104 protein-coding genes (1 of these 104 running past the window's edge) are annotated in these 115,343 nt (G+C 50.3%); 43 read left to right on the plus strand and 61 right to left on the minus strand.

Translation table 11 applies throughout. From position 1 onward, the window contains the following. Positions 1–195: 195 nt before the first annotated feature. The gene (locus tag LLG46_07640) at positions 196–1,917 is read right to left on the minus strand and encodes an NFACT family protein (GenBank protein ID MCE5323171.1); all 1,722 of its coding nucleotides are present in this window, start codon (positions 1,915–1,917) and stop codon (positions 196–198) included. 30 nt (positions 1,918–1,947) lie between these two features. After that, positions 1,948–3,927, minus strand: a complete 1,980-nt coding sequence (locus tag LLG46_07645; GenBank protein MCE5323172.1) for a carbohydrate binding family 9 domain-containing protein — start codon at positions 3,925–3,927, stop codon at positions 1,948–1,950. Between the two features lie 405 nt (positions 3,928–4,332). Between LLG46_07645 and groES the strand changes: the two genes are divergently transcribed. Both groES and groL read left to right on the plus strand, forming a co-directional pair. Next, complete coding sequence (gene groES / locus LLG46_07650) at positions 4,333–4,617, plus strand: co-chaperone GroES (protein MCE5323173.1); 285 nt, start codon at positions 4,333–4,335, stop codon at positions 4,615–4,617. A 53-nt stretch (positions 4,618–4,670) separates the two neighbouring features. Next, entirely contained in the window at positions 4,671–6,299 is a 1,629-nt protein-coding gene (gene groL / locus LLG46_07655) for a chaperonin GroEL (GenBank protein ID MCE5323174.1), read from the plus strand. A 74-nt stretch (positions 6,300–6,373) separates the two neighbouring features. On the opposite strand, the gene LLG46_07660 is transcribed toward groL, so the two are convergent. Continuing rightward, a complete protein-coding gene (locus LLG46_07660; protein MCE5323175.1) occupies positions 6,374–7,177 on the minus strand; it encodes an HAD-IIA family hydrolase in 804 nt (267 codons plus the stop codon). 198 nt (positions 7,178–7,375) lie between these two features. Here LLG46_07660 and LLG46_07665 point away from each other — a divergent pair, with 198 nt between their 5' ends. The 7 genes from LLG46_07665 to LLG46_07695 all read left to right on the plus strand — a co-directional run bounded on the left by LLG46_07665 (position 7,376) and on the right by LLG46_07695 (position 14,722). Next, on the plus strand, positions 7,376–8,605 hold the full coding sequence (locus LLG46_07665) for an HD domain-containing protein (protein ID MCE5323176.1): 1,230 nt from the start codon (positions 7,376–7,378) through the stop codon (positions 8,603–8,605). A gap of 99 nt (positions 8,606–8,704) precedes the next feature. After that, the gene (locus LLG46_07670) at positions 8,705–11,164 is read left to right on the plus strand and encodes a DUF4091 domain-containing protein (protein MCE5323177.1); all 2,460 of its coding nucleotides are present in this window, start codon (positions 8,705–8,707) and stop codon (positions 11,162–11,164) included. 69 nt (positions 11,165–11,233) lie between these two features. Further along, on the plus strand, positions 11,234–11,476 hold the full coding sequence (locus LLG46_07675) for a type II toxin-antitoxin system HicB family antitoxin (protein ID MCE5323178.1): 243 nt from the start codon (positions 11,234–11,236) through the stop codon (positions 11,474–11,476). Then, positions 11,476–11,700: a type II toxin-antitoxin system HicA family toxin gene (locus LLG46_07680; GenBank protein ID MCE5323179.1), complete on the plus strand. Its 225-nt coding sequence runs from the start codon at positions 11,476–11,478 to the stop codon at positions 11,698–11,700. Before LLG46_07675 ends, LLG46_07680 begins: the two co-directional genes overlap by 1 nt. Next, positions 11,700–12,548, plus strand: a complete 849-nt coding sequence (gene lipA / locus LLG46_07685) for a lipoyl synthase (GenBank protein ID MCE5323180.1) — start codon at positions 11,700–11,702, stop codon at positions 12,546–12,548. The genes LLG46_07680 and lipA overlap by 1 nt, the downstream gene beginning before the upstream one ends. A 42-nt stretch (positions 12,549–12,590) precedes the next feature. Continuing rightward, complete coding sequence (pdhA, locus tag LLG46_07690; GenBank protein ID MCE5323181.1) at positions 12,591–13,580, plus strand: pyruvate dehydrogenase (acetyl-transferring) E1 component subunit alpha; 990 nt, start codon at positions 12,591–12,593, stop codon at positions 13,578–13,580. A 128-nt stretch (positions 13,581–13,708) separates the two neighbouring features. Continuing rightward, positions 13,709–14,722 carry a pyruvate dehydrogenase complex E1 component subunit beta gene (locus LLG46_07695; protein MCE5323182.1) on the plus strand — a complete coding sequence of 338 codons (1,014 nt, stop codon included), beginning with the start codon at positions 13,709–13,711 and terminating at the stop codon, positions 14,720–14,722. Between the two features lie 112 nt (positions 14,723–14,834). On the opposite strand, the gene LLG46_07700 is transcribed toward LLG46_07695, so the two are convergent. The 4 genes from LLG46_07700 to LLG46_07715 form a co-directional block, all read right to left on the minus strand. Continuing rightward, a complete protein-coding gene (locus tag LLG46_07700; GenBank protein ID MCE5323183.1) occupies positions 14,835–16,007 on the minus strand; it encodes an RNA polymerase sigma factor in 1,173 nt (390 codons plus the stop codon). A gap of 69 nt (positions 16,008–16,076) precedes the next feature. Then, a complete protein-coding gene (locus LLG46_07705) occupies positions 16,077–16,490 on the minus strand; it encodes an NUDIX hydrolase (protein MCE5323184.1) in 414 nt (137 codons plus the stop codon). Next, a complete protein-coding gene (locus LLG46_07710; protein ID MCE5323185.1) occupies positions 16,490–16,918 on the minus strand; it encodes a peptidylprolyl isomerase in 429 nt (142 codons plus the stop codon). Before LLG46_07710 ends, LLG46_07705 begins: the two co-directional genes overlap by 1 nt. Before the next feature lie 244 nt (positions 16,919–17,162). Continuing rightward, positions 17,163–18,023 (minus strand): hypothetical protein, encoded by an 861-nt coding sequence (locus tag LLG46_07715; GenBank protein MCE5323186.1) that lies wholly within the window; start codon positions 18,021–18,023, stop codon positions 17,163–17,165. 286 nt (positions 18,024–18,309) lie between these two features. On the opposite strand from LLG46_07715, the gene LLG46_07720 reads away from it, so the two are divergent. From LLG46_07720 to LLG46_07730, 3 genes are all read left to right on the plus strand, one after another. Continuing rightward, on the plus strand, positions 18,310–19,836 hold the full coding sequence (locus LLG46_07720) for a BamA/TamA family outer membrane protein (protein ID MCE5323187.1): 1,527 nt from the start codon (positions 18,310–18,312) through the stop codon (positions 19,834–19,836). Between the two features lie 154 nt (positions 19,837–19,990). Next, the gene (locus LLG46_07725; protein MCE5323188.1) at positions 19,991–21,022 is read left to right on the plus strand and encodes a hypothetical protein; all 1,032 of its coding nucleotides are present in this window, start codon (positions 19,991–19,993) and stop codon (positions 21,020–21,022) included. An 18-nt stretch (positions 21,023–21,040) separates the two neighbouring features. Next, positions 21,041–21,298: a hypothetical protein gene (locus LLG46_07730; GenBank protein ID MCE5323189.1), complete on the plus strand. Its 258-nt coding sequence runs from the start codon at positions 21,041–21,043 to the stop codon at positions 21,296–21,298. Positions 21,299–21,385: 87 nt separating this feature from the next. Here the strand turns inward: LLG46_07730 and LLG46_07735 are convergent, their stop codons facing one another. From LLG46_07735 to LLG46_07755, 5 genes are all read right to left on the minus strand, one after another. Next, a complete protein-coding gene (locus LLG46_07735; protein ID MCE5323190.1) occupies positions 21,386–22,468 on the minus strand; it encodes a polyprenyl synthetase family protein in 1,083 nt (360 codons plus the stop codon). A gap of 66 nt (positions 22,469–22,534) precedes the next feature. Then, positions 22,535–22,729, minus strand: coding sequence for a YwbE family protein (locus LLG46_07740; protein ID MCE5323191.1), 195 nt, complete (start codon positions 22,727–22,729; stop codon positions 22,535–22,537). Continuing rightward, complete coding sequence (locus tag LLG46_07745) at positions 22,726–23,316, minus strand: hypothetical protein (GenBank protein ID MCE5323192.1); 591 nt, start codon at positions 23,314–23,316, stop codon at positions 22,726–22,728. The genes LLG46_07740 and LLG46_07745 overlap by 4 nt, the downstream gene beginning before the upstream one ends. Before the next feature lie 130 nt (positions 23,317–23,446). Beyond that, positions 23,447–24,670 (minus strand): aspartate kinase, encoded by a 1,224-nt coding sequence (locus LLG46_07750; GenBank protein MCE5323193.1) that lies wholly within the window; start codon positions 24,668–24,670, stop codon positions 23,447–23,449. A gap of 702 nt (positions 24,671–25,372) precedes the next feature. After that, on the minus strand, positions 25,373–25,702 hold the full coding sequence (locus tag LLG46_07755) for a PAS domain-containing protein (protein ID MCE5323194.1): 330 nt from the start codon (positions 25,700–25,702) through the stop codon (positions 25,373–25,375). A gap of 82 nt (positions 25,703–25,784) precedes the next feature. Here LLG46_07755 and LLG46_07760 point away from each other — a divergent pair, with 82 nt between their 5' ends. Further along, positions 25,785–27,212 carry an MATE family efflux transporter gene (locus tag LLG46_07760; GenBank protein ID MCE5323195.1) on the plus strand — a complete coding sequence of 476 codons (1,428 nt, stop codon included), beginning with the start codon at positions 25,785–25,787 and terminating at the stop codon, positions 27,210–27,212. 2 nt (positions 27,213–27,214) lie between these two features. Here the strand turns inward: LLG46_07760 and hpnI are convergent, their stop codons facing one another. Continuing rightward, positions 27,215–28,363: a bacteriohopanetetrol glucosamine biosynthesis glycosyltransferase HpnI gene (hpnI, locus tag LLG46_07765; GenBank protein ID MCE5323196.1), complete on the minus strand. Its 1,149-nt coding sequence runs from the start codon at positions 28,361–28,363 to the stop codon at positions 27,215–27,217. Continuing rightward, positions 28,360–29,220 (minus strand): hopanoid biosynthesis-associated protein HpnK, encoded by an 861-nt coding sequence (gene hpnK, locus LLG46_07770; protein ID MCE5323197.1) that lies wholly within the window; start codon positions 29,218–29,220, stop codon positions 28,360–28,362. The genes hpnI and hpnK overlap by 4 nt, the downstream gene beginning before the upstream one ends. A gap of 224 nt (positions 29,221–29,444) precedes the next feature. Here hpnK and LLG46_07775 point away from each other — a divergent pair, with 224 nt between their 5' ends. The 3 genes from LLG46_07775 to LLG46_07785 all read left to right on the plus strand — a co-directional run bounded on the left by LLG46_07775 (position 29,445) and on the right by LLG46_07785 (position 32,560). Then, complete coding sequence (locus LLG46_07775; GenBank protein ID MCE5323198.1) at positions 29,445–30,593, plus strand: DegT/DnrJ/EryC1/StrS family aminotransferase; 1,149 nt, start codon at positions 29,445–29,447, stop codon at positions 30,591–30,593. A gap of 208 nt (positions 30,594–30,801) precedes the next feature. Further along, a complete protein-coding gene (locus LLG46_07780; protein MCE5323199.1) occupies positions 30,802–31,827 on the plus strand; it encodes a Gfo/Idh/MocA family oxidoreductase in 1,026 nt (341 codons plus the stop codon). A 163-nt stretch (positions 31,828–31,990) separates the two neighbouring features. Continuing rightward, positions 31,991–32,560 carry a GNAT family N-acetyltransferase gene (locus LLG46_07785; GenBank protein ID MCE5323200.1) on the plus strand — a complete coding sequence of 190 codons (570 nt, stop codon included), beginning with the start codon at positions 31,991–31,993 and terminating at the stop codon, positions 32,558–32,560. 7 nt (positions 32,561–32,567) lie between these two features. Here the strand turns inward: LLG46_07785 and hydG are convergent, their stop codons facing one another. The 7 genes from hydG to LLG46_07820 form a co-directional block, all read right to left on the minus strand. Then, complete coding sequence (gene hydG / locus LLG46_07790) at positions 32,568–33,989, minus strand: [FeFe] hydrogenase H-cluster radical SAM maturase HydG (protein ID MCE5323201.1); 1,422 nt, start codon at positions 33,987–33,989, stop codon at positions 32,568–32,570. Between the two features lie 4 nt (positions 33,990–33,993). Then, a complete protein-coding gene (locus LLG46_07795) occupies positions 33,994–34,245 on the minus strand; it encodes an iron-only hydrogenase system regulator (GenBank protein MCE5323202.1) in 252 nt (83 codons plus the stop codon). A 267-nt stretch (positions 34,246–34,512) separates the two neighbouring features. After that, a complete protein-coding gene (locus tag LLG46_07800) occupies positions 34,513–34,920 on the minus strand; it encodes an NUDIX domain-containing protein (GenBank protein MCE5323203.1) in 408 nt (135 codons plus the stop codon). Further along, complete coding sequence (locus LLG46_07805) at positions 34,917–35,975, minus strand: glycosyltransferase family 4 protein (GenBank protein ID MCE5323204.1); 1,059 nt, start codon at positions 35,973–35,975, stop codon at positions 34,917–34,919. The genes LLG46_07800 and LLG46_07805 overlap by 4 nt, the downstream gene beginning before the upstream one ends. Positions 35,976–35,979: 4 nt before the next feature. Then, positions 35,980–36,717 carry a polysaccharide deacetylase family protein gene (locus LLG46_07810; protein MCE5323205.1) on the minus strand — a complete coding sequence of 246 codons (738 nt, stop codon included), beginning with the start codon at positions 36,715–36,717 and terminating at the stop codon, positions 35,980–35,982. Positions 36,718–36,896: 179 nt separating this feature from the next. Then, positions 36,897–37,928: a trypsin-like peptidase domain-containing protein gene (locus tag LLG46_07815; protein ID MCE5323206.1), complete on the minus strand. Its 1,032-nt coding sequence runs from the start codon at positions 37,926–37,928 to the stop codon at positions 36,897–36,899. Between the two features lie 74 nt (positions 37,929–38,002). Next, on the minus strand, positions 38,003–39,034 hold the full coding sequence (locus tag LLG46_07820) for a hypothetical protein (GenBank protein MCE5323207.1): 1,032 nt from the start codon (positions 39,032–39,034) through the stop codon (positions 38,003–38,005). 76 nt (positions 39,035–39,110) lie between these two features. On the opposite strand from LLG46_07820, the gene LLG46_07825 reads away from it, so the two are divergent. From LLG46_07825 to LLG46_07865, 9 genes are all read left to right on the plus strand, one after another. Next, positions 39,111–39,686, plus strand: coding sequence for a response regulator (locus LLG46_07825; GenBank protein MCE5323208.1), 576 nt, complete (start codon positions 39,111–39,113; stop codon positions 39,684–39,686). Positions 39,687–39,759: 73 nt separating this feature from the next. Next, positions 39,760–41,493 carry a GAF domain-containing protein gene (locus tag LLG46_07830; GenBank protein MCE5323209.1) on the plus strand — a complete coding sequence of 578 codons (1,734 nt, stop codon included), beginning with the start codon at positions 39,760–39,762 and terminating at the stop codon, positions 41,491–41,493. Positions 41,494–41,797: 304 nt separating this feature from the next. After that, positions 41,798–43,477 (plus strand): fused MFS/spermidine synthase, encoded by a 1,680-nt coding sequence (locus tag LLG46_07835; protein MCE5323210.1) that lies wholly within the window; start codon positions 41,798–41,800, stop codon positions 43,475–43,477. After that, positions 43,478–44,905 carry a sialate O-acetylesterase gene (locus LLG46_07840; protein ID MCE5323211.1) on the plus strand — a complete coding sequence of 476 codons (1,428 nt, stop codon included), beginning with the start codon at positions 43,478–43,480 and terminating at the stop codon, positions 44,903–44,905. Between the two features lie 181 nt (positions 44,906–45,086). Next, the gene (locus LLG46_07845) at positions 45,087–46,253 is read left to right on the plus strand and encodes an acyl-CoA dehydrogenase family protein (GenBank protein ID MCE5323212.1); all 1,167 of its coding nucleotides are present in this window, start codon (positions 45,087–45,089) and stop codon (positions 46,251–46,253) included. A gap of 123 nt (positions 46,254–46,376) precedes the next feature. Further along, complete coding sequence (locus LLG46_07850) at positions 46,377–46,754, plus strand: hypothetical protein (protein MCE5323213.1); 378 nt, start codon at positions 46,377–46,379, stop codon at positions 46,752–46,754. Between the two features lie 12 nt (positions 46,755–46,766). After that, entirely contained in the window at positions 46,767–47,543 is a 777-nt protein-coding gene (locus tag LLG46_07855) for an MBL fold metallo-hydrolase (protein MCE5323214.1), read from the plus strand. Positions 47,544–48,237: 694 nt separating this feature from the next. Then, positions 48,238–49,119: an RNA polymerase sigma factor RpoD/SigA gene (locus LLG46_07860; protein MCE5323215.1), complete on the plus strand. Its 882-nt coding sequence runs from the start codon at positions 48,238–48,240 to the stop codon at positions 49,117–49,119. A gap of 18 nt (positions 49,120–49,137) precedes the next feature. Further along, entirely contained in the window at positions 49,138–49,383 is a 246-nt protein-coding gene (locus LLG46_07865) for a helix-turn-helix transcriptional regulator (protein MCE5323216.1), read from the plus strand. Between the two features lie 119 nt (positions 49,384–49,502). Here LLG46_07865 and LLG46_07870 read toward each other — a convergent pair whose 3' ends face one another. Beyond that, on the minus strand, positions 49,503–49,964 hold the full coding sequence (locus LLG46_07870; GenBank protein MCE5323217.1) for a 3'-phosphoesterase: 462 nt from the start codon (positions 49,962–49,964) through the stop codon (positions 49,503–49,505). A 147-nt stretch (positions 49,965–50,111) separates the two neighbouring features. Between LLG46_07870 and LLG46_07875 the strand changes: the two genes are divergently transcribed. From LLG46_07875 to nth, 3 genes are all read left to right on the plus strand, one after another. Then, a complete protein-coding gene (locus tag LLG46_07875) occupies positions 50,112–51,920 on the plus strand; it encodes a thioredoxin fold domain-containing protein (GenBank protein MCE5323218.1) in 1,809 nt (602 codons plus the stop codon). A gap of 184 nt (positions 51,921–52,104) precedes the next feature. Further along, complete coding sequence (locus tag LLG46_07880) at positions 52,105–52,299, plus strand: DUF6485 family protein (GenBank protein ID MCE5323219.1); 195 nt, start codon at positions 52,105–52,107, stop codon at positions 52,297–52,299. Next, positions 52,299–52,952, plus strand: coding sequence for an endonuclease III (gene nth, locus LLG46_07885; GenBank protein ID MCE5323220.1), 654 nt, complete (start codon positions 52,299–52,301; stop codon positions 52,950–52,952). The genes LLG46_07880 and nth overlap by 1 nt, the downstream gene beginning before the upstream one ends. 33 nt (positions 52,953–52,985) lie before the next feature. On the opposite strand, the gene LLG46_07890 is transcribed toward nth, so the two are convergent. Genes LLG46_07890 through LLG46_07900 form a run of 3 tightly spaced genes read right to left on the minus strand, consistent with a single transcriptional unit; the run spans position 52,986 to position 56,554 of the window. Next, entirely contained in the window at positions 52,986–53,786 is an 801-nt protein-coding gene (locus LLG46_07890; protein ID MCE5323221.1) for a sugar phosphate isomerase/epimerase, read from the minus strand. Between the two features lie 9 nt (positions 53,787–53,795). Then, entirely contained in the window at positions 53,796–55,238 is a 1,443-nt protein-coding gene (locus LLG46_07895) for an insulinase family protein (GenBank protein ID MCE5323222.1), read from the minus strand. Continuing rightward, positions 55,235–56,554 (minus strand): insulinase family protein, encoded by a 1,320-nt coding sequence (locus LLG46_07900; protein MCE5323223.1) that lies wholly within the window; start codon positions 56,552–56,554, stop codon positions 55,235–55,237. Before LLG46_07900 ends, LLG46_07895 begins: the two co-directional genes overlap by 4 nt. 280 nt (positions 56,555–56,834) lie before the next feature. Between LLG46_07900 and rodA the strand changes: the two genes are divergently transcribed. Then, on the plus strand, positions 56,835–57,962 hold the full coding sequence (gene rodA, locus LLG46_07905) for a rod shape-determining protein RodA (protein MCE5323224.1): 1,128 nt from the start codon (positions 56,835–56,837) through the stop codon (positions 57,960–57,962). Between the two features lie 491 nt (positions 57,963–58,453). Here the strand turns inward: rodA and LLG46_07910 are convergent, their stop codons facing one another. The 8 genes from LLG46_07910 to LLG46_07945 form a co-directional block, all read right to left on the minus strand. Next, entirely contained in the window at positions 58,454–59,530 is a 1,077-nt protein-coding gene (locus LLG46_07910; protein MCE5323225.1) for a Xaa-Pro peptidase family protein, read from the minus strand. After that, on the minus strand, positions 59,523–59,960 hold the full coding sequence (gene aroQ / locus LLG46_07915; GenBank protein MCE5323226.1) for a type II 3-dehydroquinate dehydratase: 438 nt from the start codon (positions 59,958–59,960) through the stop codon (positions 59,523–59,525). The genes LLG46_07910 and aroQ overlap by 8 nt, the downstream gene beginning before the upstream one ends. Positions 59,961–59,992: 32 nt before the next feature. Continuing rightward, entirely contained in the window at positions 59,993–60,751 is a 759-nt protein-coding gene (locus tag LLG46_07920; GenBank protein ID MCE5323227.1) for an ABC transporter ATP-binding protein, read from the minus strand. Further along, on the minus strand, positions 60,748–61,587 hold the full coding sequence (locus tag LLG46_07925; GenBank protein MCE5323228.1) for an ABC transporter permease: 840 nt from the start codon (positions 61,585–61,587) through the stop codon (positions 60,748–60,750). Before LLG46_07925 ends, LLG46_07920 begins: the two co-directional genes overlap by 4 nt. Positions 61,588–61,901: 314 nt before the next feature. Further along, the gene (locus LLG46_07930) at positions 61,902–62,696 is read right to left on the minus strand and encodes a HEAT repeat domain-containing protein (protein MCE5323229.1); all 795 of its coding nucleotides are present in this window, start codon (positions 62,694–62,696) and stop codon (positions 61,902–61,904) included. A 239-nt stretch (positions 62,697–62,935) separates the two neighbouring features. Then, the gene (locus tag LLG46_07935; GenBank protein MCE5323230.1) at positions 62,936–63,697 is read right to left on the minus strand and encodes a hypothetical protein; all 762 of its coding nucleotides are present in this window, start codon (positions 63,695–63,697) and stop codon (positions 62,936–62,938) included. A gap of 12 nt (positions 63,698–63,709) precedes the next feature. Further along, complete coding sequence (locus LLG46_07940; protein ID MCE5323231.1) at positions 63,710–64,042, minus strand: zf-HC2 domain-containing protein; 333 nt, start codon at positions 64,040–64,042, stop codon at positions 63,710–63,712. Continuing rightward, positions 64,039–64,584, minus strand: a complete 546-nt coding sequence (locus tag LLG46_07945) for an RNA polymerase sigma factor (GenBank protein ID MCE5323232.1) — start codon at positions 64,582–64,584, stop codon at positions 64,039–64,041. Before LLG46_07945 ends, LLG46_07940 begins: the two co-directional genes overlap by 4 nt. Before the next feature lie 528 nt (positions 64,585–65,112). On the opposite strand from LLG46_07945, the gene LLG46_07950 reads away from it, so the two are divergent. The 3 genes from LLG46_07950 to LLG46_07960 are packed head-to-tail and all read left to right on the plus strand — an operon-like array spanning position 65,113 to position 68,644. Continuing rightward, entirely contained in the window at positions 65,113–66,672 is a 1,560-nt protein-coding gene (locus LLG46_07950) for an efflux RND transporter periplasmic adaptor subunit (GenBank protein MCE5323233.1), read from the plus strand. Beyond that, positions 66,673–67,926, plus strand: a complete 1,254-nt coding sequence (locus LLG46_07955) for an FtsX-like permease family protein (GenBank protein MCE5323234.1) — start codon at positions 66,673–66,675, stop codon at positions 67,924–67,926. It abuts the gene before it with no gap. Continuing rightward, the gene (locus LLG46_07960; protein ID MCE5323235.1) at positions 67,919–68,644 is read left to right on the plus strand and encodes an ABC transporter ATP-binding protein; all 726 of its coding nucleotides are present in this window, start codon (positions 67,919–67,921) and stop codon (positions 68,642–68,644) included. Before LLG46_07955 ends, LLG46_07960 begins: the two co-directional genes overlap by 8 nt. Positions 68,645–69,258: 614 nt before the next feature. Here the strand turns inward: LLG46_07960 and LLG46_07965 are convergent. The 19 genes from LLG46_07965 to LLG46_08055 form a co-directional block, all read right to left on the minus strand. Then, positions 69,259–70,242 carry a hypothetical protein gene (locus tag LLG46_07965; protein ID MCE5323236.1) on the minus strand — a complete coding sequence of 328 codons (984 nt, stop codon included), beginning with the start codon at positions 70,240–70,242 and terminating at the stop codon, positions 69,259–69,261. Positions 70,243–70,667: 425 nt separating this feature from the next. Further along, positions 70,668–71,765, minus strand: coding sequence for a WG repeat-containing protein (locus LLG46_07970; GenBank protein ID MCE5323237.1), 1,098 nt, complete (start codon positions 71,763–71,765; stop codon positions 70,668–70,670). Between the two features lie 10 nt (positions 71,766–71,775). Continuing rightward, the gene (locus LLG46_07975) at positions 71,776–73,902 is read right to left on the minus strand and encodes a WG repeat-containing protein (protein MCE5323238.1); all 2,127 of its coding nucleotides are present in this window, start codon (positions 73,900–73,902) and stop codon (positions 71,776–71,778) included. An 87-nt stretch (positions 73,903–73,989) separates the two neighbouring features. Further along, the gene (locus LLG46_07980) at positions 73,990–74,214 is read right to left on the minus strand and encodes an ankyrin repeat domain-containing protein (GenBank protein MCE5323239.1); all 225 of its coding nucleotides are present in this window, start codon (positions 74,212–74,214) and stop codon (positions 73,990–73,992) included. 83 nt (positions 74,215–74,297) lie between these two features. After that, on the minus strand, positions 74,298–74,585 hold the full coding sequence (locus tag LLG46_07985) for a hypothetical protein (GenBank protein ID MCE5323240.1): 288 nt from the start codon (positions 74,583–74,585) through the stop codon (positions 74,298–74,300). Positions 74,586–74,680: 95 nt separating this feature from the next. Beyond that, positions 74,681–75,487, minus strand: a complete 807-nt coding sequence (locus LLG46_07990) for a hypothetical protein (GenBank protein MCE5323241.1) — start codon at positions 75,485–75,487, stop codon at positions 74,681–74,683. 117 nt (positions 75,488–75,604) lie between these two features. After that, entirely contained in the window at positions 75,605–76,039 is a 435-nt protein-coding gene (locus tag LLG46_07995; GenBank protein MCE5323242.1) for a hypothetical protein, read from the minus strand. Beyond that, entirely contained in the window at positions 76,039–76,854 is an 816-nt protein-coding gene (locus LLG46_08000; protein MCE5323243.1) for a hypothetical protein, read from the minus strand. Before LLG46_08000 ends, LLG46_07995 begins: the two co-directional genes overlap by 1 nt. A 175-nt stretch (positions 76,855–77,029) precedes the next feature. Next, the gene (locus LLG46_08005) at positions 77,030–77,170 is read right to left on the minus strand and encodes a hypothetical protein (GenBank protein MCE5323244.1); all 141 of its coding nucleotides are present in this window, start codon (positions 77,168–77,170) and stop codon (positions 77,030–77,032) included. A gap of 14 nt (positions 77,171–77,184) precedes the next feature. Beyond that, positions 77,185–77,508 (minus strand): DUF4190 domain-containing protein, encoded by a 324-nt coding sequence (locus tag LLG46_08010; GenBank protein MCE5323245.1) that lies wholly within the window; start codon positions 77,506–77,508, stop codon positions 77,185–77,187. Between the two features lie 81 nt (positions 77,509–77,589). Then, entirely contained in the window at positions 77,590–77,727 is a 138-nt protein-coding gene (locus tag LLG46_08015; GenBank protein MCE5323246.1) for a hypothetical protein, read from the minus strand. Positions 77,728–77,753: 26 nt separating this feature from the next. Beyond that, positions 77,754–78,050, minus strand: a complete 297-nt coding sequence (locus LLG46_08020; GenBank protein ID MCE5323247.1) for a transcriptional regulator — start codon at positions 78,048–78,050, stop codon at positions 77,754–77,756. A 4-nt stretch (positions 78,051–78,054) separates the two neighbouring features. After that, a complete protein-coding gene (locus tag LLG46_08025) occupies positions 78,055–78,651 on the minus strand; it encodes a hypothetical protein (protein ID MCE5323248.1) in 597 nt (198 codons plus the stop codon). 357 nt (positions 78,652–79,008) lie between these two features. After that, a complete protein-coding gene (locus LLG46_08030) occupies positions 79,009–80,163 on the minus strand; it encodes a serine/threonine-protein phosphatase (GenBank protein MCE5323249.1) in 1,155 nt (384 codons plus the stop codon). Further along, a complete protein-coding gene (locus LLG46_08035; GenBank protein MCE5323250.1) occupies positions 80,133–81,905 on the minus strand; it encodes a 4Fe-4S dicluster domain-containing protein in 1,773 nt (590 codons plus the stop codon). Before LLG46_08035 ends, LLG46_08030 begins: the two co-directional genes overlap by 31 nt. 72 nt (positions 81,906–81,977) lie before the next feature. Beyond that, on the minus strand, positions 81,978–83,993 hold the full coding sequence (locus tag LLG46_08040) for a [FeFe] hydrogenase, group A (protein ID MCE5323251.1): 2,016 nt from the start codon (positions 83,991–83,993) through the stop codon (positions 81,978–81,980). Between the two features lie 6 nt (positions 83,994–83,999). Continuing rightward, complete coding sequence (locus LLG46_08045) at positions 84,000–85,931, minus strand: 4Fe-4S binding protein (GenBank protein MCE5323252.1); 1,932 nt, start codon at positions 85,929–85,931, stop codon at positions 84,000–84,002. Next, complete coding sequence (locus LLG46_08050) at positions 85,928–86,437, minus strand: NAD(P)H-dependent oxidoreductase subunit E (protein ID MCE5323253.1); 510 nt, start codon at positions 86,435–86,437, stop codon at positions 85,928–85,930. The genes LLG46_08045 and LLG46_08050 overlap by 4 nt, the downstream gene beginning before the upstream one ends. A gap of 72 nt (positions 86,438–86,509) precedes the next feature. Then, entirely contained in the window at positions 86,510–87,187 is a 678-nt protein-coding gene (locus LLG46_08055; protein ID MCE5323254.1) for a redox-sensing transcriptional repressor Rex, read from the minus strand. A 499-nt stretch (positions 87,188–87,686) separates the two neighbouring features. Between LLG46_08055 and LLG46_08060 the strand changes: the two genes are divergently transcribed. Beyond that, a complete protein-coding gene (locus tag LLG46_08060) occupies positions 87,687–88,604 on the plus strand; it encodes a DUF4434 domain-containing protein (protein MCE5323255.1) in 918 nt (305 codons plus the stop codon). 134 nt (positions 88,605–88,738) lie between these two features. On the opposite strand, the gene LLG46_08065 is transcribed toward LLG46_08060, so the two are convergent. Further along, positions 88,739–89,389 (minus strand): GNAT family N-acetyltransferase, encoded by a 651-nt coding sequence (locus LLG46_08065; GenBank protein ID MCE5323256.1) that lies wholly within the window; start codon positions 89,387–89,389, stop codon positions 88,739–88,741. Positions 89,390–89,679: 290 nt separating this feature from the next. Here LLG46_08065 and LLG46_08070 point away from each other — a divergent pair, with 290 nt between their 5' ends. Together LLG46_08070 and LLG46_08075 are read left to right on the plus strand one after the other, a co-directional pair. After that, entirely contained in the window at positions 89,680–90,489 is an 810-nt protein-coding gene (locus LLG46_08070) for a GNAT family N-acetyltransferase (GenBank protein MCE5323257.1), read from the plus strand. 185 nt (positions 90,490–90,674) lie between these two features. Next, entirely contained in the window at positions 90,675–91,658 is a 984-nt protein-coding gene (locus LLG46_08075; protein ID MCE5323258.1) for an SUMF1/EgtB/PvdO family nonheme iron enzyme, read from the plus strand. Positions 91,659–91,894: 236 nt separating this feature from the next. On the opposite strand, the gene rpoD is transcribed toward LLG46_08075, so the two are convergent. From rpoD to LLG46_08095, 4 genes are all read right to left on the minus strand, one after another. Then, complete coding sequence (gene rpoD, locus LLG46_08080) at positions 91,895–92,989, minus strand: RNA polymerase sigma factor RpoD (GenBank protein ID MCE5323259.1); 1,095 nt, start codon at positions 92,987–92,989, stop codon at positions 91,895–91,897. Between the two features lie 118 nt (positions 92,990–93,107). Beyond that, the gene (dnaG, locus tag LLG46_08085) at positions 93,108–94,922 is read right to left on the minus strand and encodes a DNA primase (protein ID MCE5323260.1); all 1,815 of its coding nucleotides are present in this window, start codon (positions 94,920–94,922) and stop codon (positions 93,108–93,110) included. 128 nt (positions 94,923–95,050) lie between these two features. Continuing rightward, on the minus strand, positions 95,051–95,947 hold the full coding sequence (locus LLG46_08090) for a hypothetical protein (protein ID MCE5323261.1): 897 nt from the start codon (positions 95,945–95,947) through the stop codon (positions 95,051–95,053). Positions 95,948–95,969: 22 nt separating this feature from the next. Beyond that, complete coding sequence (locus LLG46_08095) at positions 95,970–97,724, minus strand: polysaccharide deacetylase family protein (GenBank protein ID MCE5323262.1); 1,755 nt, start codon at positions 97,722–97,724, stop codon at positions 95,970–95,972. Positions 97,725–97,978: 254 nt separating this feature from the next. Between LLG46_08095 and LLG46_08100 the strand changes: the two genes are divergently transcribed. Beyond that, entirely contained in the window at positions 97,979–100,093 is a 2,115-nt protein-coding gene (locus LLG46_08100) for a glutamine synthetase III (GenBank protein ID MCE5323263.1), read from the plus strand. 53 nt (positions 100,094–100,146) lie between these two features. Here the strand turns inward: LLG46_08100 and LLG46_08105 are convergent, their stop codons facing one another. Beyond that, positions 100,147–102,783 carry a M48 family metalloprotease gene (locus LLG46_08105; GenBank protein MCE5323264.1) on the minus strand — a complete coding sequence of 879 codons (2,637 nt, stop codon included), beginning with the start codon at positions 102,781–102,783 and terminating at the stop codon, positions 100,147–100,149. A gap of 142 nt (positions 102,784–102,925) precedes the next feature. Between LLG46_08105 and LLG46_08110 the strand changes: the two genes are divergently transcribed. From LLG46_08110 to LLG46_08120, 3 genes are all read left to right on the plus strand, one after another. Then, a complete protein-coding gene (locus LLG46_08110) occupies positions 102,926–103,192 on the plus strand; it encodes a bacteriophage holin (GenBank protein MCE5323265.1) in 267 nt (88 codons plus the stop codon). Between the two features lie 147 nt (positions 103,193–103,339). Further along, positions 103,340–103,879, plus strand: a complete 540-nt coding sequence (locus LLG46_08115; protein MCE5323266.1) for a hypothetical protein — start codon at positions 103,340–103,342, stop codon at positions 103,877–103,879. A 27-nt stretch (positions 103,880–103,906) separates the two neighbouring features. After that, complete coding sequence (locus LLG46_08120; protein ID MCE5323267.1) at positions 103,907–104,437, plus strand: GNAT family N-acetyltransferase; 531 nt, start codon at positions 103,907–103,909, stop codon at positions 104,435–104,437. A gap of 71 nt (positions 104,438–104,508) precedes the next feature. On the opposite strand, the gene LLG46_08125 is transcribed toward LLG46_08120, so the two are convergent. Both LLG46_08125 and LLG46_08130 read right to left on the minus strand, forming a co-directional pair. Continuing rightward, entirely contained in the window at positions 104,509–105,783 is a 1,275-nt protein-coding gene (locus LLG46_08125; protein MCE5323268.1) for a hypothetical protein, read from the minus strand. A 21-nt stretch (positions 105,784–105,804) separates the two neighbouring features. Continuing rightward, on the minus strand, positions 105,805–107,349 hold the full coding sequence (locus LLG46_08130) for a tetratricopeptide repeat protein (GenBank protein ID MCE5323269.1): 1,545 nt from the start codon (positions 107,347–107,349) through the stop codon (positions 105,805–105,807). Positions 107,350–107,570: 221 nt separating this feature from the next. Here LLG46_08130 and uvrA point away from each other — a divergent pair, with 221 nt between their 5' ends. Together uvrA and LLG46_08140 are read left to right on the plus strand one after the other, a co-directional pair. Beyond that, a complete protein-coding gene (uvrA, locus tag LLG46_08135) occupies positions 107,571–110,396 on the plus strand; it encodes an excinuclease ABC subunit UvrA (GenBank protein ID MCE5323270.1) in 2,826 nt (941 codons plus the stop codon). 440 nt (positions 110,397–110,836) lie between these two features. Beyond that, positions 110,837–111,565, plus strand: coding sequence for a hypothetical protein (locus LLG46_08140; protein MCE5323271.1), 729 nt, complete (start codon positions 110,837–110,839; stop codon positions 111,563–111,565). A gap of 66 nt (positions 111,566–111,631) precedes the next feature. On the opposite strand, the gene LLG46_08145 is transcribed toward LLG46_08140, so the two are convergent. Next, on the minus strand, positions 111,632–113,578 hold the full coding sequence (locus tag LLG46_08145; GenBank protein MCE5323272.1) for a hypothetical protein: 1,947 nt from the start codon (positions 113,576–113,578) through the stop codon (positions 111,632–111,634). 557 nt (positions 113,579–114,135) lie between these two features. Between LLG46_08145 and LLG46_08150 the strand changes: the two genes are divergently transcribed. Together LLG46_08150 and LLG46_08155 are read left to right on the plus strand one after the other, a co-directional pair. Next, entirely contained in the window at positions 114,136–114,906 is a 771-nt protein-coding gene (locus tag LLG46_08150) for a hypothetical protein (protein MCE5323273.1), read from the plus strand. Positions 114,907–115,040: 134 nt separating this feature from the next. Then, positions 115,041–115,343, plus strand: the 5' portion of a protein-coding gene (locus LLG46_08155; protein ID MCE5323274.1) for a pyrimidine dimer DNA glycosylase/endonuclease V. The gene runs 72 nt beyond the window's last position; the window shows 303 of its 375 coding nt (coding positions 1–303); its start codon is at positions 115,041–115,043; its stop codon lies beyond the right edge, outside the window.

A 115,343-nucleotide genomic window follows, 5' to 3' on the forward strand; every position in this document is an offset into this window, starting at 1 on the left:
CTCTTTTTAGTCATACAAGGTAGAGGAAACCATCTCGCTAACGTGCTCAAGGCACTCGAATCTGCTCGTCTACTCTACCAGGTGGATCATAGCGTCCTATTATCCACCATTATCTGACAGGCAAGGCAATAATACAAGAAATCTGCTGTGAACCTGACGTCGAAAAAAGCAGATTATAACTCGAAATGACAGTGTTTATGCTTTTGGGTTGATGTCTATGGTCTTTTCATTTCTATAGATCACAAATCCTGGCGCTGAACCGCGCGGCTTGCGAACATATTTGCGAGTGGTGTGGTCGATAGGCACCAGGGACGAATGCTTTGCGTCCGAGTTTTGCGCAGCAATTTTAGCGGCTTGAATAAGGACATTTCGCGGCAGGCCTCCAGTGTGGCCTGCCGTTCTTATTACAACATGCGCTCCGGTAATCGATCTAGCATGCAGCCAGATGTCGTTTGGCCGAGCTACTCGTTGAGTCAGATAGTCGTTTGCCTTTGCATTTTCGCCGTAGAGTATTTCCCAGCCCTCAGCTGTCATAAATCGCCGAATCTTCTGCCCACCGAACTCCTCAGATGGTCTTTCCTGCTGCACATCCGAGCGAAGCAGGTCCTGCTCAATGAGAGCCTTGCGAATGTTTTTCAGAAAATCGACACTATTTGCCGCCTCGGCATCACTGCGCGCAGACTCAAGTTTTTCTAGAGCATGAAGTGTTATCTCTCTGCGAGACTGGGCTGTGTGAACGGCATCGCGCGCCTTCTGATATCGCTTGAAATAGCGCTCAGCGTTCTGTTGGGCGTTGAGCTTTTCGTCCAACTCTATTGTGACCTCGGGCATCTCCGAGTCAAAGTAGTTGGTAAGGACTACATACTTTGCGCCTTTCTCTATTGCGTGCAGACTACCAAGTATCAGTTCACCGGTCTGTTTGTATTTATCGGCATTTTCCGACTCAGCGACTGTCCTCTCGATAGATTTCAGTGTTTGCCTGCGCGATGAAATGGCTCGACGGATAGCTGTCAGGGTCTGTGTGCGTTCCTCATCGAGGGCAGTGCGCGTCACCAGTGACTTGAATAGCACATCGAGAGCCTCATTTATGGAGCTTCGCGGGTGCTGCTGCCCTATTGGATATTGCACACTGGGCATCGGGTAGACCATTACACCGTGCCCTGCCTCATCCGTTATGAGCACGGTCTCATATGCTGCCTTTTTGACCATCTCTCCCAACTGCAGCACTTCGTCTCTGAGTATATCGACAGATACGATATCGTCATCAGACGACCTGAGAATGATCTCATCCGCCAGGAATGGTCCGAATCCACTGAATGTGCTCATCAGCCATTTTTTGACTGCATCCTGCTCTGAGCCCTGCCTCGCGGGCGAGTTCCAGAGAATATCGAATGCCTGCGCATCCATATTGCGCATATCCATCTTCTCATCACCCGGCGGTGATTTGTATTCGCGCCCAGGCAAAACCTGCCTGTATTTGCTCAGGCTTGAGCCGATGTTTTTTGCAGCGCCCAGAATTTTCCCCTCGCTGTCAACCAGGATGAGGTTGCTGTGCTTGCCCATGATCTCATGGATCAGTGTAATGCGTGTGCCGTCCGGGTAGCCCAGGTGCATTTTCATGATCCGGTCCATACCCACTTGTTCGATCTCTTCGATGTATGTGCCCTGAACGTGTTTGCGCGCCAGCATGCAGAAGTTGGGTGGTGTCTGCGGGACAGCCTGCAGGGACGAGGTGAGGTAGACGCGCGCAAACCGCGCATCTACCGAAAAGAAGAGCATATATGTAAAGCCCGGCGCTCTAATCTCCAGTGTCAAGTCAGTGTCGTTGTGCTGGCGGATCTTCTGAATCTTACCGCCTTTGATGCGGTAGTTGAGTTCAGAGATCACCGCCGCAAGAGTAAACCCATCGTATGTCATAGCAGGTATAGTATATCAGAAAGCCCGATCCTAGAGTGATCTCACCACTTTGAATGTCATCTTATTCTGTGTGTCATCGGCGTTGGGGTCGCCATAGATGAAATAGATATCCGATCCCTCGCGCACCTGCTGACGATACATGAAGAATACATTGCTGTCGCCATCCTGTCTGACAACCCTGCCTCCAACACTTCGTTCGTTGGTGAGGTCATAGTTGAGCGTCACCCAGACCTGCCTGCCGGTGTCGGCATACGGGCTTGGATATCCGATATATTCCCGCTCGGCATGCAGTCCGACGGTTGTCTTTTTGCTGATCCGCACTTTTTGGTCGATCCATGTCAACAGATATTTTCCACCTGCCTGATGTCCCCATGTGGCGCCTGTTTCTCCATCACGATTAATCTTGTTTGTATTCCAGCTCAGATAGACATACGGCAATGTTGCGCTATACTGCTCATGCTTTTGCCAGAGTATGCCTGTTTCGACGTTACGCCCGTCCAGATAGCCCAGCCACGTGTGGGCCGACAGGTTTCGTTCATATAGTTCGCCCGTGTTATAGTCACTTGTAGAGGCATCGATCCACGTTGCAATGCAATTGAGGTCGCTGGATTGATAATGCTTTTCTCGATATATCTCGCCCGACATTCCGTGCCTGCCCGAGTCCGGGGAATAGCCGAGTTCACTGTTGAATGCACTGTCGGCACGCACTATTTCAAAGTAGCCGCCGATTTTACCGTCTTCAGCCCAGGTGTCACAGTGGACGGATGCCAGACGTCCGTTTGACATGCCGGTTGTGCTGCTTTGCAAGAGTGCAGCCGATATTCCATAAGATCGCTGTCCGATCAGCCAACCATACCAGGGATTAAAATAAGTGACTGTGTTGCGATGGCCTGTGGCATTATGGTCTGCCACATTGATTTTGAAGCCGGAGCGATTGCCGAAATGGCGGCGGACGCTTGCCAGCGTGCAATCTTCTCCCGATGCTCTGGTGCTCAGCACTCCATACCCGTTTGGTCCATCCGTGCCGACGAATTTGATCCCTGTATCGAAGTCGGTTATTCGACGCGAATAGAAGACCCTGCTGTTGATTTCCAGCGGCCACTCCTGAAAGAATGGCCTGCTGTCGGATAGATACTTTTCTTCATATGAGAAGTCTATCGACTCCACATCCTGCTCTATCGAATTGAAATCAGGATTGATCGAGGCGATCGCCATGGAGCTTGTCGAGAATGGATATTTTATGTCCAATCCCTGGCTTGTGCCTCCTGTCTGGTCGTTACCGGAGGCGTTTAGCATATAACCGAGTATCTTGGGTTTTTGCTCGAACCTGGGCAGTTCTATTTTCTGCCAGTGTGCATAAAAAGCCTTGTCGGACCTGCCATTCAGGTCAGGCCACTCCGACCATGCGTCTTCTTCGGGTATGTTTCTGACAAACGATATGCCGAATGTATCTTGCTTTTTGTCATATGGCAGCAGAGCGAATGGAATCGCCATTTCGACTGTATAGCCGTCATCAACGATCTTTGCCGCACCCAGCCAATCACCCTTGAATGCTATATTAGTTGTCGAACTGCATTCCAGTGACTCGGCCTGCGTGCCGATCGGATTTACATCGAACCAGGAAATATACCGGTGCTGGTGCTTAGAGTCGATATCGATCCCGACATAATCGTCATTATCATAGCCGTCGCCGTTTCTCTTCTTTTCTTCGGCGCGAATTTGATCCGGATGCGGGTGCAGTGCATGAAACGCCACATAGATATTGTTCTCATCATAGCATATTTTGGCTATTGTCTGTCTTATGCATATCGTTCGGTCTCTCGAATCATAAAAGCCGGTGCATTCCGGTGCATCAATCCAGCACTTGTCGTCGAGAGCGCCGTCGATCTTAGGCGCATCCTCCACTTTCACTGCATTCAGCGTTACTTGTGATGGTGCGTCCGCAACAGCAACCGCTGCCGACGCAATCAACAACACAACGAATCCTACATATCTGAAACTGCAAAACATACTCACCACCAATAAGGGTTTCTCAATTATATAAATGCATCGGCCAGGCATTTGGTCCATATGCAATGTAGAGTCAGGCATTGTTTTTACATAAAGCATGATGCTTTTTTTTCAGAAAAAGGTTCGGCAGCTTTTTCAATTCCGCAGTTTTGTCCTGAATGTGCTTGACAGAAAGAGTTCAGTTATCCGGGAATTCGTGCTAATTTTCGGTTCTATGTAAGTTTTTTCTTCCAATGACAGGCATACCGGGAGGCCGAGGCTCCTGCCGAGCCTTATTTATTCCCGCTAAACTGAACAGTTTTGCTTGACAAATAAATTCGTGATTTACTACAATGTTTTAGCACTCAACGACCCGGAGTGCTAAAAAGTATATTACTAAATCTCTCATGGAGGTGAAATATAATTATGATCAAACCTCTCGCAGACAAAGTGGTAGTTGAACCGCTGGAGGAAGAGGAAAAGAGTGCCGGTGGGATAATCCTTCCGGACACAGCAAAGAAAAAGCCGCAGGAAGGCGTAGTAATCGCAGTCGGACCGGGTAAGGTGCTCGATGACGGTTCTCGCGGCGCGATGAACGTCAAAGTCGGCGATAAAGTCATCTATGCCAAATACGGCGGCACCGAGGTCACAGTTTCGGGCAAGGAATATGTGATTCTCGATCAGGATTCAATCTATGCAATAAAGGAGTAGAGGCTTTCTAGCCTCTTGCTTCTAACCTCTAACTTCTAAATCAGGAGATATTTATGTCAGCAAAGATTATAAAATTCGATGAAGAGGCCCGCCGGGCGCTCGAGCGCGGTGCGACCACGGTTGCCTCAGCTGTAAAGGTAACCCTTGGTCCCAAGGGACGCAATGTTGTATTAGACAAGAAGTGGGGCAGCCCTACTATAACAAAGGACGGCGTTACCGTTGCCAAGGAAGTCGAGCTTGAGGACCCGTATGAGAACATGGGCGCTCAGCTTGTTCGCGAAGTAGCTTCCAAGACCAACGACGTTGCCGGTGACGGAACCACCACAGCGACAGTGCTTGCCGAGAGCATAGTCCGCGAAGGCCTGCGCTATGTGGCGGCTGGCGGCAATCCGATTGCCGTCAAGCGCGGCATCGAGCTTGCAGTCGAGAAGGCAGTCGAAGAGATAAAGAAGCTCTCTATTCCGGTTGCGGGCAAGGAAGAGGTCGAGCAGGTTGCCTCGATTTCGGGGAATGACCCCGAGATCGGCAAACTGATCGCCGAGGCCATCGAGAATGTCGGAAAAGACGGCGTCATCACAATCGAGGAGTCCAAGGGCACCGATACGGCCATCGAACTTGTCGAGGGAATGCAGTTCGACAAAGGCTACATTTCGCCTTATATGGTCACCGACGGCGAGAGGATGGAAGCGGTTCTGGAGAACCCGATCATCCTCATCCACGAGAAGAAAATTTCAGCCGCAGCCGACCTGATCCCACTATTGGAGAAGATCGCTCAGACAAGAAAGCCCATCGTAATTATTGCCGAGGACGTTGACGGCGACGCACTGGCGACTCTGGTCGTAAATAAACTCAGAGGAACACTGCAGGTTGTGGCGGTGAAGGCTCCCGGCTTCGGCGACAGGCGCAAGGCCATGCTCGAAGACATAGCAGTGCTCACCGGCGGGCAGTTCATATCTGAGGATTTGGGAATCAAGTTGGAGAATGTCGATGCGTCTATGCTCGGCCAGGCCGCGAAGATTGTCGTGACCAAGGAGAATACCACGATCATCGAGGGCAAAGGTTCCGCGGAAGCCGTCCAGGGTCGTATTGCTCAGATCAGGAAGCAGATCGAGACCACCGACTCCAACTACGACCGTGAAAAGCTGCAGGAGAGGCTTGCCAAGCTCTCCGGCGGTGTAGCAGTGATCAAGGTTGGAGCTGCCACCGAGACCGAGCTTAAAGAGAAGAAGCATCGTTTTGAGGATGCTCTTTCAGCCACTCGCGCAGCAGTCGAGGAAGGCATTGTTCCTGGCGGCGGTGTAACGTTTGTAAACATCATTCCTTCGCTTGAGAAAATCGGTGCCAATGATGATGAGAAAGTCGGTGTCGCCATCGTCCGCAGAGCTTTGGAAGAGCCGCTTCGCCAGATAGCCGAGAATGCCGGCTATGAGGGCAGTGTTGTGGTCGAGAAGATCAAGGGCGAAAAGAAGGGCGTCGGCTTCAATGCCGCCACCGAAAAGTATGAGGACATGGTCAAAGCCGGAGTCGTGGACCCGGTCAAGGTCACCCGCTCCGCTCTGCAGAATGCATCCAGCATCGGTTCTCTGATACTCACCACAGAGAGCTTGATTGCCGAGAAGCCTGAGCCTAAGCAGCCTCCTATGCCGGGCGGCGCTCCCGGAATGGGCGACTATGGAATGTAGTATTTGATAATTGATATTGAGTAATCTCCATCCCTCCAGGTATCCTACCTGGAGGGATTTTTAGTTGTAATGAATCAAACCTGTGCAAGTTCAGCTTCAGCGTATTCATTCAAAAGTTCCGAATCGAGCAGATCAGCCACCGAATCAATTATCATATCCGGCTTATACGCGTAGTTTTCCAGGTCTTCTATTTTCGCTCCACCCGATAGCACAAGGATGGTCTTGTAACCCATCTGCACTCCGCCCAGGATATCCGTTTCCATGGTGTCACCAATCACAATAGTTTGATTGGTCGTCAGTCCCAGTTCTTTGCGTGCGGCACGCAGCATAACGGGGCTTGGTTTGCCAGGACTGAAAGCCTTCTTGCCTGTGGCCATTTCCAGTATTGAGACGATTGCGCCGCAGCCCGGCCTTATTCCCGATGGTGTTGGGCAGTTCGGATCGGGGTTTGTGGATATGAGCTTTGCGCCTTTTGTTATCATTTGCACTGCTTTTTCTATCATCTCACAGTTATACGTGCGCCCTTCTCCCACGACCACATAGTCCGGGTCGTGATCGACTATCGCGTAGCCGCTGCAGTGAAGCGAGTAGAGCAGTCCGCCTTCTCCGATAACAAACGCAGTGCCGTTAGGTTTTTGCTGCGCAAGAAACCGTGCGGTTGCCATTGCGCATGTATAGATATGGCTTTCCTGCACATTGATTCCCATTCTTAACAGGCGCATGGCAACGTCACGCCTGGTGCGCTGACTGTTATTGGTCAGGAACGTAAACGGTATATCTTTCTGGATAAGTTCATTGATAAACCGATCAGCGCCTGGGATCAGTTTATCGCCTCGATATACCACACCATCCATGTCTATAAGAAATCCGCACTTCATAAAGCCGAAATATCCCCCCATTTGGTATGTCTGTTAGGCTATTATCTCGCACTATTGTTTTGGGAGTATTAAATGCACATCTCCAATTTATTAAACTCAATGCCCTCTGAATATGGAATATAAGACTGTATTCGTGCGATTTAATATAATCGTGCCTCCATTTACAACAATAATTTGGGCAAGGAGCAGAAAGCACAGATGAACCCCGCGCAACTATTAGCCGCAGTATCATACATGACCGATATCATTCCTGAAGGGTGCCACTTCCACTGCTGGCGGGTTGCGATACTGGGTCAGTATTTAGCATCGATAATATCACCCGAGACACGTCGTGATGTATTTTATGCTGGTCTGCTGCATGACGTTGGTGCGATCGGTGCTCTAAAACATATTACCTCATATGATAGCCTGCAGCTCCAGATAAACGATCAGTATATAGAGGCTCATCCTCGTCGAGGTGGCGCGATAATTGACTGGCTCCCTGGAATGAAGAGTGCCGCCGAGTATGTGAATGCTCATCATGAGTGGTGGAACGGATCAGGTTTTCCAGACGGGCTATCTTCTGATGAGATACCGCTCGGTGGCCAGATACTACGTATCGCTGATGCGGCTGACATTGCCGGCTGCTTCAGCAACAAGTCCAGCTTTTCCAAGGGCCTGCATCGTCTTGCAGCGTTTACGGGTCGTGCATGGTCGAATGATCTTTGGGCAACATTTGTGGGTTCCACAAAAGACTCTGCTTTCTACAAATCACTCATAGATACCAAATCTCTTCCAAAACTGATCTCTCAACTCTGCGATGAGATCAAGACACCGGGCGAGTTGGACAATGATGAGGGCATAGAGCGTGTGCTGCATGTAGTTGCAGCGATGGTGGACCTTAAGGACCCGGCTGCGCAGGGTCATTCAATAAGAACAGCTCGTTATGCCCATGCTCTTGCAAAGCACATGTCCATGTCGACTGAAGATGCGCACTTGGCCTATCGTGCCGGGCTTGTTCATGATTGTGGTCGTCTGGGTCTGCCTTCAAACCTGGTAAACCGGACGGGCAGGCTCAGCGATAAGGAACTAGAATTGGTGCGCACTCATGCTGCAATGACAATACGGGCATTCAACTGCATACCGGATTGTCCTGACATGGCTGCTTTAGGTGAGATAGCCGGTCATGACCATGAGCGTTATGACGGTCAAGGTTATCCCGACGGTCTTGCCGGCGAAAAGATTCCCCAGATTTCGCGCATATTAAGCGCAGTCGATGCTTTTGATGCAATGAGTTCTTCAAGATCGGACAGGATGCTTTCTTCAAAAGCGGTTGTCATCCGGCTCCAACAAAACGCGGGCAAGCAGTTCGATCCGCTGGTAGTAGAAGCAATGGTCGATCTCGTAAGCCATGACGGCCTTGGGGATGAGATGGCTGCAGCAGCATAACTCCGTATAACACGGATGGAAGGATGTGCGCTCTTCTTTCGCTAACCATGTCATTGAGATAGTTTTTGGGCATGCATAGGAGTGAGAGGAGTAGTGATAATGCAGCGTTCGCAGATATGTTTAGTTATCGGTCTGATTATTTTCATGTCGATACAATGTGCCGGTGCGACAGCATCGGTTAGGCTATTCGACTTTGAATCAGAAAATGACCTTTCGGCATGGTCTATGAGATCACCCGACCAGGACTCTTTGAAACTCTCCGACGGATACGCCACCTCCGGCTCACACTCACTTGAATTTTATACTCCTTCATGGAAAGCCGGTATGGAGAACTGGCCTGCATTTCAGGGTGTGCCATCAATCAAGGACTGGAGCGGCTACGACCGATTCGTCGTAGATATCGCAAATCCATCTGGTGCTGTATTGCTGCTGAGCATGTTTATATCGGACAGCAAGCCCGAGTTCAGAAACGGCCTGCAGCATGATTACATGCTGCCTGCCAGATCGGCTGGAAGGTATATTGTGGATATTTCCAGGATGCCGGATGCCGTGGACCGCTCCGATATTTCCATTGTGCACTTCTACACCAATTGCCCCACGAATGACACTCGGGTCTATATCGACAATATAACTCTGCTCAAACAAGGTGAACCACTGCCGCAGGTGCCTGCAGCCTTGCTGAAAGCTGAAGAATCATTTCTAGGTTTCAAGATAAAGGATGCCCGCTACGCGGTTGACGATTGCGGATCTCATTTGGGCAAGACTGGGGATTCCAGACTGACTGTTCTAGCCAAAGAGCTTGATATAATACAAAACTCAGAGAATACGGGTTTGGACAGGTTGATTGACTTGTCAACTCGTCTAGATGCGATAACAGGTCAGCTCAATCGGCTGCATTCGCTCCTTGAACTGCGTGATTCCATAAAGAAGCTGGATTTGCCGACAGATACTATGCTTGTGGGTTTGGCAAGCTCCACAAAAAAGGTGCTGCCGAGGGATGTACCGTTATCCATAGAGGCGACAAAGACGATATCGATAAGTGCCGCCCGCAACGAGAAAGAGAGCTTTCAGATCGCAGTTACGCCGTCTGGAATCCATGCTCTGAAAGGTGTCAAAGTCAGCGTGTCGGATCTCCAGTCCAGGGATGGTGATGTCTTATCATCATCCAATATCGACTGTGATGTGGTCGGCTATGTAAAGACGAAGTCTCCGTGCTATGTGGTCTCATATACAGGCTGGTGGCCGGACCCTATCCTGGACTTTCTCGGTCCTGTCGATATCGACTGGGAGAATATCCAGACATTCTGGGTCCGCGTCAAGGTTCCAAAAGGACAGGCTCCAGGTCTGTATAAAGGCAAACTGACTGTCTCGGCTCAGGGCGCCAAACCGGTAGTGCTGGATGTCTCACTCCAAGTAAGGTCATTTACTCTGCCGGACTGCACACCCATCCCCACAGCAATAACTGCATTGATAGGTGAATCCAAGGATCACATAATCAAAGATATATGCGGTGAGGATAACTGGCAGACGAAACTCAAATACGATTACGCAGATTTCCTGGCTGATTATTATATCGACTTCGATCATCTATACGAGCCTGGTCCGCCGGACTACGACATATTGAAGCACCTGCATGATCAGGGCAGACTGGTGGCATTCAATCTTGGCAATATTGAAAACGCAGGCAAAAGCGTGGATCACTTCAAACCAATATACGAGAAGTGCAAAGAGCTTGGAATACTCGATCACGCCTATATATATGGATTTGACGAGGTCGGTTCTACCAGGTTTGAGGAGGTTGCAAACACGACAAAGAGCCTGAAAGAGGCCTTTCCAGATATTCTGCTTATGACTACGGCAAAGGACCTCAACTACGGTATGGACAGCTCCATGAAGTCGATAGATGCCTGGTGTCCTCTGACGCCCGATTACGATCCGGGCAAAGTGGACGCAGCCAGGGCGGCAGGAAAGAAAGTATGGTGGTATATATGCTGTGGTCCACACAACCCCTATGCCAACTGGTTTGTGGAGTATGATGCCATCGAGGCGCGACTTTTGATGGGAGCCATGACTGCCAAATTCAAGCCGGACGGCTTCCTATACTACTCTCTGACATTTTGGAGTGGAAATATGCCGATCAATAGTGGTCCTTTTACCAGTTGGAACCCCAGGTCTTTCGGTGAATATAATGGAGACGGCTCTCTATTCTGCTGCGGACCTGGCGGCAAACCCGTTCCCACGATCCGACTGGAGAACTATCGCGACGGCATGGAAGACTTTGCATATGCAAAGATACTTGAGAGCATAATAGACAAGTACAACGCAAAAGGCGACTCGTTGACCAAAGATGAGCGCAGGTGGCTTGATACGGCTCGCAGGGCTGTGGATGTGCCGTCGAGTTTGGTTGAGGATATGGGTCATTACTCACATGAACCCAAAGCGCTGTATGCATGGCGCGATAGAATTGGTGACTTGATTGATTCATCCGGTATGTCGGACATTGATCCGTGGGGCAAGGGTTTTGGTGTGCGAGGGTTCGATAATGTGCAGTTAAAGTGATGGCTACAAGAGAAAGTATGCGGGGAGACTTGTGGTATAATTGTATAGCGCATAGATATTGGTGAAGCAATGACCGAACGTTTGATAGAACTGCACATAGAGAAACTGCCTGAAGGTGCATATCTTGCCACATGCGATGCATTGCCGGGGCTTATTGCTCAGGGCAGGACACTTGCGGAAACTCTCGAGATAGCCCAGGATGTAGCCCGCAAGTTAATTGAGGCACGCATCGAGCATGGCGATGATCTTCCAGAGCGACTGCGCGGTCAACTGCCGAATGAATTTGATCTTGCGATATCGGTGGCGGCATAGTGGGCAGGCTGTCGGGTCTGAAAGCCTCTGATGTAATCCACAAACTTCGGACTGCCGGGTTCGTTTTTGACCGGATGGCGAAGGGAAGCCATGAGGTCTGGCGCAACTCAAAAACTCGGGTCTATGTGGTAGTACCAAATCACCCGGGCGATATGCCCGAAGGTACTGTCCGCGCGATAGTACGCGCCTCAGGTCTTTCAATAGAGGAGTTCCTCAGTCTGTAATGTCAACACTAAAACGCCCCGACTGGATCAAAGCAAAAGCCCCGCAGGGAGAAAACTATGTTGAGGTAAAGCGCCTGGTCGAAGGTGCCAGGCTTCACACAGTCTGCCAGAGTGCCAACTGCCCGAATATAGGCGAGTGCTGGCATGCGCGCACAGCCACTTTCATGATTCTTGGCAATACATGCACCCGCAACTGCCGCTTCTGCGCAGTCAACCATGGCAAGCCGGATATTATCGATGAGGACGAGCCTTATCGAGTAGCCGATGCGGTGAAATATCTGGGACTGCGCCATGCCGTGATCACCAGCGTCACCCGTGATGATCAGCCCGACGGCGGCGCGCATATTTTTGCCGAGGTTATAAGGCTCATACACGAGCAGTGCAACGACTGTTCGGTCGAGGTTCTGATTCCTGATTTTCAAGGCAATGTAGATTTACTCAAGGTGGTGCTGGATGCCAGGCCTGAGATACTGAACCACAATGTGGAGACAGTCGAGCGCTGCTATCCGGCAATGCGCCCTCAGGCTGTCTATTCCCGTTCCGTCGATCTATTGAGGCGAGCCGATAAGATCGCGCCTGATGTGCGCACCAAGTCCGGCATCATGGTCGGTGCGGGTGAGAACTGGGATGAGATAATAAAGACCATGCATGACCTGCGTAATGCTAATTGTGACATCCTCACCATTGGTCAATACCTCTCTCCATCTTCAGAGCATGCCCCAATCGTCAGATACTACACACCCGATGAGTTCGCCGAGTTGAAGAAAATCGGCTTGGATATGGGCTTTGGGTATGTCGAGTCCGGCCCTCTGGTCAGAAGTTCATACCATGCCTCCGAGCAGATTTGACCTCTCTATTGGTGGGTAAATTCTGACCAATGAACTCAAGTTTTGAGCTTTATTGAAAGGAATGTCATGCTCACCAAACAAGACAAGATAGACATCTTCCGTGAGATGACCATGATCCGCAAGTTCGAGGAGAAGGCCGCCCAGATGTATGAGCGCGGCAACATCCGGGGCTTCCTGCATTTATACATTGGCCAGGAGGCGGTGGCGAGCGGATTTATGTGGCCATTGCGGTCGGATGATTACGTGATAGGCGCATATCGCGAGCACGGCCATGCTCTCGGACGCTGCGCAAGCCCTCGGGCTGTTATGGCCGAGCTTTTCGGCAAATCCACGGGTGTATCCGGCGGCAAAGGCGGATCAATGCACCTGTTCGATATAAAACGCCGGTTTCTGGGCGGCACGGCCATTGTAGGGGGCGGACTGCCGATTGCTGCAGGCATCGGCTTTGCCATTACCTATAGCGGCGGCGATCAGATATGCCTGTGCTTTTTCGGTGATGGTGCAGTCAACGAAGGTTCGTTTCATGAGACCCTCAATATAGCTTCTCTTTGGAATTTGCCCATTCTTTTTGTTTGTGAGAACAATCTCTACGGCATGGGCACGGCTGTCGAGCGCGCATCAGCGGTGCCGAACCTGCATCGCCGCGCTCAGTGCTATTCCATGGCTGTTGAGACGGTGGATGGCATGGACGTAATGGCGGTCTATGATATGGCCGACAAGCTGATTTCCCAGGTTCGCGAGACTAAGCACCCCATATTCGTGGAGGCCATCACGTATAGATACCGAGGTCATTCCATTGCCGACCCCGGCACATATCGCACCAAAGAGGAGATCGAAGAGTGGCGCAGGCGCGACCCGATTGTCCAATATGGCAGCAAGCTCATGGATGAAGGCACGCTCAGCCCGGCAGATATAGAGAAGATTCAATCAGACGTCGCAAGTGAGATAGAAGCGGCTGTAAAATTCGCGCAAGACTCGCCTCTTCCACAACCAGAAGCTCTTTACCATGACGTCTATGCTAACGCAATTTAGTATTGAGTATTTTGCATTGATTATTTTAGGCGTTTCAGTCCCAGTCATTCCGAGGAGGCACGACGAGGAATCTGCTGTGAACCATTCTGATAAGTATCAAAATCAGGTGTTAGGAGCAAGGTGACAAAATGCCGGTCATATACTACAGACAGGCTCTGAACCAGGCGCTTCGCGAGGAGATGAGACGCGATGAGAATGTGTTCATCATCGGTGAAGAGGTCGCACAGTATCAAGGTGCGTATCGTGTCACGGAGGACCTGCTCGAAGAGTTCGGCGACAGACGGGTCAGAGACACTCCCATTTCCGAGGAGGTAATTGCGGGGATAGGCACTGGCGCGGCGATGGTGGGTCTCAGGCCGGTCGTCGAGATGATGACGGTGAACTTTGCTCTGCTCGCTATGGATCAGATAGTCAATCATGCAGCCAAACTGCGCTATATGTCCGGCGGCCAGATAAAAGTCCCGATGGTAATCCGAGCGCCGGAGGGCGCAGGTATGCAGCTCGGCGCTCAGCATTCGCAAAATTTGGAGGCATGGTTTGTGCATGTGCCCGGCCTCAAGGTAGTGACCGCTTCGACCCCATATGACGCCAAGGGACTGCTCAAGAGTGCGATCCGTGACGACAGCCCGGTGATCTTTCTTGAGCATGCGCTCCTCTATACAATGCGCGGCGATGTTCCCGAGGAGGATTATACGCTTCCTATAGGCTTATCGGACGTCAAGCGCACAGGTGATGACGTTACCATAATCTCCTATCTGCGCATGCTGCATGTAGCCATCAGTGCCGCCAACGCTCTTGAGAAGAGAGGCATCAGCGCTGAAGTGATCGATCTACGCACGCTCAGGCCGATGGATATAAGCACAATTGTCGAATCTGTAAAGAAGACCAAGCATGCGATCATAGTGGAAGAGGACTGGCCGCAGTGCGGTATAGGCGCACAGGTAGTCGATCAGCTCCAGTTTCATGCATTCGACTATTTGGATGCCCCAATCATGCGTGTGGCTCTTGCCGACACACCCATGCCATATTCGAGGGAACTCGAGCAGTCAGCTCTGCCGAACGCGGATAAGGTAGTTGCGACCGTTGCGGCCCTGCTCAAGGGAACTGCCCGAGTGCCTGGTGGTATAGCCGTGTCGATCTAGCCCGCATTATTCACGAGCAACGTGAATAATGCTCACGATTGTATGTGGTTTTACTGGTGTAAAAAACTATAGTGGTTATGCAAGCGACCAACCGTGATTTACTTAGTGCACGTTATAGTCTGTATTCGACCCAGAACTCGAATTTCTGGTTAGCGGGCAGCATTCCACGCCATATAACGGTAGTTGCCTTCTTCTTTCGCACTTCCTGCGGTTCCGGCATACCCTGAACAAATTCCGCATCTGCAGGGAGCCGGATAGCTGCAGCATAAGCCAGCTCTTCGCTCAGATCGAGCTTACCTGGACCCAAGCGCCACATTCTATTGCCGAGTTCTTCAGCTCTCTGCTCAGGGTAGTCCACAATAAGCATTTCCACAGGCTTTCCAGGCACTATCGTATCGGGAAGACGTGCACGATATTTCAGAGTATCAGGCAGATCACTTTGCCCTATCGATTCAAACTGAACTTCTTTACCCTCAATAGCCATATATTGAAGGGATTTCGACCCACCGAACTCAAATGGCTCAGCAATTTCGCCATGCTCATTAGCAAAGACAAAACTTGCATAAACGATTGCTTTACCTTCCGTATCGAGTTCAATAATGCTTGTGACGCGATACTCATTCTCAACGCTATCGAGCGCTTGAAGCACGTCTGCGACTTCGTTTGCCTCTTTTCTGCATCCGCTGCACTTTTCAATATGCTCGTCGGCGGCTTTCATCTCATCATCCGGCAATTTTGCGTAAAGATAGTCCAGCAATCTTCCGCCCTTGAGATCATTACATGTCAGTTCCATCGGCTTCTCCTCAGCTCCGCCAAGCATCTGCCGAAGCGCGATAATAGCGCTGTGCACACGCCATTTAGCAGTGCCCACAGGGCAGTTCATATGCTTTGCGATATCCTTATAAGTAAAGCCGCCATAATGCTTCATTACCAGAGCCTTTCGCACTATTGGATCAAGAGTTGAAAGAGCCTGCCGGATATTCATGGAGTTCAAGTGTTCAGTTGTGCCGACCACACTTTCCGCGGCTGCCTCTGCGTTTTCCAGCTCGGTCTCGGTTCGCACATATCTGCGGCGAATGTGCATGAGAAATGCATTTTTGGCTATAGCAGCCAACCACGCGCGGGCATTTTCGCCCTTAAGCCCGGATATTCCTCGACGTGCATTCAGGTATGTTTCCTGTAAGAGGTCATCAGCAAGGTCTATATCCCGGCCAAGTCCTATCAGCATGCGCCTCAAGTAATCACGGTTCTGATCCCAGATTTGTTCAAGCAGGTCTTTTTCCATAATGTGCATCAGCGGCTTTCAATTATTAGATGCTGGAAGCAGCGCAATGGGTTTGTCGCATTTGAGTAATTAAGAGAAGAGATTTACGGACGATAGCCGATCTGCCAGCCCCGGAGTCAGTGGATATTCATGCACATGATCCAACGACACCCATTTTGCGTCGGCTGCATCGTCAGAAGGAGCAATTTCGCCGGAGATGACATTTGCTCGGAAGGTAATGATTACGTAATGGTATAGAAGTGTCTCATTGTCTTTTGAGATGACTTCATGGACGCCGACCACATCTCCAACGTCGACAACCAATGAAGTCTCTTCAAACGCCTCTCTGGCAGCTGCTTGACGGAGGGTCTCACCGGGTTCAATGCTTCCACCCGGCAGCGACCATAGGTTCTTGTTGGGTTCACAGCCTCTCTTAATCAGAAGCACCCTGCCGTCCTTGATAATCAGTGCCGAGACGGCAGGTTTCGGAGAAATGTCGGTCATCAAGCCACTTCAACCAGTTGAATGTCAAATGTCAGGTCCTGCCCGGCAAGCGGATGGTTTGCGTCCAGCGTCACGCTGTCTTCGGTAATCTCCGTCACCACGACCACTGCCGCTCGGCCGTCCGGCTGGCTGATCTGAAGTTGATCGCCTACCTTGGGTTTAATATCTTCAGGAAACTGTGCCTTATCGATTTCAATCACCATATCATCATGGTGCTGGCCATATGCCCTATCCGCACAGATTTCGATAGTCTTGGAATCACCGGGGTTCATCCCGACAATTGCCTCTTCAAAATCCGGTATGACATGCCCGCCTCCGATTGTGAATTCCAACGGCTCACGGTTTGCGGATGAGTCGAACACACTGCCGTCTTTGAGCTTACCCGTATAGTCGACCTTCACACTATCGCCCTGTTTTGCCTGCGCCATATTCTCCGTCCTCCTCAATTACCCAGAGCGGAGAGTGGAGAACCGATAAGCTCTGAACACGCCGCTCAGTTATTGGATTTATGTATTGATACCCTTATAAAACCGGTGGGAACCGTCTCATCACAATAACACGAACGGCTGCTATCACGCAAGCAAAATGAGCATTAACCCGGATTATGTGCTTTTCGCATAATCCGGGTCTCCGAGAGCATTATTCACGATCTTCGTGAATAATGCGGGCTAACTATTTAGCTTTCACCATGTGAACTTTGATGTTCATTTTCATCTCGCCCTGACCGCCTGGTGAGCCGGGCATATCGGTCTTTATGGTAGCATTCGAGGATGAATGTGTTTCGATCAGTTTGCCTTCTGTGGTGGAGAAATAGGTCACTCCATGCCCATCTATATCCATTGTGCCTTTGTTCATAACACCTTTTGCCTTAGGATTTTCCTTCTCGAGTTTTTGTGCCATCTCGCTCAGGTCACAATGCCCTTTGAATTCCTGTAGTATCTTAGCTGCGGCTGTTCCTGCAATCGGCACGTTTTGCGCGGCGAGTTTGGATATCACTGTCATCTCTCCGCCGAATGGCATCGGCACTTTTGCTTCATAGCTCTCGCCGAGTTTCATTCGCTTTGCCGGCATCTGATACGAACTCATCTGATTAAAGAGGTTCTTCATATCCATCCCATTGCTGGAATTACCATTCATATCCTTAAAGCCTGCGAATTCGCCGTCTTTAGACATTGTCATGGTGTATTTTTGGTCCGGTATGGATGGCGTCATACCTGCGGGCATACCCGGCACTTTCATCTGAAAGTCGCTCAGCGACATCTCCATATTGGCCGATCCGTTCCACTTCACACTCACCACTTTCTGTGTCGTGATAAAGCTGGCATTCATAGTTATTGACGAGGAACCACCGGTCAGTTTGGCCGGCATGCCGGGCATGCTCATGGTCATATCCATGGTTGTTTTATATTTATCGATCTGCCCCTGCTTAAATTTATATTCAAAGCTCTGCCCGCTCGCAATGTAATGGGAAAATACAAAGAATACTCCAATTACAACGGCGACAATAATAACAATCGGTATTACGCGTTTCATAAACAAACCTCCCATTATCTCCACATTAGAATGAAAATAGTCTCTTGCCGTATGGAGCAATATTCGCTCTCCTCGCCAATGAGTCCTTTTTTTATTTCTATTTTTAGTTGTGTGTCATAATTGTTCTGCGATAGAGCATCGTCCAGTGATTTGACAACAGCCCAGGTAAAACAGCTATCATATGCAAAAGATAACGTCTGTGATGATTATGAGATTAAGCCGATTTTTGTATTTGTTGATTATAGCTTGCATAGTTTTTACGGCTGTGCATTGCGCAGCTCAAGATGTGTCCGGCATAGATTCAGTCGACACGAATGATCTGCACATAGAGATTCCGCCACTCGCCCGGTCAATCACATTCCAAGGCAATACGGCAATCACTACTGGTGATCTCCTGCAAGCCTCCGGTCTCAAATCAGGGCAGTTGATAAATGGGGATGTGCTCAATAAGGCGATAGATGCGGTCCAGGCGGCCTACCAAGATCGTGGATATATTGCCGCGGTAACGAGCATAGATCTGCCCAAGCCGGGACAGGTCGGCACACTTACTATGACCATCACCGAACTCAGGATCACCGCCATCAGGTTTGAGGGACTCAGCAAGGTCCGTGAGAGTGCAGTCAGGCGCGTGCTCACAGTCAAAACAGATGATCTTTTCAGTCGTGAAGCGATAACGCGCGACTATGTCCAGCTCCAGCAGCTTGGAGTATTCGCGGCGATAAACTCAGATATGGAGCCGACCCAGCAGATGGGGCAGGCGATACTCATATGGAAGTTTGATGAGCAGACCCAGTTCAACTATGCCGACCTCGGGGGCAGCTACAGCCCACAGGACAGCCTGATAGGTTCGGTCAAACTCACATTCGGGAACCTTGGCGGCAAAGCGCAAAAACTCTTGGTCTCTGGTGAGATGGGGAGCGTGGAGTCTCAAGCAGGCGGCCGGATCGAGTATTTCAATCCGTGGATCGCGCCTGATAATACATCTCTCAAGCTGGATGTTTTCAGTTTGCCGTATTACAGATTTTCCAGGGACCTTTCGGGCACGGGACGCTATTTCGAGCGCCGCAGCGGGTTCAAGGCTGCGGTGAGCCATATGCCTGAGCCGTCACTGACCCTAACAAGAGGGCTGAGGTTTGAAAATGTGGTCGCCAAGAACCTGCCTACGAGTGAGATGACCGATCCGACTCTCCAGAGCGGCAGCCTATTGCTCGCGAGTTTGAAGGCAGCGCAAGACTATCGCAACTCGTCGACGAATCCCACATGCGGCACATACACCCTCGGTTTCTTTGAAAGTGGGTGGTCGGACCAGGGCACGGGAGGGGACAGTATGATAGGCAAACTCTGGGCCGACCGCAGGTGGTATATTCCACTGAGGGCTCAGACGGTCAAGCCGGGTGCAGTTGGCGAGCAGAGTGTGCCGGTGCTTGCTTTGAGGGCGATGCTTGCCGGGTCGGCGGGCAGCCTGCCGTATTACGAGCAATACTTCGTTGGTGGGATAGGGGACATGCCTCTCAGGGGCTATCTCGAAGGCCGCTACTGGGGCAAATATGCGATGCTTGCGAATGCAGAGATCAGATATCCGTTCACCAGGGATATATGGGGCGTTGCGTTTGTAGACACGGGGAGTGCCTGGGGCAGTGAGTTTCAGTATATCTCAGGAATAACCACACAATACAGCCAGAGCAAACACTTCTCTCCTCGTGCGGGTGCTGGTTTTGGCGTGCGGTACAATTCCCCATACGGCCAGATGTCTGTCGACTTCGCATATGGCGATGCATTTCGGACATACTTCAGTGTAGGCCAGTTGTTTTAGGCGATTCGTTCTGCTGCATCTTCCACTTTTCTGCTTCGCGTAGAATCCACGGTATAAAATAACTAAAGAAGAAATCGGCATTGTATACGCCATTACCTTATGCTACCATTCGATTACAGCGAGCGCTTGCAACTACAAAATAAGGTGGCATATTATGAAAACTCAGTTAGCGAATTGGGCTATCCGTAAGATTGAGTCTGAATATAAGGACGATGTGTGCCTACTGATCGGGCACAAGGTACGTGAGTTCGATGAGAATAATGACGAGATCAGTTTCGGTTTCTATATCCCAGCAACCAGCCGATCGAATGGTCTGGCACGCACGTTTATTATTGATGGCATAGGATATGATCTGTTTCCGATGTCCTGGGAGCGCGTAGAGCGAATCGCGGATATCAAGGCAGATAACCCTGTGTGTCTGGACGATGCAGAAATTCTATATGCCAGAAATGATGATGACCGGCGGCGCTTTATGGCTCTTCAGGCACAGTTGCGGGCTAACTTGCAGAATCCGCACTATATGTACAATAGGGCTCTCGAATTGCTTAACACAGCGATGGAAATCCATCAGGAGATGCTTTTCGAGGACAGGTTGTATAAGGTGCGCGAATACGCGGGATACATCTGCATCCATCTATCCGACGCCGTAGCATTTGCCAATCAGCGGTATTTCAGACAAATGCAGACAAATCAGATCGAAGAGCTTCTGTCCATGAATGAAATCCCGGCGGGGTTCACTGATCTTTACGAGAGTGTAATTCGCGCAAAGACGGCTGATGAGCAGAAGAGATTGTGCCACAAGATGATTGTCTCGACCAAGGTGTTCCTCGCAGAGCATGACAAGAACGCAGTCAGAAGAATCAGCGTGCCGGACTTTTCCGAGCTGGCATTCTGGTATCAGGAACTCAGCTACACATGGCTCAGGGTCTACCATTGGTGTGATGAGAATAATCCGGTCAATGCCTATGCCTGGTGCTGTCTGCTCCAGAAAGAGCTGGATATCGTTGGTGCTGAGTATGGTATTGCGGATCTTGACATATTCAGTGCATTCGATGCGGAGAACTTATCGGTTTTTCGCAAGCGCGCAGAAGTTGTCGAGCAAAACATCGTTGCTGCCATAGAAGCAAACGGAGCAGCGATTGAGTCTTATCCGACGGTTGCAGACTTTTTGGACAAAAACAGCTAAATCCGGAGGTGTTGCGAAATGAGATACAAGAACGCCTCCGATGTCTTGCCTGATGACCTGCTAAAGGAAGTACAGAAATATGCAGCTGGTGACACTCTGTATTTTCCAAAAGATACGGCTCGAAAAAAGTGGGGCGAGGATTCAGGAGCGCGGAACTATTTTCAGCAGAGAAATGACGAGATCAGGCAAAAGTTTTTGCAGAAGGTCTCGATAGAGAGACTTGCAGATGAATACTGCCTGTCCGAAGAAACTGTACGGAAGATCATATTCAAGTAGGCAATGCTGCATAACAGTAAAGGTGCTTCGGGAACAAGTCCCGAGGCACCTTTTGTATGTTGTGGTTCACATAGAGTTTGGCCGTGCCTAGAAACTCCTGTTAATCATATAGTGCGCCCATGCCTCCAGAAGCAGCTTATATTCCGTATCCGGCAGCACATCCAGTTCAGGCAGCGCCTTGTTCACATGTTCAAGTGCCAGTTCCTTTGTTTTCTCGATACCACCGAGTTGCACCATCATCTCAGTTGCTTTCTGCACATCCTCAGCGGATGCGTCGGATTTACCGAGCACCGAGAGCAGAAACTTGCGCTGTTCATTGGTCGCTTCTTTTAAGGCAAAGAAAACTATCGTGGTCTTTTTGCCCTCGCGCACATCCGAGCCTACGGGTTTGCCGAGTTTTTCTTCTTTTCCGAGCAGGCCGAGAATGTCGTCCTGGAGTTGAAACGCAGTCCCGCAGCTCGATGCGAACCTGGAAAGCGCCGCGACGGTGGGGTGGTTGATATCAGCGGTGTTGAGTCCGATCATTGCTCCGGCCTTGGCTGCAAACTCATAGAGCACTCCGGTCTTCATCCAGAGCATATAGACGATATCATCACGAGTAAGCTGTTCAATCGGGGTGCGCGAGTACTGCACATCCAGTGTCTCGCCTTCAATGAGCGTATTGACTACATGCGATTCCAGGTAATAGATGATCTCGAGTATTACTCTTGCGTCCACATCACCATTTCGCGCGCACTCACACAGCAGACTCACGTTCCAGCCGTGCTGAGAGTCGCCGGTGAGAATAGCCAGGTCGCGGCCATATTCTTTTGCTTTTTCCTCGCTGTAACCCAGTTTGCTCGTGGCGAATATCTCACCCAGTTTGTGGACTGTCGGTCCACCGCGCCTCAGTTCATCGTTGTCTATAACGTCGTCATGGACCAGCGTCCATGTATGAAACAGTTCCACAGCCGCAGCAGCGGGCAGCGCGATATTTTCATCTCCACCGACTGCTCCGCATGCCCACATAAGCACAGCGGGCCGCAGTCTCTTGCCGGAGCGTTCGATATAAGCGAAAACCGCGTCTTCCAGGTCTTTTGGTTTGAACCATTCGCGGAACCGCGGCTGCTTGAAAAATTCATTGACTTTGCTCTCCCTTGCTTGAAGAGCCTCCATAAGATCGAGAGCCATACTGCCTCCGAGTTATATTTTAAGAAAGCCGACAGGTCAGAATATACCCAAATCGAGGGGCGGATGTCAAGCCATTATTGCCATCACCCGACCGACCGTCCCATCGGTCAGCATTACTTTGATCCCGCGCGTATGCACAGCGCTGTTTGTGAGAATTCGAGAGACGACGCCATCGGTGAGTGCACCGGTGCGCTGGTTCTGCTTCTCTACAATCTGAACACGCATACCGGGCTTGATGTCGCTTCTCTTTTCAACCGTCATGCACTTCGCCGTTTGGATCTGATAGCCAACCATACCATGGCTATCTGGATTTTCATCAGTCCGATCAAAGCCTTTGAGCCTGTCCGGCATTGTTCGGGCGATAGTTCATTGATTGTCGCATTACAAAAATAAGCCACGCACTGTATCGGGCGAAGCTCATACGGAATTCTGCAGCCTTTAGTTGTCAATTCCGGGCAATGCCCCGGCACGCACTCAGCTTTCATTACGTCGGTGTTACTTTCAACCCACTCAGCTGCGATATCATAAGGAGCCATATTGCCTTCTTTACGCCTGCCATATCTATGCGGTGTTGCGGGGAACTGAAGCACACGGTCGGTGAAAGCATCACGCTCACGCACACCTCCGCAGCATTTGCCTTTGCAGTCGGCGCAGACATGATCATGGCTCGACCCGATGCGGTTAAGCACTCGCTGATATTTCATTCTCTTTCGGTTCAGCTCAGCGAGTTCAGAACCGGCATGTGCAAGGTTTTTGCCTTTTTCGAAGAGTCTGGCAGCGTGATTGCAGATAATCTCGCATGTGCGAAACACCGGTCGCGACCAGAGCAGGAATTTTGTGCGTTCCATCCGACTCATATTTCAACTTTCATAGAAATCCCTCCAGGAGGATACCCGGAGGGAAGAATTCAGATCATCAAGGCTTGTTGCGAAACAATAAACATCATCAAATTTAGTCATTCCGAGCGTATGCCTTGCTCTATACTTTCTCCAGCTCAAAGACCTTATGCAGGGCACGCACGGCTTGTTTGACTTTCTCGCGTTCGATAAGGCATGTTATGCGGATCTCGCTTGTGGCGATGGACAGGATGTTGATTTCTTCGCCTGCAAGAGCCTGAAACATTTTGTCGGCGTAACCCGGATGGTTTCGTATGCCGCTTCCGACGATGGAGATCTTAGCCAGTGTCTGATCGGCCAGCAGTTCTTTTGCGCCCAGCTCAGCGACGACCGGTTCCAGTGCTTTCTTGGTTTTTTCGTAATCGGCATCAGACACGGTGAACGATATGTCCGCGTGACCCTCGGTGCTGACGTTTTGCACGATCACATCGACATTGACGTTAGCCTGTGACGGCGCATGAAAGATTTTGGCAGCCACACCGGGTTGGTCAGGTATGGCTACAACCGTGAATCTCGTTACGCCTGTATCGTGAGCAATTCCCCGAACGGGGTTGCGAATTTCCATCTCAGGATCCTCCTTGGTGATGATTGTGCCGGGGACTTCTCTGGCGCTGTTTGCGACCAGGATATCGACTTCATATATCTGTCCAAGTTCAACTGCGCGGTTATGCATCACGCGCGCGCCCTGCCCGGCCAGTTCAAGCATTTCTTCGTATGATATGGTGTCGAGTTTAACAGCGTCCGATACAACTCTGGGGTCTGCGGTAAAAACCCCATCGACATCGGTGTAGATTTCACATTTATCGGCTTTAAGGGCGGCGGCGAGAGCGACTGCCGTGGTATCCGATCCGCCTCGGCCAAGTGTAGTAATGTCGGCCCAGCTTGCATTTTCAGTGATTCCTTGAAATCCTGCGACGACCACCACATTACCCTTGTTGAGTTCATCTTTGAGGCGCTTGCCGTCGATCTTGAGTATTCGAGCTTTGCTCTGCACCCTTTCGGTTATGATGCCTGCCTGTCCACCCGTGAGCGAGACTGCTTTTTGCCCAAGCTCTTGGAGCGCAATAGCCATCAAGGCGCTCGATGCCTGTTCACCCGTCGCCAGAAGCTTATCCATCTCACGTTCTCCGGGTATGGTTGACAATGCTTTGGCCATACTTATCAATTCATCGGTAGTGTCTCCCATAGCCGAAACGACCACGACCACCTGCGCATTCTTTGCGCGTGCCGCCACCCGTTTCGCCACGGCGGCGATCTTTTCGGTGGAGGCGACGGAGCTTCCACCATATTTCTGAACGACAATCACGACGTTCTATCTCCTCCTTGTTTACCACGAGTCCCGGAGGTTCCTTAAAACCCCGCTTGCTGCAGCATCATTGTGATTAGAATAGCATATTCGTGCGGGGGTGTAAATGGGTAGAGGTTAATCATCAAGATGGCGTAACTGATTTAGTATTTCAGATTTTGTATTGATTATTTGCTTATGTGTGGGGTAATGCCGTTCTTTCCCTCTCCTGGGGGAGAGGGTTAGGGTGAGGGGGCAACCTATCACTCAAAATATCATATCAATAAGCCGAATTGCGTTTCAATATACAGTCATTCCGAGGAGGAACGACGAGAAATCTGCTTCGCACTAGAGTAATAAAAAAAGCCGATGTTTGAAATTGAAGAATAACACTGCGTGCCAACTGATGTCATTCCCGACCTGATCGGGAATCCAGGAAGCTGCACTACAATATAGTTTAGGTATCTGGATTTCCGCTTTTGCGGAAATGACAAATATAAGGGAAATGACAAATATAAGGGGAATGACAGATATAAGTGGAAATGACAGAACACAACATTTTTGATCGTCCGAGGTATTCCTGCCTCGGACGCATCTTGCGATGGGCATTCTTGCCCCGGCAGTTGGTATCTCGGGATTTGAGGAGCGAAAGGAAACCAATCACTCATGTTAATTACATATCAACCGCTCTGGAAATCCCGAAACAAACAGTCAACCGGGGACTTACTTTACCGGCGGCTCATATCTTTCATAATAGCCAATGAGCTTTCCGTTATCATCTCGAACTGCGCGCATATACACTCGGTGCTTTTCGTTGTCTGAGATCATGCGCTCATCTTCGCCCTGCTCGAATGCCGAGTATACTTCGCGTATCACTTCCTGCGAACATGCATTGTGGCAGTCGAAGATAGACTTGCCTATGATATTCCCCCATTTGGCATAGTTAGCGACGGCGGGTTTGTTCATATAGCGGACAATGTGATCGCAGTCCACATATACGACGGGGTCTTTCATACTGTCCAATATTGCCTGCATCAATTCAATGTCTATCATGACAACTACCTCACACGAAAATGTATTAGTGATAGGTATGGAATTTCCTCGCATGCGGGCGTAAAATATAACTGGAGACAACATGGAACAATCAGAGCAATCATCTGCCTCAAAACATGGCCGCGACATGACGAGCGGGAGTATCCCGCGCCACCTCATTCATTTTTCGCTTCCGATGCTGGCAGGCAATATAGTGCAGACGGCATACAGCATTGTCAATGCCATCTGGGTAGGCAAGGGCTTGGGCAAGGCGGACCTTGCTGCGGTAACTGTCAGCATGCCGATAGTGTTCTTGCTTATGACGATTGCCATTGGGCTTACCATGGGCACCAGCATTCTAATTTCTCAGTTTGCCGGGGCACGCAACTACCGCAGGCTGAGGGATGTTGTGCAGACCTCCACCGTGCTGGTTATCGGTTTTAGCATAGTCTTGTTTGTGATTGGGGAGTTGGCGACTCCCTGGATCATGCGCCAGATACAGACACCGGCGAACGTATACGATCTTGCCGTGAATTATATGCGCATATTCCTGTGCACTCTGCCGTTTACATATGCAACTTTTCTTGCGGTATCCATGCTCAGAGGGGTAGGCGACTCCAAGACTCCGCTCTATTTTCAGGTAGGCTCTCTGCTGTTGACGGCGATATTCGACCCGATACTTATGTTTGGCTGGCTCGGCTTCCCGCGTTTGGGGCTTAACGGAACGGCTGTCGCCAGCGTGGCGATGCAGGCGTTGGGGGTTTTTGCCACATTTTACTATCTCAGCAAATGCGATCACCTGGTTGCCCCCGATTGGCTGCATCTACGTGTGGACTGGCTCACGATGGGGCTCATAATCAAGATCGGGTTTCCGACCATCCTCCAGCAGTCATTGGTGTCCATCGGCCAGATCGTGGTCATCGGTCTGGTGAACAGCTACGGTGAAAATGCCACAGCGGCGTTCGGCGCATCTATGCGATTGGACCAGCTTGCAGTGCTTCCGGCATTGACGTTTAATGCCGCAGTGGCCACGGTTGTGGGTCAAAACATAGGCGCCGGGCATATCAGCCGTGTCAAGGACGTTTTCAAGTGGTCCATCATCATCTGCGGCGGTCTGACTTTGTTTGTCTCCACGCTTGCCCTGACCATGCCTCAAATCCTGCTCAAGATGTTTTTGAACGAGTCGAGCGTAATGGAGATAGGTGTGACGTATATGCATGTTGCCGCAATAAACTACCTGTGCTTTGCAGTCATGCTTATCGCGAACGGAGTCATCAACGGCTCAGGTCACACAATTATAACCACACTTATTACTCTGATCTCGTTATGGCTGGCGCGCGTGCCTCTGGCTGTATTTCTTTCTCACAGGCTGCACAGGGTCCAGGGAATCTGGTATGCCATTGCTATCAGCGCCTTCGTCGGGATGATCGCAAGCCTGGTTGTCTATTATTCCGGTCTGTGGAAACGGCCCGTGGTGTCCCGTGATATATTGGCAGTGGATTCTTCAGTGATCGCAAAAGATCTGGAATAATGCTATTTTACTCTTGTGATTCTTCCATCTTTTGCAAGTACCAGTTTTCTATCCCGCCAGGTCACGCTTCTTTTGAAATATCCCGCGACCCATATTGCAAATGAGAGCAGATCGCGAACAGGAATCAGCCATGCTCTCTTCAAAAAGTGGTTGTCGCCAAGACATACGACCGAGCCGATATACGCCGTCGCGAGTCTGATAATAGATACGCCGATCAATATCGACCATCCGAGCAAGCCGAACCCGACCGATGCGGCAAACATCAGCGCATAGGCAAACCCGAATGTAAATATAAGGCCGAAGTGACCCGCAGGTCTGCTCACTCTGGTTGTGACGGACCATCTGAGTTCTCTTTGCATTACATGTGCTATTTTTTCGCCCGAGAGGTTGATGTCGATCACATAGTCTGATAGAGCCACATCATATCCGACTTGGGTCGTCTTCCTGCCGAGTTGGAAGTCATCCGCCAAGTAGTTTGCGATGGTCTCAAATCCTCCAATTTTCTCTATCACTTCACGTCGGACTGCCATAGATGCTCCGAGGCCGAAGTCTATTTTGCCCATTGCATTTGCCGACGCCACACCCGGCGCGAATACGCATGTCATGTGGAGCGCTTCGAGCATATCTGCGATGCCATGGTCGTTGATACCTTTATACATACATGTGACCATCCCGACATTCGGCTCATCGAACGAAGCAATAAGCCGATCGATGAAATCGGGTGTTGCGCGTGTGTCCGCATCGGCAATTGCGATGATATCACCCACCGAACGCTCAAAGAGTGTGTGGAGTATTCTGACTTTGTTGTTGAACCCGTCAATGCTGCTGCCGGTGTATATTGACGCATGAAGTTTGCCTGCCGTGATATCTTGTAATATCTCGACAGATGGATCATTCTCATCGAGCACTCCAAAGAGCACTTCATAGTCCGTGTAATCCTGATCCATGAATGATATGAAATTTTCGCTTGCCCGTGAGTCTATTCCTCTGACCGGTTTCAGGATGCTGACTTTTAAGATATTTCTCTTTGCGGGGGATAGTCGGGATGATGCGGCTTTCCTGAAATGCCGGATCAACGCAGCAGTCGACAATATGTAATAGAGCGCGCCAACCGCTGCCAGTGCCAGAAACAAGATACTCGCAGCGCTCACCGCTCCACCTCCGGTTTCAAGTCTGCATATGTAGCCGGCACATACCCGTTTGCAATTACATACTCTTTCAGCCTCGCGTCGAGCAGTGTCTGCATGTCGCCTTGATTTGGACCCTGTGGGTCGGTCCGTTCAGATGCGCATGGATGAAAGAATATCTCGACGCTCTGCGCACGTATTCTGCCCAGCATCCCAATCACATGATCGATTTTCATATCTCCGCTCATCATAGCCCCGATTGACATTTCACATGTCGATAAGCCACATTCCCTTAGCGTATTTTCTCCCATCCAGGCCAGATAACCATGTCCAATAGCCGTCACGATTTTCAGCACCAAACGTGTGCGATCCACTTGCATATTGACCATCAGCGGGTCGTGCGGCAGCCTGATCCCATGTGCTCCGTATTGTTTTGCCATCTCGATCACTGTTGGAAGCACTGCGGGGTGCATATGCAGATGTTGATGCCCATCAACGTGGGATAGAGGCAGCCCTGTTTGCGCGAAAGCATCGAACTGAGCCTCAACTTCCGATCTGATCTGTGCCTTTGCACGCCGGCTGAAGTAGTATTTGCATGCGCATGCGGCAGGATTATCGCCGAACCTGCCGCATTTATCGACGATATCCGGGATATATTTCCGATCGAGCATGCTGCGTGCATTACTCAGTGCAAGGTGTAGTCCCACTGCAAGCTGTGGATCGTTTTTGGCGATTATCACTGCTTTATCGAATGCATCCCCGGTCACCATAATGCTGGCGCTCGTAATCAGCCCTTCGCGGCGCACATGCGCGACGGCGGTGTTTACTCCATTTGATGCGCCGAAGTCATCGGCATTGATTATCAGCAGTTTACGAAACATTTTTGTAATGCTACCCAAAAGCGGGGCTGTTTTTATTGCCGGGCTGTGATATAATGCACGTTAGGGTGCCGTAAAAGCATCCTTTGCATCGTTCCGAGAGGGGAATGACGCAGCCATCCGCAGGAGTACGCGCGATGGCTATCATATTGTTAGGGATCGTGGCATGAGCCTGCGGCTCGCCACGAAGGGGACGAAAATAGTTCCCATTTTCGAAGGAGGAACAAATGAAAGTACCTTTTTACGGCCACGTGCGTCAATACCACAACCTTAAGGCTGACATCGATAAGGCGATTGTCGATGTGCTTGAAAGCGGCAAGTATACCATGGGCCCGGCAATGCAGAGCTTTGAAAAAGAGGCGGCAGCCTACATGGGTATGAAGCACTGTATCGGCCTCAATTCCGGCACAGACGCTCTCTGGCTGACATTCATTGCTTTGGGGATCGGCAAGGGCGACGAAGTTATCACCACATCCAACACATTTTTTGCGACCGCCGAGGCCATCTGGCTGGTTGGCGCGACACCGGTCTTTGTAGACTGCGAAGCCGACACCCGCAACATAGATGTCACCAAGATCGAGGAGAAGATCACATCCAAGACCAAGGCAATCATTCCGGTCCACCTCTACGGCCAGCCGGCAAATATGCCCGAGATAGCAAAAATAGCCAAGAAGCATAATCTGCTTGTAGTCGAGGATTGCGCTCAGGCATTCGGTTCAAAGGGCGACACATTCAAGATCGGCGAGCTTTCCGATGCAGTCGCCACCAGTTTCATAACGGCCAAGAACCTCGGCACATTCGGTGACGGCGGCGCGGTCTTCACAAATCGTGACGACATCGTCGAGCCGATCCTCAAAATGCGCAATCATGGTTCCAACAAGCGTTCCCACCACAGCGTAGGCTGGAACAGCCGTCTGGACGATATTCATGCAGCCATCTTGAGTGTGAAGATCAAGCACATCGACGAGTTCAATGATAACAGAATCAAATGGGCCAAGCTCTATGACAAGGAACTCGCCGGCACAAAGATCAAGCTGCCCTACGGCAAGCCCGGCTACAGGCACATTTATCACCTTTATGTGATCGAGACAGCAGGCAGGGATGATCTTCAGGCGTTTCTGAACGAGAAGGGCATCACAGCTCTGACCAATTATCCGATCGCTATCCATGAGCAGGAAGGCTTCCCATTCGGACCCGAGCAGGGCTGGCCATATGCGGGCGGCGATCCGAAGCCGGTTCTGCCTGAAACAGAGAAGAACTCTGCAAACTGTCTCACCCTGCCGATCTATCCCGAGCTTACTGAGGAAGAGGTCAAGTATGTGGCCGCAGCAGTGCTCGAATGGGAAAAAGGCCCGGGCGCGAAGTATTTCAAATAATGGTTATCGGTTGGCAGTTTGCAGTCACCGGAGCCTACGACTCCGCGGTTGATAGTTGAAACTGCCAACTGCCGACAGGAGAAGATAACGACGATGGTCGGGGGTATTCTTGCCCCCGACCCACTTAACACTTCCTACCGAGCGGTGACAGGTCCGGGCTCTTCGCTTTCCACTCTCCGCTCTCTGCTGTTTTCAACGGAGGAACCAAATGTCTCAAGTCTATACAGTGGGCATCGCCGGGCTCGGCAAGCGCGGCAAGGTCCATGCTGACGTTTTCTATAAAAATCCCAGGTTCAAGGTTGTCGGTTTGGCCGATGTGGATTCAGGCAGAATAGCGGATGCGGCTGCTCTGTGCGGCAATCCCGAAGGTTTTGATGATGCGGGCAAAATGCTTGCGGCCACAAAGCCCGACATTTTCTGCTTCTGCACACCGCCGACTGTTCGTCTGCCGTTAATCAAGCTGGGCTGTGAGAACGGCGTAAAGCTGATCGCATACGAAAAGCCGATGGCGACCAATATGACTGAAGCCATCGAGATGAAAAAAGTTCTTGATGCTGCCGGTGTAAAGTCTGTTCAGAGCCATCAGCGCAAATATAACATCCAGTTCGTAAAGTGCAAAGAAGTTGTCGACAGCGGCGCACTGGGTCGAATTCACACGATCTACGGCACCGGCACCGGCTGGATGATGCACCTTGCGACCCACATTGCCGACTACATCCGCTGGTTCAACGGCGGAAATGAGGTTGAGTGGGTAGTAGGCCAGGCATTTGGCCGCGAGAAGCTCACAGACAACCATCCCAGCCCGGATTACCTGGGCGGGTTCATTCAGTTTGTCAACGGCGTGCGCGGCATAATGGAGGTCGGCGAGGTAGCTCCCGACGTGCCTGAAGTCGAGTATTGGTGGCGCAAGGTCCGGTTCATCATCCAGGGCACTGAGGGCTTTGCTGAAGTGCATGTAGGCGGCGGCTGGCGAGCGGTCACCAAGAGCCGCGGAGCCGAGGGTTCCGATGAGGGCACATGGGATGCCGACCACGAGCAGGTCCCGTATATCGAGGATATAGCCTTATGGCTTGACGGCACAAAAGTGCATCCTTGCAATGGCGAGGACGGCTACAAGGACCAGGAGATCATGTGCGGTCTGATGCGCTCGGCCATAGAGCGAAAGAAGATCGACTTCCCTCTGGGACCAGGCGAGCCTGAGCTTGAGGGTCTGGCAAAAGTACTGCCCGAATAAATAAGTAGTCAATAATAATCAGGGAGCCGCTTCATATTGAGGCGGCTCCAATATAAATCGGTATCCGGGACCTTTCGCTGGTTTTTTGTTAAGCACAAGATTACTGCAATGATGAACAGACTGGGAGGGCGAGGCTCCCGCCGAGCCACATCAGGACGCTTTGATGGAAAATATTCCAATCGCAATGTCGCGAGAAAACCTGGACAACATTCCAGATTATCCTCTTCCTCCGGGATGCAAATTTCGATTTTTCAAGCGTGGCGAGGAGCTTGTATGGGCGCAGATTCAGGTAAATGTGGGCGCATTTGAGAGCATTGAGCAGGCGATGGAGCGTTTCAATAAAGATTTCGCGCCGCACATGGACGAGTTCGAGCAGCGCTGTGTTTTCCTAGTGGAGGAAACTACGGGTCAGGTAATCGGCAGTACAATCGCCTGGTATCACCCCGACCGTGAGGGTGATGATCGTGGGCGCATCCACTGGGTTGTAATAATTCCCGAATTTCAAGGCCGCAAGCTCGCGAAACCCATGCTTGCCGAGGCCATGCGTCTTCTCAGAGCATGCCATCACAAGAAAGTGCATCTCTGGAGCATGACCACAGCCCAAAAAGCCATCAATATGTACCTGGATTTCGGGTTTGTCCCGGCGAATGTATCTGAGAGATTTGAAGAGGCATGGGGCGCCCTGGCTGAAGCGCTCGGACACCCCATATTAGAGCCTTACAAACTGAAGTGAAAGGTTTTCAGAACCTGAAATCTCTCTCACCAGCGCGAATTCTTTCCAGATACTCGTTGGCCTTTGCACGTACCTTGGGGTTCGGTATTTCGGCCATTTCTTTGTCAATCACCTTTTTACCCAGCTCACGGAGTTCATCATCTCCATAGTCGTCAAGATACTCCTGCAGAGTAAGGATTGCATTTGGCTGGCACATGTTCTGAATCTGGCCTGTTTTTGCGAACCTCATGAACCTGTCGCCTGTGCGGCCTTCACGATAGCATGCGGTGCAATAGCTCGGTATATAACCGTCTCGAATCAGGTCTTTGAGCATCTCAGTAGGCGACCTGCGGTCTTCCGGCTCAAACTGCGGTATTTCGTCTTCAAATCCCAGCTTTGCGGCATTCGCATATCCGCCGACACCGGTGCACGACCCGGCGCTCACCTGCGATATTCCGAGCGCGATGACTTCGTCACGATAGCCCTTCGGTTCACGTGTAGAGAGTATCATCCCCGTATACGGAGTAGCCAGCCTCAGTATGGCGACAATTTGTTTGAATTCTTCATCGCTCACCAGATACGGGAAATCTTCGGCATTGACGCCCTCGGCTTTGCGTATTCGGCAGGAGGAGTAGGTATGCGGCCCAACTCCAAATCTGGCTTCCAGATGCTCGGCGTGCATCAGCAGTCCGGTCACTTCATATTTCCAGTCGTGCAAACCGTATAATACTCCAAGCCCCACATCGTCTATTCCACCGAGCATCGCTCTATCGTGGGCTTCGGTATGATATTCATAGTTGCGCTTGGGTCCGGCCAAGTGGAATTTCAGGTAAGTCGGCTTGTGATATGTCTCCTGGAAGAGCACGTAAGTGCCGATGCCGGCAGCCTTAAGCTTTTTATAGTCTTCGACAGTTGTCGCGGCGATATTCACATTTATACGCCGTATCGAACCGTTATCGAACTTGAGTGAGTAGATCGTTTTAATGCAATCGAGCACATATTCAATCGGGCAGTTTACGGGGTCCTCACCGGTCTCCAGTGCCAGACGCTTGTGACCCATACTCTCCAACAGCTTTACTTCGCGCGCAAGCTCTTCCTGGTTGAGTTTATGGCGCTTGAATGTATGGTCATGATTATAGCCGCAATAAGCGCATCGATTAACGCAGTAGTCAGACACATACAGCGGCGCGAACATGACGATTCTTCGGCCGTATATGTGTTCTTTGACTTTTCGAGCCAGTGCATAGATTTCTTCCATAATCTCAGGCGAACTTACATTACAGAGCACAGCCGCTTCTCGATGCGTCAGTCCCTTGAAATCAGCTGCTTTGGCCAGAATTTCCCTGATCCGCACGATATCGTCTGCCTGCGCGCGTCCCTGCGCGAGAGTCTCCTCTATCTCATCATGACTTATAAACTCATTGGAATCATTGGATTTCGGATCATACATAACACTACCTCGTTTCTTTTGCCAGAGCTGTCTTCACCGATACGTTTCGCACCCTGCCGAGCCTGCCGGTGAGCGCGCTTATTTCATCACCAGTCCCGTCTACTATTATTGATATTACTGACACTCCGCGTTCCTTATACGGCACGCCCATTCGGCCTACAATGATGCCGGAGAACTCATGGAGTACTGCGTTCACCTCTTCAGCCGCCGAAATATCTTCGACTATAATTCCTACCACGCCAATACGCTTGTCCATACTCACCACCTAACCAGGATTATGCGCTTCACGCATAATCTTGGGCTCCAAGAGCATCATTCACGCTCTCGTGAATAATGCAGACTAAACAAAAAAGCCCTCTCGCAGATCAGCAAGAAGGCGTATTTGATCGTTCAAATATTAAACGCATAACGCGCCTTCCCGCTTGGGCTTATCGGCCTTGCGGTCGGGTAATTTATTCAAACCGGCGGTGGAACTAGTCCCATCGCCCGTCAGTTAGATTCTATATCTATATGCCGCATATTGTCAAGAGTTAAACGTTGAGGCAAAAATTTTTGCAATCGGCTTGAACTGATCGCATATATCCGCTTTTTCGAGTTCATTAGGATAGACCCAAAGAAAGTCGTCATGCTCGTCGCTGAGTGCGACTGTGCCTGATTCTGTTCGACCCTCAAGCAGCAGATATATAATCCGGTTGGACGGCGATTCGGACTGTGCCGATCCCACGAGCTTATCGATTGCGACTTTCAATCCTGTTTCTTCGGTGACCTCACGTATCAGAGCCTGATCGAACGCCTCGCCCACATCCAGCTTGCCACCTGGAAAGTCCCATTTGCCGGGGTTATTTTTTGAGTCCATCGATCTTTTCAGCAGCAGACATCGTCCCATATCGTCTCTGATTATCATTTTGACCGACAGCGCAAACGGCTTCATTTCGTGTAATCCTCGAGTATCGAACAGACCGCCTTGATCTGTTTCTTGAGATCGAAACAGCTTTCCGCCCTCGATCTGCCTGCTTTGCCCATGCCTTCGGCAGCAGACTTGTCTGCAATCAGCTTTCCCATGGCTTCGGCTATCTGTTGAGGATTGTTCGCGGGAACCAAGATGCCTGTTTCGCCTGATACTACTATCTCCGGCAGCCCACCTATGTTTGTAGCGATAACAGGACGCGATAGAGCCATAGCCTCCACTGCCGCCAGTCCAAAACCTTCCTTTAGTGATGGCACGATGACCGCGTCGCATGCGGACATCAGAGGCTTAACGTCAGCATTAAACCCTTTGAACTCGACATTATCCGCAACTCCGAGTGCCTGCGCAGCGCCAATCAGCTCATCGCGAGTCTTTCCGTCCCCTACGATCATCAACCAAGCGCTCGGACAGGTTTTCGAGAGGATAAACATCGCCTCTATTGCGCTGCGCTGACCCTTCTCTTCCGAGAGCCTGCCAAATATCCCAAAGACGGGAGTTGTTTCTTCATAACCCTGAGCGCGTTTTGCCTCTGCGAGCGGAACCGGACTGAACCTGGTCAAATCGACTCCATTGTGGACCACATGCACTCTGTCCGGGTTCAAACCCTGCGTGCAAAGATGCTTTTTGACGGCCTCAGATACAGCAATCACTGCAGTGGAATATTTGAAGCATGTCGCAGTGTTCAACCCATGCACATGAGCCACCGACGGCACTCCAGCCAGCTTTGCAGCGAAAGCTCCGAGCAGGCTTGCAGTCGAGAGATGAGTGTGGATGATGTCTATATGGTGCGAGCGTATCAGCAATGCCAGGCGGATTACGGTCATCGGGTCGAACTTGCCGTGAGTTTTCCAATTGAAGCTCGATATACCCCGGTCGGCTGCATATTTGACGAACGGCCTGCCCGAGGGGACAAACAACTCAATATCGATATCGAGTCTGGAGAGTTCATCGCATAAGTCGGCAACATATACTTCCGCGCCGCCGATCCGTGATGGTGTTATCGCCTCCAGCACTCTCATAGGCTCAGTCGATCACTCCGCTTGCCCGTCTTGCTCGGCCTATTTTTTTCATGAGCAGCGGACCGAAAGCATTCCATCGCACATTCACCCTGGGAATCTCGAATGAGCCTGCTTTCCATACTATTCCCAGTCTGGTTGCGACTGCATTGGAATAACCCGCTTCAATTGCGGCAGCGATGACGCGGTCGTCGCAGTTGCCGTAGGGGTATGAGAACGATTTCACTTCTCTGCCGATCAAGTCTTCGAGTCTGCTTTTAGACTCGACCAGTTCGCGATCGAGATCACTGTTGTTAAGCTCAGTCAGATGTGGATGAGTAAGTGTATGCGAGCCAATCTCAAACCCTGCGTCTGAGAGTTCTTTTATCTGTGCGGCGCTCATCATCTGCTCACTCTGGTCACCGGCCTTGCGGTCCCACTCGTTGAACCCGCCAATGGAATCGACCACCACATAGATTGTCGCTTTCATCTGCCGCTCGACCATTGCAGGATAGGCATGTTCATATACGCTCAGATACCCGTCATCAAAGGTGATCGCGAACCTGTCGATATCGGATAATTCCTCTGAAATCACAGAGTCCAGGTTTGTCGCAGCCCAGCCTTTTGATGAAAGATAATCCATCTGTGATCTAAAGAGGGTAGGTGCCACATACTGGCCTGCCACCAGTGAGGATAGCTTTGGCAGCCCCATGCGGTGATATAACAGCACGACCGACGTTGTCGTGCGCAAAATACTGGAAAGCAATGTTCATTCTCCGTAAAAATAATTGGTAATAGTATACTCTTTTTTGAGCTATGCCCCAATACCGGTTTATTATAATGATGAGCAAGCAGGGAGCCGGGAGGGCGAGGCTCCCGCCGAGCCGAATCTTGCGCAGAACAAGTGGGAGGGCGAGGCTCCTGCCGAGCCTTTGGGTATACCCACTATCTCAGTGACAGAGGCATTTCGCGGATGACTACCACGAAATGTCTCGGTTTGCCATCTCGTAGAGCGGTAACATCCAGTTTGTCTCCTATTTCTCTTTGCCGGATGATTTTCTGGAGCGAGCCACCGTCCGTAATTTTTTTATTATCGACCTCAACGATTATATCGCCTTTGCGCATTCCTGCAAGCGCCGCAGGTCCACCTTTTTCGACCTGAGCGACAATTACCCCTTCTTTTACGGGCAGACCGAATTCTTCGGCCACTTCTGCGCTGAGTTCCGCGAAGGATATCCCAATCCAGCCGACCACAATTCTGCCCTGTTTTTTAACTTTATCGAGTACGCTGCGAGCTGTGTTGATAGGAATTGCGAAGCCGAGTGTACCGGCTTTACCGCTGACGACGACAGTGTTGATTCCGATCACTTTACCTGCGCTGTCTACGAGTGGTCCTCCACTGTTACCGGGGTATATGCGGGCATCGGTCTGTATGAGGTTAGTAAGGGATAGTCCGCCTCCGGGGATGGTCCTGCTCAGTGCGCTGACGACCCCTACAGTCACTGTTCGCTCGAATCCATAAGGGTTACCAATGGCTATTGCGACCTGACCGACCTGCAACGAATCCGAATCACCCAAAGGGGCGATGGGCAGATTGGTGACGGGAATTTTTATGATTGCAAGGTCAATGCCCGGGTCTCCGCCCAGGCTCTTTGCGTCCACCTGCCTGCCGTCTGCCAGGGTGACGGTAAGTTTTTTTGCACCGCTTATCACATGGTTATTGGTCAGGATTTCGCCTTCTTTGGAGATAATGACCCCTGAGCCTATGCCGTCTTCTTCACCTCCGGCATCATATTGAGTGACTGCGACCACAGTCGGCCCGATATTTTTTACAATATCAATTATCCGGCTCTCTTCAGGCAACAGGAATGTAGCCGGACCTCTACCCGAGTCAGCCTCGTTTTGTGCGAAGCAGACTACTGGTGATAAAACGATCAGCGCTATTAAGCCAAAGACGGCTGGTTTTGGCCTTCGCATACATGTTTCCCCCTGGAAGTGTCATATATTAGGTATGATCACTTTCGAGGGTTGGGGAAACATTGACATTACGGTCAGCTCTGACCGTCGACAAAATTCCACGATGCGATATCGAATGTCATCCGATATGCAACTGCCGTCTTAGGCTTATGTTTCTTCTCCGGCTGAGGCTTGAAAAGCGACCATATAATCGGCAGCGATGCCAGCAGGAGCAGTGCCACGATTGCGGTGGATATTTTTTCTTCGCGCGAGAGCTTGAACTCTTGCCAGTTCGCAGCTACCACTGCCACAGCCAATACTATAAGCGCGGGCAGGGCATGGAGCACATTGAACAATACCGCCAGCATTCCAAGTGTCATCGCTCCAAACACGAACCAGTAGTTGCGGCGCGGCTTCATCGCGAACCTATGTACTACTGCGAACACTATCGCCATAAATATAAAGTCACCCGGCCCGATCATGGTTGAGGGCATAAATGTGCCTGCCCCGGCGTGGGGGATCGGCGTGCTCACAGCTCCGACCACCTCGGGCGCATTTTTTATCACATGTGAGACTGGTCCTCTGGTCACGGTCCAGAAATCTATATATGCGGCGAACATCACCACCGGCAGCAGCAGGTTTTTGTCTTTGATTCTAAGTGACACCAGATATCCCAGGCTGATGGCGGCGAGCATGATGCAGATGAAATAGAGCATGGTCAGCGGTGTTATGTAGTTGGCGACCACGAAGAACTTCTCGCGCAGTGTCAGCGCGCGGTGCACTATCTTGACTGCTCCCGACCGCCACACAATCAGGTCCATCAACCCATATGCGCATCCCAGGCTTATCACAAACGCTGCAAGCGAGTGGATGAAGCCCATTTTCAGCCTTACACTCTGATAGATGATGCCGATCTGTATTGCCATAAACATAACGGTCGGCAGCGCAATTATAAGAATGCAGATTATTCTGATGCCTGCGGCAGGAATACCCGATGTGTGTGAAGCCGCATTTGTAAGGTGGCTGATTATATCGGGCAGAAATGTCGCTTTTGGGACCAATAGCCACAGCGCCAGATATGCTATTATTACGGCTGCCAGGCTGAAGACGGGTGATTTCTTTAGCACATATCGCTCCTATAGCTTTGACAACGATTATAGCACATTGTAGAATCATATTAGGATAAATATGGAGAAGATAGATATGAGCCAGATCAGAGTTGTAATAGCCGACGACGAGTCCATCATCAGGATGGACCTGAAGACACTGCTTGAAGAATTGGGGCATGTAGTAGTCGGAGAGGCCGCCGACGGCCAGAAGGCTCTCGAACTTACCCGGTCACTCAAGCCGGATGTAGTGATAATGGATATCAAGATGCCTGTGATGGACGGTCTCGACGCCGCGAAGATCATCGCTGATGAGAAGATAGCGCCGGTGGTGCTGCTCACAGCCTACAGCCAGAAGGACCTGATCGAGCGTGCGAAGGAAGCAGGGGTGTTTGCATACCTGGTCAAACCATTCCAGGAATCGGATGTGCTCCCGGCGGTTGAGATAGCGATATCCAGATATTTGGAGCAGCAGGACCTCGAGACGACTTTGGGCGATTTGGAGACCAAGCTCGAGACCCGCAAGATAGTCGACCGTGCCAAAGGAATTCTGATGGACAAGTATAAGCTTTCCGAGGCCGAAGCATTCAGGCGAATTCAGCAGCAGAGCATGAACCAGCGCCGTTCGATGAAGGAGATAGCCGAGGCTCTCATCATCGCGCATGATATTTAGATTGAAAGCCAAGAGCGGCGAGTAGGGAGCAGAGTTTATCTCTTGGCTCTCCACTCTCCACTCTCCACTAATAATGAGCCCTTGGAGAGAACGTAAAAACCAGGAACAGGATGCAACCGATGCCGCGCTGCGCGAACTGCCGCCTGAGCAGGAATTGGAAGCGCTGCGAGTGCGTGTTGCCGACCTTGAGAAGCGCATAGCCGAGAAGATGCTGGAGGCGGACGCATTACGGGAGGTCGGCCAGGCAATCGGCTCCATGCTCTATATCGACGACATGCTCACAAAAGTCGCCGACATAGTCGTCAAAGTGACGGCCACAGATTTCTGCCTGATATATCTGCTCTCTGAGACCGGCCAGGAGTTGGTATTACGTGGAGCCAGCGGTGAGGTCAAAGACGTAGTCGGCAAGATCAGGCTCAAGGTCGGCGAGGGCATCACCGGATGGGTTGCCCAACGGGGTCAGCATGTGGTCCTGAGCCGTGAGGCATGGCGCGATGAGCGTTTCAAGCCCGTACCTACGCTCCTCCAGGACAAATACCAGTCCATGCTTTCAGTTCCTCTGAGGGGCAGGAACGACCTGGTAGGGGTCATCAATGTCCGAACCAATCCTCCTCATGACTACACCAAGATGCAGGTCAGCCTGCTCGACAGCATAGCCCGTCAGGTCGGCGGTGCGGTCGAAAACTTCAACGTCTACCACCGTATGGAAAAGCGCGCATCTCAGTTGAGCACACTTTCTGAGATAAGCCGGACAATCACATCGGATTTATATCTCGAAGAAATCCTGCAGCTAATAGTGGCCATGACTGCCGAGAGTATGAACTTCAAGATATGTTCGGTCATGCTTTTGAACGAGGGCAAGGACGAACTGGTCATAACTGCCACTCAGAGCAAGAGCCGCGCCTACACGAAAAAGCCAAATGTGAAGCTCACGGAGAGCGTTGCCGGTCGCGCAATAATGGAGGCCAAGCCCATTACAATACGCGATGTTCGCAAGACGCCGGGCTATCAATATCCCGACATCGCCAAGAAAGAGGGTCTGTGTTCGCTTATAGCGCTTCCTTTGTCGGTCAAGAAGGAGATAATCGGCGTGCTCAACTGTTACACCGCCACTCCGCGCGACTTCTCCGAGGAGGACATCGGTCTGCTCACCGCTCTTGCAAACCAGGCGGCCATATCCATTCAAAACGCCAAACTGATGGTGCAGACAGCAGTCCTTCAGGAAATGCACCACAGAGTCAAAAACAGTCTCCAGACAATAGCGAGCCTGCTCAGACTGCAGCTAAAAGTGGGTAAATTCGACTCACCGAAGGAGGCTCTCACTCAAAGTATCAACCGGATTCAGAGCATTGCCGCGGTCCATGAGATGCTCTCCAGCGAGAACCTGGACAATGTCAGTATCAAACGCCTGGCCGACAACATATTGAGCGCCACAGCGCGCGGTCTGCTGCCGGATGCGCGTGAGATTGCGATATTGGTCGAGGGTGATGATTTTCTGCTGCCCAGCGGCCAGGCCACCTATGTAGCTCTCATTCTCAACGAGTTGATACAAAACGCAGTCGAACATGGCTTCAGCGGCAGCGTCGGCACTGAGCTTGCAGTATGTGTTTCGCGCGATGATGAGAATGTGATCCTCGATGTCATAAATGACGGCACTCCGCTTGCGCCCGACTTCGACATCAAGCGCAATCGCAACCTCGGTCTGCGGATAGTAGAGAGCCTGGTGCGAGACAACTTGATGGGCGAGTTTACTATAGCGACCGGCAGCGACGGTCGGACGCACAGCTCGGTTGTTTTCCCGAAATAGAATGTGATTCCCCTACATTTTTCCAACAGCAAATTACCGGGAGGGCGAGGCTCCCGCCGAGCCACAATCATTGCCTTTTATCCAAGCTCATAGTATGATATTCGCATCTAAGCAATTTATGGTCAGTAAAGAGTCACATTTCCAGCGGAAATCTGACTTAGTAAATTGCACGAGAGGAGCGTGAATAATGCTTCTCGGGGCCCCGGATTATGCTGGAAGTGCATAATCCGGGCTAGCTGAGCACTGTTTTTTGCTCTCCACTCTCCGCTCATCGCTCTCAACCTAATTCGGGAGGTTTGCACAAATGGATGAAAGCAAGAAGCTGTCATACTTCGGCATTGAGAAACTTATTTCTTTGTGGGTGCTGGTCTTTTTTGCTGGCTGGTTCGTAATGCAGACCGAACTGGTCGCCGCTCGTGTGCTGGCTCCGTATTTCGGCAACTCGATATATGTATGGGGCAGCGTATTGGCGGTTTTTTTGGTTATGCTTGCAATAGGTTACGGCATAGGAGGTTTTCTAACCCGAAAGTTTAAGTCTCACTGGGTGCCCACGGTTCTGCTTGTAGTAGCTGGAGCGATAGTGACCCTGTCTGTCGCATATCAAGACAGCCTGTGCGCCTGGTTCGTGACCAGAGGCTTTGACGTTAAGTGGGGGTCTTTGATGGCTGCCGCAATTTTGTATGCTCTTCCGATGGTGCTTGCGGGCACGGTCTCACCATATGCGGTTCATCTTGTTGCGGGCGTGCGATCCGAGACGGGCAGCAAGGCGGGAACGCTGTATTCTGTTTCGACGGTCGGCAGCTTCCTGGGCAGCCTGATAACTTCGTTTATCCTGATCCCATCATTTTCACTGGCGGTGGTTGCGGTGAGCGGCGGTCTGATGGTTGCGACAGCAGGCATTGTCTCGGCCATTGCTCTTTCGATGGCCAATCGCGTTTCAGTCGCGCTCAGTATCTTATTTGCAATAGCTGTGATTGCGATATCGTATATATCTCCGGCAAAGCTCGTGCCGATTTCGCAGCAGGTATACCAGAAGAGCATGATAGGTGAAGTGCTTTGCAAAGACGATTCCACTGCCGAATCAAGATTCACCGACGCCCAGCGCCAGGCTCTTGCGGAGTTGAGTAAAATGGGTAATGCTCCGGGCACAAAAGTGCTCCTGCAGACTGAGACTGCATATCACAGAGTCGAAGTCACTCAAGAGGGTCCAATCCGAATGCTCACGTTTGGTGCTCATGATTTCAAATTTCCTCAAACAGCCATCAACCTCCGCAACATCTCAAGCCACATCAGTGAATATACCGGCGTAATGCTTGCTCCGGTGCTCTATAATCCGAGGCCGAAGCGTGTATTGATAATCGGGCTTGGCGGAGCAGATATCGCCAGGTCAGTCGAGAGCAGCTACCCGAATGTCAAACTCGATGTAGTAGAGATAGACCCGGCAGTCGTGAGGATTGCCCAACAGTTCTTTTTCTGGCGACCGGGCAAGAATGTGACCGTATACACGATAGACGGGCGCACATTTATCAACTTAAGGCTGCTTGCAAAATCCGAGCCTTACGATTGGGTGATTGTAGATGCCTATGACAGCGACTACACGCCGTTTCACCTGAACACACTCGGCTTCTATCGCCACCTTGCCGCGGTGATGACTCCCGATGGTGTTGTTTCGGTTAATTCAATGTTCGTCAGCGAGTTATACAGTTATCAGGCTCGGACGATGAACGCCGCGTTCGGGTGTGTGGACGTATATATGTGCCACCGCAGCGGCAATGCGATACTGGTCAGTCAGATCGGAGCCAAGAAGAATATGACTCTGGAGGCGGCCACAAAAGCACAAAAGAAGCTCGATTTCACAAGCGAGCAGGGCATCGATCCGCAGTATATCACATCCTGCCTGATGCTAAAACGAAACTGGGAGAGCAAGGGCGAGATATTAACGGATATGTGGGCTCCTGTAGAGCGCCTGATGAGTATGCAGTAAATGAGAGAGGATTTTGAAGTGAAGATTGTACGTGTTTTGGTATTTCTTGTAATGTGTATCGTGTTGACGATGCCTGCGCAGGCAGTTGTCAAACCTGATGCGCTGTTTTCGGATGGAGCGGTGCTCCAGCAGGGAATAAGTGTGCCTGTATGGGGGACTGCAGCCAACGGCGAGAAAGTAACTGTTAAATTTCTGAATCAGACAGTGAGTACAAAAGCTGAAGACAGTCGATGGATGGTTCATTTGAAACCTCTCAAGGCTGGTGGTCCATATACCATGACAATTTCGGGCGAGAACACTGTTGAGGTCAAGAATATTCTGATCGGCGAGGTATGGATTTGCAGTGGCCAGTCAAACATGGAGTTCCAGCTCAGGTATGCTGCGAATGCCGAACCGGCGATAGCGAGTTCAAAAGATTCACAGATCAGGCTCTTTAAGGTTCCCAAGAGAGCGACCGCCGATCCCAAGTATGATGTCGATGCCGCATGGAATGAATGCGGGTCTGGAACGGTGAATGAGTTTTCAGCAGTCGGATATTTCTTCGGACGCGGCTTGCGCAGGCAGTTGAATGTTCCCATTGGTTTGATAGAAACTTCATGGGGCGGCACTCCTGCCCAGGCATGGACGAGCATGGCATGCCTGCAGGCCAATCCGGTCACAAAGCCGATGATAGACGAGCATGCTCCCAAGGATGAGGATCCCAAGTCATGCACAGCTCTCTACAACGGCATGGTAGTTGCTCTTCAGCCGTATGCGATCAAGGGAGTTATCTGGTATCAGGGCGAGACAAATGCGGCTGATGCGTTCAGATACAAGACACTCTTTCCGGTGATGATCGACTGCTGGCGCAAAGCATGGTCTCAGGGAAATTTTCCGTTTTTGTTCGTGCAGTTGGCTCCATTCGGCAAGCTCAATACGGAGCCGGTCGACAGCCACTGGGCGGAGCTTCGCGAAGCGCAGCGTCTCACAGCCGAGAGTGTGCCCAACACAGCGATGGCTGTCATTACTGATTACGGCAATCCAGACAACATCCACCCCAAATGGAAAGAGCCTGTCGGCGACCGTCTGGCGGCGGCAGCTCTGGCCAAAGTATATGGTCGAGATGTGCCTTATCAGGGTCCTTCATTCAAGTCGATGGAAGTATTCGGCAATCGAGTCGTATTGTCGTTCGACAATGTGACCGGCGGCCTGGAAGCCAGAGGCGGCGAGTTGACCGGATGGACAATTGCAGGCGATGACCATAAATTTGTGAATGCACATGCGAGCATAGTGGGCGATATGGTTGTCGTCAGCAGCCCTGATGTTGCGCATCCGTCGGTCGTCCGTTACGGTTGGTCTGACGCTCCGGTAGTGAACCTCTTCAACAAAGTTGGTTTTCCGGCTTCGCCGTTCTCGACAACTGATCTGCCTTGGACAACGAAGAAATAGGCAGATGGTTTTGTCAGTTTGGAGCGCTGAAGGAATTTCGCAGCAGCTTGCCTAATACTGTAAAATATATCGGCGCGGGTCCATTCCCGTGCCGACTTGATGTACGTGCTGTTCTGAGGCACGTGAGAGTTTTTTGATCGGGTCGAATTCCGGTCCGGTTTGAGGAGGACATTACATTATGTTGGATTATTTTCTGACCGAAGAGCAGCAGTTCATGAAGGACGTGGCGAAGGAGATCGCTGTTAAGAAGATCAAGCCTGTGAGTGCTCACCACGACGAGACCGGAGAGTTTCCGTGGGAGATAGTCAAGGCCATAGCAGAGGCGGACCTTTTCCGTGTATTTATACCCGATGAATATGGCGGGATGGCGGGTGAGAGCGCCATCATGAATATGTGCGTAGTCACAGAGGAACTCAGCAAAGTCGACGGCGGCATCTCGCTTGCCTTTGCTGCGACCGGCCTGGGCACTTTCCCAATCTTAGTTTCAGCTTCCGATGAGCAGAAGAAGAAATGGCTTCCAAGAATTGCCGACGGGACCATAGCCGCGTTTGGTCTCACCGAGGCCAATGCCGGTTCGGATGTAGCTGGCATGCAGACCAGAGCGGTGGAGGACGGCGACAGCTTCATCCTCAACGGCACGAAGCAGTGGATCACCAACGGCGGCGAGGCCGATATTTATTCGATATTTGCAGTGACCGATCCTGACCGCGGACCTAGGGGCGTAAGCTGCTTCGTGGTCGAAAAGGGCACCGAGGGTTTCAGCTTCGGCAAAAAAGAGGATAAGATGGGCATCCGCGCATCGGCTACCCGTGAGCTGGTCTTCCAGGACTGCCGCGTTCCCAAGGAGAACATGATTGGCCGCAGAGGCACGGGCTTCTTTACTGCTATGAAGACATTTGACCAGTCCCGTCCGGGTGTAGCCGCTCAGGCATTGGGTATCGCTGCGGGCGCATTGGAGCTTTCGGTGAATTATTCCCGTGAGAGGGTCCAGTTCGGCCAGCCTATATCTGCCAATCAGGGTCTACGCTTCATGCTTGCCGATATGGCTATGAAGGTCGAGAGCGCACGTGCATTAGTATACAGTGTTGCTCGCTGGATAGACTCGCACCCTGCTGAGAAGACCACAGCCTATTCGGCCATGGCCAAGTGCTGGGCGTCGGATATAGCGATGGAAGTCACCACCAATGCGGTGCAGGTCTTCGGCGGATATGGCTATATGAAGGAATATCCAGTCGAGAAGATGATGCGCGACGCCAAGATCACCCAGATATACGAGGGCACAAACCAGATCCAGCGTGACGAGATAGGTCGCGGCCTTGTTGCCGAGGCAGCCAGGAAGAAGGACTGATTCTTTAGGTTTGATGGTTGGATAGTATGATAGTTTGATGGTTTGGGGGTGTGGAGTAATCTGCATCCCTTGTTTATTTTTTAGGTGGTATAATGAAAATGCTCAGCTTTGAAGGTGAATGATATGCTTCCAGATTCTGTGCATTCAGCATTACATTTAATGCTTCTTCCATTATTCGCAATTGCGGCTGTGGTTCTGCTTGCCATAGTTGCTATCTTGCGCGTAGGCACAAGAAAAGCTCTGCGAGGAATAAGACCGCTTTGGACAGTTGTTTTGATAAATTTAGTTATCATTACGCTCGGAAGTGCTGTGAAGGTGGCGCCATTCTATCTACATGGCTGCGTTTGGTCACCAAGGATAATCAGACTGATTAACATGGTTCAGTCTGGTTTATTGCTTGTTCTGATTATTTGGGTATTCGTTTCTTTTCGCAAATGGATAAAATCCGCCAAATATATTGATGCACAACTCAAGGCTGGTACCAATAGCCCGAATTTGTAGTATCATATATTTGTGTCTCTAACAGTCCATTCCCTCGCGAGCGGAAGCTCAGGCAATTCATTTTTGATAAAGGACGGCGATACAGCAATCCTGGTAGACGCCGGGGTAGGCATCAGGCGCTTGACGGCAGCTCTCATGCAGGCCCAGGTCAACCCAGCAGACCTGTCTGCAATTTTTATCACTCACGAGCACACTGACCACATCACCGGAGCCGTGCGCATGGCCAGGCGTTTCGGTATTCCGATAGTGGCCAATTCTCTCACTTTAGATCGCATACCTGGAGCAGTGAGCGTTCCCCATAAAACAATCGATCCATGCGAAGAGATGGCTCTAGGCGGACTGCTCATAAGGCCGTTTAGAATTTCACATGATGCGGCATGCCCTGTAGGTTATTGTGTGCATTCGAGCACAGCGACTGCCGTGATTGCCACGGACACAGGCATGCTGACTCCTGAAATTCGTGAGGAGGCATTTAGAGCCGATTTATTGATTTTGGAGTCCAACCATGACGAGGAAATGCTGCTTAAGGGACCATATCCATGGTATCTCAAGCGCAGGATCGCTTCGGAGCACGGTCACATTTCAAACGATGCTGCTTCCAGTTTGCTCATAGATTTGGCCGAGGCCGAAAGGCCGGTCTCGGTCTGGCTTGCTCACTTGTCCAAGACCAACAACAGCCCCGCTATTGCCCTCACGACAGCCGAGTACGCTCTCTGGCGATGTCTTGGTGTGTCAATGGACATAAAAGTTGCTCTCCGTGATGTACCGAGTCTTTGGTGGAGAGAATAGTTTAAGACATCTAGAGTCGAGGTAAATATACTTTATCGCATGGCAGAATTGCCTGTTTATCTGCGTAAAGATTGGCGATATTTCGCTCATCGGCGCTTTTGTTGAATATTTGAATCTTCAAAAAACGTGGTTTTGGCATTAATCTTGCTGAGTAATTCTAATGGCCGAGGGGTGATGTCTTAACCCGCATTATTCACGAGGAACGTGAATAATGCTCTCAGAGACCCGGACTATGCGGTAAGCGCATAATCCGGGTTAAAAAAAAGACAGAGGATGGCCCGGTGGTTTTGTCGTAGTAAACCATGTGGCGCATGAGTGCCATAATCCACAATTTCCGCGCGGCACAAGTCCGCCGAATAATATTCCGCAATAAATTTAGACCTGATCTGTCTTATACGGTCAATTGTATAGTATTAGTGCCGGGCAAAGACCCGGGACGAAATGTCAGTTTGCCGTAATGGTGGGCTTGATCGACACGGAAGTTCGAACAATTTGGAGTTGATGCTGGCAGGATGAACACTATGTGAGTTGACTGACCTATGGGTCGGTCAAATGGCGGGCAGGCAGCGACATATAAGTTGGGCGCAATACCTTATGGTGATGTGCCGGCGATGACAGGCCAGAGACGGAAGTCTATGTCGATGTCCCTGTTATGAGGTAGTTGGAGGAAGGAGGCTTGTCGATGAGGGGCAATATGCTCGATTTGACAGAGCCCGAAAAAGAGGAAGCGCTGCCCGTAGCTTCTGAAGTAGGCGATTCGATGGACATGTATTTAAGTCGGATCGGCCGTTGGCCTTTATTGGGGGCTGATGAAGAACGTGATCTGGCACGGGGTGCCAAGTCCGGCAACGATGCAGCTAAGCGCAAGCTGATCGAGAGCAATCTCAAGCTGGTCGTAAGTGTGGCGAAGGTATACTCACGCTCTGGGCTTCCGCTGCCCGATCTCATTCAAGAGGGCAATATAGGTTTAATCAAGGCGGTGGACTCTTTCGATCCGGAGAAGGGGTTCAGGTTCAGCACCTACGCGGTTGCCTGGATTCGTCAGGCAATTACGCGTGCGATAGAGCGGCAGGGCCGCGCGATCAGGGTGCCGAGCTATGTAGTGCAATCAATTAGAAAGCTCCACAAGATAGGTTCTTCTTTTACGAGTCAATTTGGGAGAGAGCCGACGGTGGAGGAGTTGTGCGAGCGGACGCAGTTATCACGGGAGAAGATTCTACGTTTGCTCGAGGCGTCAGAGGCACTCGTTTCGCTGGACGAGGGAATGAAGGACGACAACAACACGTCGCTTCTCGAACGGCTGAATGACGCTCAGGCGTCCAATCCTGAGGACGATGCGCTGCATAAGGAGGGTCTTGAAGTATTGAACCAACTTATGTCTTGGCTAAGTCCACAGGAGAAGCTGATAATCGAAAAGCGTTTCGGACTGGCAGACGGGATGACCTCAACTCTGCAAGAGATAGGCGAGCAGCTAAATATCACACGGGAGCGTGTCCGCCAACTCGAGGCACGAGCCTTGAAGAAGATGCGGACGGCTGTGACACGCAATTGGCTGGAGACCTACTTTGAAACTTGAGAGGGAGGCATTGGAGGAATGGAGAGCACTGAGCGGACTATAAACGCCGCAGATGTGGATGAGTTAACCAAGCTTACCGAAAGAGAACGTGAGATTCTCAGGCTTATATTCGATGGAAAGTGCTCGAATGAGGTTGCCGAGACCCTTGCAGTCAGCAAGAGGACGGTAGACTTCCACCTGGCTAGGGCTTACACCAAGCTGGGTGTATCGAATCGGTTTCAGGCTTTCAAGAGAGCCGTGGAACTGGGCATAATTGCGACTTGAGATTTGGCAGTGTACGCGCCGACCGTCATCAGCACGGTCGGCTTTATGTTTTGGGTCTTATATAATTCTTTCGCGGGCTGGATGTCGAGTTTTGTCAGTCCGCCAAAAATTTCCAGTCCTCATTTGTCTCTTCGGCCTCCGCCCGGCAAAACCTGCTCCAGCTTCCAGTCAGGCTCAGCAAACTCATCACGCCCTTTAATCATCAGCCACTGCTTTTGATTTCCTCTAAGCTTGACCAGGGTGAAGGCTCCTTTTAGTTTCGTGCCCATCATTTCAAATACGAGCTTGCCTTTGTCGAGACCACCGTCCTTGACCTCATACGTTCCGCTGTCCCATATTTCGACCTTGCCCGCGCCATAGCTGCCCTCAGCAATTTCACCACGGAAGCCGATATATTCCAGCGGGTGATCCTCGACCATAACCGCGAGTCGTTTTTCAGCAGGATTCATTGATGGACCCTTGGGGATCGCCCAGCTTTTGAGCACTCCGTCCATTTCAAGTCTCAGGTCGAAGTGGAGGTGACTCGCGTGATGCTCATGCACCACAAACCTGCCAATATTACGTTCGTTCCGATAACCCATAACCCACCTGATTTAGTATTTAGTATATTGTATTGATTATTGTTCTTGTCCACAAAGTCGGAACCCATAAAGTCACAAATTGCGTAATGCTGAGTGTCGAGTAAAAACTCGACGTAGATTTATTTCCACATTAATTTGCTCGTTTGCGTGACGCAGAGCATATATCTTGGTAAAATCAAAAGTGATATGCGCACATACAGGTTCATCGTTATCTCAATTATCGCAATCTTGACCTTAACCGGAGCGGCATTTGCCCAATTCGGCAAGTCCGAACCGATCGTGACGAGCAAGATCGTGCTGTCAAAGGACAAGCTCCAACCCGGCGGCACATTCGAGCTTGCGGTTGTGGCGACGGTCAAGAAGGGATTCCACGTCGGGTCCCACGACAAAGATGCGCTCTATCCGGCAAAGCTGACGATCAGTGCGCCCAAGGGTGTCACGTTCGCCGAGCCAAAGTGGCCCAAAGCCGAGCGCAAAGCTTTCCCGTCCGCACCGAAAGAGAAAGTTTCGGTATACGAAGGCAAGTTCGTGATAAAAATCAAGGGTAAGGTCGCCAAGAGCGTAAAGCCCGGAGCCATCACGATTATATCAAAACTGGAGACTCAAGCGTGCGGCGGCAATCAGTGTTATCCTCCTCAGACCAGCGAGGCAAAAGCAAAAGTAAACGTTGCCAAGCCTGGTGAGAAGGCCAAGTCGATCAATAAGAACGTCTTCGGGTCCGCGGTGATTAAGCCCACCGCGGGCACCGGTGACGAAGCGGGCAAAATGGCCGGCAAACTGGAGTCAGCGGGCATTCCACTTCGCCTTGCCATGCTCTTTGGTCTGGGTCTGCTGCTTGCATTCACTCCGTGCGTATATCCAATGATACCGATCACCGTGGGCTATTTCGGCAGCCAGGTGGGGTCGAGTAATTCCAGAGTAATGAAACTTGCCGGGACATACGTCCTGGGTCTTGCTCTTACATATTCAGTCCTCGGAGCCGTAGCGGCGACCACAGGCGGCGTATTCGGCTCAGCCATGCAAAGTCCGACTGTCATTATAGGAATAGCTGCGCTTCTTGTCTTATTGTCATTATCCATGTTCGGTTTATACGAGCTAAAACCTCCGGCATTCATAGCAAACAGGTCCTCCGGCAAAGACGGCGTGCTCGGCGCATTGATGATGGGACTGGTATTCGGCATTGTTGCGGCTCCATGCGTTGGCCCTGTAGTGCTTGGACTGCTCTTATATGTGGCCAAACTCGGCAGCCCATTGATGGGTTTTATTCTATTTTTTGCGCTCGCTCTTGGGCTAGGCACACCTCTCTTTTTCCTGGCTGCATTTTCGGCGAAGATGCCCGTGCCTGGAATGTGGATGGTAGCCGTAAAGAAGATTGCGGGGTTCCTGATGCTGGGTGCCGCGGCATATTTTGTCAAGCCGATCGTTCCTGGTTCAATAGGCGATCTGCTGCTGCCGCTGGTCATACTGGTAGCCGCGATATATCTTGGGTGGTTTGAAAAATCACTCAAAACCGGCAAGCATGTCGCCGCGCTGGCAAAAGTCGGCTGTGTTGCTGCTGTAGCTGCTGCAGTGGTGATGGCCATGCCCGGCTCTCAGCCACCAAAGAATATGAACTGGCAGCCATACAAGCCGATATCCATCGAGTCTGCCGCTAAATCCGGCAAGCCATCAATGCTCGACTTCACAGCCAAATGGTGTGGCGTCTGCAAAGAGCTGGAACATGGTCCGTTCAGCGATTCCAAGGTGATAAGTGCAGCCACCAGGTTCGACAAGTTCCGCGTGGACGGCACCGACCAAAGCGACCCCATCATGCTTGGTGCAGTGAAGAGGTATGGAGTGCAGGGTTTTCCCACTGTTATCTTCTTCGACAGTTCCGGCAAAGAGGTAAAGTCAGCCAGGATAGTCGGCTTCGTATCTTCAAAAGAGATGGCACGCCGCATGTCCGAAATTCGCTGACGTCTTCTTAGCGAGTTGGGAGGGCGAGGCTCCCGCCGAGCCATATTTGTTATTCGTTAACCTGAGCTATATTTCAAGTTGACGTTCCTCTCAATTTCACCTAGAATCATGTCTATGTCGGGATGGCTGATCGCATATAGTGACCGCTGACTGCCGACTGACAACCGACGACCGGAGGAACAATATGGCCTGTGAAAGATCAAGCGAAAACTCCAAGCACTGCAACTGCACATATTCCGGCTGCTCCAAGCATGGCAAGTGCTGCGAGTGCCTTCAATATCACTTGAGAATGAACGAACTTCCCGCATGCTGTTTTCCGCCCGAGGTCGAAAAGACCTATGACCGGTCATTCGCAGCGTTTATAAGGTGCCATTCATAATGACGTTAGAAGAGAAAAAAGAGCGTGCGCCCAAGATAATCGAGATACTCAAAAAGGAATATCCCGATGCAAAGTGCACTCTGGATTACCAGACTCCACACCAGCTCATGGTAGCGGCTATTCTGGCTGCCCAATGCACGGACGAGCGCGTGAATATGGTAACTCCCGAGCTTCTTAAGAAGTATCCAAATGTGGAGGCCTTCGCCAATGCCGATCAGGACGAGCTTGAGCAGATGGTAAAGGCGACAGGTTTCTTCAGAAATAAGGCGAAGGCGATCATTGCGTCTGCAAGGGAGATCATCGGCGATTATGACGGCAAAGTGCCTGAGACAATAGATGAACTGACAAATCTGAGCGGGGTAGGGCGCAAAACAGCGAATCTCATAGTCGGTGACGCATACGGCAAGCCTGCTATCATAGTCGACACACATGTGAAGAGAGTCACCAAGCGGCTCGGGTTTACTGATAACGGTGACCCGACCAAGATCGAGTTCGAGCTTCGCGAGATACTTCCCGAGGCGGAATATACTCACTTCAACCACCTGATAGTGGCTCATGGCCGGGCAGTGTGCAAGGCTCCGACTCCCAAGTGTGAGATATGTGTCCTGCTCGATCTATGTCCGTTCGGCCGGGAACGGATGGGAATGGTCTAGGTTCAACCTGCCCCTAATCCCAGCCGAGTAGCCCTAGTCCTTGTTAGTGTGACGTTTGCGCATAGATTCAATCGATTGTGCCAGAGCCTCAGCAGTCTTGACCTCGATGACCACACTCAGGTTTTTCTTGCCGGCAAAGTCCAGCATGCCGTCTATATCCAATTTGCCGGTGTAGAGTATCTGATGGCTGCCGGCACCCTTCCAATCGTGGAGGTGCATATGACGAATGCTGCCCGAGTGCTCGAGTATGACGTCACGATCGGCAAATCCTGCCTCAGCGTCATGCCCGACATCCCATGTCAGATAGACATTTTTATGGTTGAGAATGTCATGAACCGTTTTGCCGACAAATTCAAGACTATAGTTGCCCACATTCTCCAGGCAAACTGCAATCCCAAGTCTTTTTCCGATATCGGCAATTTCACATATAGACTCGGCAAACGCTGTCTGAAACCGGTCGAAATAGCGGTCATAGATATAGACTTTTTGGTCCGGCAGACTGAAGTGTACGCCTGAGTTCATATGGATGTTGACCAGCTTGATGCCTGCCTCTGATGCCCATGCGAGGGCATCTTTGCAGCATTTCATGTATCCTGCTCTCACTGTCGGTTGGAAAGACGCAAGGTCGATATCCTCGGGCAAATGGAGTGAAAAGTTGATGCCTGTCTGCGTTGTATATTCACGCAGCGTGCCTGCATCAAGCTCTTCCGGGCAATACGACGGCATGTTCATGTTCAGTTCAATGAACGAAAGCCCGAGTTTAAGACACAGCTCAATTGTCTCATCCAGGCTCTGCAGTTCGATCAGAGTGGGCATGCCGAGTATTGCGCTCATTGACTGTTCCTACTCTCCCGAGGTCGTCTCAGATTTGCCATTCGGCAGCAGCAGTTCCGCTGCATAGTTGGTGAAGTATTTATTTGCAGCCCGCTGCACGTCTTCAGCGGATACTTTTTCCACATCGTCCGGGTAGCGGCTGTACATATCGTAACCGACTCCCAGTGCCTCAAACCATGCCAGGTCGAATGCCCTGTCCAGCAAATGCTGGTGAGAGAGGTTATATTTGCCGATGGTATAACCTTTTGCGCGTTCAAGGTCTTTAGTGTCGAGCGGTGTGGTTTTGAGCGTGTTGATTTGTTCCAGCAGTGCGTTTTTTATGTCGTCGACCACAATCTGCGCGCTCATAGACGCAAGGGAAAACTTAAACGGATCGGTGATTATATACGCCATCAAGTGACTCTGATATTTGAGTTTCGGATACATAACCCCAAGGTCGTAACCCATTCCCCGTTTTTGTCGAAGCTGGGTGAACATAATCGAGCCTTTTCCTCCACCCAGGGCATTCGCCAGCACCGAAACCGCCGGATAATCAGTGGATCCGACTCCTGGTGCCAGCCACCCAAGCATCAGATACGCCGCTCCCAGTTCGACTTCAGACGCATGATATTTGCATCTGTCGAGAGACTCATCCACCATGGCGTGGCTGCCCGGCAGCTTGCCCGGCGGAACACCCGCAAAAGCCTTCTCGACCCGATCCAGCGCGTGGTCATATGTAACATCGCCTGCAATGGAGATTACAATATTGTTCGGCACATAATATGTCTTGTAAAACTTTTCCAGGTCATATCCGGTAGCAAGTCGAAAAGTTCTCGCAAAGCCCGCATTCGGGCGTCTGTAGCCATTGTCTTCGTAGAGCAGTTGTCTCAGATCGAAATATGTGTTCTCGAAGAGGTCGTCACTGTTAGTATTTACCCGACGGAGCATAGCAGCTCTGACTTCCTCGATCCACTTGTTTTCAAAATTCGCTTCCGTGAGGCATTCGCCGATCAGGGACATTGCGCGATTGAACATGGCCGATGTGGTGACTGCTCTGATCTCAGTAAAATCAGGGTTCCATGCCGCTCCCAAATTGCCTCCGACCTGGTCAGCTATCGCCGCCACGTCTTCAGCCGAACTCATTCGAGTGCTGGTAAGGACCATCTGTGCGACAAAGCTGCCGATTCCTGCGGTCTGAATAGTCTCCTGAGCGGCTCCGGCCTTCACCATCGCCACAACCGCCACGATTCCGCTGCCGGGTTCAGGTTTGATTATGAGTGTCAGGCCGTTATCCAACACTTTTTTAACGATTTTAGGGTTGCCGCCGTCCTGCTGTGCGTATACACCGGATGTGATTAGCAAGACGAGGATTAACGGCAGCACGACTATCCGACTGATAGAGTGCCCAACAACATTCATCCCCGCGAGGAACGACGAAAAATCTGCTTTTTTTCTGTTTCCTATTATGCTCAATCGTTCGTCCCTCCACCATCCGGTCCCAGCACGATAACCACAGCTTGTGCCGGGTCGAGATACTTACGTGCCACTCTTATAATGTCATCGTTGGTTACTGCTTGCACGCCGTCTATATATTTGCCGGCAAACTGAACATCGGATACTGCAAAATAGAAGCCTGCGGTGTTGGCTCTGCCTCCATATGTCTCATTCTGAAAAGCATAGTCTCCAAGGACTTCTCTCTGAGCCATAACCAGGTTCCCAGCCGATATACCTTGCTGCCTGATCTCGTCTATCTTTGTGAATATCGCATTTTTTGCGCTGGTTGTGTTTACGTCCGTTGTTGCAGCGACAAGAGATATCATAGAAGGGTATTTCTGAGTAAGAAAGTCAGCCGACGTCTCATCGGCCAGTTTCATTTTCTTTGAAAGTTCGTCCTGCATCCAGTTCCATCGACCATAGCCGATGTAAGTCATCAACACATCCATTGTGCACACATCCGCGAAATTGTCTGCCGACGGACCCATAAATGCAATCGCCAGATAATCATATTTATATGGCGCTTTGAATGTCTTATATATTTGCGCGTCGGGCGATGATACTTCGATGGGTGTTTGATTCGGCGCGGGCGTTTTCGGCAGAGCCTGAAATGCCCTGCCTATTTCGGATATAGCCTGTGGGCTGTCAATATCACCGACCAGCACCACAGCCATGTTCGGCGCTGTATACAGACTTTGATAATGATCGACAATCTGCTGTTGTGTGATTTTGGCTACAGTCTCTTCGATGCCTTCTATAGGCTGTGAATACGGATGGCTGCCGTACAGCTCCTTAGCCAGATAGTCTTTGCATACATCGAAGGGCTTGGTCTGTTTTTTTATTATCTCGTCGGTAACAATAAGCCGCTCACGGTCGAGTTCTTTCTGATCGAACTGCGCGCCCGTCACCATATCCGCCATAATATCCAACGCCTTGGGCAGATAGCGCGATGAAACGGTAGTAGAGAAGTGCGCCCAGTCCCGTGACGTATGAGCGTCTAGCGTAGCTCCCAGGCTTTCCATTTCAAGGTCCATCTCGCCCTGCTTGAATTTCTTTGTGGAACCGAACACTAGGTGCTCAATCATGTGCGAGATACCATTGACATCGGCGCTCTCCATAGCTGATCCTGCCTTGACCCAAACGTCGACCCCCACCAGTTCGACCGCATGGTCTTCCTGGAGTATGATTGTCAGGCCGTTGTCCATTTTTACAACCTGGAACTCGGCAGGCTGAGTGTATGCAATAGTTTGGAGCAAAAGAAATATAAACCCGGCTAGAAGGATTTTTCGAGTCATAACATCTCCATTGGTAACTGCTCACTCTTTATGAGTACAACTTATCGTGCCCCGTCATTCCGAGGAGGAACGACGAGGAATCTGCTGTTTACTACGCTTAAAAAGCAGATTCCTCGCTTCGCTCGGAATGACATGTGCGGTATGTACTCATGATTTCTGAGCAGTTACCTCCATTGTTGGGTTGCGGTAATTCAATTATAATATGTTGGGACATGAATTGCGAGACTACATATATGGACGCATAAATATATTGCGGATGTTCCCCGCAGGATCGGATCAGATGATTGACGGCATAGATGGAATAGTCGACAGCAGGCACGTAAAGAATTTCGATTTTTCGCTGCTGCTAATAACTCTGGCCATAGTTGCGTTCAGCTGTGTGATGATATACAGCGCGAGCCGCGGCGGCACTTTGGGCACGGGATATGTAGAGCGCCAGATTATATGGGCGGTAATGGGGTTAGCGGCTGCAGCTTTAATGGCTTCGATAGACACGAGCTTATATCATCGTTATGCCGGCAAGTTATACGTCATAAATCTGCTGATGCTTGCGGCAGTGCTTGTGACAGGTCATGCATCCAAGGGTGCGCAGCGCTGGATAGGGTATGGTACGATGAGGATTCAGCCATCTGAGTTTGCGAAGATCATTTTGATAATAGCGCTGGCTGTATTTTTGGTCGAGCGCAGAGAACAGATCCGTTCACTAAGCGTCTTCGCGAAGTCATTTATTTATCTGGCGGTTCCGATGCTCTTGATTTTTAAGCAGCCGGATTTGGGCACCAGCCTTGTGCTGATCGCAATCTGGCTGACGATGACTTTCGTAATGGGCACGGATATCAAGAACATCCTGCTATTTATCGGCGTAGGGATAATATTGGTTCTGGCAGCTTGGAACATCCCTGGGGTTATGAAGGATTACCAGAAGATGCGGGTGATTACTTTCATCAACCCTGCGGCGGACCCACGCGGCAGTGGATATCATGTGACCCAGTCTCGAATCGCAATAGGTTCGGGTAAGCTCAGCGGCAAGGGTTTTTTGAAGGGCACCCAGCGCGAGCTTCACTTTATTCCCGAGCAGCACACCGACTTTATATTCACAGTCGTCGGCGAGGAGACAGGATTTATAGGCGCGGCGGGTCTGGTCGCTCTATATTTTGCCCTGATCTGGCGCGCACTGGTGATTATGAATGTGACGGAGGACCTCACAGGCCGCGCTATTGCCGCGGGCGTGACGGGCATGTTCCTGTTCCATATAGTAGTCAATATAGGCATGACCATAGGTATTATGCCGGTGACGGGTGTGCCTCTGCCGATGTTCAGCTACGGCGGCAGCAGTCTGATGGCAAATATGATGGGTGTTGGCCTGCTGGAGGGAGTGAGCATGCGCAGACACAAGATCAATTTTTAGTGTAGGTAACAGGCAATAGGTAATAGGCAACAATAAGCGTTCTGCACCCTCTCCTGGGGGAGAGGGTTGGGGTGAGGGGGCAACTGATTTAGTAATTGATATTTTGTATTGATTATCTCAAGCGTGTCAATCACAGTCATTCCGAACGAATGTGAGGAATCTGCTTTTAACCTAATGTTTAGTGGTCAGGCATACGGCTTAATGGTGATGCCGAAGACTTAATCTTGATTGTCCGTGGAATCTTTCCCCGACCGCACACTTCAAGGGATTCCATCCCTCATATGCAAACCACCGAACCGGGCAAGTGGCCACATGACATGCCATTATGCGTAGCATATTTGTACCGAGTTTGTAGGGGTGAAGCATTTGCCGAATGCTTTGTGTAGTCCCATCAAGTGCGGACGCAAATGCTTCACCCACTTGTGTCGCCAACAGTTTCTTGATTGTTCGGTGGAGTCTTTTACCGCACGCACATTTTGGGGATTCAACCTCTATATGCAGATCAATTCTTTATTAGCACTTGTGAGCACTTCACAGCCGGTATCGGTTACCAGCACATCGTCTTCTATGCGCACACCGGCCCAGCCTTCGATGTAGATGCCTGGTTCCACAGTCATCACCATCCCTGGCTCAAGCACCACATCGCATGTCGGTGAGAACCGCGGCTCTTCATGGACGTCAATCCCGAGCGAGTGCCCAAGCCCATGCCCGAAATTATCGCCATAGCCTTTGGAGGCGATATATTCACGTGCGACAGCATCTATGTCGCGGCAGTTCTTACCTGGCGCAATCGATTCGATAGCCTTCATCTGAGCGTCCAACACTGTCTGATAGACCTCGCGATGCTTCGCAGTGGGTTTGCCGAAAAAGATGGTGCGCGTGATGTCTGAGTTATACCGCATATACTGCGCGCCATAGTCCATCTTAAGGAATTGGCCGGTCTTGAGCATAGCGTCAGTCGGGCTGTGGTGTGGGCATGCCGAGTTTGGTCCTGCAGCCGCTATGGTGGAGAAACCTTCGTGCTCGGCTCCGAGCTTGCGCATATTGGTGTCTATAAAGAGCGCAATCTCATTCTCGGTCATCCCCGGTCTGATCTCTTGGATGATCTTCTCAAAGGTTGTGTCGACAATCGAGCAGGCGTGTCGGATGAGCGCCAGTTCGTCCGGGTCTTTGATTCTGCGTATTTTTTCAACCATACCTGTTGTCGAGCGAGATTTGATCCCTGGTCCCAACGCGCGCCTGAGTTTACCGAACGACGAGATCACCAGATTATCCGCCTCATAACCAACAGACTTCGCGTTAAGCTCTTTAATAAGCGAGGCCGCAGCAACAACAGCAGCGATCCGCGTATAATCCCTCACCTCAGAGTCTTTACACTCACTCCGAGCCTGGATGGAGTATCTCGGGTCAACGAGGATATATGATTTATCTGCAGTTATTACCATAGCGGCGGTCGACCCTGTGAATCCGCTAAGGTAGAAAATATTTTGCATATTCGTGATGAGCATGACTTCCAGGTTCTTTGCGCTCATCTGATTACGTATTCCAGCCAACCTCACGCTATGCATTTCTAATCAACTCCACAACCGCTCTGATGCCCAACAGGTAGCTTTCTTTGCCGAACCCACAAATCTGCCCGGTCGCCACTGGCGCGATGACGGAGGTGTGGCGGAATTCTTCTCTTGCGTGGATGTTCGAGAGATGGACTTCAACGACGGGCAGTTTCACAGCCGCCAGCGCATCGCGTATTGCGATGCTGTAGTGCGTGAACGCCCCTGGGTTTATCACGATTCCTTTGGCGCTCTTGCCTGCAGCCTGGATCATGTCGATAATCTCGCCTTCGTGGTTGGACTGTTTTATCTCCAGTTCGATATTGAGTTCTTTGGCGAGTGTCATACAGCGCTCATTTATCATATCGATAGTCTCAGTCCCATATACCCCCGGCTCTCTTTCGCCGAGCATATTCAGGTTAGGACCGTGTATCAAGAGTATCTTCATCATCCATTCTCCATAAATTTATGAAACAGTTTTTAGCGACCCGAAGCGCTGTGCTGATGCGCAGGCACAGTAGACAGATAAGCGTCGATCACCTCATTCGTGTCACCGTCCGCCCGCACCTCGCCTTTATCGAACCATATCGTGCGTGTAGCCACTTTCCTTGCCGCATCCAGGTCATGAGTAACAAATACAATGGTTTTTTTATCTGCTTTGAATGAGTCTATGCGCTCATAACACTTCTCCTGAAATGCGGCATCGCCCACGGCCAGAACTTCGTCAATAAGGAGTATATCTGGGTCGGTCTCGACAGCTATGGCGAACCCGAGGCGCATCAGCATACCCGCCGAGTATGTTCTTATGGGCGAGTCAATGAAGTCGTTGAGTTCCGAAAAGTCGATGATCCGGTCGATCCTGCCCTTTATCTGTGCAGTGGAAAGCCCCATTACGGCGGCGCTGAAGAATATATTTTCGCGGCCCGTCAGATCCGGGTGAAACCCTGCTCCCAGGTCGAGCATAGTCGACATTCTCCCGTCCACTTCAACCGACCCGGTGGTCGGTTTATAGACTCTGCCTATTATTCTCAGCAGCGTGCTTTTTCCTGAGCCGTTTTTGCCTATGACCGCCACGGTCTCTCCATGGTCCACTGTCATGTTCAAATCTTTGATCGCGAGGAGTTTTTGTGTAGGTGTCCGTTTGAATGATATGAGTGCCGACTTCAGCGAACCGGGTTTTCCTACGGACAGCTCGAATGCTTTGGTTATGCCGGTCAGTTGTATTGCCGGTTTCATCATATACGCTCCGCGAACACCCATTTGCGGGCGTTGAAGTAAGCATATCCCCCGATAGCCACAAGTATGCATATTACCGCGCACACACCCAGCATACCATAATCCAGCGGCACACTGTGTAAATTCGAGCTTTTGAACGGAGGCAGCAGTGTCTTTCTGTATGCTTCAGTCAGCGTATTCATCGGCAGCAGCAGATAGAGCTTATAGAGCAGCGTGCGGTGCGCCCCCGGCAGACTTGCATAGACCAGTTCGGAAACATACATCACCGGCGTCAGGTAAAAGAGCACATTCAACAGGACAGTCAGCACATACTTCGTGTCCTCAAAAAACACGTTCAAGCTCGATACCACGAATGTCAGCCCGACCAACAGCAGGCTCTCCAGCAGTATCAATACAGGCAGCCAGGCCACAGTATAGGCAATTGGTGCGCCATGCAGGAAAAAGCGATAAAAGAGCAGATACGCGAAAAAGACGGCGAGCGCCAACACGAAGTGTATCACATTTGCGGCCACCACCGACAGCGGCAGCATTTCTCTTGGAAAATAGACTTTCCTGAGCAGGTCGCGGTGAGTCAAAATGACCTGACTGGAGTCGAGCAGTGCCATCTGAAAGAAGACCCATGGCAAATAACCCACCAGCAGATACGCCGAATAGTTAGGTATATCCAGCCGCATAATATATTTGACCACGATAGTGATGGTCGCCACCTGCACCAGCGGGTTGACGAGCGACCAAAAGAACCCGAGCACTGAGTTTTTGTATCGCACTTTAAGGTCACGTATCACCAACTGCTTGAGCAGGTCTTTATATCTGAGTGCTTCTTTTATTTCTTCAATCATAGTATATCTTGTCACCATCATGGTTGAGTATACGTGTAGGAGGTCTAAAAGTCAAAAAATCAGGTAATAGGAAATAGGAAATAGGCAACAGGTAATAGGCAACAGGGAGCCGATTGCAAAACTATAAATCGTATCAAATTCAGTCATTCCGAGCGAAGCCGAGGAATCTGCTTTGAACCATTCCTCCGATATTTTTACGCGATCCTCCGCCGTCCGTATACCAGTAGGGCTGAAGCATTTGCCGATCACATCCGGCAGGCTTTTGAAATTTCGCCGCAAATGCTTCATCCGCGACTGATGTTGCAAACGGACTGTTACTTACCAACCATGATACTGGCCTGTGCAATAAGCTTCTCAAGAGGATCTTTGGGTGGAATAGGTACTTCTTTGCTGCCGTGTTTTTGTCTTAGGATATTTAGTGCGTCTTCCACATCTTCTTCTAGCGCATCAATATCGTCAGGATACTTTTCCAAAATCTTAAAGTAAATATCGGACTCAGCGAACCATTTCAGTGTGTCCAGTGCTTCCGGTATATCACGCAGGCTTTCGAGCGCGTCTATAACCCTCGGACTTACAGCGCTCAAGTCCATGAGAGCCATACTCGCGAAATACCTAACACTCCAGTTTGTGTCATCAAGCAGTTTGTCGATCTTTTCCGCAGCACCCGATGTACCATTCCTGCCCAGTACGACTGCGGCTGACGTCTTGACATGCCAGTCGGGGTCGTCTAGTGCTTGTATGATTACTTCGTCCGCGCCGCCAATATCACTCAAGCTATTTACACACATAGCCCGTACATCGCCGACTTCATCTGCTTTGGCACGACCTATCAGTAAGTCTCTTGCTTCCACAGCTTTATAATGGCCGAGCCCGATAGCAGCCATCGCTCGCACTCTGGGGGATTGATCGTTCAGCAACTCGATCAGTCCCGGAATTGCGCGTGTGTCTTCGAGGTTCCGTAGTCTAGCGGCAGCGAGTGAGCGAACATCACTGTCGTTATCTTTAATCTTGAGCAGCAATTCTTCCAGGCTATCGGCATCAAATTCGCTGGCCACTCTGGCCAGCCTTTCTATTCTCTCCAGCTTTTGTTCCATGCTCTCTTCGGGCATTTTGGAATCCTCATATATATTTGAGCTGGCTTAGTATACACGGCTAAGAGGTTATAGTCAAACAAATCAGGCAGCGACAGATGTAGGGCTGAAGTATCTGCCGACTGATGAGCCGGGAGGGCGAGGCTCCTGCCGAGCCTTGTGGCAGGTGTGAAGCATTTGCCTGTCGCATTTGATTGGCCTTTGAAATCTAGCTGCAAATGCTTCGCCCGCAGTGTGTATTTGTTCTATGGTTGTTCTTATAGCCCAACAATCAGAGCAATATCCGGGATGGAGTCGTACCAGTGCCGCCAAGTGATACCCCGATATTCAATTTCAGGATGTCCCGCCAGGTCCTCATAACCCGGATATGTCGGGCCGTTGTATCTCATAGAGAATACTGTCCTGCCGTTATCAGCTACATAAAACTGCACAGCAGTCTGCCTTTTTCCATTTGGGTTGGCCCAAGTAACCTGAAGACATCGGTATTCTTTTGACCCAATTCTCACAGAATGGACACCGCCGACGCTCATTACCCATTCCTCCACATATTCCGGCTCAGTTCCTATTGTATATACAGGTTCATGTCCGGTTATTTCAAGACCTGGCTTAAGCAGTCTTGGCTTTGGTGTAGTGGTGCCGGACTTATATGCCCACACCCCGGCATCCGGTGTCTCTATCTCCACCATGCCCTTGAGTGATCCTTCACTGATAATATGGTTCCAGAATGACCGTTCTTTGGGATAATCCGAATGCCCCTCGCGATAGCGAGCCTCGACCTCCAATATCTCAAAGTCATCCACTCGTATTCTGCGTGTCACTCTTCCCAGATGGGCGCCCGTGAATACCAGCTTCCCATTATTGGGTTGTTCTTTGGGGTAATCATAAAACGCAAACTCACCCTCTCCGCCCAAATGGAGCGGGATGAAGTGCCCCATATTGTCTGTGCACTCGATCTCAAGATCATCATTGGCAACAGCGGTAATGCTGATTTCAGGCTCATACTCAGGAAACTTAAACATGGTCTTTATCTCCTATATCGCGCGTCCCCACGGACTCATCACAAGGGGCTTATTCTCTTTTTTTGCAGGTATTATCATTCTGAATGGGTCATCTACATACCAGATATGAGCATGTGGCTTAGGCTTGGTGAGCATCAGCTTTTGCCTGATATTTGCACGCAGTGTCTCCGGCATCGGAGGAACTCCCTTATCTGACATTTCAGCATTTTGATTCTGCACCCGGCTCTGTAACTTCCGGCACTCAGAGCAGGTTCTGAGATGATCCTCAAGCTCTGTCACCTCGACATCAGTAAGCTCGTCATCAATACCGGCAGATATCATCTCAATGTAGTGCTCGCATGTCATTTGATATTTACCTCCAGTGTCTTGGCAAGCGCCATCCTTGCACGTGATATCCTCATCTTAACTGCGGCTGTAGTGCAATCCAGGATATCGGCGATTTCAGCGTAGCTGAGATTTTCGTAAACACGAAGTATCAGTGGCAGCCGGAGCAATTCAGGCAGCTTTGTAATCTCAGAGTCAACCGACTCTTTGTTAATGCACTCAACAGGATTACCGCATGTTGTAGTGATTTGATCCATATCATCTATACTGCACACCAATTCACGTTTTTGCTTTCTCAACTGCTGTAGGCAGATGTTTGTCGTTACCTTGTACAGCCAAGTGGAGAAAGCGGACTCACACCGGTATGTTCCAATCTGTTTCCACACTTGAATCCATACCTCCTGAGCCATGTCTTCCGCATCGGTTACGCTGATAGTCATACGTGCGCACAGCCTCCACACCATCTGTCCGTAGAGGTTATATAGATCATTGAACGCTTGCTCATCACCTCTCTGGCATCTGACAATCAGATCGGTATGTACGGTTGGCAATTCCGGCTTCATAGTGATTCCTTAAAAACGTTCTCAGTGGAATAGATGCTTGATCTTAATGCAAAGTAACAACCACAATCAAGATATCCGATGCTTGAGATTGAGAAATAGCACTGAGTGTCCAACCAATGTCATTCCCGACCTGATCGGGGATCCAGAACGCTGCACTGCAATATGGCTTAAGTGTCTGGATTTCCGCTTTTGCGGAAATGACAAAAACACAATGCTGATCTGCTGATCGTCCTGGAAATCTTTCCCCGGATGCACATTTATGGGACAGCCAGATTTTTTGTGAAGCATTTGCTGATTGATGAGCCGGGAGGGCGTCCCTCCTGTCGAGCCTTGTGGCTTCCACGGATAAACGCCTGCCAGCTTGTGTCGATACGTCGACATCTGTAAAATATAAAGTATAACCTGCGCCCGTATCGAACTATTATGGACGCAGAGTTCGTATTCAATACGTCTGCGAATTACAAAATACCGGCAGTTCCGGGCTCTTTGCCCTCGACTCTCTGCTCTCAGCTGTTTTAAGGAAAAAATATGACACCAAGCGAATTGAAAGAGATGCCGCACCGCTCGGAGTATCGACATCCTGAGCCATATCCACCGGAAGATACCCCACCATGCCCACCGGACAGGTCACAGAAAATCAAGAGCTTTCTTGCCAAGCGGTGGAAGCGGCTTGTTCAACTGGCCATAGTCCTGTCCATATCATTTGCCTTGTATGAATATGTCGCGCTGCCGCATCCTGTGAATGTGGCAGGGGTGAAGACTGTGACCACCACCGAGACCATCGGCGCGACGGGCAAGGTTCGGGGCAATCGAGTTGCCGACCTGGGGATGGACACCTCGGGTGTCATCAGCAGTATATACGTCAAGGAGGGTGACCGTGTCAGTGCGGGCACACCGATCCTGTCGCTTTCACAGCCTGAACTCAGGGCGAGTGCCGATGCCGCATTAGCGGGTCTGGATAGTGCGAACGCCGAACTCGCCCGTGCAAGCCGTGGTCCGCTTCCGTCAGAGATACGCGAGGCAAGGGCGAACCTTGCGCAGGCGCAGTCTGTCGGTCAGGCAAGGATTGCTCAGGCTCAGGCCAAACTCAGGACTGTTAAGCGCGGTCCCAGGTCTCAAGAGATAGCAGAGGCGAATTCAGAACTCCAGCGCAGGCAGGATATTTTCTCTAAAGCGCAGCTCGACTACAAACGTCTGGAAAAACTGGTCAAGCAGGGCGCGGTAGCTCAGTCTCAGCTCGATGACGCTAAGACCAATCTCGACACTTCCCGGTCGAGTGTCGATGCGCAGAAGTCCCGCGTGAGCCTGCTCAAGGAGGGCGCGACCTCGGATGAGATAGCCGAGGCAAACGCGGCTCTGGCCGAGGCAAAAGCCAGCCGTGACACGAACGTTGCTGCGGCAAGAGAGCGTCTGAACACGCTGCTCTCCCAGCCACGGCGTGAAGAGGTAACTGCCGCAAGAGCGAATGTCAGTCAGGCGCGAGCCGAATATCGGCGCTCACTGGATGTGTCTTCCAAGTCCGAGCTGAAAGCGCCGTTCAGCGGTGTGGTGGCTGACATTCCGGTCGAGCAAGGCCAGTCGATCTCGCCGGGTCAGAAGCTTGTGGTCCTTCATGAGATGACCAGGCCGCTTATAGAAGTGGAGACGGATGAAGAAAACCTAAGCGCTCTGGCAGTCGGCCAGAAAGCGATTGTGACTGCCGACGCATTTCCAGGGCGCGAACTGAGCGCAGTGGTGACCGATCTCGGCTCGAAGGTCAACCCAGAGCGCGGCACAATCCAGATACTGCTCACTCCGACTAGCCATGCGACCTGGCTCAGGCCGGACCTCACAGTGGACGTGAACATAATTACCGAGAAGTCGGCTCGACGGATCATACTTCCTGCAGATACTCTGACCCGCCATGGCGGCGGTTCGGCGGTGTTCGTGGTCAGGCATGGCAGGGCTGTGCCGGTGCGAGTGACTGCTGGTGCAGTAGGCAGTGCGGGTGTGGTCGTCACTGGCGATTTGAGGGACGGCGAACAGGTGGTCCGCAACGCAGATAATGTCACTGCATACTCTGATATCAAGCCGAACCGGAGGCGCTAGTTGGGTAAATTTGAACTCAGGGTCGCATGGCGGCACCTGCTGACCAGCCATGGCCAGACCGAGCTTACTGTCGGCGCAGTGGCGGTGGGTGTGCTGCTGGTGGTCTTTCTCTCTTCTCTGATCAACGGCCTACAGATAGGTCTAATCGAGGACGTTGTCGGCTCGATTCCGCATGTCAGTGTCGAGGCTGCCACACCGGGAGCCAAGCCGCTGTGGCAGGTTCCAGGCCAGGGTGGGGTGGGCGGCATGGTCGTCACCAAGATCGAGAAGATGTCCACCCAGAAGCGCAAAATTTCGCAGTGGCAGCGGGTATGCCGCACGATCCGTGCTCTGCCGGATGTATCCGGGGTCGCACCCTCAGCCGAGGGCAGCGGTTTCGTGAGTCGCGGAGCCAAGACCATGGGTGCGATCATCATAGGCGTGGTTCCGTCTGAGCAGATCAAGGTCCTCTCGCTCAAAAACAGGGTAGTCGAGGGTGATTTCAACGCCGTCGACAGCCAGAACGCCGCCATAGGCGTCAAGCTCGCCGACGATATCGGCGCAAAGCTGGGCAGCCGTATCAGACTCGTCTCGGACCAGGGGATCATCCAGACCTTCAGGGTGGCCTGCATCTTCGACATGGGGATCGACCAGGCCAACGAGTCCTGGGTCTATACGGGTCTGCCTGCGGCACAGGCCATGTTCAACATAGGCAAGGACGTCACCACCCTTAACGTGCGCGGCAGGGGGCTTTTCGACGCTAGGCGCATAGCCGATGAGATAAGAGGCTTCTCGCCGCTGATGGTCTCCAGCTGGATGGAGTCCAACAAGGCCTTCCTAGACACCCTTCGCGCACAGAATACCGCCGCCGCTATCATTCAGGGCATGACGCTGCTCGCATCGGCGTTCGGGGTCGCCAGTGTGATGATAGTGTTCGTGGTCCAGAAGGCACGCGACATAGGCATCCTCAAAAGTATGGGCGCAACCGCCCGCCAGGTCCAGAAGATATTCATGCTCGAGGGTCTGGGCATCGGAGTAGGCGGCGCGATCCTGGGTTCGGGGATCGGGACGGGGCTCTGCTTCCTGGCGACCAATATCCAGGTTCCCGGCGAGACCTTCGGCGGCAGGCAGGCGACTATCGTGCCTATGAACTGGGACATCAAGTATGTGCTGCTGGCATCAGCCGTGGCGGTCATCGTGGGGCTGCTGAGCAGTGTGGTCCCCGCGATGCGCGCCTCAAAACTCGACCCTGTGGAGGCTATAAGGCGTGGATAGTGTGGTGCAGGCCATAGACCTGGTCAAGATATACGGTGACGGAGTGGGGACCATGGCTCTTCGTGGTGTCAACTTCAGCGTTGAGCCGGGCGAGTTTGTGGCAGTGGTCGGCGCATCGGGTTCAGGCAAGAGCACGATGCTCAACATGATCGGTGCACTGGATAGACCCACCTCCGGGCACGTCATAATAGACGGCTGCAACACCTCGACACTGGACGATGAGGGTCTGGCAGCCCTGCGGGGCGATACCATAGGCTTTATCTTCCAGTTCCACTACCTCTTGAACGAGTTCACCGTGCTGGAGAATGCGCTGATGCCGCTGTCGATCCGCAAAGGCTCGCCCACTAAGGACGAGCTGGAGTGGGTAAGGCACCTGCTGGCGCGTGTGGGTCTGGCGGAGCGCATGAAGTGCCGCCCAACCCAACTCTCCGGTGGTCAGCAGCAGCGTGCGGCCATAGTGCGGGCGCTGGCCAACCGTCCCAGGCTGATCCTGGCAGATGAGCCCACCGGCAACCTCGACAGCCAGAACGGCGCACTGGTCTTTGACATGCTCCGCGACCTCAACTCTCAACTCGGCATAGCGTTTATGCTGGTCACGCATGATGACCGCCTGGCGCAGGAGGCTGAGAGGATAGTGATGGTGGAAGACGGGCAGATTGTGGCGGACTATGATACAGACAAAGTGGCCGACGAAATAGATGGACAGCCATCCGCGTAGGCATAGGGCATAGGGTATTTTCTGCAAATATGCCGGAACGAACTGAGCGTGAAATTCGGATTTCTGAGCGTGGATGAGTTCGTTTTTACGCATTATTTACAAGGAGTGAGAATAATGCTCTCGGAACCCGGATTATGCGGGAGACGCATAATCCGGGTTAGCTGTTTTTATAGCAACTTTAATTATAAGATAGCAACTCAGGCAAAATTCAGAGTGTAGAGGTAAAGGCCATCCGACAACACCGGAATGATGAACTTGACTTTCATGGTAGTCTCCTCATATTTTCCGACCAGAATGGCGATTCCATTTCTCAGCGATAATTCGGCCAAGCCATTCCCAGATGGTGAGCAGTATAGTTGTTATCACAAGTGTTGGGACGAGAAAGATAAAGCTTCCGTAAAGGAATAGATAGGTCATACAGCCGATCCGCTCCATAGGGCTGGCAACTGCGCCTTGCAACAGCGCTAAAGTCCACTCCCTGAATCCCAAGATCTGCGCCACGCCGTAGATGATTGAGAGCCAAATAGCTCGTTTCAGAAGTTCCTTTCGCACATGCCATCTGTCCAGTTGTGTAATGCTTCGTCCCTTCTCTATGGTATTTAGACATTTTGTTATTAGTGAAGTCTTGCAAGCACAGCGTTCCATAGTGGTCCCTCCGTCATAGCATAGAGTATTACGGCATCTCCTACCTGATTGCTCGCACAATATCTGAGTTGACCGTCATGCTTTACCGGCAGAGCTCCTATCTCAATTGAGGCGAATATGCCGCGGAAGTAGTCATCATCATCAAATGCGGCAGCTCCAATCGCAGCCAACCCGGTCGAGCTTGGACTGATATTTAGAAGTGGGGCTATCGGCCCGGAGTCTATGTCCAGACTGCCGTTATTGCCGCGCGGCCACTCTCGAGCATATCCAAACCTCAGCACATTGGCGCTGAGCGCCTTTTTCGCGAGTCGGTATTGTTGATGGGCGAAATCATCATCCACGATCTGCAGCATATTGCAGGCCATCCATATAGAAGATCCCTCAGCACCGAATCCGCACTCGGCTGGTTGGCCGTTCACACTAAATGCCGAGATCAAAATGCCGGTCTTTCGGTCTATCAGCTTTGCTTTAGCTAGGCGAAGCCAGGATGCTAAAAACTCAGAATGATCGGTTCCGTCAAGCACATCCGCCATCCTAATCGAGGCTAGTGCGATGGTGTTGCAGAAAAGCCAGCATTCATTTGGATAACTCTCAGCCGATAGGACCGGGCTTTTCGACATTTGAACGGTCATATTGCTAATGCGATTTTGGAGCAGTGGCTTATATGCTGGCTTCTCCTCAACCATCCTCCTGGATGCAAGCATCATGGCAATCTCACCGTCTACAAAAATGCTTCGCGGAGGATTGACGGTCCAGTGCCCTTCACGCCCGTAGGGAAGCATGAAGTAATAAAAGCTGTGCTTCCTCTCAAGTCTCAACGTGTCATCTATGATTGTATCCATGACTTTGCAGGCCGTCCTTTTATACGAAGGATCACGCAGTGCCATATTTGCGAGAGAGAGTACAGTGTAGGTGCGGCTCATGAAATCCCACTCGGGATTGGCGGCTCGCATTTTGCCCAATTCTCGTGCTCGGACTGTTGGGTTGGACCACATGGCTATTTGAGCCGCAGCAAGTTCCCGCGCCGGTGCAGAGATACCATGAGCAGGTCGATATCTGGAAACACGGGGTGAGAAGAAAAAGTGAACACTAGGCAACCAAATACAAAATGCAAACGTTAAAGCTGCCAGGGTCTTCAGCATTTCTTTACCTCTAGGAAAGCAACAAGCATGACGTTTCATAGGGAACCTCCTGCTCCTGTTCCTTTGGAACAGGGTTAATAATATACTTTGTTACACAAAGTGCTTTATATGGTAGACGGTATTTTCAGCAGGTATGTTCCCAGGTATACAAAATGCATTGGTGGCTACAACAACAGTATCTGCAAGGATGGGGATATCTTATTTATATGGTAGAGTGGTTGTGAATGCATCGGTTTCTAGTGATGATTCTCCTCTCCGTTCCAAACCAACTTTCCTGTTCGATCTATGTAGCATGGCTTTCCGCCAAATTCAGGGTCAACAATCCAAACACGGGCTAAGCTATCTTTAAATTCTTCTGCTTCATAGAACTGAGGCTGAATCACTATCTTGCCTGTCTTATCAATGTAGCCGTGTCTTCCGGGAAAAGTCGGCATATTTTGCCCTTGCTTAAATATAGGAGAGGCATCTTTTTTTGTGATCTCAACTACAGCGAGCCCTTCTGAAAAAGATTCAGCATTATCAAATTTTGCGTCTATAACTATCTTGCCAGCTTTGTCAATATAGCCATCCTTCCAGTCTTTACTGATAACAGCTAAACCTTCCGAGAAGTCGTCTGCGCTTTCAAATTGTGGTGCAATTACTCTCATTCCAGTTTTGTCGATAAATCCGTGATTCCGTGTCCCTGATTCTTCAAATTGCGCTAATCCTTCTGAGAATTTATCCGGCTCGGAACCTAGCCCTTCTATAACATACGTGCCAGTTTTATCGATATATCCTGCTTTCCATGCCTTGTCGAATTCCATAACACCGGCTAATCCTTCCGAAAATGGACCTGCGCACTCAAATTTGTTGTTAATTGCCTGATGTCCGTTCTTGTCTATATATATGCTGTAGCCATTCCATGCATTACCTGCTACTACTACGGCCAGCCCATCATAGAAAGAATTGGCGAAATCATAAGTAGCAGGAATGACCATTTTTCCAGTTTTATCCAGATATCCCCACTTTCCCATGCGCTGATCCCCAATCTGTACCGCTGCGAGTCCTTCGGAAAATTCAAATATCTGAGAATATTTAAGTTCGATCACTATGTTACCGGCTTTATCTATGCAGCCGAACTTCCTAGAGTCACCATGACCAGTGCCTACGACAGCCAGCCCTTCATAGAAATAATCAGCACAGTTATATTGGGGTTTGATAACAATATGACCGTTCTTGTCTATGTAGCCCCACTTTCCTTTTACATCAACGGGAAAAAGTGGAGGATTATCAGACGCTATTGCTGCTGATAGATTAAGAAGAATCACAACTGCTAGGACAATAAAAAGTCTCATATCTACCCTCCTATTTTTCCCAGGCTACCCCGGCTATGCCGCAGGAGAAATCACCGGCTCCGTCATATTGCGGTTTTATAACCATATGGCCTTTTGAGTTTATATAGCCCCACTTATTTCCTACTCTCACAGCGGCGAGGCCATCACTGAATTCACGGGCGAAAGCGAATTTAGGTTTTATTACGGTTTTGCCGTTCTTGTCCATATAGCCCCAAATGAACTTGTCACGGAGTTCTTCTGGCATCATAGGCATAAGGCTATCGCAGAAATAGCCCGAATCGGAGTACGGAAGCTCAAAATTGGGAGGAATCACAATCTTACCGGTTTTGTCGATAAATGCATTATTATCATTAATAGAGCCAAGATTTACTAAAGCACGACCTCCATAAAACCCTTCGGCTTTGTCGAATTGAGGCTCGATCACCCATTTACCTGTTTTGTCGATATAACCATACTTGTCATCGATTTCAACAGCGGCCAGCCCTTCTGAAAAAGGGGTTGCATCATCAAACCGAGGCTCTATGACAATTTTGCCGGATTTATCGATGTAGCCGTAGTTTATATCCTCCATCTCGAAATAATCGCCCGCTTTCAGAGGAGAGTTGGGATCCATAAGTATTCTGTACTGTGCCAACTCTTCTGTAACAAGCACATTCTTCTTTGTATCAACTCCGAAAACAGCCAGCCCATCAGAGAAAGAGAAGCCTGGAACCTGAGTGTTTTTGAGTTTAGGAGGAATGACAAATTCTCCCTTATGGTTTATATAGCCATCTTTTTCGTCGATGCTGACCCAGGCAAGGCCTTCATGAAACTCAGCGGCATTATCGAACTGAGGCTTGATAACCGTTTTTCCCTTTTTATCTATATAACCCCAAGTGCCTACATAGAAATCACCGTAGCCTACTGGTATAAGCCCCTCCGAGCACTTCCCAACGACATCGAACTGTGGCTTTATAACAAGTTTGCCCGTGTTATCGATAAAGCCCCACTTGCCGGTTATTTCATCTCCCATTCGTACAGGCGCAAGTCCTTCGCAAGCAACACCAACCTGATCATATTTCTGCTTTGTTATAACCTTGCCGTTTTTATTGATGTATCCATACTTCCCTTTGGGCTTGTCAGGCATTATGACAACTGCCAGGCCTTCCGAGAAATCGAATACCTGTTTATAAGGAAGCGGACCCAGCACCTCTTTCCCTGTCTTGTCGACAAATAAATTCCTCGATCCGATTTTAGCCTGGGCAAGGTCTTCATGAAAATCGCCGGTTATCGACAGCTTGCGCATCTGCAAGCAGCTATTCTTCAGCACAATTTTCCCACTCTTGTCGAAATACTCTCTGCCATCGGGACCATCAATTGATGCAAGGCCCTCTGAGAAGCTGCTGGCGAAACCACCTTCCTTTGGCCCGATAACGATTTTGCCTGTCTTGTCGATGTATGCCCATTTCATTTTAAAGGATTCAAAGCTGAGCCGGACTAGCGCTAAACCTTCAGAAAAGGGTTTTGCATCATAGAATTGAGGTTCTATTACCATCTTGCCCGACTTATCTATAAAACCCCACTTGCCGGTCAAGAGATTACCTGTCATCACAGGGGCAAGACCCTCTGAAAAATCACCTGCATTGATGTATTGAGGTTCTATAATCATATTGCCGGCTTTATCTATGAACCCCCAGTTCTCAGGAATAGCCTCAAAAGTCACACGAGCCAGCCCATCCGAGAAATCTCCGGCTCTAAAGAACTGAGGCTTGATAATAAATATTCCTGTCTTATCTATGAAACCCGTGTCGATCTGGTTGGTTGCTACTGCTGCAAGACCCTCTGAAAACTTTTGAGCGCTATCGAATTTAGTTGGAATTACGACTTTACCGGTCTTATCGATAAAACCTGATTTGGAATTATACAAACCACCGGTCTTGATTACGGCGAGGCCATCATGAAACGTTTCGGCCCATCCGTAGTTTGCAGAGATTACGATTTTACCGGTTTTGTCGATATAGCCGCACTTTACATTTGGCTGAACCTCGTAACCCATATCCGATTCAAGATATGGTCCCTGTCTGTAAGGTTCACACTCAGCTCGAATTACTAGAGACAACATGATAATGCAAATTATCAATCTCACTAATTTCTTCATTACAGCTTATCCTTCTAATCCCCAGTTTATTTACTCCGCTGGATCTCAAAATCTACGATTTCCCACCATGCTTACGCAGCAGATCGGCTATCTTTTCATTCTTGCCTCTACAACAATCTGCAGCGGAGTTTTCCAATATTTTGGACCGCCTAGTCCAAATGGTACATTGACCATGATTTCACGAGATAATAGCAATTCCACAAACTCGACATTCCCTGACATAATTGCACGATGTAAGGGAATGTCACCACCCATAGGCGAGTGCTTACCGACATCCGCTCCGGAATCCAACAGCAATCTGGCTGCAGCCAACTGTCCATGTTCTGCAGCGCGGAGAAGAGGGTAAAGCCATCACGATTTTGACTGTTGACATCTACTGTCAACCGATTAATGGTTTATGTCTTACTTATGCTACAGAGTCCATGAATTCCCGTGCCTGCCAGAATGGAACCTAACATCGCCCAGACACCATCAGCAAATAGATTGATCCGATGAATATTCTGCTTGGCGTGAGCAACAAAGAGGTTGTGCATGCTTGAATTTGATGCGGCTACAATTTCATATTGTCGATATGAATCTTGAAGAGCAACCCAGTCTTTGAGTGCATAATGCGAGCAAATTGCAGCTACAAGAATGCCGGGAATGATGAGCAATAAAACCAATATGATCCTTTTAGTCATCATAGTAGTTCCTGTTTTCCATACAATGCTGATAGTAATAATCCAAATAGAATACTTGTGATAATCACAGTTATGGCAGATAGCAATACCTTCATGCTTTACCTCTGTTCATCGGTTTTTGGGTTCCACACTGACGCTCGATTAAGCAGGCATGCTGTTACGTGCTCATCGACAAAAGCCGCATACGGATAGGGATTATATGACTTAGGCATTAGTAACTCTTGACCACCAGATAAATTTCTGCCTGAAACAGACTCGAAAATCATGATCGTGTGTCCAGAATCCTTTACGTCTTTTAGGTTGCATCCATTTAATTGTCTGTTGAAGGCGTATGATGGCAGCTTCTTATCACGAGCAATTGGGCAGATCCATATCTGCTCGTCTGGGCACAACCTCCCCGCCGTTTTGTTAATCTCTGAAATGTAAGGCCTAAGAGAATCGTTCCAATGTTTTTCAGGAGGGAATTTGCCGGAGTGATCGTCGCAATAACTAATCATTGCTGTGCTTAGCACATGCAAGTGATAAACTCGCATTCGCCTTATTTGGTTTCCACGGACTATCATCAGGTTAGGTTTTTCATAGAACAACATCATCGCCATACTAATGCATGCAAGAACAATAGCAAGCCAAGCTGTTCGATTTTCTCTCTTCATTGAGGGATGTTTGGTCCGAACTATGGCTGTAATCCCAAGAATAATGGCAATAAGTGCGCCAGAAGTGATAATTGAAACCACAATAACTCTGTATTCCGATCTACTATCTGGAATTACGGAGATTGCAAGTGTTGGCGCAAAGATAAGGGTAAATATCAGCAGAACAACTGATAACAACACAGATGAATGTAGATGTATTTTATAACTCTTTGCACAAGCGCCTGCTTCTATAGTCGGTTTTTTGTCCGTCACTAGATTTGTCTCCACCATTCTTATGGCTGTCAAACAGAATATGCTACAAAACTCATACGGTCGTTAAGCACACAATTGCTATTGACACAACAGAAATTATCATGTGCGATCTTGCTGTTATTCCACTACCTCATTTCTATGATGAATATCACAGAATTTGCGCTGTATTGTTGATTTACCTCCCAACGTTCCCCATAAAATCGAAGCAATCGCGCCACCTACCCAGTAGGCTGCGACATCCCATGGGTCCCCTACTGTTTTTGGCAGAAAGCCGGTCAATCCTGGTGCTATCATTTCAAAAAATATCGACCAGATGATCAGATGGACTATCACCTCAAACCGAGTAGGAGGACCATCATGCCAGCGAATCCTCAATTTCCGGTGAAACCACAAAACCGGCGGCAACCAGAACGGTATGCAGATCAGATCATTAAAATAGCAGTGAAAAAACGCCATCGGTGTTATTGGCTTGATAATGAACCTGTTCATAAAATAAAGCACGAATACCGATATAAATATTGGGTCACGGCAATATAGGAACTTACGCTTCATCAGTAATCCACCCATTTCTTTGGGTTCCAGAATGCACCTTTTTTGATAGCCTGAGGATTCAGAGAATCTATTTTTCCTAACGCGCTCGCAGGCATATTGAACCAAGCAGGTTCACCAACCCCGCTTTTCGGCAACGGCTCAGTTGGAATCTCAGCAGAAGTGTAGCCACTGCTCTTGATGGCATTAGCTTTTACATGTGAATCAATGTATGCGCAATTGATTATTGTTTCTTCTACTAATCCACTTTGTGGAGCATAGTGCCAACTCTCTCGCTCGTAGAGAATTATCTGATCGGCAGGATACGGAAAATCCTTCAGTTTCTTGAATCCACCGTACCAAGCTCTATCAACAGCTGCTTTCCAATAATAGGAGACACATGTTTTTGAACCGCCGCTGACAGCCCGATCGGACGGGCACCAGAAAGCCGAGTGATCTTTGATATACGGATCGGTCAGCACAGGCCAGCTTCTTCTTATGGCTTGTGCGTCGCCTCGTTTTTTTGCATAGTTGACAAAGTCTTTCTTGTTCCATCTATCTGATCGTCCATACAAAAGTGAACTTGGAAGAGTTCCATCATAGTCCTCGGCATACAACTGAATTGCTATTGCGAGCGTTTTCATATTGTTTTGACAAGCGGATTTATAGGCTACCGGGGTGCCATTTTGCGACATACCGAGGTCAAGCCAGATGATCAGACTGGCGGGGATTCCAACAAATATCGCCGCAAGCGCATAGTTCCTCCCTCTATGGACAATATGGCCGGGTCCTGTAAAAGCAAGTGCGATTATGGCCAACCCGACTGCTGTAGGAGCCATATAGCGTATTACTGCAGTATAAATTTCAAACCCCAATCCGGCGCGACAGTAAATGGTATCTACAACTGACCCCAAATAAAAAAGATGAAGGACAGGAGCGCCGACAGCGATACAATATGAAATTATAGCGAGTCTACGGATGAATTTAGCTCGTGTGGTCATTACACCCTCCATCTCAATGTCCTGAGTACGCTGTTGTGATAATGATAAAGCCAATCACAAAAGCCAGAAATACTACGCTGCATCCATAAAGCGCCAGGTTGCCGAATGAGGGATCAGGCTTGCCATGCTGGTCATTATGTTGCTCGTCGTTCATTTTTACACTACCTCTCAAATAATAGCTCCTTCACTCCTAAGCCAAACCATACATGCCTGCAAGATGAATAAACCAACTGTGATAATTGCACCGATGATGATCCCTGCATAAGCATAATTTTTTCCTCGAATAGGTTCCTGGCTTTTCTGAATTCGCCTTAAAGCTATAATGCCAAGGATCAATCCGAAGGGCGCGAGGTAAAACGGCAGGAATGCATAACCAGTCGTATCCTGAGGGCCGGGGCTGTTCGAATTGATGAAGATGTTTATAGCGATACTCCAAGGAATGAAAACAGTCGGGCCGGCAACCGAAAGCACATATGCGACAACTGCCAGCATGCTGATCGTTTTTTTAGGTGCCGGTTCATATTCTATTGGGTGAAACTTTATTATCCGCATAGTCTCTGATTTCCGTAATGATTAATGATGCCCTGAATCCAGAACCAGGATAATCGGCGCAGTCATAATTGCTATTGCAATCATTATAGATCCGTACGTAATCAGGCTGGATAGAGTCGGTTTCTCTTCTTCCTCAGGTTCCTTTGGGTCATTTTTCATATCAAAATCCTCACTGACCATTCTGATTATCGAGTGGTTGATCCTTTCAATATGCTCTCCAGCTTCTTTACATATGCATCAAAGGCCTCTCGACCTTTGTCTGTTATCCTGTAGGTAGTTCGCGTTTTTTTGCCTGCGAATGATTTAATCACCTCAATCAGCCCTTTGTCCTCAAGAACAACAGAGTGAACCGATAGGTTGCCGTCGCTCAGGTTCAGCGTACGCTTCAGCGTTAAAAAATCACTTTCGCCGACTGCTGCCAGATGAGCCATTATCGCAAGCCGCGTTTTCTGGTGTATTGTCTCGTCTATTTCGTAGTCCATTACATCACCGGTGGTACTTCACTGCAATCCAGATACCAAATATGATCTGGTAAACACCAAACGAAAGGGCAAGCGCATAGAGACTATAAGGAACCCTTGACATAAAGAAAAGAGCAATTGTGCCTGTAATGAGCTGAATAATGCCATAGGTCCAAACTTCTTTTATACTAAAAAGCCCTGCAGAACACAGTGCGGCACCATAACCCAGAGCAAGAACCCCGGGTATTGCGTCGACTGCGCCATCAACCAGCGCTACAAGAGAAATTACAAAAGCTATAAAAACCCCAGGAAATACGGCTTTGATTATCTGAAAGCCAACAGGATTCCAAATCGTTGTCCCTTGCTTTCTTGCATTACGCCCGGCTAGCATGAAGTCTTCCGAGATTGCGAAGATAAATACAACAAGCCAGGTTACAAGGCTCCATTTGTTCTGATCAGCCAATGAAACATTTACATATATCCAGTAGGTGGCGTATGTCCCGACCAGAGCTGCTATTCCTGAAAGCACCCCTGATAATCCGGTGAAGTGTGTGTATTTTGCTGAGCGCTCCATTATCTCGCGGATCAACTTAATGTCCTGTTCGGCTTGTGGCTTATTCATAGTATTTCTCCAGCAGCTTTAGTTGACAAAGCACTTTATATCTATTATACTGCGTTTTAAAATTTTTTGTTCCGTAACTATATGTATTAATATTGCTAAGGAGTCAGAATTACCACTATTATCGACGAATAGTATTCTTCGTGGTGAGGAGATATTTGGCTGTCATCCAGCCAAAACTGTAAAGCGCGTCGGCATCAGTTTAGATATGTTGGCCTCCCATAGGAGATGAGAATGTGATTGCATCAGGCGTAAATACTCAATACAAAATACCTAACCCGGATTATGCGCTTACCGCATAATCCGGGTCTCTGAGAGCATTATTCACGTTCCTCGTGAATAATGCGGGCTAATATAAAATCATATGCGCTCGATTACAACCAGCTTGCCTGAATCTTTGAGTTTTTCGGCTATCAACGGGATGATGGTCTGCCTTGTAAGAATGCCCTTTTGGCGGAAGCTGATATCTGCTGTGGCAGGATTGACTGCGCTGCCGAGCAGGATGTTGATGCGGTCTGCTTCACGGAGATATTTGTGCAATTGGGTGACGCCGCTCTCCTCATCGAAGACTCCATAGTCCTCATCGAGCACATTGTATACTTGATTGAGGGTCACGGCTCCCTCGGTCACAAGATCGATTCCGTCTATTATATGGCGGGGAGGCGCGAGCATGCTCTGCGGGTTGGGTTCCATGAGCAGCGGTTTGCCCAGAGTCTTTGCCACAAGTTGCGCAGTGGTTCCTCCGCAGACGACTTTGATTCCGTCCGTCAGCATGAAGCGCTGGATCACTTCATGGTCCTTTTTCTTGTCTGATGGAGGACCTGTAAGGATATTTACAGTGCGCCCATACCGGCACGATGCCAGCACGGCTGTGCAGTCGTCACCCAGACCTGCACTCCAAAGCTCCCTCGCACGGTTCAAAACACAGCCGGGAACGCTTCTCAACGACGCGCCATCACTGAGGCAGTCGCTTATATACTGGCTTGTGCCGTCGACAGTCCAGCCGTTGGCCAGTCCCATACCCAGGCCGGCCTGAGTGATACCGTCCGTGACGATCAATATTCCTTCATCGATGGAAAGATGGCAGTTCGCTTCACCGATCAGTGAATGGCCTTCCATAGTGGCGCGCCTGCGCAGAATCTGTGAGTAGCGCCTGGTGACAAACACTGGAGGCGGCATCTCGTAGGTTAGGATAGTGGTTACGCCATCGTTGAGTATACGCGCGACAGTGAATACCGCATATGGCAGATCGGTGCCTTTCGCCTGTTCCAGGGTGTTTACCATGCTCGAGAATGCCTTGCGCAGCGATATGCCCTGACGCAGCAGTTCCAGCACTCGTGAGACGCACATCTGGGCAGCAATATGAGCCTTTATGCCATGCCCCATGCCGTCGCTGACGACCATCGTGAATGAGGATGGTGTCCGCTCATAGGCTGCCATATCGCCACAGACGTCGCCCGGACGCTTCGAGATTTGCTGTGTGTCTACTTCGACGTGTATGTATCCTTCAGCCATTCACTGGTCCCTTTGCCTTTGCCTGAATCGTCGCCAGCAATCTCTATAAGTTTTTCAAGCAGAGCCTCGCCCTGGCCGGTGCTCTCACCGAGGAATTTCGCTATAGTCTGAGCCATGTTTATCTGATGTTCGAGCAATTCCCGCGCCTGGGTTACAGTCTGCGTTCGCAGCCGGTCGAGTTTCTCCTTGCTCACGTTGCTGCCGGTGATATCCACGAAGATTCCGACATACTGCTTCTCTTCCGGGAGCGCATAGAGTATCTCATGGCAGCGCAGGTTGTAACGGTCGTGCCGGACTACTGTCGTTATCATGCCGGTATTTCCAGATGCCAGTTTTTCAAACGGGTCGGGGTCCATGAGGTATGATATGGGTCGACCCAACACAGCCTCTGAACACATAAAGAACTTTCTGAACGCAGGGTTCATGTGAATGATCGACAGGTGCTCATCCAGGATCACGATGCCGTTGGGGCTGGTCTCAATTATCTTATCGGTGCGCTGTTCGGCCAGGCGCTTCATGTACGGAATGCACATCTCAAGCTCCGCCATTCCGCGAACCACTGCCGCTGCCTTTTCCCTGCATGAGGAATAGCCGCATGCACCGCAGTTGAGCTGGTCTTCAGGAGAGGCTTTGCCCGTCTTTTCCAAAACCTCGCGGATCTGTTCCTCAGTGACCTCGTCATCAAAAGATGCGTTGGGTCTGAACCGCGCAGTCAAATCGAGATGCTCGGTCTCAATACCGGGCGTATGCGAACCTGGGTGCTCGGACGCATAGTCGATCACGTCATGGCGTCTTCTGAAAAGACTGCTCTTTGCCGGTATGGCCGGACCGTTGACACATCCCTGTTCGCAAAACAGAGGCTCGATCACCTGCGGTGTGCTGTCCGATCCGCAGTCGGCGAGAGCTTCACGTATATCGTTGATGCCGGTTACGGAAACCGTGTCTGCGGCCAGCAGATCGGTATCGAGATTGGCAGTACGCATGCTCCCGCCTGTGAGAGGGAAGAAACGCGCATCGCCGCTCGGTTCCTCGTTGAAATGGCTCTCCTCGCACATCGAGAGGGATATTCCTTCGCGCTCGAACCAGTCCAGCATTTCGCTTAATGTGAGGACGCAGTCTACGATGTTTTTGTTCTCAGGTCGGTCTGCTTCGGCTTTCTTGGCTACACATGGTCCTATGAAAATGACCTTTGCATCTTTGCCGAGTTTGGTTTTTATATGACGAGCATGAGCGATCATGGGCGAAACGATTGGGGTGAGATCGCTCAGTCTGTTCGGCTCGTAAAGCTCAACATACTTCACCACCGCCGGACATGCCGTGCAAATGTGTGACTTGTCCGGCTCCGATTTACAGAGTTTGGCCGTTTCCTGCGCGACCTGATATGCCCCAATGGCCGTCTCACCGACGTATGAAAAGCCGAGTTTGCGCAGCGCCGACGCCAGGCGCTTTTGCTCCGGCTCGGAGAAAATGGCGGCAAATGACGGCGCAACGCTTGCCGCCACCATATTCGACGATTCTATTATCTGCGAGGCCCGTTCGATGTCATTTCTGAACTGCTTTGCGCCCTGCGGACATTCGCGGATGCACGTGCCGCACGAAATACAGCGTTCCGGCACGACGTATGCCTGACCGTTTTCCATGCGGATGGCTTTGACCGGGCATACGCGCAGGCATCGATAGCAGTCCCGGCAATGCGCCTTATTTGTGAATACAACTTGTCCCGAACTCGGATCGTTGCTCATAATGTGCCTTCTCAATCAGACTAGTCTAGTACGAGTCTATCACATCTGCGGTTAACACAAAAGCATGCGCCTTTATTGCTTTTGCATTATGCGCTCAAGCTCCTTGTCCAGCGCCTTCACAGCTTTCTCGATAGTGCATTTGTGTATCACTGTGTCGCCGACCGAGATCGTCGGTCCCCGGTCACATGCTTCAAAGCAGAAAGTAGCTTTCACGTCTACGGCGTTTTGCAGCCCGCGCTCCTCAATTACTTCGATCAACTGGCGCAGAAGCTGTTGTGAACCCCGAACCATGCAGCTTGTCCCGGAGCACACGCTGATCGGCAGTTTCTCTTTATCCGTGCCGCTCAAGAGGTCCAGGTCACTATCCGCTATGCGTTTGCGACTGCGATAGCCCGTGTGGAGCAGATTATGCGCTTTCTTGCCGCCGACTTTGCCCAGGCAGTTCGAGTAGCACTCCGTGACCATATAGTTTTCCTGAGATTTGTGGAACTCCAGCATCTTGTCGGAGTCATACAGGCCGCGAGAGCGCAGTTTCTTGGTCTCAGGGTCACGTGAGACGGGCTGACCCGCTCCACCTATGCACCCGCCGGGGCATGTCATGACTTCTACCAGGTCATAGTCACACTCACCGGCCTTGACCTTTTCAGCTATCTTTCTGGCATTTGCAAGTCCGTAGACTATGGCAAGTCTCAGTTCAATGTCGCCGACATTGATTGTCGCCTCTCGGACTCCTTCTCTGCCGCGAACGGCCTTGAAATCGACTGACCCGAGCTGAGTCCCACTGAGTTTTTCGGCTGCAAACCGCAATACGGCTTCAGTCACTCCACCCGACGCTCCAAAGATTACGCCTGCGCCGGTCTTGAACCCGAACGGCATATCCAAAGACTCGGGTTCGAGCTTATTGAACCTGAGGCCGCTTTCCTCGATCATCCTCGCCAGTTCCTGAGTAGTGATCACATGGTCCACATCATGGACATCGCCGTGCTTGAACTCAGCTCGTTTGGCCTCGAACTTCTTGGCTGTGCATGGCATAATCGAGACAACTACCAGGTCCTCCAGAGCGATTCCGAGTTGACCCGGCAGTGTTTCTTTTGCGAGCGAGCCGAACATCTGCTGAGGCGACCTGCAGCTTGACAGGTTCGGCAGCAGCTCAGGGTAATACTGCTCGGCAAACTTCACCCAGCTCGGGCAGCAGCTCGTAAACTGCGGCAGGCTTTCGCCTTTGGTCTTGCGCTCTATGAACTCGGTCGCTTCCTCGACCACTGTCAGGTCAGCCGCAAAAGATGTGTCGTAGACCCTGTCGAAGCCCATAGACTTCAGTGCCGCGGCAATCTGGCCTGTCGTGATGGTCCCCGGCTCCAGTCCGAACTGTTCACCAAGAGCGACCCGCACTGCCGGAGCAATCTGCGCAACAACTGTCTTCTTCGGGTTGTCCAAATCTTTCCAAACTTCATCCACTTCCGACCTGGGTGTCAGCGCACCTGTCGGGCATACGCTGGCACAAAGCCCGCAGTATACGCATTCCACCTGGTTCAGGTCTTTACCGAAGGCAGGCAGCACGGCAGTCTTTGCCCCGCGTCCTACGAAATCTATTGCGCCGATGCTCTGAATCTCATTACATGCCCGGACGCAGTCACCGCAGAGGATGCACTTGTTCGGGTCGCGGACAATCGACGGGCTGGTCCGGTCAACCGGGACAGGCTTGTGAGTCATCTTATAACGCACTTCCTCGACACCAAGCCTGCGAGCCAGGTTTTGGAGCTGGCAGGTAGCGCTCTTTGGGCAGGTCGGGCAGTTCTGATCGTGGTTTGCCAGCAAAAGCTCGACCGCGATTTTGCGTATCTCACGAATTTCTTCCGTGTTGGTCTTGACCTTCATGCCAGGCGCCGGAGCTGTGGAGCATGAAGTGACGATGCCGCGTCCCTCCAGTTCGACCAGACACAGCCTGCATGCGCCGTATACGCTCAAGTCCGAATGGTAGCAGAAAGTCGGTATATCTATACCGGCCTTGCGAGCCACCTCCAGGAGATTGCGTTCGCCCTCGATTGGGATTTCTTTTCCGTCTATAGTAACAAAATCGTTTGCCATAATTCTTTACACTCCACTGACAGCCTTGAACCTGCATACTTCTGCGCAGGCTCCACACTTGATGCAGATATCCGGGTTGATTACATGTGGCTTTTTCAGCTCACCGGTGATGGCTCCGACAGGGCACTTCTTTGCGCACATTGTGCAGCCTTTACACTTTGCCGGGTCGATGGTCGGCCTCAACAGCGCCTTGCATTCACCTGCAGGACAGCGCTTTTGGTAGACATGAGCCTCGTACTCGGCTCTGAAATACTTCAAGGTCGACAATATCGGGTTCGGAGCGGTCTTGCCAAGCCCACATAGCGAGCCTTTCTGGACGGCTCTGGCAGTGCGTTCCAGTGTCTCCAGCGTCTTCTCCGTGCCGTTGCCTTCCATAATGTCATCAAGCAGCGCAAGCATCTGCTTTGTCCCCTCTCGGCACAGCACGCACTTGCCGCACGATTCATTCTGAGTAAACTGCATGAAGAACCGTGCGATCCTGACCATACAGGTCTGCTTGTTCATGACGACCAGCCCGCCTGAGCCGACCATAGCGCCCACACCCTTGAGTGAGTCGAAGTCCAAGGGCAGATCGAGATGCTCTTCAGTCAGACACCCGCCCGAGGGCCCGCCGATCTGCACGGCCTTGAAACCCTCGCCGGTGACATTGCCGCGGTCGTCCGTGACTCCGCCGCCGATGTTGTATACGACCTCGCGCAGTGTGGTCCCGAACGGCACCTCTATAAGACCCGTGTTGGCCACATGCCCTGTCAGTGCAAATGTCTTTGTGCCCGGTGAGGTCTCCGTTCCGCGCTGTCTGAACTCGGCTGCGCCTTTTCCGATAACAATCGGCACAGATGCGAGAGTCTCGACATTGTTTATGACCGTCGGTTTGCCCCAGAGACCCGATTGAGCCGGGAACGGCGGCTTTGGCATGGGCATTCCACGCTGACCCTCAATTGAGGCGATCAAAGCAGTTTCCTCACCGCATACAAACGCCCCTGCGCCTTCCATTACGTTTATCTTGAAACCGTGGCCGGACCCGAAAATGTTGTCACCCAGCACGCCTATAGCCTCTGCATCTGCCACAGCACGCCGTATTCGCGCTACAGCTAATGGGTATTCAAGCCTGACATAGACGTAACCTTCGTCGGCACCTATAGCGCGCGCGGCGATCATCATTCCCTCGATTACCGAGTGAGGATTGCCCTCCATAACGCTGCGGTCCATAAATGCTCCCGGGTCACCTTCATCGCCGTTGCAGATGACGTATTTCTTCGGGCCGGGCTGGATGCGTGTGAGGTCCCACTTCTTACCGGTTGGGAATCCGCCTCCTCCGCGTCCTCTCAGACCCGAATAGAGCATCTCTTCACAGACCATCTCCGGTGTCATCTCGGTGTAGGCTCTCTTTGCCGCCATGTAGCCGCCGCTATGGATGTATTCTCGAATGTCTTCAGGGTCGATGATCCCGCAGGACTTCAAGACCGTTCTGGACTGTCTCTGATAAAATGGAATCTCGGCTGTGCCGGTGCACTGCTTGCCGCTCACGGGGTCGCGATAGAGCAGACGCTCAACGGCCTTATGGTCAATGAGAGTTGTCTGAACAATTTCGGCCACGTCTTCCGGCTTGACCTTTGTATAAAGAATGCCTTCCGGTTCGATGGTCACAAGCGGTCCCATCTGGCAGAATCCCTGGCAGCCGCTCTTTGAAAGCCGGATAGGGGCAGATGATGATTTCTGAAGGAGAGTGGAAGTGTGGTTATCACCCTCTGCCCCTTCGGCTTTCAGCTCGGTCACGATATCGAGACCGGCACTTTCAATCTGTTTTATAAACTCGGCATATACTTTAAGCGAGCCGTTTGCGACGCAACCTGTTCCCGCGCAAATAATAACCCGCCTTGAAACCTTACTTTCAGCGTTACCAAACTCACTTGCCACTTTTTCCAGTTCAGCAATCATTTCTTTCCTTCTTTCGCAGCTATCTCGTCGATGAGCGCAACGGCATGCTCCGGTGTCATCTGGCCGTGGACGTCATCATTTATCACCATAACTGGAGCCAGCCCGCACGCACCCAGGCATGAGACCGTCTCGACAGTAAACAACATGTCCGGCGTAGTCCTGACCTTATCCGTAAGACCCAGACGCTCGCGCAGGGCTTCCAAAATTGGAATCGATTTCTTGACATGGCAGGCTGTGCCGTCGCAGAGCCTGATTACGTATTTGCCCTTGGGTTCGAGTGCGAAATGGGCATAGAATGTGGCCACTCCGTAGACCTTGGCGGGCGGAAGCGAGAGCGAGGTTGCGATGTATGTTAGCACCTCCTCCGGCAGGTAGCGATATTCATCCTGCACGAGCTGGAGTATCGGGATCAGCTTCGCAGGATTGCGTTCGTACCTGTCCAGAATCTCGCATACCTTGTTGAACTGGCGTAGTTTTTTGGTTGTTTTTTCGAGCGTTTGCGGCATCACTTTACTCCTGAACCTAGTTCGTATTATGCGCTTCTCGCATAATCCGGGTCTCCGAGAGCATTATTCACGTTAATCGTGAATAATGCGGGCTAGAAATTGCGGGTCAATATCCGGTATTTTTGACGACTTGACCGATAGGACGGCCAGGCCTGATGAAAGGTCTTCATTCTGCACGACCACACCTTCGGGCACTTCCAGCACTACCGGTGAGAAATTCCAGATTGCTTCGATTCCACCGGAAACCATCACGCCGGCGACATGCTGAGCAGCTTCGGCAGGGACGGTAATAATGCCCAGCTTGATGTTCATTCTGCGCGCAAGATCAGGCAGCTTTTCCAGCGGCAAGACATCCCTGTCGTGAATTTGCGTGCCGATTTTGCACTCGTCGCAGTCAAAAGCAGCAATGATCTTCATTCCGTGCTGCTCAAAGCCTTTGTAGCCCAGCAGGGCGCTGCCGAGGTTGCCTGCGCCAACGAGAAAGACTTCCTTATGGCTGTCCCAACCAAGAAACTCCTCAATGGCCTTGATAAGTGACGGCACGTGGTAGCCGATTTTGGGTTTGCCCTCGATCCCGGTGATTGCGAGGTCTTTTCGCACTTGAATCGGTTCCAGCTTCAGGCATTGAGCGATATGATTGCTGGAAACGATGTCGCGGCCATTTTGGGCGAGTTGCTTAAGCAAATAAAGATAGGAGGGCAGTCTTCTGATCGTAGGCAGACTGCCGACTTTTTGCTTTGTATTTTCCATTTGTATGCCTCCAGCATTTGAGCTTACAATGTGCATTCCTGCTTAATAGATAAACGGTATTGATAAATTATTATCTATATTATGCCACCTCGGATCGGCAATGTCAATAGGCAATCGTGTGTTTTTTAACGATTTATTTGCGTAAAACCAAGAGGATTGCGGGCATGACCGTCTTTTTTTGCATTTGAAAGGCAAATTGTATAACCAGGCAGGCCATAAATGTGGGTTGTGATGTGTTAAAAAGCAACTTATATAACGATTTGGCGAGTCGGGCAGCGTAAATACACCTTGTAATATCAGTTCCAAGCAGACATTGGGCTAATTGGCGATGATATTTCACCTGGGAGTTGTTCGTATATCGTGAGCACGCATTTGGCTGGGGAGATTGTTGACAGACTGCCTGGTTACTAATAGAATGCAGCTGAGGATTGACAGGCTGTGGGAGATGAACTACTGCCGTAACGATTATAGATAATTAGAGAGACAGAGGTATAGAACAATGAGAATTACCGGCACTTTTTTGGATGAGATAAGCGTCGATATCCCACACCAGAATTGGGGATATGCCGAATGGGACCTGGATTTTGCGGCAATGAAAGCCGTTGGGATAAAGACCGTGATCCTTATTCGCTGTGGCTATATGCAGTGGATGACATTTCCGTCCAAAGTCCTTGGGCAGATGAGGGGTGGCTATAATCCGCCGGTGGATCTCGTCCGAATGTTCCTTGAGCTTGCCGCCAAGCATGATATGGCATTCTACTTTGGCCTGTATGATTCGTATGAATATGTGCAGAACAATCAACTCGATAAGGAACTGGATATCAACCTTAAGCTCATAGACGAGGTTTGGGCTATGTATGGCGGCTATCCCGCCTTCAAGGGTTGGTATTTGACACATGAGTTCAGCCGTTTCAAGTCGGATGTGATGGACGTATATGCGTCGATCGGGCGGCATGCCAAGGAGGTCTCAGGTGGGCTTCCAATATTGATCTCTCCGTATATCGAGGGCAAAAAGATATTGTCTGAGGGCATGACTGCAATTACTCCAGAGCGGCACGAAGCAGAGTGGGACCAGATAATGTCTACGCTCAATGGAGCGGTGGATATAGTTGCGTTTCAGGATGGGCATGTGGATTTTAACGAGCTTGAGGAGTTTCTTGTCATTAATAAGGCGCTTGCCGATAAACATGGAATGCAGTGCTGGACCAATTCCGAGACATTCGACAGGGATATGCCGATCAAGTTCCCTCCGATCAAATGGGAAAAGCTGCTTCTTAAGCTCAATGCGGCTGAGAGGGCAGGCTATGAGAATGCTATCACGTTTGAGTTTTCACACTTTATGAGTCCGAACTCCTGCTATCCGCAGGCACACCATTTATACAAGAGATATTGTGAGCACTTCGGAATATCTATATAGACGGAAAGCGCAATCAACACGAAGGTCTTGGTGGCTGTCATCCAGGAGACTCGGAATGGTGGTCTGCAACACAAGCACATAATGTTTGGATTGCTCCCTCATTCCGATATCCTGGGAGAAAAACAAAGTCCGGCTCATAGATTTTTTGGTATGTCATCGCAGCCAGGGCAAATGTCATGGCAGGTTACTCCGGCAGAGTAAAAACGCTCTTCGCGTGAAGCAAGCCATTCCTCCCGGAGCAGGTCACCGATCCATATATCGAACCATTGCCCGTGCGCATAATGCTCTCTTCGTAAAATGCCGACATCTTTGAATCCGACATGCTTGAGAGCTTTCTTGCTCGGTTCATTGCCGACCAGCACATATGCATATAACTTACTCAGACCGCCCGGAATGATGCAGCTAAAGGCATAGTCCGTCGCGAGCATCTCCGCGACTGTGGCAATGCCCTTTCCCCACCATTGTTTATCGCCGATTAGGATGCCTAACTCAGCATGACTGTGGGCAAAATCGATGGAATCGATGCCCATGGAGCCTACCAGGCTGCCATTTGCATATATTCCCCAGGTAACTGAGTCTCGGTTTTCGCTTACCCGTTTTAACCAGTCTCTCTCCTGCATTATAGACGCGGGATATTGCATCAGCATATAGTATCTGACTCGATTGTCATTTATCCATTCGCTGAACTGCCGTATGGCTGCTTCCTCATCTTTGAGGAGGCCGAGTTCCAGATTTACTGTGCCATCTCCACGATCATAGGTTGCTACAAGTTTTGGTCCAAACAAGATTTCTCTCCAGATGTGTAAGTAAGTGACATTTTAGCACATAGTGGGTTTCATTGACATCTGTATCTAGATACTATATTTCAACTGAGCCCGGTGCAGTATGGGAGCTGCTTTTGCAGTTCTGATAGTGCGTCGGGCTTTGATGATTTTGGGAGTGTGTTGTTCGACGGCTTCGGCAGCGAGATTGCCGAATTAATAGGCTATACGAGATTTGCTGCTACCGAAGCAACAAAACAGGCTCGACCTATGCTATAATGCTGTTCAAAATCACATAGCATAAAAGGTATCCTATGATTATTGAGCTTGAGCCAAACGCCTTTCGAACTGTAGTTCCATTGTTTGATACGTTGTATATAAAATTTGTTATCAACGCTTTAGTAGCGGGCAATTGCCACGGCAGAATATGGGTAGATGATCCGACAGACCCGAAATCTGTTTTTCTTTGGAACAAGGGTCCACAATACTACGTTGCAGGATGCGCAGACAACAAGATATTTAACGACGCTATCAAACAAGTAATCATCCACGAAATTGCACCTGCACCTGATTCCTATATGATAGTCTATTACAGCTCAGATGCCTGGGCCGATAGACTTCCAGACATTTTCTCAGAGCGGGTTTTAGTAAAAGCTCCACGCTATCTTTATGAATTGGATACTCTGAAAATACCTGATTGGCACGAGCATGTTCCTCAAGGCTGCCAAATAGTCCCGATAAACCGGCAGCTACTTGCCGAAACTCATCTTGCAAACTTGGAACAAGTAACAGATGAAATCAAGTTCATGTGGCCATCTATCGACTTGTTTTTTGAAAGAGCATTCGGATTTTGTGCGTTACATAATGATCAGATTGTCTGCTGGTGCACAGGCGAGTATGTTTATGACAACCACATCGGAATAGGCATTGAGACCGTAGAGAATTACCAGCACAAAGGTTTTGCAACTCTTACAGCCTCCGCTTTTGCTGAACATTGCATTTCAAATAACATCAAAGCTCATTGGGACTGTTGGGCACGAAATACCCCATCTTCTCTGACAGCAGAGAAAGTTGGCTTTTGCAAAGTAGCCGACTACACTGTCTTTTGGGGTCAAATAGATTGATAATTTCCCTTAGTATCTATCAATCCAATATTTCGGCGACTTCGGCAGCGAGATAGCTGGAAATTGACAGGCTGTGCGAGATTGGCTGTTGCCGAAGCAACTAAAGGCAGTAATTATTTGGCATGAATCTTGCAGGCATTATTATGATAATGGATGAGTCAGATGCCTGATGGTAGGAGGAAGTGATGTCGATACGAACATATGCATTAATGCTAATGGCGGTTTTGATCTCGGTTACACCGGCTCAGGCGGATGTATACAATCTGGGCGCCGGATATACAAATCTTGAAACAGTATTTGTGGGTGATCCGGGCAATACGGGCGAGCTTTCAGGATTAAGCGCCGGAGGATATGGCACTGATCGAATCTGCGGTTCGGTCGATTATACTTACAGCATTGGCAAGTATGAAGTAACCGCCAAGCAATACACCGATTTCCTCAACTCCAAGGCAAAGTCCGACCCCTATGGTCTATATAGTACCAGTATGGCAAATGGCTGTCATATTCAGCGAACTGGAACATACGGAGACTACAGCTATATAGTGGAAGATGATTGGGCGAATCGACCGGTAAACTATGTGAGCTATTGGGATGCCTGCAGATTTACCAATTGGCTTGGTAACGGCCAGAAAGATGGCGATACCGAGACCGGGGCATATACTCTAGACGGCTACACTGGCAACAAAGGGATTACTATTCAGAGAAATGCCGGTTGGAAGTGGGCCGTTACCAGTGAGGACGAATGGTATAAGGCCGCCTACTACAAGGGTGGCGGGACCGATGCCGGTTACTGGGACTATCCCCACCAAAGCGATTTCATCGACACCGGCATGGCCAACTATTATTCTTCTGTGGGACATACGACCAGCGTCGGCTCCTATGCGTATGCCAGTGCATACGGCACATACGATCAGGGCGGTAATCTCTGGGAGTGGAACGAGACTGTGTACGAGGATACGTATTACGATCTCCGCGGTCTCCGCGGCGGCATGCTCGACAGTTTCGACCGTGACCTAAAGGCGACATTCCGCCATAGCATGGGTGCTCCATCGGGTGAAGAATCCAATATAGGCTTTCGTGTCTCAGCAGCAGTCCCCGAGCCATCCTCGATCATCGTTTTACTTGGCGGAATGGCAGGACTTTGGGGAATAAAACGGCGCTCTAGATAAAAACGAGAATTCTCGCAAGAGCTTAGTAGATTATCGCTGACTAATTACTGTGCTATTCGTTGCTTCGGCAGCGAGATAGCTGTAAATTGACAGGCTATGCAAGATTGGCTGCTACCGAAGCAACTTGTGAAGTTGAAATAATCAATACAAAATCTCAAATACTAAATCAGTCAAAAAGCCCACCTCATAAAGGCGGGCTTTTAACTCACAACTCATTAACACAAAACTCGAAACTATTATTCGAGATAATCTCGCAGTTTCTTGCTCCGGCTCGGGTGTCGGAGCTTCTTCAGCGCTTTGGCTTCGATCTGGCGGATGCGCTCGCGAGTGACCTTGAAGTGTCTGCCGACCTCTTCAAGGGTGCGTGAGTAGCCGTCATCCAGACCGAAACGCATCTTCAGCACGTCGCGCTCGCGGGGAGTCAGTTTATTGAGAGACTCCTCGATCTTTTCGCGCAGGATCATATTGGATGCCGCCTCAGCAGGCGATATCGCTTCCTGATCCTCTATAAAGTCGGCCAGATGGCTGTCCTCTTCCTCGCCGATTGGCGTTTCAAGTGAAAGCGGCTCCGGCGCGATTCGTATGATCTCGCTTACCCTGTCAGTCGGGATGCCCATTTCGCGGGCGATCTCGTCCGAGGTGGGCGCTCTACCAAGGTCCTGCAGCAGTTGGCTGGAGGTCTTGATATACCGGTTGATCGTCTCGACCATGTGGACCGGGATTCGGATCGTTCGGCCCTGGTCCGCTATTGCACGGGTGATGGCCTGTCTGATCCACCATGTGGCGTATGTGCTGAACTTGTATCCTTTGCGATAGTCGAACTTCTCGACCGCGCGTATAAGGCCGATGTTGCCCTCCTGGATCAGATCAGGGAAGCTCATTCCCCGGCCAGAATATCTCTTTGCAATGCTTACAACCAGTCTGAGGTTGGCTTCCGTGAGGACGGCCTTCGCCTCTTCATTACCCACCTCGATCTTCTTTGCAAGCGAAATCTCCTCATCCATCGTAAGAAGCGGAGTCTTGCCGATCTCTCGCAGCCACATCCGAACGGAGTCGTCCAGGGGCATGCCTTCCATCTCGGTCAGGTCGACCTCGGCGGCCTCGCCCTCCTTGGCACCATGCTCTTCCTCATCGGTTTCATCAAAGCCCTGCGGCTCCTTGATCCTCTCGACTATGCGAATCCCTTCGTCCGCAAAGGTCTGCAAGATGTCATCGACTTGCTCCGCGCTGAGGTCCTCGTGGCTGAGGGCATCGTTGATCTGATCGTATGTCAGAGCACCGTTTCGCTTGCCCTCTTCTATAAGCTTGTGCAGTTTCTCACTGCCCTTCATCTCAACAGCCACTTAAATCATCTCCCTTCAACCGGCGGAGCATGACCAGATTTATACCACTCGTATATTTGATCATAATGCTGGTTAATTACCTATATAGAACAGCAGCCACTTTTTGCTAACGCCGCCATGGACTGGACGTTTCTTTGACCAGTTTTGCCCATTCTTCATACTCAGGATCGTCACGCTTGATTTCACCTGCTTGAATCTTGTCGGCCAGAGCGCGCATCCGCTGACGCTGTTCATTTTTTTTATGTTTTTGTATTACCTGGATCAACTTATCGGCCGGATGATTAAGCTCGGAATCATCTATATCCATAAGCAGGTCCATAAGCAATTTCTCACAAGCAGTATCCGCGATCTGAGATCGCAACTGCTCCATGTTAATTTTTCCCGTCTCGGAGTAGAGTCTACTCACAGCCTTCGCCAAAAGGCGTGTCTGCTCTCCACTAAACTCCTTCGGCGAAAACACCTCAAATACCTTGCTTGCATCAAGGTTTTGAAGAATTATTATACCCAATAATAAACGTTCCGAACGTTCGACCAGACTCGGCTTCGCTAGAGGCTTCTGCGCCGACCCATTAGTTTCCTTCATTACTTTTTCAGGCCGATATTTTGTGCTTCTGGCAACTTTTGCCCGGGCATTATTAACCTCAGCCCTTAAATGATCTTCTGCAAGAGTCGTGCCGGTACTGAAGTTCGGATGATATTTTGCAAGACTTCTTATCAACCTTTCGCGGTCCACAACGCTGTCGATCTCGGCCAGGACCAATGCGATCTCTTTGAGCGCGTTTGCTTTGCCCTCGTCGGAGTGCATATCGTGCTTATCGACAATCAGCCTGATCTTGAAATCCGGTATGGGCACCGCCGATGCGATCACGTTAGCAAAACCCGACACATTGCCTCCACGAAGCATGCTGTCCGGATCCTCGCCTTTGGGCATACTCAATATACGAGTATTGAAGCCCGCGCGTTCAAAAATCGGTGAACTCCTCAGGGCGGCTTTCATGCCCGCCGAATCAGAGTCGAACGAGAGGATCACGTTTTTCGTGAACCTCGCAATAACATTTACGTGTTCTTCGGTGAGAGCCGTTCCCAGCGTTGCCACAGTGTTTTCAAATCCAGCCTCCTGTGCGGCGATCACGTCCATATAGCCTTCAACTATTAAGACGCTGTCAGACGACGTAATAGCCTTTCTGGCAAAGTTGAGGCCGTACAAAGTCCGATTTTTGATGAACAGCGGCGTCTCCGGCGAGTTGAGATACTTCGGCTCGCCATCTCCCATCACCCTTCCGCCGAAACCGATCACCCGTTCCTGCGAGTCCAGGATCGGAAACATCAGGCGGTCTCGAAATACATCGTAAAAACCCTGCGAACTCTCTCGCGGCTTGATAAGCCCCGCCTTCACGGCATCCGCCGGGCTGACACGTTCCTGCTTGAGATAATTGAGCAGGTTGTCCCAACCATCGAGCGCATAGCCCAGCTTGTATTTTTCAACGGTCGAGTCGACAATGCCGCGTTTTGCAAGATACTCTTTAGCTTTTGACGAGCCTGCCAGCATCTTCCGAAAGAAAGTGCACGCCAGATTGTTTGCCCTGAACAGGCGCTCCCGTTCGCTTAATGCTCTGGCGGCCTGCTGTGAGCGCTCAATCGTGACACCGACCTTTCGCGCAAGCTGTTCAACGGCCTCGCCGAATGTCAGGTTTTCAATTTTTTGCACAAAAGAAAAGACGTCTCCTCCTTCGCCGCACCCGAAACACTTCCAAAGCTGGCGGTCCGGGTCAACATTAAAGGACGGCGTCTTTTCATTGTGAAAAGGGCACAGGCCCTTATAGGTTCTGCCTGTCTTCCGCAGAGCTACATGCGCGGAGATTATCTCCACCAGGTCGCACCGTTCGCGGATCTCCTCCACGGGGTAGCGGAAGGTGTTCAATTCAATTCACCTTTTCATGGTCGGATAGTCCGATGGTCGGATGGTTTGATGGTCAAGACTAAGGACGTAAGTTCAAAACCATCAAACTATCAGTCTATCAAACCATCAAACCTAAACACATAAAAATCTTACTTAAGAGTAATATCATTCGGGACCATAGCGATGGTCACACCGACGAGTTTGTTCTTAAGGAATGTATACAGTGCTCTGTTCTTGTTTACGTAGCTCGCTCGCAGAAACCGGCCTACATACTTCTGGTTCTCAGGGTAACCGCATACCCATAGCGCAAGTTTATAAGTATCGCCGAGTTGAAGCCCGCTCTTTGTCTTGGACAGACCCCATGGTCCCGCGCCGCCGACAGTGATCTGTGTGACCAAGCCGTCGGTGATAATGAACTCCAGTGTGATGCCGTTTTGGAGGTCGTAGGTCCATGTGACCTCTTCTTCAGAAAGAGCTGCGCTCGACCCTCCGGTTGACTGAGACTGTGTTGGAGCCCCCTCGCCGGGCATAGTCATACCGGGCAGAGCCGGCAGGCCGCCGGATGTCGTGCCCATAATGGGGTTCTGCAGTCCGACCATACTCGCTGCCATGTTGACGCCCGAAGCAGCCGACGCGTAAGGGTTATATGTTCCACCTGCCACAGGCATCGCCGACGTATAGGCAGGTCCGCCTTCAGGTGTGGCGTTCTGATCCGTCTGTGGAGAGCCGACCGTGACCCTGGATGGGTTGCCCCACTTGCCGAGTATTTCTCTTGCCGGACGTCCAAGGCGGATACCGGCGAGACTGTCTTCGGGAACACCGGTTTTGTAGAAAGCCCGTCCCTTTGTAACAGATGAGCCTTTGATGATCTTTGCCGGCACGTATACTTTTGACGAACCCTTGGCTGCCCATAGACTGCCTGAAGCCAATGAAGATATTAATACTGCCCCTGCCAATATGACAGATGCTCTCCGAATCAAGAACATGGAACCTAACTCCTCAGTTTGCGAGACGACTCGCTGTCTTATAGCACTTATACTTCTCATCGCCGTTTTCCTTCGCCTTCGGCTATTTTTTTACTTCATTCTCTGTCGCCAGTTCAGATATAGTCACAAATGTGTAGCCTTTCTTCTTAAGCGCATCGATGATATCCGGCAGTGCCTGCAGGGTCACCCCCTCCAGGTTGTGCATAAGTATTATTCCCCCCGGCCTTGCCGATGAGACGACGTACCTGAACATTTTTTCTTTCGACGTACCTTCGACCGATGCGCAGTTGGCAGTCCAATAGACGGCCGTCATGCCGAGCTGTTTGACGATCTCAGGCAGTCGCTTGCCTGCCCGCGCTCCAGGCGGCCTGATAAAATGTGTGCCTCTGCCGGTTATCTTGCGGACACACACCGATCCGGCAGCTATTTCCTGCTCTATTTCCTTGGGGCTGAGAAACTCCAGCGCCCGGTGGTTATACGTATGGTTTTGGATATCGTGACCCTCACCAGCCATGCGCTTGACTATATCAGGGAAAGCCTCGGCCTGCTTGCCGACTACGAAAAAAGTCGCCCTGACGCCTTTTTGCTTCAAGATATCGAGAAGCACGCCGGAATCGGGTTTGGGTCCGTCGTCAAATGAAAGCGCTATTATCTTCCTACTTGTCTTGACGCCATAGAGCTTGGCAGTGTTCCCGCGAGTGCTGTTGAGCCTTGCAATCAAATCGGATGCGTCCAGATAATTCGGGTTTGCCGCGATTGTCCGTTCCAGCGCATCGACCGCAGTCGGTTCATCATGCATCTTGACGGCGCAGTGTGCCAGATTATAGTTGATCCCTGCCCGCGAGGGCTTCAGACACATAATTCTCCAAAGCCGCGCCCACAATTTAATCGCTTCATCGCCGGAGACAGGCTCTGATACTGCGCTCGACACGGCATTTTGCACCATCACCTGGATGCTCTTTTCGCTTACAGCGGACCCATATGTGTCGGTGCCGATGATCTTGACCGTGTGAGTGCCGTTTGCAAACCGGGTCGTATCCCATGAGTATGAAAACGGCGGATTATTGGTCATCCCGACGAATTTGCCGTCCACATGAAACGAAACAATGATTACGCTGTCCGCCTTGCTGAGGTCGGCTTTTAGTGTGATCGTGCCGGAGACCTGAGGCAATTTGGAAGGTTTTGTTTTGTAGTCCGGGTCCTTTATCGGCCAGCCGGTGAATTGGATTGGTGCGCTTTTGAGGAACGTCATCAGGCAGCCTATGCGCTCACCAAACGCATCGTCCGAAGACTTGTCCTGAAGAGCCGTAAGCAGGGCCATTGCCTCGGAGTAATCGCCTTTGCTCATCTGACACAGCGCGCTCATCGCCTGCAGAGACTCATCCTCGCCCGCGTCGACCGCATATTTTCCCGACTCGATGGCCTTCACATACTCTGTCGCGCCTTTTGTGGGCAGGTCACGAGCCTGGGAAAAACATTCTGCTGCTTCCTTGAGCTTGTTCTTGCTCAGGTAATTGAGCCCTTTGCAGTAGTATGCGCAGGAGCAGTGCTTGTTGAGGTCAAGCGCCCGGTCAAACTCGGCTACGGCACCTTCGGAACGGCCTCCGCAAAGCAGAGTTACGCCCAGCGCGACATGTGCCAGCGTGTCACCGGAGTTGCAGGCAAGAGCTTCTTTCAGAGCGGCTGCGCTCTCATTTGTCTTGCCCTGTTCCAGTTCGCTCAGGCCGTCCGCTACATGCCCCAAATAGTCCTCAGGCGCACAAAAACATGCGCTGCCTGCGAAAGTCAGCAGCGCCGCGATTATCGTGATAACATGAAATTTGTGTATAACGTTCAACACCCCTTACATGACGAAAATTTCAGGTAAATAGTTCAGTGGACGGTGCAAATCATCCTGCAAATGCGTGTGCATTGCCCATATGCGTACCTGCCGATACAAACGCTTAAACCTTGCGAAACAAACATGAAACAATTGGCTAGGATAATAGTACCGAAAAACTGAGCCGTACGGTGTTATTATAATAGCACGAAAATGCAAGGGCGCATCCGCGGCTATGTAAGCCTGGATTCAATAAGAGAGGAAGATAACTGATGAGTAACCTAAATGGAAGCGAGCCGGTCAGCAGTTTGTACGGCTCCAATGTATTCAGCGAAGCGGTTATGCGTGAACGCTTGCCCAAGGATGTATACAAGTCCATCAAGCGCACAATTGATGGCGGCGCCCCGCTGGATCCGAGCATAGCCGCTACTGTGGCAAGTGCAATGAAAGACTGGGCCATCGAAAAAGGCGCAACACATTTCTGCCACTGGTTCCAGCCGATGACCGGTGTGACCGCTGAAAAGCATGATGCATTCATATCCCCGACAGGTGACGGCCGCACTATTATGGAGTTCAGCGGCAAGGAACTTATTCAGGGTGAACCCGATGCTTCATCGTTTCCATCCGGTGGGCTGCGTGCAACATTCGAGGCTCGCGGCTATACGGCATGGGACTGCACTTCCCCGGTTTTCGTCAAGGAAAGCGGCGACAGCATCTCTCTGTATATTCCGAGCGCGTTCTGCTCATATACCAGCGAGGCGCTCGACAAGAAAACTCCTCTGCTTCGCTCTATGGATATCCTGAGCAAACAGGCTGTCCGCGTGCTGCGTGCCCTCGGCAACACATCATCCAATCATGTGACCGCCACACTCGGCCCTGAGCAGGAATATTTCCTGGTCGATGCCGATTTTGTTAAAGAGAGAATGGATCTTATCCTGTGCGGACGCACTCTCTTCGGCGCGCCGCCGCCCAAAGGTCAGGAGATGGAAGACCACTACTTCGGCACAATCCACGAGCGAGTGGCGTCATTCATGACCGAAGTCAACGAAGAACTCTGGAAACTGGGCGTATCGGCCAAAACACAGCACAATGAAGTATCGCCTGCTCAGTATGAGCTGGCTCCCATATTCGCGACTGTCAACGTCGCCACAGACCACAACCAGCTCACCATGGAGACCATGCAGAAAGTGGCCATCCGCCATGGTTTCGTCTGCCTGCTGCATGAAAAGCCCTTCGCCGGAGTGAACGGTTCGGGCAAGCACAACAACTGGTCTATCGTGACCGATGACGGCATCAATCTGCTCGATCCGGGCAAGACCCCGCATGAGAACGAGCAGTTCCTTATCTTCCTGTGCTCCATAATCAGAGCGGTCGACAAGTATGCCAAGATACTGCGCGCAAGTGTGGCGACCTCCGGCAACGACCATCGTCTGGGAGCCAACGAAGCACCGCCTGCGATCGTCTCGATCTTCCTCGGCGATCAGCTCACCGATATATTCAAGCAGCTCGGAAACGGCGGCGCGAAGAGCAGCAAGTCCGGCGGAGAACTCAAGCTGGGTGTCAGCACACTGCCCAAGCTGCCGATGGACTGCACCGACCGCAACAGGACATCGCCGTTTGCATTCACAGGCAACAAGTTCGAGTTCAGAATGGTCGGCTCGACACAGTCTACTGCCGGTCCGAACTTTGTACTAAACAGCATCGTGGCCGATGTGCTCTCGGAAGTCGCTGATGCATTGGAGAAAGCTCCGGACGTGAGCGCCAAGGCTCAGGAAATCCTGGCCAAGATCGCAACCGAACATAAGAAGATTATCTTCAATGGTGACAACTACACAGAAGAATGGACCGTTGAAGCGGAGAAGCGTGGTCTCCCGAACATTTGCAACTCGGTGGATTCGCTCGATGCTATGCTGGAGCCGGATGTTGTCAAGCTCTTCTCCAAGCATGGGGTCCTTTCCGAGCATGAGTGGCATGCGCGCTACGAAATCCTGCTCGAAAGATACTGCAAAGAGATCAATATTGAGGGTCTGACCACGATAAATATCGCAAAGCGCCAGATTCTGCCGGTCGCGATCGAATATTCGAGCATGGTCGCAAACACCATCAACTCGGTGAAGGCTGCAGGCGCAACCTCAAAGGCTCAGAGCAAGATACTGACCGATGTCTGCTCACTGATCGACGACCTGCAGGTAGGCATCGTCAAGCTCGAAGAGGCTGTCGAAAAGTCCGCATCTGTCGAGGATGTGCCGAAGCAGGCTCGCGCTTATCGTGACAGCGTAATTCCGGCAATGGCCGAGGTCCGCAAGGCTGTCGATGCACTTGAGATGATAGTGGATGCAGATATGTGGCCGCTGCCGACATATGCGCAGATGCTGTTTGTCAGGTGATCGGCTGATAATAAAATAGCAAAAAGCCGGGGCATTTTGTCCCGGCTTTTTTATTACGTGTATGGAATGAAACCATAGATGCCGGTACTGATCGGCTCCGTGGGCTGCTGATCCTTTGGAGCGCGTTCCCAATGCACTTTGATCGAATCCAGTATACGGCCGGGATGCATGGCTTCATATATACTCCAGATGTAATCCTTTGCAGTCTCAATGTTCGGTGCGCAGACCAGCAGCGACATTCTCTTCATCTTCAGCGGTGAGCCGTCAAGGTCAATGGTCGATACCCACGCCGTGCATTCAGATGTTGACTCTTCACACGAAGTCAGCCCCTTGAATATGCCGGGAAGCAATTCCTCAACGGGTGTTGCGTCAGGGAGAGTCTCCTTGCATACGTTTAATGCTTCAAGAAGCAGGCTGTGCGCACGTTCTTTATTTTCATTTTGATATTCTATGTTCGCAAGACAGAGTAATGACGATGGACTGAATCCAAGCTCAACCACTGCTTCCAGGTAGTGTTTCGCCTTTTCCATCTCCCCTGCATCAAAACAAATTCTGCCCACTGTCCCAAGGGTTTTTGGTCCCGGCTCTTTTTCAAGAAGTGTATTTATCATATTATCGGCATCATCTGCATGTCCAAGAAATGTTTCTGCAACGAGTGCGCATAGCATAACCTCATAATCATCGGGTTGTTCCTTTTGAATGATCGCGATCTGCTCATTTGCCGCTTTTGCTCGCCGCAAGTCAAGCAGCACCTTGGTCAAAAGCAATCGCAGCGAATGATCGTTCGGCGCCAGGCTCACTGCACGTCGTATGTTGAACAGGGCTTCATTTAGTTTTTCGCGCTCCCACTGACATCTCGCAAGCAGCGCAAGCACGGTCGGCTCATTAGGGTATCGCGCTGCAGCGTCAATCAGATAAACTTCAGCAGCGTTCCAGCTTCTCTGCAGCGCAAATGCCCATCCAAATCCCCATGTCAACGTGCCGACGAGGTTGCAGCGGCTGTATATAGTGTTGATTGACCGATTCGAGGCGTCCGCGTTGCCGAAATAGGCCTCAGATACGCCGTTAGCCAAAAGAGCCTCGTCACATTTGGAGCTGGCCATGATAGCCAGTCTTGAAGCGGCGAGTGCTGTCTTGTAGTCGCATTCCTTGAGAGCGGCATAGGCACGGTCTGCCCAATATCTCGCTAAGTTTGCTCTGCCCATCCTGAGCGGCTTGGCTTGATTCGAAAGCATGGCCTCAAACTCTTTGTCGTTCGCGTCATCAGGATCAGGATTGCACCTCAGCTTCTCATCTACCAGTCTGTAACTTGGGAATGGAAGCCCAACGCGCTCACTGTAACCCATAATTCGGAACAGAGCAACACAGATCACAAGGATGGCTGCCATTATCAAAACAGCCAGAATAGATGCGCTACTGAGCAAGCCTACTATGAAAAACATCAGCGTGAACACACCGATAATAATGAAGAGCGCCTGCCATCCAGTAAACTTCATTTGGCCGATCGATTTTTTGCGAATCCAGCGCGCCAGTCTATTCGTATCATCCTGCTCAGCCAAGCTGATGACTCGCTCGATCTCGTCGGCAATTTTCCTGGCCACAAAATCCGGGTCTCTGATTAGACTGATTGCGGGTTCGCCTGCCTCTGAAATTTCACCCTCACCCCACATCGCCAACCTGTCGGCTGTGGTCGGGTGGGTGTTGAAATCACCTGGTTTGCTGTTCGCAAGTGTCTTATTCACCAGTTCAGTTCGCTCTTCACCATCTGCCGGGGAGAGTCTGGCGTGAAGCCAGTCCGTGAAACTCTCATCGCGTTCAAGATGCATCAGACGCTCTTTGAACGTCAGGTCCCGGCCTTTTATTGAAGCGATATCTGTTGCCAGCAGTGCACTCTTGCACGCGCCTGCTCCGCATATCCGGGCAGCCAAACGGTCTGCCGCGAACTCATCTTGCCTCATATATGCCGATACAAGTTTGAGAGCGAGTTTTGCAAATTGTCCTGCGATGCCCGAGAGAATCTCAGCGAGATAAAACCGCTGCTTTGCTTCATGGACAGAAGAGCACAATGATGAAAGCTCCTGCGACATCTGGATACAGCGATATGTGCCGTTTATGACGACATTGCGATACCCGCGATTGATCAGTTTTGCATGAGAGAGTTCATGCGCCATTATCGCAGCCAGTTCTTGCTCAGAGAGGATCGCCAGCATATCGAAACCGATCATAAGTCGAGTGCTTCCCTTGCCGGTTCGATAGCCGGATAGATGAACCGAGGCATTGTTTTCCATTTCAAGGACTATCCCATCAGGCGGCACAACACCAATTTTGCTGGCCAACTCTGTTGAAAGCTCATATAGCCTCGGCGCAACTGATTTTGGGAGTTTGATATGGCAGTCTCGGCTCTCCTCGAACTTGAAACTGCGAATGATTGTGATCAGCAGCGAGTATACTGCCTGTGTGGGGGCTATAATCTTTCCAGCCAACCCGATCCTCGCAGCCGGTATTATTAAAGCAATATCCATAGCAAGAACGACCAAGGTAATTGCAATAGCGCCAGCGCCAAATACATAGCTCAGCAAAGAAATCAGAGCACACCAGACAAGCAGAGCCGTGTGAGCGCTTCCAGACAGTGGCTTTTCAGGCTTGAGACTTTGCGTGGTTTTGCTCTGCTTTGCAGAATCAATCGTCATATTCGATCTCCCCGCCGATGAAAATCGGTTACATATACCAATAATGTTCGACCAAAGTTACATTTCGACCTTCAGTTGCTTGTTACCGGAGTCAGTATGGGAATAAATCAACCGAATTACCAACAAAAGGAGGCATATTACGATGCGGCTAAACATATTGGCCTTTGGTCTGACCTGCGGAATAATGTGGGGTTTCGGAGTTTTCTTTCTCACATGGTGGATAATGGCATTCATGGGTGTGACGAATGACCCTATCGTGCTTGGTTATATGTACAGAGGCTATAACATCAGCCCAATTGGAAGCGTTATTGGATTGGCGTGGGCTTTAGCCGATGGGTTTGTAGGCGGCGTGATATTCGCCTGGTTATACAATCTGATAACAAGCAAGATGCATCCATCCAACGAGTGAACTCTATCTTGAATCAGCCAAGATAATTTTGTGTCGGTTACAAACGTTGAGTGGGAGGGCGGACACGGTCATCTGTTTCCAGGACAAAAAAACAGTGCTATGGGACGTCTATAACAGTGACAGACAAAAAATATGGAGGAGAAAGCTATGAAGTATTGGATTGCAATTTTTGTTCTGGCACTGGCATTGGCAGGTTGCGGCAGGCAAAACGTCAATCTTCCAGGTTGGGCGCCCAAAAACCCTTCTTCTGGGTTCGTCAGAGCTGCAAATGCGCTGAAATCGTTCCCGGACGGATCCGACAAGGCGCAAGATGCCCGTCTTCATCAAATCTTGGTGCCTGCATGGGAGTTTTTAGGCACACTTGGCGATGATCAGATCAGCAGTCTGACCAATAACAAGCAACTCCGTCTGCCCTACGGTTCATTAACGAAAGCTCAGCAGAGCCTGATCTCCAGCTTTTTTGAGACCTATCGACAAACAATGAAAAATGTGCCTCCCAGTGACGACTGGCCAAGTGATGAATTGGCAGAGATCGTTAAACTCGGCGCAAAACAAGACTTGTCGAATGTGGATATACAACTGGATATCAGAGCAAACAATCTGGTGCGATTTGCCTGTGTTATCCAATATCCGAATGGAAGCGAGAGTAAGCCACTGCCTCTTATTGGTTTGGGATATATGCGCTGAAAACCGTCAGACCAATTGGAGGTGTTATTGGACTTTGGTCGACGGGTTCGTGGATTGGCCTGGCAGTTGTCTTGCTGTTATACTATGGATATGAAAGACATTGCCCAAGAGTTTCAGTTCATGGACCCGGGACATCTTGTCGACGAAGAACTTGAACTCATACTTGTTGAGAGGCTGCCTGGCGATCCTGCGCGCGCCTTTGTTCCTGCCTATGTGTTCGATATGCGTGTTGACGGCCAGAAGGTCGGTGGTATCAACCTGCGAATCGGCAATACTGATGGTATTGTCACTTACGGTGGACATATCGGGTATGTCGTTGAGCCTGAGTCACGCGGGCATCATTATGCTGAGCGGGCCTGTCGACTGGTTTTTCCATTGGCTAAAAATCATGGTCTCACAATCCTCTGGATAACTTGTAATCCAGATAACATACCTTCTCGTAGGACATGCGAGCGGTTGGGGGCGACTTTGGTCGAGATCGTCGATCTTCCCGAAGATAACAATATGTATCAGCGGGGGGAACGTGAAAAGTGCCGATTTAGGATTGATTTAGATTAAGCAATTCACACTAAGTAAATTGCATCTCCCATATTACGAACACATGTCTTTGATATAATCAAGACCGTATATTACTTAATTTCCCCTGGGTTTGCATACTGCTTCATTACGTCAGAGTATGCACTTTGTATCTCTGCAATAGAGGGCTGCCTCAGGGCTGCTTGATGTGCATAAGACTCCGCCTCGGACTTCCTTCCCAACTTAATCAGCAGTGACAAGCAGTCTCTAAGTCCTTCAATATCTCTGGGGTTGAGCGCAAAAGCTTTTTTGTATTCGATTACTGCATCTTTCGGCCTGGAGCTTTCGAGGAACCTGGCATAGCTGAAATGAATGCCGGCTTCGCATGGACCGAGCGTCAATGCTTTTTTATAATGCTGCCAAGCTAAGTCCATCTGATCGTTATAGAATGCTGATTGTGCAAGAAGCATGTGTGCATACGCAGAGAAAGGGCGCAGCTTTACTAATTCTTTGGCACAAGAAAGCTGATCATTGAGTGTGGAAACAGTGAAGTAGTGGATTATGTTTAAGAAAGCTTCTTTTGAATTCTCAGTCGATGATTGGAGAGGCCTATAATTCTTTGGCTCATTGATTTTGCGCGTGATTGCGGCCAATTGGTTTGCGGTGCATGTTCCGATTGCAGTAGTGTAGCCCAACTTTTGACTATGTGCGCGTGTATGGAATATACCAACCATGTTGCCCGTGTTTGATGAGATGACCGGCGAACCGGGCCAGACAGACTCGACCTCCTGACTGGTATCACGCATCCACAACATAAGCGGTTGGCCATGCTTAACACCCACGGCTGTCACAGTTAATTTGTCTGTACATAGATCAAGCTCACTTTCCATACGAACTTTTTTTGTATTATAGAAGGATATTAAGACACGATCTGTGTCCAATATCTCTTGCTCTTTTGCAAGCGAGAAGGCGGGATGCTTGGTCCATGGCAATTTCAGAATGGCAACGTCCAATTTAGGATAAATTGCTACAATTCTTGCCTCGCAAATGTCGCCTAAATAGGGGCTGATGACATAGGGATTACTTAACCCTGTAAAGTTGTTGTAGCGGTGTGACTGCACAATATACTCGCAACTTGCAACTAAATACCTGCCATCTCCAAACACAAATCCGGGACCTATTTTCCATGAATTGCCCCATGAATTAATAATTATCAGCAGTGCTTCAGGATCAAGCTGCTTCCCGTTTTCAAATGTGATGGCTTCCTGCTGTTTTACCTTAGGATTCTGTATTTGATCTGCATTAATGCGTAGGCTGATGGTGCCAACGCTAACCAAAATAAATAGTATGCAAACTAATTTAGATATAACTCTGGGATGAGACTCCATTCGTTCCTCCAGCAGCAACCATCATTCACTGATCCGTTTTCGCAGCTTGTCTATCTTTTCGGCTGAAATAATACTCGACTTGTTGAGCGCGGACGCCTTGTCCAGCGCATCCAGCGCCAATTGGTAGTCTTGCTTCTTATAATTGCAGATGAACTCCGCATATGCATACCAAATCCTCGGATCATCTGGTGCCAGTTTCAGTAATGCCGCGTATTGTGTTTGTGCATCGTCCAATCGACCCAACTGCGCAAGCAAATCAGCCAGAGTCAACCTGTATGCCGGATTCATGGGAACAAGCTTAACTGCTTTCTCTGAGAGTGTGGCCGCTTCTTCGGGTTTTTTAAGCTGTTCCATTACATTAGAATAGACACTCCATATCTCAGCAATCGAGGGCTGTCTCTGGGCAGCTTGATGCGCAATAAACTCTGCTTCGGACTTCCTCCCCAACTTAATTAGCAGCGATAAGCAGTCTCTAAGTCCTTCTATATCTCTGGGGTCAAGTGCAAGAGCTTTTTTGTATTCGATTGCAGCATCTTTCGGCCTGGAGCTTTCGAGGAACCTGGCATAGCTGAAATGAATGCCGGCTTCGCAAGGACCGAGCGTCAGTGCTTTTTTGTAATGCTGCCAGGCCAGGTCTATCTGATCGTTATAGAATGCTGATTGTGCAAGAAGCATGTGCGCATACGCAGAGGAAGGGCGCAGTTTTATAAATTCTTTTGCATATTTAATTTGGTCATCGAGTGTAGATGCAGCAAAATAAAGAATTATGTTCGAGAAAGCCTCTTTTGAATTCTCTGTCGATGCTTGGAGGTGCTTACCACTCTTTGGCTCATTGATTTTGCTTGCAATTTCAGCCAATTGATTTGCAGTACATCTTGCAGTTGCAGGTCTACCCATACCTATGTCATCGACTATTCCACTGAGCACACCAATCACATTGCCTGTCTTTGATGAGATAACCGGAGAACCACTCCAGCCCTGCTCAATTCGTTGGCTGTCATCTTCCATCAACAGCATGCGAGGTTTATTGTGTTTTATGCCTGCGGCCGTTACAAGAAGCCAATCAGTACATAAATCAATTTTCCCCTCCGTAAAGACTCTTTTTATGTTATAGGAAGATATTGATACATTATCCGTGTTCAATACTTCCTGCTCATTTGCAAGCGTTAGAGCGGGATGCTTATTCCATGGTAATTCAAGAATAGCAACGTCCAACTCAGGATCTGCAGCAATAATCCTGGCCTTACTTATGTCTCCCCAATAGCGGCTGATAACGTAGGGGCTCTTTAATCCAATAAAGCTGCCGAACTCATTACAGCAATCGACATTGTGATAGTTGGTGGCTATATATCTTCCATCTCCAGATACAAATCCGCATCCCGCGTTTATTTCGTCTGCCCAGATATCAATTGTTACCACCAGCGCTTTGGTGTCAACTATCTTTCCTTTATTACCTGACAGACCTATAGTGTCAGCAATTTTATGGCTTTCTGTTTGAATGGCAGTACACGGCAGACAATTACTGAGTAAAACGACAAAAATGGGAATGCAATGGTATCTAATCACAGTTAACTCCATGATTTACTTGCTGATGTGATGCGGTAGACTCACACGCATTCTATCTGCGATCGTTCAGACTGTCAACAATATCCTCTTCTACAATTGATTAGTTCCAACACCTTCGCCATTCAAGAAAATAATCGAACATATGTGCGCCAAAACGCTTGTATGGCAGCATCCGGCGTGATAGAATAGGTTAACCAAAATTTGATGATATAGAGAGCAGCATGGGTCAAGACAAGATAGTCATCAGAGGTGCAAGGCAAAATAACCTCAAAAATATAAGTGTCGAGATACCGCGGGACAAGATGGTGGTCATCACAGGTCTTTCAGGCTCGGGCAAATCGTCTCTGGCGTTTGACACCATATACGCAGAGGGTCAGAGGCGGTATGTGGAGTCGCTGTCGAGCTATGCACGCCAGTTCCTCGGTCAGATGGACAAACCCGATGTGGATGATATACAAGGGCTTTCGCCAGCCGTCTCCATAGACCAGAAGTCCACAACCCGCAACCCTCGGTCGACTGTCGGCACCGTCACTGAGATATACGACTATTTGCGATTGCTCTTTGCCCGGATAGGACACCCGCATTGCCCTCAGTGCGGACGTGAGATAACCCAGCAGACAGTCGAGCAGATGGTCGACACGATCATGGCTCTGCCCGAAGGGACAAAGATTCAAGTCCTGGCGCCACTCGTTCGCGGCAAGAAAGGTCACTATAGGAAGCTAATCGAGGATGTGCGCAAGGAAGGGTTCGTGCGTGTGCGTGTAGATGGCGAAATGCACGAGGTTACTGATGACATAGAGATGGACCGCTACAAGCAGCACACCATCGAGATAGTAGTGGACCGGCTGGTCGTCAAGGACGGTATCCAGAAGCGCCTGAATGACTCTGTGGAAACTGCTCTCAAGAAGGGCAACGGTGTGCTGGGAGTGGATGTGGTCGGTGAGGAGGAGATGATCTTCTCCGAAAACTTCGCATGCGCCGAGTGCGGGATCAGCATTGGCGAGGTAGAGCCGAGGAGCTTTTCGTTCAATACTCCTTATGGCGCATGCCCAGAGTGCAATGGCCTGGGCAGTCACAAACACCTGAACCCCAATCTTATCATACCGGATAAGAACAAATCTATCGACCAGGGAGCAATTGTCCCATTCGCGCGCGGCACGCATGAATGGATCAAGGCACTGCTCAAAGGTCTTGCCTCCGAACTTGGTTTCTCTCTCAAAACGCCGATAAAAGACTTGACGGATGTTCAATACGATACGCTGCTATATGGCACGAGCATGCCGATAACGGTCACATATGCCAGCCGGTTCCGTGGGTCGACCAGAACATATCGCACTCACTTCGAGGGGATCATCAACCTGATGCAGCGGCGCTACTCCGAGACTGGCTCGGATATGATCAAGGAAGAGGTCGAGCACTACATGTCCGAAATTCCGTGCTCCACCTGCGGCGGCAAACGTCTGAGGCCGGAGAGCCTGGCAGTCACTATTGGGGGGCTGAATATCTCTGAGGTGGCTCATAAGTCTATCGGCGCAACATACGAATGGTTCAACACACTCCGCCTCAGCCGCCGCGAGACGATCATCGGCGAGCAGATCATCAAAGAAATTTGCGCTCGACTCAAGTTTTTGCTGGATGTCGGGCTGGAGTATCTGACTCTGGACCGGACCGCGGCCACTCTGGCCGGAGGCGAGGCTCAGAGGATCAGACTGGCGACCCAGATCGGCAGCGGACTGATGGGTGTCTTGTATATCCTCGACGAGCCGAGCATCGGCCTCCACCAGAGAGACAACAGGCGGCTGATCGATACACTGCTGCGTCTGCGCGACCTGGGCAACACGATAATCGTGGTCGAGCATGACGAGGAAACTATTGAGTCCGCGGACTGGATAATAGACATAGGCCCCGGTGCAGGCGAGCATGGCGGAGAAGTTATCGCAGAAGGCACTTTGGACAAAATCAAGGCGGCAAAGGACTCTTACACTGGTATGTATATGTCCGGCAAGCTCTCTATACCGGTGCCTGAGCAGCGCCGCAAGCCCAACGGCAAGTGGATCGAGATAAACGGCGCACGCGCTCATAATCTGAAAAGCATTGATGCCAGGTTCCCTATGGGGGTTTTCATATGCGTGACGGGTGTGTCCGGCTCCGGTAAGAGCACTCTCATACAAGAGACACTGTTTCCCAGGCTGATGTATGCCATTGAAGGGACACATCGCGTCTGGGGCGATCACGACAGTGTCGGAGGACTCGAAAATATTGACAAAGTGATCGATATCGACCAGTCACCTATTGGCCGCACGCCTCGGTCGAACCCGGCGACGTATACCGGCGTGTTCGACGTAATCCGCGAACTTTTCAGCAAGACGCCCGATGCCAAGGTGAGAGGTTACCAGCCGGGGCGGTTCAGCTTCAACGTGAAAGGTGGCAGATGCGAGGCGTGTAAAGGCGATGGGATCATCAAGATTGAGATGCAGTTTCTGCCGGATGTCTACGTGCCGTGCGAGGTCTGCAAGGGCAAGCGATATAACCGCGAGACCCTCGAAATCAAGTATAAGGGCAAGAGCATTGCAGATGTTTTGGATATGACGGTCAGCCAGGCGACCGAGTTCTTCAAGCACGTTCCAAAGATCCACCGCCGCTTGGAGACTATTCATGACGTTGGGCTGGACTACATACGCATGGGTCAGCCTGCGACCACTCTCTCGGGCGGCGAAGCTCAGCGTGTGAAGCTGGCAACTGAGCTTGCCAGGCGCGCCACGGGCAAGACCCTCTATATCCTGGACGAGCCGACAACCGGTCTGCACTTCCATGACATCAAGAAGCTCCTCGAAGTGCTGGGGCGTCTGGTCGATGCGGGGAACACTGTGCTTGTGATCGAGCACAATATGGATGTGATCAAGACAGCCGACTATATAATCGACCTGGGACCCGAAGGCGGGGACAAGGGCGGTACGATTGTCGCCACAGGCACACCCGAGCAAATCGCCGAGGTGCCGGAGAGCTATACCGGGCAGTTTTTGCAAAAGATGCTCGGCAAGAAGTAAACGCAATATAGTCAAAACGAACTGAGCGTGGATTCTAAAATTTCGAGCGTGAGCAGTTCGTTTTGGCTGTTTTTTTATATCAACATTTCTATCCTCTCACGAAAACACGAAATTACGAAAGAGCGAAGAATCGGTCATCGGCAAAATACCCTCCTCATAATTACAAGACAACAACTCAGGCAAAATGTAGTTAACAGGCCAAGATATTTCAGCTAAATGTTGTTCACAAGTGGTGCGCGCGCATTGAGATATGGTGGTTGTTGACAGCATGGCTGGTTGCGGATAGAATGCGGATGAGTTTTTCTTGTGTTGGTATGTGATTTCAGCGGCGAGGCTGGGATAATTGATGGGTTTGTAAGGAACTGCTACCGAAGCAACAAAAACTTGTTCCCGAAGCACCGAAATTGATTGCTGGCAATTGCGAGGTTGTGAATAGAGTCATGACAAAAAATGCAGCAAAAAAGAATAATGAAATACCTGTAGTTATTACACCGCTCAATCTTGACATTAATGGTCCTTATGAAATGCTTACGAAATGGTTAGGGGATATAGAGTCTAAACCAATTGATATCTTGAAAGCACTATTCCGAGATGACTCACCAGATATAGTGAAGGACATCATGCAGCGCAATGTTGAATTGAAAGAAGCTGCCGACGGCGTAGATGTGCTAATTGCTCTTGAGGACAAGACTGTTATTGAAAAACTGGTGATGCCACTTAGGTCAGCAAAGCAAGCTTATTGCCTGGCCGACAATTTAGGATGTATTGCATTGTGTGGTTATGCTTGCGAGATGGCAGCCGTATTTGCATTGACAATAGCTGCTCGTAGTGTGGATTGCACGAATCTAGACGATGTATGCAAATTTGCCTTGAATAAGAAAAAATGTGAGTCATGGAGGCAGGAGCAGCGTATAGAGTGTCTTGAGAAACTGCAGATATTGCCAGACTTAGTCACTCTGGAAAAGATGAGGGATGTAAAACGAATCCGCAACCGGTATCTACACTCTATTTCGAAGTGCCACAGTAAGATACGGCAAGATGCTGTTGCGTGTTACGTAGCCAGTTCGTATGTTATGAAATCCATGATTCACATCGGGTTGCATTGTGATGGATTGCATATACCAGATCATCTTGTCGGCTACCTGAAGGGCAAAAAACGTTCTGGCTGATAGTCCGAGATTTGAATCCCGGACTATCTTTGTTTCGACGAGGTAACAGACTCTCAGCTTTTTCCTCTACTTTGCTCTTTTCTTCCTATCCGGCACTTTGATCTTAACCCGGTGATATGTCGAATTCTCAGATGTTCTGGTTGTTCCTGAGAACTCGGGGACCAGCTGATTTATGGCCGGGTTATAGCCTTCATAGTGTACGGCCATAGTGTAGACAATATCGTTTTGTGCAATCACATTCTGCGGGTCGGCTTTACTGCCGAGACGGTTTCGCGCTGCAAGCAGGGCCTCTTCAGGGGTAGTTGCAACAGTTAACTCAAAGACACGAGAGTCAATATCATCCCCTGGTTTCAGATAGACGAAGCTTCCACTGCAGGTCATTTGAATCGTAACTGCCTGAGTGCCTAACGGACCACGGACAACTTGAGGCTCATTCATATTCAGACCATCATTGTTGTAGACGCCTACACGAGTAGGATTGGAAGAATAGAGAAGAGCCGCCAGCGCATTACGCTGTTCCATAGTTAATCCCATCGCCCCAACTCCACCAGAGAAAATTTCGCTTTTCTGCTTCGAGGTAAGCAGTCCGTAGAACCGCAACACAGCATTCTCACGACCACCTAGATCATCGACTTCGTTACACTCACCAAGTTTTAGATAATGGCAGTTTTCCGATATTGCCTGTCTCTGCTCGCCGCTCAGAAAAGCCGCCGCCTGTGCAAGTTCCTCAAGACCCCTGTAGCCCTGTTTCTTTACCACAGCCTGCCATGGTCTAAGAAATCGGTTAGGTATCTCTTTTGCATCGGCTGTTCGGACATCCTTTACACGTGTATAAAGGAGATTGCCGTCCCATCCACAGTTCGCAGCAAAACCGGGCAGTTTCTCCTCAATAAGCTGCTTTACACTAGTGTCCTGAACATCCGTGAATGCTACCCAACTGCTGTAGTAGTCCGAGAATATCTGCAATCCAAGCCTGTTGTGCAGTGCTGCGAGTAGATCCGTCCTGGTTGCAGAACAGGTGCCGTTTTTCTCCTCGGCTATAGCTCCTTCGTCTACAAGCTCCATAGAGCTTATGGAAACCTTCTTACTTAATAGTTTGTCTGCCGGTTTGCCAGGCAGTGTGTTCTGAAGTGTTTCTGAAGGACTGTCTATCTCCTGGTCGCACAGGTCAAGCCCGCCTTCTCTCGCGGAGGTCCCTGCTGATCTCGAAGACCCGCAGACAACACTGTAGATTCCCATTGATCCTGACCCCGAATTAGAATCCGGATGGGTGTAGCCGACAACGACTTTGCACCGTGCTACAATCAGATTCGCGTCAATAGCCGAGTACAGTTCGATCATGACATCACTGGGAGTTGTTGGGTCCGGGGTCCATGGTGACCAATCCTCGTTTCCTTTGTAAGTCGGTTTTTGCATTTGACTCTCAGCGTTGGAGAATTCATCCATTACCAACTGCGAAGGACGCCAGGCAGGGTTGGGAGTTGCCAGGCTGTAACAAATGCGCATACCGGACAGATATGCCTTGCGCAACTCTGGTGAAAGTGATCTGAATTGCTGAAGAGCAAGAGTCTTGTAGAAGCCGGCATTGTCTTCCGCATTGTATGACAGCGAGTCCAGCTTTGCACCAAGAGTTTGCCATGCATTATCAAGCGCCTCCTGTCGATCAGCTTCCCGCTGCTGCCTCAGCGGATCATAGATGATGTAAGTGTCAACACCATCGTCATCGGCTTTTACAGTCCAGCTCCAGCCAAAGAGTTTTGCCAGGTGATTCATTACATTTCTTAGCGGCATATTATCTACAAGAATGGTGACCTTCTGATCGGCCACATCTTTTGACGGGCGGATATTGACCCCTGCCGCTTTGGATAGAACTTTTGCAACATCCGACAGCGCTTCGCCCTTCAAGTCCAGCGTGACAGTCTTTGAAAAAGCAACATCATTAGAAAACAGGTCGACAGCGGCTGCTGGCATGCAAATAGCTAGCAGGCTAATAATGATAAGTGCTAAACGCATATTTGCCTATTTGCCTCCTCGCTTTATTGATATCATTATACTAAGCAATTTACGGTCAGTAAATTGCACGATTGTATGTGGTTTTACTGGTGTGAAACACTATAGTGGTATGCAAGCGACCAACCGTAATTTACATAGACGGACGTTTGGTACCAAATGTTGCCTCAAGTTGGGATGCGATACACTGCGTTCGTTGCTTCGGCAGCAGCTAATCAAATTCAAACCTTGCAACTATGAATAAGTCCCGCTGCCGAAGCCGCCGTGCCGGATTAGTCATCATATTTTTGCGAGATATCTGTAGATGGTATAATAAAACCAGCTTGTTGACTGGCTGATAGTCCGGGATTTGAATCACGGACTATAGCATGGAGAATCTTAATCCACTTGCGATATCTTTGAACCACTGAAATGTTGAACACATCAGTCACCAGCGATTTTGAAGAAGTGCTCGTTTCGGGAATTAGTTTCCCGAAAACACCGAAAGAAAGACTATGAAGACCCATATGTGAGAGGCTATCTTCCTGTGGATGTTTGAAAGCTGCTGTAAGGAGAGAAATATGAAACTCGTTTATAGGGTGTTGCTCTTCGGAATTGTATTTGCCATCGGGATTGTTATCGGGGGCTATAGGACTACCCATCACATTGTTAGGGGCAATAGCACTAACCATCATATCGTTAGGGCTAATGGTGGCAGCAACAGTGCTCCAGTCTTCCAAGGACTAGATATTTTCAAACACAAGCAGTATGTATGTTTCAAGTATATTGCATACGAATGGATTATTGACGATAAACACGCCGCAAACATCAGGTTTGAGAGAGTCGGTTCAAATAAATGGCAAATGATGGTTCGTGGTCCATCCAAAACAAATAACCAACCCGAGGACACGGTGTGGGGACCTGAGTGGTCTTCCTGCTCGAAGGAAGAATGCCTTCGGATGATGGACCGAAGTCTGTCAGACTTCCGTGCCATTTATCCCCATGATAGCTTGCACTTGGTGAAGATTGAGACGCATGTTATCCGAGATTTATGGGTTGAATTACTGTCTGGGATGCGCCGAACTGTATCAACACTTGATGGAACAGTGAGTCATGAAGTGGAGGATACTCCTCCCGAGGTTGATAATGAAGTTCAACGGATTTTGGACGAGTCTTCTACGACTAGAGCAATTAGGGCGCTTTTGGACAAGCATGGAATGAAAGTGCGGAGCATTAGTGGTGCATTAGGTTTCAAAGAATCGCTTGCCGGTCAGAAATGGTCTCATGTCGCTAAGTTGCGGGACGTGGGAGTTTACGGGCCGAATTTCATTGTGTTTTCAGTGGATCCATAGTCATCGGAGACTCGTGCGATAGCCCGGACATGCGGTTGAGAGCCAAGCATTCACTTGATCCATGATCATAGATCATAATTCTGGGTATATGCGTCGGGGATTCAAACCCCCGATAACCTGTGTAAAATATCGATATGCGTATCTGGTTCGTACCCGTAACCGAACTCGATGACCGCCACCTGCTCGGCGAACATTTGGAACTGCATGTCATGGCCAATGAGCTGATATCACCAGGTGGGGGATGGCGTAATCATCCGGCGGTGAAGCTCTTCAGAGGCAAGATCGGCGCGCTCTACAGGCGGCATGAGGCGCAGGTCGCCGAGATGCAGAGGCGAGGTTTTACGGGTCACAAAACTCCTTTCCCCATCGACAAAATTCCACCCGATCAGATGGATGCAGAAATAGAGATAACTGCCGAAATGCTGGAAAAGGACCGC

It is taken from the genome of bacterium (assembly GCA_021371935.1).
GTDB lineage: Bacteria > Armatimonadota > UBA5829 > UBA5829 > UBA5829 > UBA5829.

Bases quoted from the DNA above. Each gene is read 5' to 3' on its own strand.
- LLG46_07775 (MCE5323198.1), top strand. From the start codon at position 29,445: ATGAAAGTACCTTTTTACGGCCACGTGCGTCAATACCACAACCTTAAG.
- groL (MCE5323174.1), top strand. From the start codon at position 4,671: ATGTCAGCAAAGATTATAAAATTCGATGAAGAGGCCCGCCGGGCGCTC.
- LLG46_07700 (MCE5323183.1), bottom strand. From the start codon at position 16,007: ATGGAAAAAGACCTGCTTGAACAAATCTGGGATCAGAACCGTGATTAC.
- LLG46_07865 (MCE5323216.1), top strand. From the start codon at position 49,138: ATGGAGAGCACTGAGCGGACTATAAACGCCGCAGATGTGGATGAGTTA.
- LLG46_08090 (MCE5323261.1), bottom strand. From the start codon at position 95,947: ATGAGAAGTATAAGTGCTATAAGACAGCGAGTCGTCTCGCAAACTGAG.
- LLG46_07675 (MCE5323178.1), top strand. From the start codon at position 11,234: ATGACCGAACGTTTGATAGAACTGCACATAGAGAAACTGCCTGAAGGT.
- LLG46_08025 (MCE5323248.1), bottom strand. From the start codon at position 78,651: ATGAATAAGCCACAAGCCGAACAGGACATTAAGTTGATCCGCGAGATA.
- LLG46_07995 (MCE5323242.1), bottom strand. From the start codon at position 76,039: ATGAAGCGTAAGTTCCTATATTGCCGTGACCCAATATTTATATCGGTA.
- LLG46_07825 (MCE5323208.1), top strand. From the start codon at position 39,111: ATGAGCCAGATCAGAGTTGTAATAGCCGACGACGAGTCCATCATCAGG.
- LLG46_07950 (MCE5323233.1), top strand. From the start codon at position 65,113: ATGACACCAAGCGAATTGAAAGAGATGCCGCACCGCTCGGAGTATCGA.
- LLG46_08030 (MCE5323249.1), bottom strand. From the start codon at position 80,163: ATGGCTGAAGGATACATACACGTCGAAGTAGACACACAGCAAATCTCG.
- LLG46_07920 (MCE5323227.1), bottom strand. From the start codon at position 60,751: ATGATGAAACCGGCAATACAACTGACCGGCATAACCAAAGCATTCGAG.
- LLG46_07715 (MCE5323186.1), bottom strand. From the start codon at position 18,023: ATGAAACGCGTAATACCGATTGTTATTATTGTCGCCGTTGTAATTGGA.
- groES (MCE5323173.1), top strand. From the start codon at position 4,333: ATGATCAAACCTCTCGCAGACAAAGTGGTAGTTGAACCGCTGGAGGAA.
- LLG46_07660 (MCE5323175.1), bottom strand. From the start codon at position 7,177: ATGAAGTGCGGATTTCTTATAGACATGGATGGTGTGGTATATCGAGGC.
- LLG46_08000 (MCE5323243.1), bottom strand. From the start codon at position 76,854: ATGGCTCCTACAGCAGTCGGGTTGGCCATAATCGCACTTGCTTTTACA.
- LLG46_08100 (MCE5323263.1), top strand. From the start codon at position 97,979: ATGAGTAACCTAAATGGAAGCGAGCCGGTCAGCAGTTTGTACGGCTCC.
- nth (MCE5323220.1), top strand. From the start codon at position 52,299: ATGACGTTAGAAGAGAAAAAAGAGCGTGCGCCCAAGATAATCGAGATA.
- LLG46_07840 (MCE5323211.1), top strand. From the start codon at position 43,478: ATGAGAGAGGATTTTGAAGTGAAGATTGTACGTGTTTTGGTATTTCTT.
- LLG46_07930 (MCE5323229.1), bottom strand. From the start codon at position 62,696: ATGCCCGAAGAGAGCATGGAACAAAAGCTGGAGAGAATAGAAAGGCTG.
- LLG46_08010 (MCE5323245.1), bottom strand. From the start codon at position 77,508: ATGCTGGCAGTTGTCGCATATGTGCTTTCGGTTGCCGGCCCGACTGTT.
- LLG46_08005 (MCE5323244.1), bottom strand. From the start codon at position 77,170: ATGAACGACGAGCAACATAATGACCAGCATGGCAAGCCTGATCCCTCA.
- LLG46_08125 (MCE5323268.1), bottom strand. From the start codon at position 105,783: ATGGAGTCTCATCCCAGAGTTATATCTAAATTAGTTTGCATACTATTT.
- LLG46_07645 (MCE5323172.1), bottom strand. From the start codon at position 3,927: ATGTTTTGCAGTTTCAGATATGTAGGATTCGTTGTGTTGTTGATTGCG.
- LLG46_07800 (MCE5323203.1), bottom strand. From the start codon at position 34,920: ATGAAGCCGTTTGCGCTGTCGGTCAAAATGATAATCAGAGACGATATG.
- LLG46_07730 (MCE5323189.1), top strand. From the start codon at position 21,041: ATGAGATACAAGAACGCCTCCGATGTCTTGCCTGATGACCTGCTAAAG.
- LLG46_08150 (MCE5323273.1), top strand. From the start codon at position 114,136: ATGAAACTCGTTTATAGGGTGTTGCTCTTCGGAATTGTATTTGCCATC.
- lipA (MCE5323180.1), top strand. From the start codon at position 11,700: ATGTCAACACTAAAACGCCCCGACTGGATCAAAGCAAAAGCCCCGCAG.
- LLG46_08040 (MCE5323251.1), bottom strand. From the start codon at position 83,993: ATGGCAAACGATTTTGTTACTATAGACGGAAAAGAAATCCCAATCGAG.
- aroQ (MCE5323226.1), bottom strand. From the start codon at position 59,960: ATGAAGATACTCTTGATACACGGTCCTAACCTGAATATGCTCGGCGAA.
- hpnK (MCE5323197.1), bottom strand. From the start codon at position 29,220: ATGTTTCGTAAACTGCTGATAATCAATGCCGATGACTTCGGCGCATCA.
- LLG46_08060 (MCE5323255.1), top strand. From the start codon at position 87,687: ATGAGAATTACCGGCACTTTTTTGGATGAGATAAGCGTCGATATCCCA.
- LLG46_08115 (MCE5323266.1), top strand. From the start codon at position 103,340: ATGAAGTATTGGATTGCAATTTTTGTTCTGGCACTGGCATTGGCAGGT.
- rodA (MCE5323224.1), top strand. From the start codon at position 56,835: ATGATTGACGGCATAGATGGAATAGTCGACAGCAGGCACGTAAAGAAT.
- LLG46_07900 (MCE5323223.1), bottom strand. From the start codon at position 56,554: ATGACTCGAAAAATCCTTCTAGCCGGGTTTATATTTCTTTTGCTCCAA.
- rpoD (MCE5323259.1), bottom strand. From the start codon at position 92,989: ATGAAGGGCAGTGAGAAACTGCACAAGCTTATAGAAGAGGGCAAGCGA.
- LLG46_07795 (MCE5323202.1), bottom strand. From the start codon at position 34,245: ATGGACAAGCGTATTGGCGTGGTAGGAATTATAGTCGAAGATATTTCG.
- LLG46_07835 (MCE5323210.1), top strand. From the start codon at position 41,798: ATGGATGAAAGCAAGAAGCTGTCATACTTCGGCATTGAGAAACTTATT.
- LLG46_07640 (MCE5323171.1), bottom strand. From the start codon at position 1,917: ATGACATACGATGGGTTTACTCTTGCGGCGGTGATCTCTGAACTCAAC.
- LLG46_08055 (MCE5323254.1), bottom strand. From the start codon at position 87,187: ATGGAAAATACAAAGCAAAAAGTCGGCAGTCTGCCTACGATCAGAAGA.
- LLG46_07830 (MCE5323209.1), top strand. From the start codon at position 39,760: ATGAGCCCTTGGAGAGAACGTAAAAACCAGGAACAGGATGCAACCGAT.
- LLG46_07665 (MCE5323176.1), top strand. From the start codon at position 7,376: ATGAACCCCGCGCAACTATTAGCCGCAGTATCATACATGACCGATATC.
- LLG46_07935 (MCE5323230.1), bottom strand. From the start codon at position 63,697: ATGTTTAAGTTTCCTGAGTATGAGCCTGAAATCAGCATTACCGCTGTT.
- LLG46_08035 (MCE5323250.1), bottom strand. From the start codon at position 81,905: ATGAGCAACGATCCGAGTTCGGGACAAGTTGTATTCACAAATAAGGCG.
- LLG46_08050 (MCE5323253.1), bottom strand. From the start codon at position 86,437: ATGCCGCAAACGCTCGAAAAAACAACCAAAAAACTACGCCAGTTCAAC.
- LLG46_08110 (MCE5323265.1), top strand. From the start codon at position 102,926: ATGCGGCTAAACATATTGGCCTTTGGTCTGACCTGCGGAATAATGTGG.
- LLG46_07970 (MCE5323237.1), bottom strand. From the start codon at position 71,765: ATGAGACTTTTTATTGTCCTAGCAGTTGTGATTCTTCTTAATCTATCA.
- LLG46_07780 (MCE5323199.1), top strand. From the start codon at position 30,802: ATGTCTCAAGTCTATACAGTGGGCATCGCCGGGCTCGGCAAGCGCGGC.
- LLG46_07985 (MCE5323240.1), bottom strand. From the start codon at position 74,585: ATGATGACTAAAAGGATCATATTGGTTTTATTGCTCATCATTCCCGGC.
- LLG46_07745 (MCE5323192.1), bottom strand. From the start codon at position 23,316: ATGGAACGCACAAAATTCCTGCTCTGGTCGCGACCGGTGTTTCGCACA.
- LLG46_08140 (MCE5323271.1), top strand. From the start codon at position 110,837: ATGACAAAAAATGCAGCAAAAAAGAATAATGAAATACCTGTAGTTATT.
- LLG46_07695 (MCE5323182.1), top strand. From the start codon at position 13,709: ATGCCGGTCATATACTACAGACAGGCTCTGAACCAGGCGCTTCGCGAG.
- LLG46_07705 (MCE5323184.1), bottom strand. From the start codon at position 16,490: ATGACCGACATTTCTCCGAAACCTGCCGTCTCGGCACTGATTATCAAG.
- LLG46_07760 (MCE5323195.1), top strand. From the start codon at position 25,785: ATGGAACAATCAGAGCAATCATCTGCCTCAAAACATGGCCGCGACATG.
- LLG46_07870 (MCE5323217.1), bottom strand. From the start codon at position 49,964: ATGGGTTATCGGAACGAACGTAATATTGGCAGGTTTGTGGTGCATGAG.
- LLG46_07785 (MCE5323200.1), top strand. From the start codon at position 31,991: ATGGAAAATATTCCAATCGCAATGTCGCGAGAAAACCTGGACAACATT.
- LLG46_07880 (MCE5323219.1), top strand. From the start codon at position 52,105: ATGGCCTGTGAAAGATCAAGCGAAAACTCCAAGCACTGCAACTGCACA.
- LLG46_07755 (MCE5323194.1), bottom strand. From the start codon at position 25,702: ATGATAGACATTGAATTGATGCAGGCAATATTGGACAGTATGAAAGAC.
- LLG46_08045 (MCE5323252.1), bottom strand. From the start codon at position 85,931: ATGATTGCTGAACTGGAAAAAGTGGCAAGTGAGTTTGGTAACGCTGAA.
- LLG46_07940 (MCE5323231.1), bottom strand. From the start codon at position 64,042: ATGACATGCGAGCACTACATTGAGATGATATCTGCCGGTATTGATGAC.
- LLG46_08070 (MCE5323257.1), top strand. From the start codon at position 89,680: ATGATTATTGAGCTTGAGCCAAACGCCTTTCGAACTGTAGTTCCATTG.
- LLG46_07670 (MCE5323177.1), top strand. From the start codon at position 8,705: ATGCAGCGTTCGCAGATATGTTTAGTTATCGGTCTGATTATTTTCATG.
- LLG46_08145 (MCE5323272.1), bottom strand. From the start codon at position 113,578: ATGCGTTTAGCACTTATCATTATTAGCCTGCTAGCTATTTGCATGCCA.
- LLG46_08105 (MCE5323264.1), bottom strand. From the start codon at position 102,783: ATGACGATTGATTCTGCAAAGCAGAGCAAAACCACGCAAAGTCTCAAG.
- LLG46_07850 (MCE5323213.1), top strand. From the start codon at position 46,377: ATGCTTCCAGATTCTGTGCATTCAGCATTACATTTAATGCTTCTTCCA.
- LLG46_07965 (MCE5323236.1), bottom strand. From the start codon at position 70,242: ATGCGAGCCGCCAATCCCGAGTGGGATTTCATGAGCCGCACCTACACT.
- LLG46_07710 (MCE5323185.1), bottom strand. From the start codon at position 16,918: ATGGCGCAGGCAAAACAGGGCGATAGTGTGAAGGTCGACTATACGGGT.
- LLG46_07890 (MCE5323221.1), bottom strand. From the start codon at position 53,786: ATGAGCGCAATACTCGGCATGCCCACTCTGATCGAACTGCAGAGCCTG.
- hydG (MCE5323201.1), bottom strand. From the start codon at position 33,989: ATGTATGATCCGAAATCCAATGATTCCAATGAGTTTATAAGTCATGAT.
- LLG46_07910 (MCE5323225.1), bottom strand. From the start codon at position 59,530: ATGCATAGCGTGAGGTTGGCTGGAATACGTAATCAGATGAGCGCAAAG.
- LLG46_07815 (MCE5323206.1), bottom strand. From the start codon at position 37,928: ATGCGAAGGCCAAAACCAGCCGTCTTTGGCTTAATAGCGCTGATCGTT.
- LLG46_07945 (MCE5323232.1), bottom strand. From the start codon at position 64,584: ATGAAGCCGGAATTGCCAACCGTACATACCGATCTGATTGTCAGATGC.
- LLG46_07805 (MCE5323204.1), bottom strand. From the start codon at position 35,975: ATGAGAGTGCTGGAGGCGATAACACCATCACGGATCGGCGGCGCGGAA.
- LLG46_07735 (MCE5323190.1), bottom strand. From the start codon at position 22,468: ATGGCTCTCGATCTTATGGAGGCTCTTCAAGCAAGGGAGAGCAAAGTC.
- LLG46_07740 (MCE5323191.1), bottom strand. From the start codon at position 22,729: ATGACGGTTGAAAAGAGAAGCGACATCAAGCCCGGTATGCGTGTTCAG.
- LLG46_07925 (MCE5323228.1), bottom strand. From the start codon at position 61,587: ATGATTGAAGAAATAAAAGAAGCACTCAGATATAAAGACCTGCTCAAG.
- LLG46_08075 (MCE5323258.1), top strand. From the start codon at position 90,675: ATGTCGATACGAACATATGCATTAATGCTAATGGCGGTTTTGATCTCG.
- LLG46_07725 (MCE5323188.1), top strand. From the start codon at position 19,991: ATGAAAACTCAGTTAGCGAATTGGGCTATCCGTAAGATTGAGTCTGAA.
- LLG46_08020 (MCE5323247.1), bottom strand. From the start codon at position 78,050: ATGGACTACGAAATAGACGAGACAATACACCAGAAAACGCGGCTTGCG.
- LLG46_08015 (MCE5323246.1), bottom strand. From the start codon at position 77,727: ATGAAAAATGACCCAAAGGAACCTGAGGAAGAAGAGAAACCGACTCTA.
- LLG46_07860 (MCE5323215.1), top strand. From the start codon at position 48,238: ATGCTCGATTTGACAGAGCCCGAAAAAGAGGAAGCGCTGCCCGTAGCT.
- uvrA (MCE5323270.1), top strand. From the start codon at position 107,571: ATGGGTCAAGACAAGATAGTCATCAGAGGTGCAAGGCAAAATAACCTC.
- LLG46_07975 (MCE5323238.1), bottom strand. From the start codon at position 73,902: ATGAAGAAATTAGTGAGATTGATAATTTGCATTATCATGTTGTCTCTA.